The following is a 112,608-nucleotide window of genomic DNA, read 5'->3' on the forward strand; positions in this document are numbered from 1 at the left end:
CGAGATCTTCTTGGCCTTCGCCTGCAGATCCTTGACAACTTCGGTAACGGCCAGATCGATGCCGCGCTTCAGGTCCATCGGGTTCATGCCGGCTGCAACGGCCTTGTTGCCTTCGCGAACGATGGCCTGGGCAAGAACGGTTGCGGTCGTGGTGCCGTCACCGGCGATGTCGTTGGTCTTCGAAGCGACTTCGCGGACCATCTGGGCGCCCATGTTCTCGAACTTGTCTTCCAGTTCGATTTCCTTGGCGACCGATACACCGTCCTTGGTGATGCGTGGCGCACCGAAGGACTTGTCGATGATGACGTTGCGACCCTTGGGGCCGAGCGTAACCTTCACGGCGTCAGCGAGGACGTCGACGCCATGAAGCATCTTCTCGCGCGCGGTGCGGCCAAACTTGATTTCTTTAGCTGCCATGTTGGGAACTCCTAAAAAGGGGTGTCAGCGATGTTGAGTGGAAGCAGTCAGCTGGAAATCAGCCGATGATGCCCATGATGTCGGCTTCCTTCATGATCAGAAGGTCTTCGCCGTCGAGCTTTACTTCCGTGCCCGACCACTTGCCGAACAGAACCCGGTCGCCCACCTTCACGTCGAGTGCAACGACCTTGCCGGACTCGTCACGTGCGCCGGAACCGACAGCGACGATTTCGCCTTCCTGCGGCTTTTCCTTGGCGGTATCGGGAATGATGATGCCACCCTTGGTCTTGGCTTCGGACTCAACGCGACGAACGACGACGCGGTCGTGAAGCGGGCGGAAATTGGTGCTTGCCATTGTCTAATCCCTCGATCAAATGACATGGACGGATCTAGAGACCCGTGTAAGGTGTTAGCACTCGCTTTAGGGGAGTGCTAACTGCGGTCGAGATAAGCGTGACGGCAGCGTGAGTCAAGAACGGCCTGCGGAAAAATTGCGCAACTCCCTCTTTGCTCGACGTGACGGTTAATGGGCGTTGGAAACTGCTTGCTATCGTTGGCAGGCTTTGCGATGTCAGCGCCTGTTTAGATACGAATTCGGAAGCAGGCATGGCCCAGCGCATCAACACCCTCAGTGAAATCATCGGCCGCTACGACGTCGTTCTTTCGGATGTCTGGGGGGTGCTGCACAACGGCGTCGATGCCTTCCCCGATGCCTGCAAGGCCTTGGCCAGCGCGCGATCGGCAGGCAGCACCGTCGTGTTGATCACCAATTCTCCTCGCCCATCTCCTGGCGTCATCGCTCAACTGCGTGTCCTCGGCGTACCGGATGAAGCATATGACCACATTGTCACCTCGGGCGATGTCACGCGCCATCTGATAGCCGAGGGCCCGAAGAAGGTTTTTCTGCTCGGGCCGGAGCGCGACATGCCCCTCTTCGACGGGCTGGACGTTGAGATTGTGGGCGCGGAAGAGGCCGAAGCCATCGTCTGCACCGGCTTCTTTGACGATGAAAAGGAAGTGCCGGAAGATTATCACCACATGCTTGCAGCCTTCCAGGCGCGGGACGTACCCTTCATCTGCGCCAATCCGGATCTCGTGGTCGAACGCGGTCATCGGATTATCCCCTGCGCCGGCGCGGTAGCCGCCTACTATGACCAACTGGGAGGAACGACGCGTATTGCCGGCAAGCCGCATCATCCGATCTACGAAGCGGCACTGCAGGCTGCGAGGGAAACCCGCGGAAACTTCGCCGCAGGCCGGGTTCTGGCAATCGGTGATGGCATGCCCACGGATGTGCGAGGCGCCATCGCGCAAGGTCTTGACCTCCTCTACATCAGTGCCGGCATTCACGTGCAGGAGTACACGGTGAATGGCCAGACCGATGAGGCTTCAATGAATGCCTGGCTGACAAGCGAAGGCGCAGCACCTCAGTGGTGGATGCCTCGCTTGGCATAGCGCTAGGACCGCCTATGACCGTATTTCATCGCAACGAGAAGAAGGAGCCTCTGCCCGATCGTCTGAAGGGCGGGGTCGTGGCAATAGGCAATTTCGACGGCGTTCACCGGGGCCATCGCAGCGTTCTGGAGCGAGCGCTCGCCTTGTCGGAAACAAGCGGCGCTCCGCCGCTCGTGCTAACCTTCGAGCCGCACCCGCGCACCGTCTTCCAGCCGGATCGGCCGGTCTATCGGCTGACGCCGGCCCCGCTCAAGGCGCGCCTGCTGGAGGCTGTCGGTTTTCAATGCGTGATCGACTACCCGTTCGACAAGGAATTCTCCCAGCGCTCCGCTGAGGAGTTTGTCCAGTCGGTCCTGGTGGACTGGCTGCAGGCCTCAGCGGTGGTCACGGGCTTCGACTTCCACTTCGGCAAAGGACGAGAAGGCGGTCCCGCCTATTTGATGGCGGCAGGAGAACGCCTGGGGTTCATGGTCAGCCTGGTGGATGCATTCCGCGACGAAAATGCCGATGTCATCTCCTCCAGTCGGATTCGGTCGCTGCTGGCACAAGGCGATGTCGCAGCCGCTGCAGGCCTTCTTGGCTACCGCTACACGGTGGAGGCTGAGATTATCGGCGGCGAGAAGCTCGGCCGCACGCTCGGTTACCCTACCGCCAATATGTCGCTTCCACCGGAAACGGAACTGAAGGCGGGCATCTATGCTGTCCACCTTCGCACGGCTGACGGCACGATCCGCGACGGTGTCGCAAGCTACGGGCGTCGGCCGACGGTAACCGAGCGTGGTGCACCGCTTCTTGAAACCTACGTGTTCGACTTCTCCGGCGATCTCTATGGCCAGACCTGTTCGGTTTCCTTCTTTGGGCATCTGCGCGACGAACTGAAGTTTGACGGGCTCGAGCCGCTGGTGGAGCAGATGAGGCGCGACGAGGAGGAGGCGAGGGCGCTTCTTTCCAGTGTAAGGCCCCTCAGTCGCCTGGATTCCACGATCGCGTTCTGACGGCGCCACGCGCGAGCTTAAAGCCTACTTCGTAGCACACCGCTTGGCCTTGACCCTCCCGCCATTCTGGCGCCTAGTCCACGCACCTGAAACAACGACACGAGCAAGAAAGACAAGGCTGATGGCAAGCACCCCGCGCCGCCCCGTAAATCCGATGGATGCCGCGGAGGCGTTGTTCAAGACTGCGAAAAAGCCCGCTGCGCCCGCGCAGGAGAGGCGTGCGCTACCGGAAGTGAAGGAGTTGGTCTCCCTCAAGCTGGACAGCATGATACTCGAGTATTTCCAGAAGGACGGTCCCGGCTGGCAGGATCGCATCAACGACGCCTTGCGTGCCGTCGTCGCGAAGGATGCCGCCGACTAGGCTCGGACGGTGAAGCCTTGCCGATGCTCTTTCTTTTGCGGCGGAAACCCCCTAAGAACGCCCATCATGACCTATCAATCCGCGGCCCGGATCATTCGAATTATCGGCCCGGCTCTCCCGGCAGCTTGAGCAGCGGGAGGGTCCGGGTTCTTGGCGCTATCCGCGCGCTTGCCGCCGCTCCATGACACAATCCGCGCGACGATGTCGCCCCATCCAATGGCTGATCCATGACCGATACTGCAGAAAAGATCGACTACTCCAAGACGCTCTACTTGCCGGAGACCGAGTTTCCGATGCGCGCCGGCCTTCCCCAGAAGGAACCGGAATTGGCGAAGAAGTGGAAGGAGATGGGACTATACAAGCGCCTGCGCGCCTCCGCTGCCGGCCGCGAAAAGTTTGTCCTCCATGACGGTCCGCCCTATGCCAACGGCAACATCCACATCGGCCACGCACTGAACAAGGTGCTGAAGGACGTCATCACCCGCTCCTTCCAGATGCGTGGCTATGACTCGAACTACGTTCCCGGCTGGGACTGCCACGGCCTTCCGATCGAATGGAAGATCGAGGAGAAATATCGCGAGAAGGGCAAGGACAAGAACGAGGTGCCGGTCAACGAATTCCGGCAGGAGTGCCGTGAGTTCGCGCAAGGCTGGATCGACGTGCAGTCGGAAGAGTTTCGCAGATTGGGCATCGAGGGCGACTTCGACAACCCGTACACGACGATGGCCTTCCACGCCGAAGCACGCATCGCCGGAGAGTTGTTGAAGATCGCTCGATCCGGCCAGCTTTATCGCGGCTCCAAACCGATCATGTGGTCGGTCGTCGAGCGAACGGCTCTGGCCGAAGCCGAGGTGGAGTATGCCGAGGTCGAGAGCGACACGATCTGGGTCAAGTTCCCGATCCTGCGCATGATCGAGCCGGGCGTTGCGCTTGAGCAGGGCGATGAGTTCCGGCAGGAAGTGATCAGACAGAACTCTGAGGGCGGTGCGCTCGGCGACCTGCAAAGCGCCTCCATCGTTATCTGGACGACGACGCCCTGGACGATCCCCGGCAATCGCGCCATCGCGTTTTCGCCAAAAGTCCAGTATGCGCTCTACCAGGTAACAGAGGCAGAAAACGACTACGGTCCGAAGCCGGGTGAAAAGATGATCTTCGCCGAAAAGCTGGCGGAGGAGTCTTTCAAGAAGGCAAAGCTGCAATACAAGAAGCTGCGCAATATCGGAGCCGATGAGTTGGGTCGCCTGCTCTGCATGCATCCGCTGCGGCAATTTGGTGGTGGCTATGAGTTCCGCGTTCCTCTGCTGGCCGGTGACCACGTAACCGATGATGCCGGTACGGGCTTCGTCCACACGGCGCCATCCCACGGGCGTGAGGACTTCGATGCCTGGATGAGCAGCATCAAGGAACTGGAAGCGCTCGGCATCGAGACCAAGATCCCGTTCCCGGTCGACGATGCAGGGTTCTACACTGAAGATGCCCCAGGCTTCGGACCCTCCGCCGAAGGCGGTGCCGCCCGCGTGCTCGACGACAACGGTAAGAAGGGTGATGCCAACAAGCGCGTCATCGAGGCGTTGATCGAATTCAGGCAGCTCTTCGCCCGTGGCCGCATCAAGCACGACTACCCCCATTCCTGGCGCTCGAAGAAGCCGGTGATCTTCCGAAACACGCCGCAATGGTTCGTCTACATGGACAAGGAACTCGGCGACGGCACGACGCTGCGCAGCCGCGCGCTGTCCGCGATTGACCAGACCCGCTTCGTCCCCGCGGGCGGCCAGAACCGCCTGCGCGCGATGATCGAGCAGCGCCCGGACTGGGTCTTGTCGCGCCAGCGCGCCTGGGGCGTGCCGATCTGCGTTTTCGCTGACGTTGACGGCAACGTGCTGCAGGACGATGCCGTCAACGCCCGTATCCTTGAAGCCTTCGAGAAGGAAGGGGCAGATGCCTGGTTCGCCGAGGGCGCTAAAGAGCGGTTCCTAGGTAAGGAGCATGACGGCGAGAAGTGGCAGATGGTCACCGATATCCTCGACGTCTGGTTCGACTCGGGCTCCACCCACACCTTCACGCTCGAGGACCGCCCGGACCTGAAATGGCCGGCGGACGTCTACCTGGAAGGCTCCGACCAGCACCGCGGCTGGTTCCATTCCTCGCTCCTGGAAAGCTGCGCCACCCGCGGCCGCGCGCCGTATAACGCCGTCGTCACCCACGGCTTCACCATGGCCGAAGACGGACGCAAGATGTCGAAGTCGCTCGGCAACACTGTCACGCCGCAGGAGGTCATGAGCCAGTCGGGCGCGGATATTCTGCGCTTGTGGGTGATGAACACCGACTACTGGGAAGACCAGCGCCTCGGCAAGACGATCATACAGACCAACATCGACAGCTATCGGAAGATCCGCAATACGATCCGCTGGATGCTCGGCACGCTCGCCCACGACCATGGCGACGAGATGGCCTACGGCGACCTGCCGGAACTCGAGAAGCTGATGCTGCATCGGCTTTCCGAGCTCGATGAACTGGTGCGCAAGGGCTATGATGAATTCGACTTCAAGCGGATCGTCCGTGCGTTGTCTGACTTCGCGAATGTGGAACTCTCGGCCTTCTACTTCGACATCCGCAAGGATGCGCTTTACTGCGACGCTCCGTCCAGCGTGAAGCGGCGCGCATCTCTTTACGTCATCCGAAAGCTTTTCGACTGCCTGGTGCTCTGGTTTGCGCCGATGATGCCGTTCACAACCGAGGAAGCATGGCTGTCGCGCGATCCGGACGCTGTTTCCGTCCATCTCGAACAGTTTCCGGAGCTTCCGGAAGGCTGGAAAAACGAGGGGCTGGCGGAGAAGTGGAGAAAAGTTCGCACCGTCCGCCGTGCCGTCACGGGGGCGCTGGAAGTGGAGCGCAAGGAGAAGCGGATCGGCTCATCGCTTGAGGCAGCTCCGGTCGTCCATGTCGCAGATCCCGAGCTGATTAAGGCGCTGGAAGGGCTCGACTTCGCTGAAATCTGCATCACCTCGGATATTTCTGTGGTCGCGGGCGAAGGTCCGACCGGCGCCTTCCGCTTGGAAGATGGCACCAAGGTTGCCGTGGAGCCGCAGCTTGCGGCAGGGACGAAGTGCGCCCGGTCTTGGAAGATCACCCGCGACGTCGGTTCGAATCCAGACTATCCGGACGTCTCTGCACGGGACGCCGCTGCCCTTCGGGAACTGGCGCAGCTTGGCCGCCTTGGCTGATGAACGGCCTGCCGGATGATTGCGCTTTGCCGTATCATCCGGTACATCTGCCCGAAATTGGCCGGATTTTTCCATCAGGCCCCAAGCATGCGGAACTATCGAGGCGTCGAACGACGGGCGCCGCTGGAAGGGTGTTGATGAAGACGACGCACGGATATCGCGCCGCTTTGAGCGTAGCCGGCATCTTGGCCGGGGTTGTAGCTCTCTCCGGCTGCATGGCCAGTCCGACGTACGGCACGGGCAAGAGCGCCACGGAACAATTGGTCGATGACCTCGGCAGTTCTGTATCGATCACCGGCAATCAGGAAAATCGGAACCTAAAGTACAACCCGCGGCCAAAGCTGGTGGTTGCTGCGCAGGACAGGTCTTTGCCGCCACCTCAGGCGTCGTTGGCCAGTCGCGAGAACAATCCGGCATGGGTGGAGTCTCCTGAGGAGACGCGGGAGCGCCTGCGCCAGGAAGCGGCCGAGAACGAGAACAACCCGCGCTATCGCTCGCCTTTGCTTGCCGGTAAGGGTCAGGCGGGGCAGATGACGGAAACCCAGAAGTGGGAGGCCTTTCGGCAGGCCAAGCAGAACGTGGATTCCGTCGACATCACCTCACGCCGTCGCTCTTTGACGGATCCACCGGCTGAGTATCGCGCGGTTGATGCCGCCGCCCTCGACGATCTCGGCGAGCCGGAGGCGAAGAAGGAGCGTCGTCGTAAAAAGGAAGCCCAAGCTGCCCAGCAGAGTTCCAGTTGGTGGAAGCCTTTTCAGTAAAGGGCGTTCCGCCAACCCTATCGGCGCGACTTGAAGAAGCTGGTCAGCAATTGCGCCGACTCTGATTCCGCTAGCCCCGAGTAGACGTCCGGCGCGTGGTGGCAGGTGGGCTGGCAGAAGAAGCGCACGCCATTGTCGACGGCGCCACCTTTCGGGTCCTCAGCTGCGTAATAAAGACGCCGGATGCGGGCAAACGAAATGGCGCCCGCGCACATGGTGCAAGGCTCGAGCGTCACGTAAAGATCGGCTTCGTCAAGACGCTCCTGCTGAAGGAGTCGGGACGCTTCGCGGATGACCACAATCTCTGCATGAGCTGAAACATCGTTTTCCGCCCGGGTCCGATTTCCGGAGCGCGCGATGATCGCGCCGTTCATGACCAGAACCGCGCCAACGGGAATCTCGCCGCGCTCTGCCGACCGACGCGCCTCTTCCAGCGCTTCTTCCATGAAACCGGTTCTCTTCGTCACGACCGGCGATTTCCTCTTAACCCGCGTCCCGCAAACTGGTAGGAAGCAACAAAACCTGCGCCTCCCGATAGGGGAGCTCAAGACGCACCTCAATCAACTTGAATGTCCGGATCAATCCGTTCGACATCATGCTTCAGGCAAACAACAAATGACACCCAAAGACAAGCCGAAGCGCGGCGGAGCCAAGCCCTTCGTCCGCGAAACGAAACCCAGAGCCGAAACCAAGAGCGGATTCTCGGCCAAGGGAGGACTTAAGCCGAGGAAGAACGCGGGCGAAGCGGCTGTTTCCGGAAACCTCGCAAAGCCGGTGAAGACTGCGCCGGCCCGTGCAGCCGCAGCTATGACGGATGGGCCGGCCAAGCCTGAGCGCATCTCCAAGATTCTTGCCCGAGCAGGCGTCGCTTCCCGCCGGGATGTCGAGCGCATGATCATGGAAGGTCGAGTGCGGCTGAACGGTCAGCTGCTGGACACGCCGGTGGTCAACGCCACTCTGGAAGACCGCATCGAAGTGGACGGTCATCCGATCCGCGGCATCGAGCGTACGCGCCTCTGGCTCTACCACAAGCCGGCGGGCTTGGTGACGACCAATTCCGATCCGGAAGGCCGTGACACCGTCTTCGATAATCTTCCTGAAAGCTTGCCGCGCGTCCTGTCGATAGGTCGTTTGGACATTAATACCGAAGGGCTGCTGCTGCTGACCAATGATGGTGGGCTTTCACGCGTCCTCGAACTGCCGACCACCGGCTGGCTTCGACGTTACCGTGTCCGGGCGCATGGTGAAGTGGAGCAGGCCGATCTCGATAAGCTGAAAGAGGGCATCGCCGTCGAAGGGGTGCTTTATGGTGCCATCGAAGCAACACTTGACCGTCAGCAAGGTCGCAACGTCTGGCTCACCATGGGGCTGCGCGAAGGCAAGAACCGCGAGATCAAGAATGTCCTGGGCGCGCTCGGTCTGGAGGTGAACCGCCTCATTCGCATCTCCTATGGCCCATTCCAGCTTGGCGATCTCCCGGAAGGTCAGGTGATAGAGGTGCGCGGCCGCACGCTACGCGACCAGCTCGGCCCGCGCCTGATCGAGGATGCGAAGGCAAATTTTGACGCGCCGATCTACAACGAGACGGGCAGTGAGGAGGCCTCTGCCGATCATGCCGAAAGGCCGGCGAAGCGCGACAAGGGCGGCTGGTCCAAGGAAGCCCACCCGCAGGAGGCGCGTTCGCGTGACGCTCGGCGCGAAGAACCCAGGCGCGACAAGGCGCCGGGCCGGCCCCAGTCGGGACGCGACGATCGTGGCGTCTCCGGCAAATCAGCCCGTGGCGGCTTCCGCGAGGAGCGCAGCTTCGACGACGAAAAGCCGAAGAAGCGTCCGCCGATGGGAACCTCCCGCACTGCCAACGTATGGATGGCCCCAGGCGCCCGGCCGACCACCGATGTGAAAGAAAAAAGGGCATCGGCGAGGGCAGACGCCGAGCGTTTGTTCGAAAGGCCCAAGCCGCACAACGACCGCCAGGTCGTGGTCAATCGTGTCGCCGAAGACAGGGACTGGATCCGTGGCGAAGATGCGCCAGCCCGGCGCGAGGAGGGCGGCAAGCGCTCCTTCGGCGACCGTCCTCACCGTGATCAGCCCCGAAACGATCGGCCAAGAGGCGACCGCCCGTCGCGCGGCGAGCGCCCCTCGTCCGACCAATCGCGTGGCGAACGCGCTGCTCGTCCGAACCGTGATCGGCCCCACAGCGATAGGCCTAGAAGCGATGAAACTCGCAGCGACAGGTCGCGGGGTGAACGCCCCGCTGGCGCGCGCCCCTTCGGTGACAAGCCCCGCGGCAAATCCTTTGGCGGCAAGCCCGGTGGCAGCAAATCCTATGGCGGCAAGCCTGCTGGTGGAAAACCTGCCGGCAATCGCGGCAAGCCCAGCGGCGGTCGACCCGGAGGCCGTCCTTCGGGCGGCAAGCCCCGTACACCTCGGGGATAAGCTGCCATGCGTATCGTCGGAGGTGAATTCCGCGGCCGCACTCTGGCCGGCCCGAAATCGAACGACATACGGCCGACCATCGATCGGACACGCGAAAGCCTGTTCAACATCATCGGTCATGTTTATCCCCAGGCCCTGCAGCAGACGCGGGTGATCGATCTCTTCGCCGGCACTGGGGCCGTCGGCATCGAGGCCTTGTCGCGCGGCTGCAGGTCAGCCCTCTTCGTGGAAAACAGCGTCGAGGGCAGGGGGCTGCTTTGGGAAAACATCGATGCGCTCGGCCTGCACGGTCGTGCCCGCATCTTGCGAAGGGACGCCACCAAGCTTGGCCCTACGGGGACGATCGAGCCGTTTCAGCTTCTCTTTGCCGATCCGCCCTATGGCGCCGGCCTCGGCGAAGCTGCGTTGCTGGCAGCCCACGCCGGGGGCTGGCTGGAGCCGGGTGCGCTTGCCATCCTCGAGGAACGCGCCGACGTAACACCAAAGCCGGATCCGGCCTTCAAACTTCTGGAGCAGCGCGTCTTTGGCGACACCCGCATGCATTTCTTGCGTTATCAGCCGGAATGATCGGGATACGTGGATGACCACCAGGCTTGCCCTTCCCGATGCAGACGTAAATCGAGCCAACCGTGAACTCACCTTTGCGGTCGCCTTCGGCGGCGGCGGCGCGAGAGGAATTTCCCACATCTGCGTTGTCGAGGCGCTCGATGAGCTGGGGATCCGGCCTGTGGCCATTGCGGGCTCATCCATCGGCGCAATCATGGGCGCAGGCATGGCTGCCGGCATGTCCGGCCGCGAGATCCATGAGTATACGCTGGAAACCGTCGGTCCGCGCGGCACACTTACCAACAAGCTCTGGAGCCTAGGGCCTGCGTCCATGCGCGATACGCTGGGGGGCTTCAAGCTCGGCCAGTTCAACCTGGAGCTGGTACTGAAGGCACTGCTTCCGCCTGCAATCCCAGAGGACTTCGAAAGTCTCAAGATTCCGCTGAAGGTCTTGGCTACCGACTACTACGGCCAGTCCGAGGTGGTTCTCGAATCGGGAAATCTCGCCACCGCAATTGCCGCCTCGGCGGCTCTGCCGGGCATTTTCATGCCGGTGCGCATCAACGGCCGCATCATGATCGACGGCGGCGTCTTCAACCCGATCCCCTATGACCACCTGATGAACCTGGCGGATGTCGTGATCGGCGTTGATGTCGTAGGCGCGCCGCAAGGGGATGGCTCTCAGGCCCCCAGCCGCATCGACAGCATGTTCGGCGCCAGTCAGCTGATGATGCAGTCGGCGATTGCAATGAAGCTCCGGCTGCAGCCGCCGCACATCTTCCTGCGCCCTCCGGTCAATCGCTATCGGGTGCTGGATTTCCGCAAGGCCGAAGAAATCCTCACCCATTCCCTGGGCGTGAAAGACGACCTGAAGCGTGCCGTCGATGCGATTTATTTGGCAGCCGAAGGCTAGCTGGTGCCCTCGTCGGCTGCCAGGCTGTCATGGGCCGGTGCAGGAGCATGCTTTGGCTTGATGAGAGGTTCGGGCTTGACCGGCCGGTTGTGCAGCATATGGCGACCCGCCATCAGTCCGTCGGCTGCCTGGATCAATAGCCGCTCCTCGTCCCGCTTGCGAATATCGTCTTCGATCGCCATCGCTTCTGCTGTGCTCATACCGAGTGCCTCCAAGCTCTTACGCCCGAACAGCAGTCCTGATTCCAGCGTTTCGCGCAGTTCGTAGTCCACGCCTCGAGCCCGCAGCGAAATCGTGTGGATACGGTCATAGGAGCGGACGAAAATGCGCACATTGGGAAACTCCGATCGGATGAGATCGACGATCTTGTCGGTGGTCTCCCGGTTCTGCGTCAGCACGGCAACGATCTTTGCCTTCTCGATCCCGGATGCCAGCAGCACCTCCTTTCGCGTGCCGTCGCCGTAATAGATGCGGAAGCCGAAAGACGCCGCTTGCCGGATCCGGTCGGCCGAATCGTCGATTACCGTCACCTCGCTCCCACCGGCCAACAGGATCTGGGCCGAGATTTGCCCGAAACGCGAGAAGCCGATCATCAGGACGTCGGCACCGGCGCCCTCGTAGTCTTCCTCCAGTTCCTCGTGATCCACCCTCATCATCCGGCGCGCCAGTGCGGCACCAAGCGGTGTCAGCGCCATCGAGATGGTCACGACTGCGATCAGCAGCGATGCGGTTTCGGAAGCCAGTAGACCGACACCGACAGCGGTGGTGAAGAGCACGAAGCCGAACTCTCCGCCCTGCGGAAGCAGGAACGCGATCCGTAACGCATCGTCGCGCGGCGAGCCCAGGATGCGGCAGAGAGCATAGGTGATCACCCCCTTGGTGACCATCACAACCGGCACTGCGACCAGAATGAAAAGAAGCTCCTCCCACAGCACCGCGACTTCAAGCGACAGGCCGACCGCCATGAAGAACAGCGCAAGCAGCAATCCGCGAAAGGGTTCAATGTCCGCCTCCAACTCGTGCCGATAGGAGGATTCCGCCAGCATCACGCCGGCCAAAAAAGCACCCATGGCCATCGAAAGCCCGACTGCATGCATCGCCGCCGCAGATCCCAGCACGATCAGCAAAGCGGTGGCGATCATCACCTCGCGCGCACCCGTGCGGGCGATCACCTGGAAAAGTGGCGTCAGGAAATATCGTCCGGCGAGGATCATCGCCGCGATGGCGCCGATGGCAAAAACAATCCCGGTCATCACGGAAGCCTCCGTTTCGCCGGCACCGGATGCAAGGATGCTGACAAGGGCGAGCAGCGGCACGATCGCCAGATCCTGGAACAGCAGGATCGAGAACGACCGCTGCCCGTACCGGCTATTCAAGTCACCGTCGTCGCTGAGGATCTGCAGGGCGAAGGCCGTGGAGGAAAGGGCCAGGCCAAAGCCGATCACCAGGCTGCCGCGCCAGTCGGCTATGCCTGCCAGCAATGAGAAGCCAGTGAGACATACGCCCGATAAGACGACCTGAGCAGTGCCAAGACCGAAGACATCCCCGCGCATCTGCCAGAGCCGCGACGGCTTCAACTCCAAGCCTACGATGAAAAGCAGGAACACGATGCCGAACTCGGCCACATGCAGAACTTCTTCCGCTTCCGTGATCTGCTGCAGGACCGGTCCGATGACAACGCCGGCTGCCAGGTACCCGAGAACGGTGCCGAGCCCCAGCTTGCGGAAGATCGGAGCGGCAATCACTGCACCAGCGAGCAGCAGCAGCATCTGGGAGAAAAGCGAGCCTGACATTGTCATGGAAAAGTCCCTGCAACCGTGCTGTTGGCGGAAGAATCGGCAAGCGAGCCTTGATGCCTTACTTGCCGCACAATAAATGGAGCGGCAACGAAAGGTACACAATGACCTCCGAATTTGACTCCGAACCCCTTCTTTCCCGTGCAGCTCATTTGATCGATCTTGCCAAGGCGGCTGGGGCAGACCAGGCAGACGCCGTTGTCGTCCGGTCGCGCTCCCGATCGGTTAACGTTCGGCTCGGCAAGGTCGAGGGAACGGAAGCCTCCGAAAGTGACGACTTTTCGCTGCGCGTTTTCGTGGGCAACCGCGTCGCCAGCGTCTCGGCAAACCCTGGTTTTGACCTGAAGACACTGGCGGAGCGCGCCGTGGCCATGGCGAAGGTCTCGCCGGAAGACCCCTACGCCTGTCTGGCGGACGAGAAGGACCTTGCCCGCTCGTATCCAGACCTCGAGCTGTTCGATGCGACGGACGTTCCGACGGATGACCTGCGGAAGGCTGCGCTTGAAATGGAGCAGGCGGCCCTGGATGTGGACGGCGTTCGCAACTCCTCGGGAGCCGGCGCGTCGGCGGGCATGGGCGGCTTGGTCTTGGTCACCTCCCACGGTTTCTCCGGCAGCTACACGGCCAGCCGCTTCGGCCGCTCCGTCAGCGTCATCGCCGGTGAGGGCACGAAGATGGAGCGCGACTACGACTTCGATAGCCGTCTCTATTTTGCCGAGCTCGACGATCCGAAGACGATCGGCCGGCGGGCAGGGGAGCGGGTGGTGAAACGCCTCAACCCCCGCCAGGTCCCGACGGGCAAGAACTTGACCGTCGTCTTCGACCCGCGCATTGCGCGCGGCTTCGTTGGCCACATCGCCGGCGCAATCAACGGCGGCGCCGTTGCCCGCAAAACGAGCTTCCTGAAGGACAAGATGGGCCAACAGGTGCTGAAGTCTGGCCTGAGCATCAGCGATGACCCCCTGAAGGTCCGCGGCTCGTCTTCGCGCCCCTTCGATGGGGAGGGCGTGATGGGCGAGCGCATGGTGATGATCGAGGATGGCGTCCTGAAGCACTGGTTCCTCTCCACCTCGACGGGGCGGGAGCTTGGTCTGCCGACGAATGGTCGTGGCGTTCGCGGCGGAACGTCCGTTGGTGCCGCCTCCACCAATCTTGCGCTGGAGCCTGGCGATGTTGCGCCGGAGGATCTCATCCGCAGTATCGGAACGGGCTTCTATGTGACGGAATTGATCGGCCAGGGTGTCAACATGGTGACCGGCGAGTACAGCCGTGGCGCTACCGGTTTCTGGATCGAGAACGGTGAGCTGGCCTATCCTGTTTCGGAGGTGACAATCGCTTCGAACCTCAGAGACATGTTCATGCGGCTCACGCCGGCCAACGACATCGACCGGAAGTTCGGAGTGGCGTCGCCGACCATTGCAATAGAGGGCATGACCCTGGCGGGACGCTAGCCATGGATGCTCATCCTGATCGCTGGGGCGAGGATCTGGCGCTGATCAGACTCGCGGCCGCGGAAGCCGGCAAGATTGCGTTCGGCTATTTTGGGCAGTCTCCAGAGGTGTGGTGGAAAAACGGTGATCGCTCGCCCGTTAGTGCCGCGGATTTTGCCGCGAACGACAAGCTGCTCAGCATGTTGCTCGAAGCCCGGCCAGACTACGGCTGGCTTTCGGAGGAGACGGATGACGACGTAGGCCGCTTAGGACGCGAGACGCTGTTCGTCGTCGATCCCATCGATGGCACCCGCGCTTTCATTGGCGGCGAGAAAACCTGGTGTGTCTCCGTAGCCGTCGTCCACCACGGGCGCCCCGTCGCAGGCGTCCTTGTCGCGCCGGCGCTGGGAGAGGAGTTCTCCGCGGCGCTGGGCCAGCCGGCGTTCAAGAACGGTGAGCCGATCGCTGTTTCTCACCCGCAGTCGCGGAATCCTCTCAAGCTTGCTGTTGCCGAAGACGTTCTGAAACTCGTCCAGCCGCAGCATCGCGGTTCTGTTCAGCGTGTTCGCCACGTTCCGTCGCTCGCCTATCGCCTGGCCATGACCGCTGACGGCACCATCGACGGGACGATCGTCAAGCGCAACTCACACGACTGGGATCTGGCCGCTGCCGACATCATCCTGGAAAGGGCAGGGGGTCAGCTCGTTGATGCCGATGGCAATCTGCTGACCTACAATCGCGAGAGCGTCAAGCATGGTGTCCTTCGTGCTGGCGCAGAGCATGCTCTGGACAAGCTGCGGATGTTCATGCCAGACGATCCTACGGGTTGACCTTCGGGAGCGCTTGTCGCAAGCAGTGCCTTCGGGGGGATTGGTGAAGGGTTGAGACATGACGGAAGTAAGCGAAAAGAAGCAACTCCTCCATTTGGTATTCGGCGGTGAACTGTCGAGCCTGAGTGGCGTACAGTTCAAAGATCTGTCGAAGCTGGATTTGGTCGGGATCTATCCAGATTACGCCAGCGCGCTCATGGCATGGAGAGCCAAGGCGCAGCAGACGGTCGATAACGCCGAGATGCGTTACTTCATCGTCCACATGCACAAGCTGCTCGACCCGGAAGTTAAAGCCGAATAACATCATATTGGGGATAAACTGCGGTTTCCGCTTGGCGACCGCATCCCCGGTATCGCATCCTGTCCTAACCTGAATTTGACGTAATTCTAAAGCAAGAGTCCTTTCTGGGATGATTGTACGGAGGACAACCCAGCTTGGCGCAGGCAGCCACCCATCGAAGGCATCTGCCATGAACAAGGGGTTGGCGCGTGCGGCACTGACGGGATACCGGGTCGCGGGAATTGTTCTCTATCCCCTCGCGGCGCCATACCTTGCCTACCGTACGTACAAGGGCAAGGAAGACCGGCAGCGCCGCAACGAACGCTTCGGCTATGCAAGTCAGCCTCGTCCGCGTGGTCCTTTGATCTGGCTGCATTCGGCGAGCGTGGGGGAAACTCTGGCGCTCATCCCGCTGATGCGAGAACTGTGCCGCCGTGAGATTCACGTCCTCCTGACGACAGGCACCGTAACCTCTGCGGAACTGGTTCGCACTCGTCTCGGCGATCAGGTTATCCACCAATACGTTCCGATCGATCTCAAATTTCCGGTCAAGCGCTTCCTGCGCTACTGGCGGCCCGACGCCTGCATCACGGCAGAATCGGAGATATGGCCAACGACTGTCCTGGAGCTCGCGCGGCGCAAGATCCCGCAAATCCGGGTCAACGCGCGTATCTCCGATCGCTCCTTCGAGCGCTGGCAGCGCCACGACCAGGTGGCAGAAGCTCTGTTCGGCCGCATGTCGTTGGTTGTCGCGCAGAGTGATCTCGATGCTGAACGCTTCCGCGACCTAGGGGCTTGGCCGGTGCTGGTCTCCGGCAATCTGAAGGGCGATACCGATCCTCCTGCCTGCGATCCTACGCTTGTGGAGCGCTATCGCCAGCAGATCGGCGACCGCAAGACATGGGCTGCCATTTCGACCTTTGAAGGCGAGGAGAAGGCAGCAGGCAAAATCCACAAGGCCCTGAAGGGGAAAAACGGGCAGCTGACGATCATCGTGCCCCGGCATCCGGAGCGGGCCGATGAGATCGAAACAATGTTGAAGGCTCAGGGTCTCGTGGTGGCAAGGCGCTCCCGGGACGACATTTTGACTGAGGAAACGGACATTTTCCTAGGCGACAGCATGGGCGAGATGGGTCTCTACCTCCGACTTACGGAGGTCGCTTTCGTCGGCCGGTCGTTGACGGGCGAGGGAGGGCAAAACCCAATGGAGCCGGCGATGGTTGGTTGCGCGGTGCTGTCGGGCAGCCGGGTGGAGAACTTTCGCGACGCCTACTCCAATCTCGTGCGCAGGGGCGGCGCCCGGCTTGTTCGTGATACCGAGATGCTCGCCAAGGCCGTGCACTATCTGCTGAGCAACGACATCGCTCGCAAGAAGATGATCGACGCCGGCCAGGAGACGATCCAGGAGATGCGCGGCGCGCTCTCGGCGACTGTGAAGGCGCTTGAGCCCTACATCAATCCGCTGACGGTCATTGCCCGTCTGCAGCCGCGGAACATTGCCGCGCAATGATCCGCAACATTCTGCGCGGAATCGAAGGAATTCTCTTCGACAAGGACGGCACCCTCATTCGCTATGACGAGAGCTGGGGCCCGGTGAACCGGGAGGCCGCACGACTTGCTGCGGCAGGCGACGAGCGTCTCCAGACACGATTGCTGATGGCTGCCGGTATGGACCCCATCTCCGGCCACACACGCGCCGACAGCCTTTTTGCTGCGGGCAATGCCGTAGAAATCGCAGCGGGCTTCATCGAAGCGGGGTCGCCTTTGGCTGCAGAAGAGCTGACGCTGCGGCTCGATGCCCTGTTTGTACAGGCGACGGAGTACGCAGTACCGGTAACGGATCTACAGTCGCTGTTCTCGCGCCTGAAGGCAAGGGGACTGAGGCTCGGCATTGCTTCCAGCGACAACGAACTTTCGATCCGGCAGACCGCCAGGCGTTTTGAGATTGACGGCTATCTAGACTTCGTGGCCGGTTACGACAGCGGCTATGGGGTCAAGCCTGAAGCTGGCATGGTTTTAAGCTTTTGCAGCGCCCTTGAGTTGGAGCCCCGACGCGTGGCTATCGTGGGTGATAATACCCACGACCTTATGATGGGCGTCAATGCCGGCGTTGGCGCAAAGATCGGAGTACTCACTGGAACAGGAACCCGCGGGACGTTGGAGCCCCATGCGGATCTGTGCGTCGACAGCATCGCTTCGCTCGAAGAGCTTCTGTCTCGTGACCAAGATATCGGGTGAGAGACTGCAGGGATGCTCACTCTTGCCTTTTCACAGAAACTCCCATTTGTTGCCCGCGGTTTAAGGTGAAAGTGGAGATGAGTTCATGGCGTCAGAAGCGCCACCGTTCTGGTGGGAGAAGGCGGATTGGCGCGCCTGGAGCCTTGCGCCGGTGTCCTTTCTGTACGGCAAGATCTCAGGCCGACGCCTCTCCAAGGGCAAACGGGTAGGCGTACCTGCACCAGTCATCTGCGTCGGCAACTTTACCGTTGGAGGTGCGGGCAAAACGCCGACGGCGATTGCACTCGCACGCGCAGCCAAGCAGCGTGGGCTGAAGCCCGGGTTCCTAAGCCGGGGCTATGGCGGCTCTCTGGATGTGACGACAATCGTTGATGCCGATCACCATCGCGCCGGTGCCGTGGGCGACGAGGCGCTGCTGCTGGCACGCGAGGCGGCCACGGCGATCTCCCGCAGGCGTGTCGAGGGAGCTCAGAGGCTGGTTGCCGAGGGGGTCGACCTGATCATCATGGACGATGGCTTCCAGAGCGCGCGTATTGCCATCGACTTCGCGTTGATCGTCATCGACAGCGTTCGCGGAATTGGCAATGGCCATCTCGTTCCAGGCGGGCCGGTGCGGGCGCCGATCACAGAGCAGATGCGTCACCTGTCGGCGATCCTGAAGGTAGGTAACGGCGATGCCGCCGATGCACTGGTGCGACAGGCTGCCCGTGCAGGCAAACCTTTCTACGTCGCCTCCCTTGTGCCGCAACCGGCTCCGGAACTCGAAGGACAGTCCGTTCTGGCCTTCGCCGGCATTGCCGACCCGGAAAAGTTCTATCGTACCGTCGGAGCGCTGGGGGCGACACTGGTGGAGCGCCGGTCGTTTCCAGATCATCACTACTTCAGCGAGGATGAGGTTGCCGATCTGATCGCCGACGCCGATCGGCAGGGGCTTCTTCCGGTCGCAACCGCAAAGGATGCCGTTCGCCTTGCTGGCGGCCACCGATCAGCAGAGGCGCTCTTGCAGAAGCTTCGTGTGGTCGAGGTCGAGATGACATTCGACGACCCACATGCGCCAAACCATATCATCGACCTTGCGATGGCTGCTTATCGGAAGAGGCGGCTTGCGGACAATCGAACGGCGGGTTGAGACAAAGACCGCTATGGGCGTGACTGGATCGGCAGCACGCCCGCGCGCTTGTCGGCCTCCAGCGAGGCTGCAACGTCGGCATAGGCTTCCTGGCGGGCAACGCTCCAATAGCGGAGCTCGTCAAGCGGGATTTGGACGCCGGTGACGGCGCAGGTGACATAAGACCCCGCACTGACCAGTTGGTAGTCGCCATCGAGATACCGGATCTTTGCTTCCCGATTTCCGCTTCCCTCGAACCGGTTCATCCCTTTTCTCCTGCCGAAAATCATCTCTTCGCTTTATCGCGGGTCTCGCCGTGGCGCCACCCCTTTCGGCTGCCCTCTTCCGTTAGCTGCGGCCGAACAATCGCTCGATGTCCGCTAGCTTCAGCTCGATATAGGTTGGGCGTCCGTGGTTGCATTGCCCCGAGCCCGGCGTCACTTCCATCTGGCGGAGCAACGCATTCATTTCCTCTGGTCGCAGGCGGCGGCCGGAACGGACGGATCCGTGGCAGGCCATGGTGGCGGCAACATGTTCAAGCTTGGCGCGTAGCCCGCCGGCGGTGCTCCATTCCGCCACCTCGTCGGCAAGATTGCGAACCATGCCGGTGGCGTCGATTTCACCCAGCATCGCCGGCGTTTCCCGGACGGCAATGGCTCCGGGACCGAAGCGCTCGATCGCCAGCCCAAATTGATCGAGTTCCTGGGCAAAGGCCATTAATCGGTCGCAATCTTCTTCCGGCAAATCCACGATCTCCGGGATCAGGAGCGATTGAGATGCTAAGCGTCCGCTATCGAGCGCCTTTCGCATCGCTTCGAACACAAGTCTCTCATGCGCCGCATGCTGATCGACGATCACCAGGCCATCGTTTGTTTGCGCCACGATGTAATTCTCGTGCAATTGGGCGCGCGCAGCACCGAGACGGTATTGCGCACTATTCTGGTGATCACTCGCGCCGGGGTCGGGGTTGGATACGGTGTCTGCCCGCGCAGCCGGGGCGGTGAAGCTGTCGAAGCCCGCTTGTTGGTTTTCCGCAAAGCCGTATGCGGGCGTCAGTGGACGTGAAGGAGAGCTTTGCGGAGCCCAAGGAGTGGATGGCGGCGGCGCGGCATAGCCTGGCCGAAAGGCGCCCGCCAAGCCGTTCGCGCTGGTGGTTGCAGCGCGGCTGCCCTCGCGTCCCAATGCCTCCCTGATGGCACCGACGATCAGGCCGCGGATCAGGCCGGGGTCGCGAAACCGGACGTCTGCCTTTGCCGGATGAACGTTGACGTCGACCAGCGCCGGGTCGAGCGTAATGGACAGCACCGCCACCGGATAGCGCCCGGAGGGCACCGTCTCGGCATAGGCTCCGCGGATGGCCGACAGGATCAGCTTGTCCTGGACGGGGCGCCCATTGACGAAGGCATACTGATGCCCGGAGTTGCCCCGGTTGAAGGTCGGCAACCCGGCGAAGCCGGTAAGGCGAACATCCTCCCGCGCGGCATCGATCTCGATGGCATTGTCTTTAAACTCGCGGCCGAGAATCTGTGCAATCCGCGCCAGCGGATCGTCGCCTGTCGAGGGAAGCTCGAGCGTCGAACGGTCCGGACCGGAAAGCACGAAGCGGATCGCCGGAAAGGCGATCGCCATCCGCTTCACCATCTCCGTAATCGCGCCGGCCTCCGCTCGCTCCGACTTCAGGAATTTAAGGCGCGCCGGCGTGGCGAAGAAAATGTCGCGCACCTCGACTACCGTGCCCTGGTTCGCGGGGGCAGGGCGAACGGGTGAGGTGGTTCCCCCCACAACCGACACCTGCGACCCCTGTCTGTCGCCAACACACCGGCTGGTGATGGTCAACTTTGCAACAGAGCCGATCGACGGAAGAGCTTCCCCTCGAAAGCCGAGCGTATGGATATCGTCCAGCGTCCTGTCGATCTTCGAGGTACAATGCCGCCGCACCGCAAGTTCCAGGTCGCTGGCATCCATGCCGCAGCCATTGTCGGTGATCCGCAGCAGGCTCTTGCCGCCTCCGGCGGTCGCGATCTCGATTCGCGTTGCCCCGGCATCGATCGCGTTTTCGATCAACTCCTTTGCGGCACTGGCCGGTCGCTCGATGACCTCGCCGGCGGCAATCTGGTTGATGAGGGTTTCTGGAAGAAGCTTGACGACCATTCTACGATTTTCACGGATTTCCGACGGCTTGGAAAGGGCTGGCTGCAAACTGTGGCGTCAGATGCAGAGTTTTCAGGGAAGATTGATGCCCGACGGCATGCTCGCTCCCTTGGCTGGTGAGAAACGTTCTCGTCCACGGAAAATTCGCAACTGATGGCGCCTGCGCTGACACCACTGCAGCTTCTGTGAGGTAATTCTAACTAAATTACTGAAAACGCTGGTCTTTTGACTTGGGGCTGAATGTAATTTGTTAATCTTTGTGCGCCATCTTCTCAAGAATGTTTACAAAGTATCGGATTTCATGATGTCGGCGAATGGTGTGTCGCCGCAGGTCAGCAAGAAAGAGCTGCAGGCAATGGCGTACAGTGATCCGCTCACGGGTCTTGGGAACCGCCACCGGCTACGGGACAAGGTGCGGCTGCTGGCGGCGGAGCGTGCGCAGGATCCCGCGCCCTTCACCATCTGTATCGCTGACCTTGATGGGTTTAAGCCGATCAACGATCTTTTCGGCATTGAAGCAGGCGATGAAATCCTTTGTCAGGTTGCACACCGGTTGAAGGCATGCGTGCCGGAAGGCGCGACCGTAACTCGCCACGATGGAGACGAGTTCGCATTCGTTCTGCCTCTGATTTTCGAGCGCAGCGGTGCCGAGCGGATCGGTCAGATGATGAGGGATGTCCTGTCTGCACCCTATGATCTGGGAGACCGCCATGTCCGTCTCTCCGCCTCGTTCGGCTTTGCCGTTTATCCGTTCGCAGGTGATGAATTCGAGACGTTGCTGGAAAGCGCGGAAACGGCACTGTACCAATCGAAGCGGCGAGGGCGGGGGCAGATCACCGTATATACCCGCGAAATCGCACATGAGATGAAGCGGACGACACAACTGGAGCAGGCGCTGCGCACGGCAGTGATTGCTGACGCTGTTGACGCCCACTTCCAGCCGATTGTTCGCCTCGTCGATGGGGTGACAGTAGGATTCGAGGCTTTGGCGCGGTGGAATGACCCCGACCTTGGCTTCGTCGCACCCTCTGTCTTCGTACCACTGGCCGAGGAGCGAGGCTTCATCGATGCCTTGTCCGAAACCCTTCTTCGCAAGGCTGCTGAGGCTGCTCTTTCATGGCCACGTGATGTGTTCCTGTCGTTCAACCTGTCCTCGGCACAACTCATGGACCCTGGAACAAGCGAAAGCATCCTTTCCATTCTCCATCGGGTGGGACTTGCCCCACACCGCCTGGAACTGGAAATCACCGAGACTGCGGTGATGACCTCCGCCGAAACCGCCGAGCGCATCCTCGCCGACCTGCGCGGGCAAGGGGTCAAGATCTCGCTCGATGACTTCGGTACAGGCCAGTCGAGTCTCGGCCGACTGCGCGACTTTGCGTTCGACAAGGTGAAGATCGACCGGGCCTTTGTGTCGCAGATCACGACGGATCGCGCCTCAGAACATATCGTCAAGGCCATTCTGGCAATGTGCGACGGTTTGGGGCTCCAGGTGGTAGCCGAGGGAATCGAGAGCCACGCGGATGCGGAAAAGCTCAAGGGGCTCGGCTGCGAGATGGGGCAGGGGTATCACTATGGCAGACCCGCCGATGCTGCGTCGACGCTTGTTTATCTGCAGAAGCATTATCGCGAACTAGTGCCGGTTTGAAGCACAAGCCAGCACAGGGTCGCTGGAAGAGAAGGCGGCACCGCCGCATCAGATGCGTCCATGCATTCCCTGGTCAGACCCCTTCGCCTGACACGCCAGTTTTGTAATCGTGCCCAGCTGATGGCCTAGAGCTTGAAGGAGGCCTCGGGCGTTCCGGACACGCCGGGCGTGAGGCAGAACAACTGTCCCGCCAAGGGATCCTCTCGTCGTTCGGTGTCACTCAAACCTTCCCATGCTGACGTGAGCGCCAGCCTGTTCAGGTCCACGCCATAGAAGGCGGGGCAAGTCGTCCGCTTTGCCAGTGAGACATGGCTTGCCAGCAGTTTGCCGGCGGCGCTGTAGCAATCCACTGTCCCCGCACCCCATCTCGCATTCCAGATATTTCCCCTTGAGTCACAGACCGACCCATCCATGCCGCCAGGACGAGCGCTCGTATCGGCTAAAACGAGCGCAGGTTCTCTGGGGAGGCCCGTGGCAGGATCTAATGGAACGTGCATCAGGTGATTGATCCTGGTGTCGACGAAATAGCCAGTCGTCCCATCGGGTGAGAAGCAAATGGAGTTTGGAATGCTCACGTTCTCAAAGAGCAGCGTCGGCTTTGCCTCTGCCACATGATAGATTGCGCCTGCTCCCTCTTCGGCGTCCTTGCCCATTGTCCCGATCCACAGGCTGCCGCTGGGATGGACGCGCCCGTCGTTGGATCGGTTATCGGGTTCATCGGTTTCCAGCTCGCAGTAGAGCGAAAGTTCGCCGCTGGCACGGTCGCGTATGAAGAGGCCCTCCTCCGTCGCCAGCAGCTGTCGTTCATCGTCGATTCGAGCCACCACACTCGCCATGAAAGGTAGCCGGTGTGCGCGCGCGGCCCGCGAGGGCACGTGCAGTTCATGCAGCGTCTTTCCCAGAATGTCGAACCACCACAACGTCTCTGTTTCCAGCTCGAAGCTTGGGCCCTCGCCGAGCTCGCAGACGGTGGACGAGAGAATTTGGCTTTGATGGGAAGGCTCTGCCGCCATGACGGTCTCCTGGATTCGAAGTGGGGGCAATGTGTCGTGGGAAGATGATGATGACAAGGCGGTCGCTGTCGCTGGTGTGGAACATGGAGCGAAGCTGGAGAAGCCGATGCTGTGTCAGGAATAAGAATTGCCAAGAAACAACTTTGGGCATACCTCTGCTGTGTATTCGCGTCCTATCGTTTTCACGGCGAACCTGCTCTTTCAGACAGCCTAAGGTTGCCAATCAACATATGATTCTGCGTTCGCCGGACGGGCGGCGATGATTGTAGAAGCGGGAATTCGGCCATGCCGCAATTGGAAAAATTCGTTCAGCAAGAGTCGATAGAACTGAAGCTCCAAGAGATCCCCGGGCTGAAGACCCAGTTCGATGTCTTCCGCTTCATGAAGCGCGTCATGGAAGATTACGGTGCTCGAGCGTTCATGGTGGTAAATTTGCCGCCCCTCACAACGCTGACGCTTTCGGCAAGCACGGTGATCACGAACTTGCCGGCTGATCTGATCGCAGCTTTCGATCGTGAAAACCTGCTGTCTTCAAGCCCGGTGCTAAAACGTTTGCGGGACTCCAGCCTGCCCTTCCTGTTCGATATGGAGGGCGTCACGAAAGAGCGAGGTGATACTCGCTCAGAGACCCTTTTCCGGGAGCATGCGCTCCTTCACTGGGCCTACTTTCCTGTTCAGGACGGAACCAGCCTAAGGGGAGCTATTGCTTGGGCATGGGAAGACCGTCTTGTTACAACACAGCAGATGATGGAACTCGGGTACATAGCGATCCATGTCTATGAATGCCTCCGGCAGATTCGCAACGCCACCTTTCGCTCCACCGATACCCTTACCGATCGCGAAATAGACTGCCTGAACTGGACTGCTGCGGGAAAAACCAGCGCTGAGATTGCCGAAATCCTTGGGCTTTCGGAGCATACGGTCAACCACTACCTCAACCGCGCCGCCAAGAAGGTTGATGCTGTCAACAGAGCGCAGGCTGTTGCCAAGGCGCTGCGCGCAGGTCTCATCAAGTAGGCGCACCGCCAGCCCTTCGCTTCAAATGCGCAGCGCCACCCTTCGACTAGGCAGCCGCCCACAGGCAGCCGCGTCGGATGGTGTCCATAGAGGTTGCGGGAGCCTGCAGCCACCTCCTATAAAGCGTCGCAGACATGGATGCGAATGTCAGTCGACAGGAGTTCGTTATGCCCGAGGTTACGAAAGAACAGGTGCTGGATGCGCTCAGGAAAGTGCGCGGCCCGGATCTGGAGAGCGACATCGTGGCTCTCGGCATGGTCTCCGACATCTTCATTGCCGATAACAAGATCTATTTTTCCATCACGGTGCCAGCGGCGCGGGCGAAGGAGTTGGAGCCGCTGCGGACGGCAGCGGAACGCACGGTCAAGGAAATACCCGGTGTGAAGGGGGCCGTGGTGACGCTCACGGCCGACCGCAAAGGCGAAAGCCCTTCGGCGACGCCGGCACCGCAGGGAAGGTCCGCCTCCGGGCCCACGCCGCAGTCGCCTCAGCCTCGCTCGTCCAAGGCTGGTATCCCGGGACTCGGTGCAATCATTGCTGTTGCATCAGGCAAAGGTGGTGTGGGTAAATCGACGACAGCGGTCAATCTTGCCCTTGGTCTGCAGGAGAATGGTCTGCGGGTAGGTATCCTGGATGCGGATATCTACGGACCCTCGATCCCCCGCCTCTTGAAGATCTCCGGGCGCCCCCGGCAGGTGGAGAACCGGATCATCGTACCGATGGAAAACTATGGTTTGAAGGCCATGTCCATGGGGTTTCTGGTGGACGAGGCCACCGCGATGATCTGGCGCGGACCGATGGTCCAGTCGGCCCTCCTGCAGATGCTGCGCGAGGTCGCTTGGGGTGATCTCGATGTCCTGGTTGTCGACATGCCTCCAGGCACCGGCGATGTGCAGTTGACGCTTGCGCAGCAGGTTCCCCTTGCCGGCGCCGTGGTCGTCTCTACACCTCAAGACTTGGCGCTCATTGATGCCCGCAAGGCGATCGCCATGTTCGGCAAAGTGGAAGTGCCCATTCTTGGCATCATCGAGAACATGAGCTACTTCGTGGCTCCCGATACAGGTGCCCGCTACGACATTTTCGGTCATGGCGGTGCCCAAGCCGAAGCTGAGCGCATTGGGGTTCCCTTTCTCGGAGAGGTTCCCCTGACGATGGAGATCCGGGAGACGTCAGATGCTGGCACCCCGGTGGTGGTGTCGGACCCCGGTGGGACTGCAGCAACTGTTTATCTGGAGATCGCTGCGAAAACCTGGGACCAACTGCAGGGACGAACGGTACGGGCGGCTCCCGCCATTGTCTTCGAATAACCGGTATCCTTCCCACAGCGCGCGGCTGCGTCTTCGATGTCTGATGACCTGAATGCACTGCGAGGGGAACGGACCATCTGACATTTACGTGAGGTGGCACTGTTTGCTGGAAACCAAAGGGTGTGAGGGCGTGCCGTTAACCGAGCATCAAGGTTAATGATTGATTCTCCGGGGCGTTGTTCTCGTGTCCCCTGGAGTTGCTGTTTTGCGTTCGATTGGCGTTTTGAGTCGCAAGTCCCGCGTTCGTGCAGACGCCTGGATGGCCCCCGCAGTGTTTGGCGTGGCATGCTGGCTCGGCTTCCCCTCCATTGCCGCACATGGCGACCTTTCGGATCTCTTGTCCGGGATGGACGCAGGCCAGAGATGGCGTGTTGTCCTGACCGATTCTCCCGCGGGCTCCATTCACTCCTCTGAGGTTGCCTTTCCCGCCATGGAACGGGCACTTCCTGCCGGTACGGGAGTAAAGCTACCCGACGGACGAAAGGTGGCTTTCGCCAGCAGTTCCGAAGGCGCGGAGACGACGCCGGACGAGGATCGTGTCAACCGAAAGTACAAGAAGGGCCGCATCGTTGCCGTCGAGCCGATGCAACCACCGAAAGCCTTCAGCGCCGGCTCCGTTCTCCAGCGCACCAGTGCCCTGACGCGTCCGCTGGAGACGAAGGAGGAGCTTGCAGCCTTCGCCAAGCCCGGCAAGGCTGCCAAGCAGATCGAACTCGCGTCCTTCTACTTCCGCAAGGACGAAAAGCCGGCCCATAACCTGATGCCGGTGGTGGCAGGTCTGGTGACGAATGACGAAGCTGATGTCCTGGCAACGGCTTACGCTCCGAAGGAGCCTGACTTTGCTCGCCAGTCGCCGTTCGATGCAATCCTGAAGAAGCCGGAAGCGGGACGCTTCATCGCGCCGATCTCTCCACAAGATCATGCCTGGGCTGCCGTCCCGCTGCCGCCTGTGGCTTTCTCCGCGCGCGAACAACAGTGCCTGGCCTCCGGCATCTATTTCGAGGCTCGCGGCGAGTCCGCTCGGGGACAGGCGGCTGTCGCGCAGGTGATTCTCAATCGGGTCCGCAATCCGGCCTACCCGAAAACCGTCTGCGATGTGGTCTACCAGAACAAAGACTGGCGAAATCGCTGCCAGTTCTCATTTGCCTGCGACAACATCCGCGATCGCATCCGCTCCAGGTACCATTGGAAGATGGCGCGCGAGGTTGCCATGGCGGTAACGGCCGGCAAGATCTGGCTGAAAGAGGTCGGCTCCTCAACCCACTATCACGCTGTCTACGTGCGGCCGAAATGGGCGAGATCCATGGAGAAGGTCGGTCGGATCGGCCTACACATCTTCTACCGCACTCACGGAGGTGGCTGGAGCTGAGGCCGTAGACTCCACCCGCTGATTCCACTGGAAGATTTGCCGCAGTCACATCGGATCCATCTAAGCCGTTGATAACATGAACTTTATGCATGTTGCTGCAGTGCTTTCGTATGCCTTGACTATGCAGCCGCTCAAAACTATGTTGCGCCCGACTTGAAAACGGGCCGGAAGGCGCGAAATCCCTCGCTGTCTGCATGTTTCGTACGGATCGGACGGTCCGAAGACCGTAGGATGCGGTGAGATCGGTAGGGGTGCTCGCTAATGACGGATAATCGGGACGAGAGTCTGGAGCAGCGCCGTCGGCGTCTATCTGCTGAACTGGCAGAGCGGGGCGTCGAAGAAGCAGCCGAGGCGAAGCGGGACGCGCAGAGCGAGGAAAGCCGTCGAGGGATGGCACTTGGTCTGAAGATCTCTTCGGAGTTCATAGCCGCAATCGCCGTTGGCGCCATGCTCGGCTATCTTCTCGACCGTTTTGCCGGTACGGGACCGTGGGGACTGGTGATTCTTCTCCTGCTCGGGTTTTGCGCCGGGGTTTTGAATGTTCTGCGGGCCGTGGGAATGGTGGCGACGCCGCCTGCCTTCAATAGCAAGCAGGGCAAGGGGCCAAAGTCGTAATATCGCCTAAGAGGCGGGCGCGGCTATGGCGAGTGAAGGTAGAAAGAAGGTAGACGGTGGCTAACGATCCGACCCATCAGTTCCAGATCAGCAAGATCGTCCCGATCGAAATCGGCGGGATGGACTTTTCCTTCACCAATGCATCGCTGTTCATGGTTGCCACGGTCGCTTGCGCCGCCGGCTTCCTTTATTTCGCGACATCGCAACGTGGGCTGATCCCGGGCCGGGCACAGTCGGTTGCCGAAATGTCCTATGAATTCATCGCCGGAATGTTGCGGGAAGGTGCGGGAAGCTCAGGGATGAAGTTTTTCCCCATGGTCTTCACGCTGTTCATGTTCATCCTTACGGCGAACCTGCTCGGCATGTTCCCCTATTTCTTCACCGTCACGAGCCAGATCGTCGTCACCTTCGCCTTGTCGCTGTTCGTGATCGGAACGGTTCTCGTTTACGGCTTCTACAAGCACGGCTTTCACTTCCTGAATGTGTTCATCCCGAGCGGCGTTCCGGGTGTTCTCTTGCCGTTGGTCGTTGCGATCGAAATCATTTCGTTCCTGTCCCGTCCGATCTCGCTGTCTGTGCGTCTCTTCGCCAATATGCTGGCTGGACACATCACGCTGAAGGTCTTCTCCGGATTCGTTGCCTCGCTCGGCGCCTTGGGTGCGCTCGGCATCGGCGGCGCGATCCTACCACTCATCATGACCGTCGCCCTGACGGGTCTCGAATTCCTCGTCGCCTTCCTCCAGGCCTATGTCTTTGCGGTCCTCACCTGCATGTACCTCAATGACGCTGTCCACCCAGGCGGGCACTAAGGAATAACCACATTGGCGTCCTGAGGCGTCAGTCATCAGCCGCAACAACCCATTCAAGGAGTTCTCACATGGAAGCGGAAGCAGCAAAGTTCATCGGTGCAGGTCTGGCTTGCTTCGGTATGGCCGGTACGGCTCTCGGCCTCGGCAACATCTTCGGCAGCTACCTGTCGGGCGCCCTGCGCAACCCGTCTGCCGCTGACAGCCAGTTCGGCCGTCTGGTATTCGGCTTCGCCGTTACGGAAGCTCTGGGCATCTTCTCGCTGCTCGTTGCTCTCCTTCTCCTGTTCGCCGTCTAATAACGGCATCGGGTTCTGGATCACGGCCGCCGTCTGCGTGCCGTGATCCTTTGCATTTGGTATCCACCTGGAGGTGATGATGTTCGTGACTTCGGCATTTGCGCAGACCGCGCCGGAAGCCACAGAGACGCTTGAAGCGCCGGGCACTGTGCCTGCGGGCGAAGTACACACGGAAACCGGTGTTGCGCATGACGACGCTCACGCGACCGGTCCTTTTCCGCCTTTTGACGCTACGACCTACCCTTCGCAGCTTCTGTGGCTCGTCATTACTTTCGGTCTCTTCTATCTTCTGATGCAGAAGGTGTTGGTTCCACGCCTCGGGAGTATTCTCGAGCAGCGTCATGACCGCATCGCGCAGGATCTCGATGAGGCTTCCCGCTCGAAGGCTGAAGCCGATGCTGCGGTTGCGACATATGAAAGAGAGCTGGCAGATGCCCGTGCTAAGGCCGGCGCCATCGGGGAAACTGCCCGCGAAGCTGCTAAGTCGAAGGCTGCTGCCGACCGCGCCGCCATCGAGGCGGAACTAGGACAGAAGCTTAAAGCAGCAGAAGCTCGGATCGGTGAGATCAAGGCCCAGGCTTTCGCCCAGGTTGGCGCTATCGCTGAAGAAACGGCGTCTGCCATCGTTGATCAGTTGATCGGTTCCAAGGCCAGCGCAGACGACATCAAGGCTGCTGTCGCCGCAGCATCCCCCAAGGAGGCCTGATCCATGGCTCTCGACGCAACATTCTTTGCCCTCGTCGGCCTTATCCTCTTCTTCGTCCTTCTGGCCTACCTGAAGGTTCCGGGGATGATCGGCAAGTCGCTCGACGAGCGCTCCAACAACATCCGCAATGAGCTTGCCGAAGCCAAACGCCTGCGTGAAGAAGCTCAGCAATTGCTTGCTGAGTATCAGCGCAAGCGCAAGGAAGCGGAGGCCGAAGCTGCACAGATCGTAGCCGCCGCCGAGCGCGAAGCGGCCATGATGACCGAAGAAGCCAAGCAGAAGACGGAAGAGTTCGTGGCGCGCCGCACCGCACTCTCCGAGCAGAAGATCCATCAGGCTGAAGCTGATGCCATCGCGGCTGTCCGCTCCGCTGCTGTTGATCTGGCCATTTCCGCCGCCGAGGATGTCATCGCCAAGAAGATCGACACCGACAAGCAGGATGCTTTGTTCAAGGACTCTCTGCACAAGGTGCAGTCTCGACTGAACTGAACTGGCAGGAACTGGACGATAAAAAGGCCGCGCATCGCGCGGCTTTTTTTGTGGCGGGAAGAGGGTGGTTCTTAGCAGTCGCAGCTACTGCGGCAGGTCGTCTTTGCGCAGGGGCCGGAAAGTCATGCGGTGCAGTGCGCATGGGCCATGCGCCTCGATTCCTGCGCGATGCTGCGGCGTTGCGTAGCCTGCGTGCTTCTGGAAGCCGTAAAGCGGGAAGACCTGATGGGCGCGTGCCATCATGCGGTCCCGCGTCACCTTGGCGATGATCGAAGCGGCGGCAATCGAGACGGACCGAGCATCGCCCTGTATGACCGCCTTCCCATGGCAGCAGAGGCCAGGAGGGATGTCGCGGCCATCGGTCAGCACATAGGCTGGGCTGACGGCGAGGCCCGCCACGGCGCGCCGCATAGCGTCGAGGCTCGCTCTGAGAATATTCCGCTCGTCGATATGTCGTGGCCCCGAAGCGGCGATGGAGACTTCGGCCGTCGCCATGATGACCTCGAACAAATTTTCACGCTTTGACGCCGTCAACTGCTTGGAGTCGTTCAGCCCTTCCGGGATGCTATCGGGATCCAGAATAACGGCTGCGGCGACCACCGGGCCGGCCAACGGACCACGGCCTGCCTCGTCAGTGCCAGCAACAGGCCAATGACCGGCCTTCCTCGCCGCCAGCTCCAGACTGAAATCGGGAAAGAGCGGAACCTCTTCGAAAAGAAGCGGAGAATCGGGGGACGTGCGAGACAACATGGCGGCAGCCTTGCACGCCCTCCCGATCTCCTGCAAGCCCCGGCACGTGTGATGCGGCACACTGTCCCGCCACGGGAGGCGGGGCCGGGGCATTCCGGCGGCGGACGGAGGCGGCGTCCGAGCCGAAAATGCCGGAGCGGTCATGCTCCGGCAATGGGTGAATGGTCAAAGCAGCGACAACTGAATGCCGCCGCCGTCTGGCCGAGTGAACAGGTCGTCGCGCAGCGGCAGCCCGCGACGGCCCATTCCCAGCCGCTTGGTCGCCATCTCGAAGCGGCGACCGATCTGCCAGGCATATGGGCCTGTGCCTTTCATGCGCTTCGTGAAGTCGGCGTCATAGTCCTTGCCACCACGCATGGAGCGCACCAGTGACATCACGTGCCGGTATCGATCCGGATAGTTGCGCAGCAGCCAGTCGCGAAACAGCGGGCTGACTTCCAGCGGCAGCCGCAGCAGCACGTAGCTTGCCTCGGCAGCGCCCGCGGCGTGCCCTGCATCCAGAATGCGCTCGAGCTCGTGATCGTTGAGGGCAGGGATGATGGGCGCGACCATCACTGCCGTCGGTATACCAGCATCCGTCAGTGCCTTGATCGCCTCCAGACGCTTCGTCGGCGTCGAAGCGCGCGGCTCCATGTTGCGGGCCAGTTTTCGGTCGAGCGTGGTAACGGAAATTCCTACCTTTGCCAGCCCCCGCGATGCCATGTCCGAGAGGATGTCGATGTCGCGCATGATGAGCGCCGACTTCGTGACGATTGCCACCGGGTGGTTGGCTTTCTGGAGCACCTCGAGGATCTGCCGCATGACGCGCCATTCCCGTTCGATCGGCTGGTAAGGATCCGTATTGGTACCGATCGCGATCGCCCGTACCTTATAGTCGCTCCGGCTGAGTTCCCTTTCCAGGAGCTTCGGCACGTCCGGCTTGGCGAACAGCTTGGCCTCGAAATCGAGGCCCGGGGATAGCCCCATGAAACTGTGGGTGGGGCGGGCAAAACAATAGATGCAACCATGCTCGCAGCCGCGATAGGGGTTGATTGAACGATCGAAGGAAATGTCGGGCGATTCATTGCGCGTAATCGCCGTCCGTGGCTTTTCCACCTGCACCTCGGTGCGAAACGGAGCGAGATCCTCAAGTGTCTGCCAACCGTCGTCGACTGTCTCCCGGCGTTCCTCTTCGAACCGGCCGCTTGGGTTTAGCCCGGCACCCCGCCCGCGGCGGCGATCGACATCAATGCGCAAGCCGGACGAATTCACCAGCGCATCGGCAATATCTGCCGCGTGGGCAGGCGCGAAAGCAGCCTGCCTCAAATGGGACAGCTCGTTCATGTGAGGCTCCAAGGGGGATGCTCCCCTTCATTCGATGTCTCCGAAGGTAGGATGAAAAAGAGAACAATGCAAGAACAAAATGCGGGAATTTCTCCCTGTGGAAATCCCTGCCGCGATGCGTTAGATGTGGTTGATGCTGACAGTCTTGATGGAGTGCCACGACCAGGAATCGGAACTGGCCCAGACGTTGATGGTGCTGGTTTCCGCCGCCGTCGAAGGGTTGGTCCGGGATGTCGTAGTTCTGGATAATGGCTCCGCCGACGCCTCGTCGCGCGTCGCTGATGCGGCCGGTTGTAGCTTCTACGCAGACTGGAAAATTGGCGAGGTTCTACAGACAGTGCGAGGCGACTGGGTTCTCCTCCTGGAGGCGGGTGCGCGTCCGCAGGCGGGCTGGGTAGAGGAGGTGGCGGAGTATGTAGCAGTCAACAGGCAGCCTGCCCGTTTTTCCCTTTTGCGCCATCACCGGCGTCCTTTGCTGCAGCGCCTGATCAGCCGCGCCTCGCCACTGGAGCACGGGTTGTTGCTGCCGAAGAACAAGGCGCAGACGCTGGTACAGCAGGGGATGGACCTGAATGCCCTCAGCCGCGCAGCAAGAGCCGTGACGCTCCGCAGCGGAATTATCCCAGCTCGATTTGCAAGGTCTGCCGCCTCGGCCTGTCGCTAGCTGCCGCTTCGTCGCAGGTGCTCGTCGAGCCGCGGCATGATCTGTATGAAATTGCAGGGCATGTGCCGATAGTCGAGCTGCGCCGCCAGGATACCGTCCCAAGCGTCCTTGCAGGCCCCGGGGGAGCCCGGCAGCACGAAGATGAAGGTGGCGTTCAAAACGCCGCCGGTCGCACGGGACTGGATCGTTGAGATGCCGATCTTGTCGTAGGAAATGCGGTGAAAGACCTGCGAGAATCCCTCCATTCGCTTTTCGAACAGCGGTTCCAGGGCCTCTGGCGTCACGTCCCTGCCGGTGAAACCTGTCCCGCCGGTGGTGATCACCACATCGATTTCGGGGTCTAGCGTCCAGGAAAGAACCTGAGCGGCGATCGCTTCCTTATCGTCGGGCGAGATGGCCCGCGCCACTAGCCGATGCCCGGCGCTGGCGATGCGTTCAGCCAACGTCGCGCCGGATTTGTCGTCTGCCAGTGTGCGGGTATCGGATACCGTCAGTACGGCGATGCCCACCGGAACAAAGGGACGATCATTGACAGGAAGGTTCATGCTACGGACCCCGCGATGGTCGTCGTTGCTCGGAAGTACCATTCCGGCTTGAGGGCGTGAAGCCGCTCTGCCGCTTGCTCCGCTTGTGCGAGGGAAGCGAAGATGCCGAAGCACGTGGCGCCTGAGCCGGACATGCGCGTCAAGGAGGCCCCCTGAGAGGCGATCAGGTCGCAAACGTCGCCAATCTCTTTTGCAAGTTCACGCGCCGGTGTCTCGAGATCATTGCGCAACTGGCAAAGCCGGCCGATCCAGTCGCTGTTCCCGATCGTGCGGATCGGCGGGTTCTGCTTGTTGCGGAGCCGGGAGAATACCGCAGGTGTCGAAACGGCAACCAGCGGATTGCCAAGCAGGAGCGCCAGGCTGGGAAGATCAGGCAAAGGCTGTAGTTTCTCGCCGACTCCACCGACAAGTGCCGGTCTACCCGCAAGACACATGGGTACGTCCGCGCCCAGCGAGAGCGCGAGCTCCGCAAGGTCGATACCGGCTTTCTCCAGCCGCCAATAGCGAAGGAGCCCCCGCAAGCTGGCGGCTGCATCAGCGGAACCGCCTCCAATCCCGGAAGCAACCGGCAGGTGTTTTTCGAGATGGATGGCGACGGGCGGTGCCGCCAAACCTTCCGCAGAAAGCTTCTGGCGAAGGCGGTTTCGCGCCTCAACCACCAGGTTGTTGTCAAGATCACCTGCGAGGGCGGCGGAAAAAGGGCCCGATACGCTGAAACGATCTTCTTCCGAGGCAGCGAAGCTCACGCTGTCGCCGATGTTAGCAAAGGTGACCACACTTTCCAGAAGGTGGTATCCGTCCGGCCGCTGCCCCACCACATGAAGGGCAAGATTGATCTTTGCCGGAGCGAACTCGACGATCTCCACCGTCGGATCGTCCTGCAATCCGGGAGACGCCAGCATGCCCGTCAGGATTTGTTGTCAGTCGGCTGTGCCGGGACCGGTGCGGGAGCGACAGGCTCCTTACGACTTCCGTCCGCCGTTGTTGCGGTTGGGTCGAGCGGCGGCAATCCGTTGGCGATCTTCTCCTTGATCTCCTCGCGATTAACGTCTTCTCCTTCCGAGATCAGGGCGCGATTCCACTGGTAGACCGCCTCCAGCTTACGGCCCACGCGCCAATAGGCATCTCCAAGGTGGTCATTGATCGTTGCGTCGCCAGCGCGAAGTTGAACCGCGCGCTCCAGTTCCGACACGGCTTCTTCGAAGCGTCCTAGGCGGAAGTAGGCCCAGCCCAGCGAATCGACGACGTAACCGTCGTCAGGGCGCAGTTCCACTGCGCGGCGGATCATGTCCAATCCCTCTTCCAGGTTCCGATTCATGTCCACCCAGGAATACCCTAGATAGTTCAGCACCTGCGGCTGGTCCGGGTTGAGCTCCAAGGCTTTGCGGAAGTTGGGTTCCGCCTTGTCCCACGCCTTCAGCCGCTCATAAGCGATGCCTCGCTGGAAGAAGATCGTCCAGTCGCCCCGATCGGGGACCGGTCCGATCACCTCCACCGCCTTGTCGTAGTTCGCGGCCATGGCTTCATAATCCTTGGCATCGGAAAGGACGCTGCCATAGGCAAGGTAGCTGCGCAGGTCGGATGGATCGGATGCGATCAGCGCCTTGAGGTGCTCGCGTGCCTCCTCTACCTCTCCGGTTCCCGCGAGGGCGAGCCCAAGCTGCAATTCGGAAATGCGCTGCATCGGGGAATCGTCAGGCACCTTCTGATAGTATCCGATGGCACGCTCCGGCTGCTCCAGCTTTTCGGCGATGCCTCCCAGCAGGATGAGGGTATCGGCGCTGTCTGGATCGAGCGCATGCGATACCTGCAGGTAGAGCGACACCATGTCCTCCGCCCCTTGGCGATTGAGCGCGGCTCCGACGGAGAACAGTACCGCGGCAGCGCCCTCGACGGCGGTCGTGATTTGCTGTTCCGGCTTCTCGCCCCGTTCAATGCTCTCCCTAAGCGCCTTGAGCGGCGCATAGTTGCTGATCATCTCCTCGCCGACGGATATAGCATCAAGAGCCTTCTGCTTGTTCCCGTTTTCAGCTTCAAGCCGTGCAAGTGCCATGACTGCCCGCATGAAGGTGTCTGGCGCCGTGGCCACAGCCTCCTGATTGGTGATGGCAGCTGTTAGATGCTTGCGTGCCGTACCCGCGTCGCCCATTTCAATCGCCATCGCTCCCATGTGGAACTGGGTGAAAACTTTGAACCAGTCGGGCCCCTCCATCTGCTCGATGGTTTCAAGCGCACGTTTACCCTTGCCCGCGCCCACATCCGCCCACGCGCCAATCAGCGTCTGCGTTAGTCGATCAAGATCGTTGGGTCCGCTATAGGCGGCGAGTTCCTTGGCGTCTGCAAATCGTTCGTCCCGAATGGCGTCAAGAGCTCGGACGAGCGTGGTGATCCGCTCTACGGAAACGTCCTCCTTGAGAGCCTCGGCCTCTGCCAGACCCTCCTCAAAATGTCCCGCGAGCAAAAGCGAGATCATCAGCCGTTCGCGTATTTCCAGATTGGCCGGATCGAATTCCAGTGCCTTGCGATAAAGGGTGATCGCGGTCTCGTAATCGGCATCCACATCTGCCGTACGCGCTGCCAGGAAGGCGCCTGCGAAGGATTGCACTTTTGCGGGTTCGAAGGTCACGGCCTCTTCCGCAGGCTTTGCTTCAGGCGTCGCTGCGTTCGACGCGGTCGCAAGCAAGAGAGCCATTGCCAGCGCAGCGCTGGAGAGCAGGAGAGAATTGAGATGTTGCCGCATGAAAAAGGTGCCTTTCGCTAACGTGACGCAGCGGCTGTCGCCAGCACGTCCCGCACCGATTGATTCACCCACAGCATGGCTTTTTTGAAGCCGCGCCGCAAGAAATCTCGATCGAGCGTCTGCCTTAGTTCACGCGCTGAATGGAGAAGTCGATTACTTCCATCAACGCGGCCTTGTGCGACGAGGCGGGCAGCGGTGCTAGGGCGTCACGGGCGATCGTCCCATAGTGGAGGGCGCGTGCAATGGTGTCGTTGAGGGCGTCATACTTCTGGATCAGTTGAAGCGCCTGCTCGAGATTCTGGTCTGAACTTTCGCCGCCTTCGATGGCCTTTCGCCAGAAAGCCTGCTCGTTTGCCGTGCCACGCCGGAAGGCAAGAATAACGGGTAGCGTGATCTTACCCTCGCGAAAGTCATCGCCGACATTCTTGCCCAGGCTGGCTGCGGTCCCGCCATAATCCAGCGCATCATCGACCATCTGGAATGCATATCCAAGGTTCATGCCAAAGGAGCGCAGTGCCGCACGGCTGGACTTGTCTGCCTTGGCTATGATCGGGCCGACTTCGGCTGCGGCGGCAAAGAGTGCCGCCGTCTTGGCGCGGATGACGGACAGGTAGTCGTCCTCGGTTGTCTCCATGTTCTTGGCGACGGAGAGCTGCAGCACTTCGCCTTCGGCAATCACCGCGGCAGCGGTCGACAGGACATCGAGCGCGTCGAGTGAACCGACGTCTACCATCATGCGGAAAGCCTGGCCGAGGAGGAAGTCTCCAACCAGCACACTTGCCTGATTGCCCCAGATCGTACGCGCGGTCGACTTGCCACGCCGCAAATTGCTCTCATCCACCACGTCGTCATGCAGCAGGGTGGCCGTATGCATGAACTCGACACTGGTCGCCAGCTTCACATGGTGGTCGCCGTCGTAACCGAACATGGAAGCTGCCGCGAGCGTCAACATGGGGCGCAGGCGCTTGCCGCCTGAGGAGATCAGGTGGTTGGCCACTTCCGGGATCATCTGCACGTCCGAGCCGGCTTTAGAGAGGATCAACTGGTTGACGCGCTCCATGTCGGCCCTGGTCAGGTCCACGAGAGGCTTGACGGAAGCCGGCTTCTTCTTGCCTTCTTCAAGCGATACGACGACGCCCAAGGATCCGTTCTCCTGTTCAAATGCCGTGACGGTCTATAGAACTGGCCCTATACCGTCCCCGACGCAAATTGCCAAACATTGAAATGTGAAATCAGATCCATGCAGGAAATCATTCGGACCAATGATGCCGTCCTGCTCTCCTTCGCTGAGAGCCTGATGCGGGACGCCGGCATTCACTGCATGATTGCCGACCAGACCATGAGCGTACTGGAGGGGTCGCTAGGCCTTTTACCGCGCCGCCTGCTGGTGGAGGACGATCGGGCGGAGGAGGCGCGCCGCATTTTCAACGATGCCGGACTCGCAAGTGAGCTGCGGGATCGGCGGGCATGAACGAAACGGTGGACGCCTTCCACCGTGGAGGGTTTCATGTTGTTCAGCCGAAGGGCACAGGACACCGTTCCGGCATCGACGCTATGTTGCTCGCCTCGATGGTGAATGCAACGGGTCCGGTCACTGTCGCAGACCTGGGGGCGGGGGCGGGAGCGGCAGGCCTTGCCGTTGCATCCCGCCTTCCGCAGGCAAGGGTGCTGCTGGTGGAGCGGTCTTCCCTTATGGTTGATTACGCGCGTAAGACCCTGGACCTCCCGCACAATGCTCGTTTGGCGGAACGGGTAAAGGTTCTGGAGGCGGACGTTACGCTGACTGGCAAGGCAAGGGTAGCAGCAGGCCTTGCGGACGAGCTTTATGACCATGCCATCATGAACCCCCCGTTCAACGATCCGGGGGACCGATCGACGCCGGATGTGCTGAAAGCCGAGGCGCATGCCATGAGCGAAGGGTTGTTCGAAAGTTGGATAAAGACCGCTGGCGCCATTGTCCGGCCGGGTGGGCAGTTGTCCCTTATCTCTCGGCCTCAGTCCATTGCAGATATCATTGCCGCCTGCGGCAGGCGCTTTGGTGGTCTGGAGATTACAGTGGTCCACCCGCGCCCGGGTGAGGATGCGACGCGACTGCTGGTGACAGCCATCAAGGGGTCGCGTGCCCGACTCGTCTTCCGGGCGCCGCTGTTTCTCCATGGAAAAGAAGGCCACGGCTTCACGGCCGAAGCCGATGACCTCAACAATGGCCGTATGGCTTATGCCCGGCGGACCACCAGGCGGCGCTGAAAAAGCCGGCATTCCCATTGTGTTTGCGGTTGGTGATCATACATCTGGCTTCACAAGCTGTGGAAAAGGATTTGATATGGCCGGTCTGTTGTCGCGAGTGATGCCGAAGCGTTTCCGTAAGGAAGGAACTGCCATTCCGGTGGTCAGGCTGCAGGGCGTCATCATGACCGGCGGCAGCCAGTTCCGCCCGAACCTCAACCTCGCCAACGTCGCTCCCATGCTGGAGAAGGCTTTCTCTAGGAAAGACGCGCCGGCTGTCGCCATCTCGATCAACTCGCCAGGCGGCTCTCCGGTGCAGTCGCGGCTGATCTATCAGCGCATCCGCGCGCTGGCTGAGGAAAAGAACAAGAAGGTCCTCGTTTTCGTCGAGGACGTCGCGGCTTCCGGCGGATACATGATCGCGCTTGCTGGCGACGAGATCTTCGCAGACCCGACCTCGGTCGTAGGGTCGATCGGAGTGGTGTCCGGCGGCTTTGGTTTCCCTGAGCTGCTGCGCAAGATCGGCGTGGAGCGCCGGGTCTATACGGCGGGCGAAAACAAGGTGATCCTCGATCCGTTCCAGCCCGAGAAGGAAGGGGATGTCGAGTATCTCAAGACACTGCAACTGGAGATCCACAAGGTCTTCATCGACATGGTCAAGGACCGTCGGGGCAGCCGCTTAACGGATGATGCGACAATATTCTCCGGATTGTTCTGGACCGGGACGCGAAGCCTCGACCTGGGGCTGATCGACGGGATCGGCGAGATGCGCGAGACGCTGAAGCGCCGCTACGGCCCGAAAACACGCCTGGAGCTGGTCGGCGGCGCCCGCAACATCTTCGGCCGGCGTCTCCCTGGTGTGGTGCGCGGCAGTGCCGCAGGAGATATCGGTGCCGGAGCCGTAGCGGGCCTTGCCGAGACGCTGGAGGAGAAGGCATTGTGGGGTCGCTACGGAATGTAGGGTAAGGGGGAGGCGGGCCCATGGTACAATTGATCGTCTTCATACTGATCGTCGGCGGAGGTTGGCTCCTCTACAAGCGGTTCGTCGCCGATGCGGAGAAGCTCACCTCGCGTTCCCGGGAACGTCGAAAGGAACAGGAAACGGGTGCGTCGGGTACGCTCGTGAAAGATCCCGAGACGGGAGAGTATCGCGTCAAACGCGACGACGAGTGATGCCGGCTGCTCGCGCGGCATAAATCCTTGACCCCTGCGGCTCTGCGTGGCACTCGTCCGCATCATTTGTAGAGATGCCGGCTGTATTCATGACCGATCTTCCCGACCACATGTCCCCGACCCGCTCCTTCCAGGGGCTGATCCTCGCGCTGCACAACTACTGGGCCGACAAGGGCTGCGCCGTACTGCAGCCCTACGACATGGAGGTTGGTGCCGGCACCTTCCATCCCGCGACCACACTTAGAGCGCTTGGGCCGAAACCCTGGAAGTCCGCCTACGTCCAGCCATCGCGGCGTCCCTCGGATGGCCGCTACGGCGAGAACCCCAACCGGCTTCAGCACTATTACCAGTATCAGGTCATCCTGAAGCCAAACCCGTCCAACTTGCAGGAGCTCTACCTGGGCTCGCTGAAGGCGATCGGACTGGACCCGCTGCTGCACGACGTGCGCTTCGTCGAGGACGATTGGGAAAGCCCGACGCTGGGCGCCTGGGGCCTGGGCTGGGAATGCTGGTGCGATGGCATGGAGGTGTCGCAGTTCACCTACTTCCAGCAGGTCTGCGGGATCGAGTGCTCGCCTGTTGCGGGCGAACTGACCTACGGCCTCGAACGCCTCGCCATGTACGTCCAGGGCGTCGACAATGTCTACGACCTGAACTTCAACGGCCGCGAAGGCGAGGAGAAGATCTCCTACGGCGACGTTTTCCTCCAGGCGGAGCAGGAGTACTCGCGGCACAATTTCGAATATGCCGATACGGCCATGCTGCACCGTCACTTCATCGACGCCGAGAAGGAATGCCAGGCGCTGCTCGCTGCCGGAGCTCCCGGTGCGAATGCGAACCAGATGCTGCACAAATGCGTCTTTCCTGCCTACGACCAGTGCATCAAGGCAAGCCACGTCTTCAACCTGCTGGATGCCCGCGGCGTCATTTCCGTGACCGAACGCCAGAGCTATATCCTGCGCGTCCGCACCCTCGCCAAGGCCTGCGGCGAAGCCTTCCTGCTGACCGAAGCCGGCGGCGCACAAACGGGCCGAGAGGCAGCCTGACACCAGCGTTTGACGCTATTAGAAAAGCTTTCTAGTGTCCGCCCGAGCTTACTGTCTCGGGGGACACTTGGATGTATATCCTGCTTGCCATCGTCGTACTCGTCGTTCTGTACGGCATCTTTCTCTACAATAGTCTCGTCAAGTCGCGGCAGATGGCGGAAGAGGCCTGGTCGGGCATCGACGTCCAGCTCAAGCGTCGCGCCGACCTGATCCCCAACCTGATAGAGACGGTGAAGGGCTATGCGGCCCATGAGAAATCCACCTTCGAGGAGGTCGTGGAACTGCGCAACCGCGCCCAGACGGTTCCTGCGGGTGATGTAGCGGCGCGCGCCCAGGCGGAAGGCCTGCTGTCGCAGGCGCTCGGCAAGCTCTTCGCGCTTGCCGAGGCCTATCCCGACCTCAAGGCGAACCAGAACTTCCTGGAATTGCAGAACTCGCTGGAAACGATTGAACACGAGATCCAGATGTCGCGCCGCTACTACAATGGCGCCGCCCGTGACCTGAACGTGAAGGTAGAGAGCGTCCCCTCCAACATCATTGCAAACCAGTTCGGCTTCTCCAAGCGGGAGTATTTCGAAATAGAAGACCCCGCCGATCGCGCCGTGCCCGCCGTCAAGTTCTGAGGCGACAGGTCATGCTGCGCCTGCTCCTGCCGGTCCTCATCTGGTTCGCGACGACCTTGTCGGCAGGCGCGGTGGAGTTCATCCGCTCCTACCATTCCGACATCCAGGTTGCCGCAGATGGTGGGCTGACGGTTTCCGAGACCATCACGGTGAATGCCGAGGGCGATGACATTCGACGCGGTATATTCCGCGACTTTCCGCTGACCATGGAGGATGACGAGGGACGGACGCTCCGGGTTGGCTTCGACGTCATCTCCGTCACACGCGATGGAGAGCCGGAAGACTGGCATACGGAATCCATGTCCGGCGGCGTCCGTATCTATACCGGTTCGCAGGACGTCTTCCTTGACCACGGCGAATATACCTATGTCATCACCTACCGCACCGACCGCCAGATCCGCTATTTCGGCGATCACGACGAGCTCTACTGGAACGTCACCGGCAATGGCTGGATTTTCCGCATCGATCAGGCTTCGGCGCGTGTCACGCTTCCGGACGACGCAGCGGTGACGGAAACCGTTGCTTATACCGGGCCCTTGGGTGCCGCCGACACGGACGCCAACATGCGGGTGAGCGGCAACACCGCCGTCTTCTCGACCACCAAACCGCTCGCGCCGAATGAGGGCCTCACGATCGTCGTCGGGATGCCGAAGGGCGTGATTGCACCGCCTTCGGCCGCCGACCAGCGAAGCTGGTGGCTGCGCGACAACATCAACGCCATCCTCGGCTTCGGCGGCCTGGCGCTCGTTGCGCTCTACTACGCGCGCAACTGGACGCGGGTGGGGCGAGACCCGGCTGGTGGTGTCATAGTGCCTCGCTGGGATCCTCCAGAGGGTCTTTCTCCTGCGCTCGTCAACTACGTGGACAACCAGGGCTTTTCCGGGGGCGGCTGGACGGCACTCTCTGCCAGCGCCATCGATCTCGCCGTCAAGGGCTATGTGACGCTTGAGGACCTGAAGAATTCCATCACGATCCGGCGGACCGATAAGACGACGCAGGGGCCTCTGCCTGCGGGGCAGGCAGCGCTGTTGAAGGATATCGGCGCCGCTGGAGAGCAGCTGATCATCGACAAGGCGAATGGCACCAAGGTTCAGACAGTCGGGACGAATTTTCGCCGCGCCATCGAGAAGGAGCATCGTGGCAAGTATTACCGCGCCAACACCGGCTACGTCATGGGTGGCATCGCGCTCAGCGTGGCGGCCCTAGTTCTCCTGTTCCTGTTCGGCGACATCGAGCCCGACCTGATCTTCGTCTTCATGGTCCCGGTGTTCTTTGCCGCCTTCTTCGGTGGCTTCGCGGTCAGCCTCGGCAAGAACCTCAGGCGCCGCAGTTCCCTTTTCTCCAAGATCATCGCTGTCGTGATCCTCGGCTTCATCGGTCTCGTTGCGATTTCTGCCATTTCGACCGTCCTTGTCGTGACACTCGCTGATCTGTCAGGCAGCGGCCACTGGCCGCTTCTGGTGTCCGTCGGCGGCATCGTGCTGATCAACGTTATCTTCTTCTTTCTGATGGGCGCGCCGACGCCGCTTGGCCGCCGATTGATGGACGGAATCGAGGGACTGCGCACCTATCTCACGCTCGCGGAAAAGGATCGGATGAACATGGCCGGCGCCCCTGAGATGTCGCCGCAGCATTTCGAGACGCTTCTGCCCTATGCCGTAGCGCTCGGCGTAGAAAAGCCATGGAGCCGCGCCTTCGAGACGTGGCTGGCAACGGCCGCCGCAGGGGCGGCAGCCGCATCCTATTCGCCCGCCTGGTATGAAGGCCAGGGCATGGGCCATTTCGGAGATCGCATCGGCGGCTTCTCGTCGTCTATGGCCTCGACGATCGCCTCCACCATCCCCGCGCCGAAATCGAGTTCCTCGTCCTCGGGCTTCTCCTCCGGCGGTGGCTTTTCTGGCGGCGGCGGCGGTGGTGGTGGCGGCGGCGGCTGGTAGTTCCGCCCGTTTTGCTCAAGACCAATGATGACATTTTGCGGCGGGCTTGCTAAGTCCGCCCGACCGTTTCAAGCGTAAAGACAATCATCATGCCCGATCTGCTTCTTGAACTCCGTTCCGAGGAAATCCCGGCCCGCATGCAGCGCAAGGCGGCGGGCGACCTGAAGAAACTGGTGACCGATGCGCTGGTCGAGGCAGGGCTGACCTATGAGGGTGCGCGAGAGTACTGGACGCCGCGCCGGCTGGCGCTCGACATTCGCGGCCTGACGGCGCGTTCGGCGGATCAGCGCGAGGAGGTCAAGGGTCCCTCCACCAAGGCGCCGGAACAGGCGGTGCAGGGTTTTCTGCGCAAGGCGGGCCTTTCGTCAGTCTCCGAGGCGCAAGTGGTCAGCGATCCGAAGAAAGGTGACTTCTACGTCGCGGTCCTTTCGAAACCCGGCCGCGCCGCCGAAGAGATCATCGCCGATGTGATGCCCGGCATCATCCGCAATTTCCCCTGGCCGAAGTCCATGCGCTGGGGAGCGGCCTCCATGCCGAAGGGCGCTCGCTTCGGCGGCGTCGAGGGCAAGGGATCGGAAAGCCTGCGCTGGGTGCGTCCGCTGCAGTCGATCGTCTGCGTCTTTGGTCCGGAGCACGATGAAACGCAGGTCATCCCCTTCGAGATCGACGGGCTGGTGGCTGGCAATGTCAGCTACGGCCACCGCTTCCATGCGCCGGACGCCATTACTGTGCGCCGCTTTGACGATTACGTGACGAGCCTGGAAAAGGCGAAGGTCATGCTTGACCCGGAGCGCCGCAAGGACGTGATCCTCCACGATGCGCGCGATCTGGCATTTGCCAACGGTCTTGAGCTGGTCGAGGACGAGGGCCTGCTGGAAGAAGTCGCCGGCCTCGTCGAATGGCCGCATGTGCTGATGGGCGAGTTCGAGCAGGACTATCTCGAGATCCCGTCGGAGATCATCCGGCTGACGATCAAGACCAACCAGAAGTGCTTCGTCACCCGCCCGCAAGGCGGGGAAGGCATTTCCAACCGCTTCATCCTCGTTTCCAACATCGAGGCCAAGGACGGCGGCAAGGAGATCATCCACGGCAACGGCAAGGTCGTGCGCGCACGTCTTTCGGATGCCAAGCATTTTTGGAGACGCGACCAGGGCGACCTGCCGGATCTTCAGGATCTCAAGCCTTCGGCAGAAACATTCGGGCTCAACCTGAAGAAGCCGCTCGACCAGCGCATGGCGAAGCTCGACGCGCTGAACGTCACTTTTCATGCCAAGCTTGGAACGCAGGGTCAGCGCGTCGCCCGCATCAGGTCGCTGGCGGAAAAGCTGGCCGAAACTGTCGGCGCAGACGCAAAGCTGGTCGATCGGGCGGTCGTGCTCGCCAAGGCCGACCTGCGCACAGAAGCGGTTGGAGAGTTTCCCGAATTGCAGGGCCTGATGGGACGCCGCTACGCGGCACTTCAGGGCGAGGATGCTTCGGTCGCTGCCGCCATCGAGGATCACTACAAGCCGCAGGGCCCATCCGACCGCGTGCCGGACGACAAGGTGTCGATCAGCGTCGCACTGGCCGACAAGCTTGATACGCTCGCCGGCTTCTGGGCAATCGACGAGAAGCCGACGGGCTCCAAGGACCCTTACGCGCTTCGCCGGGCAGCTCTTGGCGTCGTCCGCATCCTGCTGGAGCGCAACGTGCGGCTTAATCTACTGACGGTGTTGCAGGCGGCAATGCCGGGCGAGGCAGGGGTTCCAACTGTTTCCCCAGTGAGCGGTGAAGGATCAGAGACGGCGCAAGCTCTGGCGGACAACAGCTACATCAACGAGACCTTCCCGGTTGTCGACCCGTCTGCCGGGACAGTGACCGATCTGCTCTCCTTCTTCCACGACCGCCTGAAGGTCTATCTTCGCGACCAGGGCGCCCGCCACGACATCATCGATTCAGTGCTGACACCGGACGCTGACGACCTCTTGATGGTGGCCCGCCGCGCCGAGGCGCTGACCGCCTTCATCACATCGGAAGAGGGACGGAACCTGCTTGCCGGCACCAAACGCGCGGTACAGTTGCTGGCTGCGGAAGAAAAGAAAGGCACGGTCGTCGCCGACGGCGTTTCGGAGGAACTGCTGAAGCTCGACGCCGAGAAGGCCCTTTGGTCCGCCATCAGGGAGGCCTCTGGTGAGGCATCCGAGGCAATAGCCAGGGAAGATTTCCGCTCGGCCATGGAAGCTCTTTCAAAGTTGCGGGCGCCGGTGGACCGCTTCTTCGAGGATGTGCTCGTCAACGACGATGATGCGGCAATCCGCGCCAATCGTCTTGCACTGCTGAAGGCGGTCCGCGAGGCGACCGGAACAGTGGCAGACTTCTCCAGGATCGCCGGCTGAGGATGTCAGGCGCACACGATCACGAGTTTCGTCAGCTCCGGCGGGCTGATGCTGATTAGTCGAGGCGCAACTGCATAGTCGCAAAATTCAGCGCCTGCCCTTGCTGATCTTCTGCAGCGCCCGAGGCCAGAATACCGGCTTTCACCGCACCGACCACGGCCTGTCTGTCGATGCCGTCCGGCGCGGTTCTGGCAAGAATTGAGCTGTTGGCGAATGCCCAGTCGTGGGCCTTGCTCACATAGACCACTGGCGATCCACCGAGCCAGGCTTCAGTGCGCAGGACTTTTTTCTCGCCGCCGATCTCGACCACTTCGGTCTTCTGCGCGCCCGGCTCAAGGACGGGGACCTTGTATCCGGACGCTTCGTCCTTCGGCTTCAAGGGAGGGCAGTCGCTACAACTCTTCACCACGACGCTGCCATTGCCGCCGTGGCTGATAACCGGCGTGATCGATGATGCCATCGCTGGGCCTGTTGCCAGGATCAGGGCGCTCGTCAGCAGAAAACGCATGGCTCGACTCCTCTAAACATTGAAGAGGTATAGCGCCGGACCGTTTCCATCCCGTCAGCAGGACTGGTAAAAAATGAATGAACAGCTCAGGCGTTCTCACGCATGATTGCACGCCAGCCGATATCACGGCGGCAGAAGCCATTTTCCCACTCTACCAGTTCGATCAGCGCATAGGCCTTGGCCTGCGCCTCGGCCACCGTGGCCCCCGCCGCTGTCACGTTCAAGACACGTCCGCCGGTCGCCACCAACTGGCCCTCTTTCATCGCGGTCCCGGCGTGAAAAATCTTCTCGTCGCTGCCGGTTTGAGGAAGGCTGCCAATCGGCGTGTTCTTATCGTAGGAGCCCGGATAGCCCTTCGATGCCATGACCACGGTCAAGGCCACATCATCTGCCCATTCGGCGGTCACCTGATCGAGCGTTCCTGTCGCGGCCGCATGGAGAAGCGGCAGGAGGTCGCTCTTCAGCCGCATCATCAGCACCTGGCATTCCGGATCGCCGAAGCGGACATTGTATTCAATGAGCTCCGGGCCCTTTGCCGTGATCATCAACCCTGCAAAGAGAACGCCGGTGAAGGGATGCCCCATCTCGGCCATGCCGCGGATCGTCGGCTCGATGATCTCCTTCATCGTCCGCTCAACCATATCCGCAGTCATGACGGGGGCGGGCGAATACGCCCCCATGCCGCCGGTGTTCGGGCCGGTATCGCCGTCGCCGACGCGCTTGTGGTCTTGCGCGGTCGCCAGCGCCAGTGCCGTCTTGCCATCCGACAGGCAGAAGAAACTGGCTTCCTCGCCGTCGAGAAAAGCTTCAACGACGACCTCCGCTCCCGCGGAACCGAACGTGCCGGAAAAGCAGTCATCGACTGCGGCGAGCGCCTCGTCCAGCGCCATGGCGACAGTCACGCCCTTGCCTGCCGCCAGTCCGTCGGCCTTGATGACGATCGGCGCTCCCTGCTCGATGATGTACGCCTTCGCTTGGTCGGCATTGGTGAAACGGCGGTAGGAGCCGGTCGGGATACTGAAGCGGGCACAGAGGTCCTTGGTGAACCCCTTGGAGCCTTCCAGCTGGGCTGCGGCGGCAGATGGTCCGAAGGTTGCGACGCCTGCCTCCCGCAGCCGATCAGCCAGCCCCGCCACCAGCGGCGCTTCCGGTCCAACGACGACGAGATCAATGGCGGCTTCACGGCAGAACGTCACGACAGTCACATGGTCGTCGACATTCAAGGATAGAAGCTCCGCATGCTCGGCAATGCCGGGGTTGCCCGGTGCGGCGTAAAGCTTCGTCAGCTTCGGCGATTGCCCAAGCTTCCAGGCCAGCGCGTGCTCCCGTCCGCCGGATCCGATCAGCAGAACCTTCATGTCTTGCCCTCTCTACTTGCCTATGCGGCGGTTAAGGGGAGGGGGCGCGAAGGTCAAGCGCGCATCCTGTGGAATCGCCGTCTTCCACGTTGCCTTGCCGCAAAGTTTGACTATGGTCGCGCCTCCCGAACGAGAGAGACTGCCATGGCCGCCGATATACGCTCCCTTGCCGCCGTGATTTCCGCGGAGATCAACGCCCGCCCCGACCAGGCGGCCGCTGCCATCGGACTGATCGACGAGGGCGCCACCGTTCCCTTCATCGCACGCTACCGCAAGGAAGTGACCGGCGGCCTGGACGACACGCAACTCCGCACGCTCTCCGAGCGTCTCGTCTACCTGCGAGAGCTGGAGGCCCGGCGGGCGTCGATCGTCGACTCCATCAATTCGCAGGGCAAGATGACCGACGAACTTGCGGGCAAGCTCGCAGGTGCCACCACCAAGGCGGAACTGGAAGATCTATACCTGCCCTACAAGCCCAAGCGGCGCACCCGCGCCGAGATTGCCCGCGAGCGGGGGCTTGGGCCGCTGGCAGAGGCTATCTGGGCTGATCGGTCGGCTGATCCGGCTAGTCTCGCAGAAGCTTACCTCGTGGGCGAGGTTACGGATGTGAAGATGGCCCTGGAAGGCGCCAGGGACATCGTCGTGGAAACGATCTCGGAAAACGCCGACCTGCTCGGCCGTCTGCGCCAGCATATGCGCAACGTGTCAGTGCTCAAGGCGAAGGTCGTCGAGGGCAAGCAGGAGGCAGGGGCCAAATTCGCGGATTACTTCGATCACTCCGAGAGCTGGGCAACGGCGCCGGGGCATCGGGCTCTAGCCATGCTGCGCGGCTGGAACGAGGAAGTTCTGACACTCTCGATCGAGGTTGACCAGGACGATCCGTCGTCGGTGAAACCGGCACAACGGATCATTGCCGCTGCCTTCGAGATCGGCGACAGGGGCCTAGCCGATCGCTGGCTGATGGAAGTCGCCGGCTGGTCCTGGCGGGTGAAGCTTAACACCTCGCTGTCGCTCGACTTGATGCGCGAACTGCGCGAGCGCGCCGAGGAGGAGGCGATCCATGTCTTCGCCCGCAACCTGAAGGACCTGCTTTTGGCTGCGCCTGCTGGCTCGCGTCCGACGATGGGCTTGGATCCGGGTATCCGCACCGGCGTCAAGGTCGCCGTGGTCGACGGCACAGGGAAGCTTCTCGAAACCACCACTGTTTATCCATTCCCGCCCCGTAACGATGTTCGCGGGACCCAGGCCGAGCTTGCACGTCTCGTCCGCAAGCACCAAATCGAGCTGATCGCCGTCGGCAACGGCACCGGAAGTCGTGAAACGGAAAAGCTGGTGGCGGACATGCTGTCGAACCTGCCGGCGCCGAAACCGACCAAGGTTGTCGTGTCCGAGGCTGGCGCATCTGTATACTCCGCGTCTCAGACGGCTGCCACCGAGTTCCCCAATCTCGACGTCTCGCTCCGCGGTGCCGTTTCCATCGCCCGTCGCCTGCAGGATCCGCTTGCTGAACTTGTGAAGATCGAGCCGAAGTCGATTGGTGTTGGCCAGTACCAGCATGACGTCGACCAAGGCAAACTCTCCCGATCGCTCGATGCCGTGGTGGAAGATGCGGTGAATGCCGTGGGCGTCGACCTGAACACGGCCTCCTCGCCCCTTCTTTCGCGCGTTTCCGGCCTCAGCCGTTCGATTGCCGATGCTATTGTCCTGCATCGGGATCAGAATGGCCCGTTCGCGACCCGCAAGGAGCTCCTGAAGGTTGCGCGTCTCGGCAATCGCACCTTTGAGCAGGCGGCCGGCTTCCTGCGCATCCCCAATGGCAAGGAGCCGCTGGATGCCTCGGCCGTCCACCCGGAAGCCTATGGTGTCGCGAAGAAGATCGTCGCTGCCTGCGGACGCGACCTGCGCACGTTGATGGGCGACAGCGCGACGCTGAAGAAGCTCGACCCGCGCCAGTTCATCGACGAGCAGTTCGGCCTGCCGACGGTGAAGGACATTCTCGCCGAATTGGAGAAGCCCGGCCGCGACCCTCGTCCAAGCTTCAAGACCGCGACTTTTGCGGAGGGCATCGACGAGATCACGGATCTCAAGCCAGGCATGTTGCTGGAAGGCACCGTCACCAACGTTGCGGCTTTTGGAGCATTCGTGGATATCGGCGTCCACCAGGATGGCCTCGTTCACGTATCCCAACTGGCCGACCGCTTCGTCAGGGATCCGCATGAGGTGGTGAAGGCGGGCGACGTGGTGAAGGTGCGAGTCGTCGAGGTTGACGTGAAGCGCAAGCGGATTGGACTGACGATGCGCAAGGACGGCGGGGAGGCACCTCCGGCTCCACGCGGCGGGGATCGAGGTGCGCCGCCGAAGCCGCGCCAGATGAAGGCGGAGCCGAAAGGCGCCGACTCCCAAGGCGCTTTCGGTGCCGCTTTGGCAGAGGCCTTGAAGCGCCGATAGCAACTTACGCCGTTGCGCCTGCGGAAGCCATCTGACCTGTTGGACGGCTTCCATTTCTGTGCAATGTTTCGGGCCTGAGTGTGCGTGTAACTTCAGAGAAAGCAATTATTCCTTTTTAATCTGCAAGATAGACTTCGTCCGGAGGTAGTCTCATGACCTCATCCCTGCGTCGGCTTCTGGGTAAGATCATCAAGAAGGGAACACTGACCGTCGGCGGCCCCACTGGCTCACAGGTGTTCGGCAATGGAGGCGGGCGGACCGTCGCCATCCGCTTCACCGATGTGGAGGCCGAGGAGGAGGTTGCCGCTGATCCGCAGCTCAAGCTTGCCGAAGTTTATATGGACGGCCGCCTTCTGATCGAGGAAGGCGACATTTACGAACTGCTCGCGATCGTAAAGGACAATACCTTGAGCGAGGCACTGACGCCGGGGATGATCTGGCGTGGTGTTCTCCGTATTGCGCAGTCGCGTGTCCGGCACGGGGTTCCGATCAACCGAAACCAGCAAAACGTCGCCCACCATTACGACTTGAGCGCAAAGCTCTTCAACCTCTTCCTCGACGAGGACTGGCAGTATTCCTGCGGCTACTTCAATCCGCCTGGCATCAACCTCTATGAGGCGCAGGTTGCCAAGAAGCGCCATATCGCAGCCAAACTCCTCACTGATCCCGGCCAAAGGGTGCTGGAGATCGGCTCGGGCTGGGGCGGCATGGCGATGTATCTGGCCGAAGCTTGTGGCCTCGACGTCACGGGAATTACCCTTAGCCAGGAGCAGTTGCGTGTGTCGAGGCATCGGGCTGCCAAACGGGGTCTTGAAGACCGGGTGCGCTTCGAGCTTCAAGACTATTATTACCTGCCGGCCACGATGAAATATGACCGGATCGTTTCCGTTGGCATGTTCGAGCATGTCGGCCGCCTGAACTTCGGGCGCTACTTTCGCAAGGCCCATGACGTGCTGGATAACGACGGCGTCATGGTGCTGCATTCCATCGGCCAGCCCGCCCCGGCTCGATACAACAGCCCCTTCATCGAAAAATACATCTTCCCGGGTGGGTACATCCCGTCGCTCGCGGAAGTCCTGCCGGCGATCGAAAGGACTGGCCTGCTCGTCTGCGATATCGAGATCTTGCCGATGCACTACGCCCACACGCTTCGCCATTGGCGCGAACGCTTTCTTGCAAGAAGGGAAGAGGCAGCATCCATCTATGACGAACGTTTCGTGCGGATGTGGGAGTTTTACCTGGCGGGCTCAGAAATGGCGTTTACCCATGAAAACTTCTTCATCTTCCAGATACAGATCACCAAGAAGCGGATGACGGTGCCCGAAAGCCGGGATTACATTGAGCAGCGGGAGGCGAAACTGAGGGAATTCGACGCGACTCGGCGACCCCTGGAAACCGTCGCCTTCTGATCTCGCCCTGTTTGCAGGATCTACCGCCTTGCCGACGCGCGGCGGGTGTCTTACCACCATGGGTATGACAAACGCGGATAAGCTCAACGGTCGCGTCAACGATGCGCCCTCGAATAACTGGGTCTACCGGGTGCTTCCCCCGGCATCTTGGCCTTATGCCCAGCTTGCCCGCTGGGATAGGCCGATCGGCTGGCAATTGTTGATGTGGCCCTGCTTCTGGTCATCGGCGCTTGCCGCGAATGTAGCGGCTGAAGAGGGTAAGCTTTCCGTTGGCCTATTCCTGTTCCATCTGTTTCTGTTTTTTGTCGGCTCCGTCGCCATGCGGGGTGCGGGCTGTACCTATAATGATCTGGTCGACCACGATATCGATGGAGAAGTGGCCCGTACTCGCTCACGGCCCCTACCGTCAGGACGAGTGACCCGCTTTGGGGCGAAGACGTTCTTGGTGCTGCAGGCGATGGTAGGCCTGCTTGTCCTAATTCAGTTCAACGGATTTGCCATGATCCTGGGGATCCTGTCCCTCGCTGTCGTGGCGATCTACCCCTTTGCAAAGCGGTTTACCGACTGGCCGCAGTTCTTCCTGGGGCTTGCCTTCTCCTGGGGCGGTCTGATGGGCTGGGCCGGCATTTTTGGCAGTCTCGCCTGGGCGCCCGTCTGGCTCTATATCGGCGCAGTGGCCTGGACCATCGGGTACGATACGATCTACGCCCATCAGGACAAGGAAGACGACGCCCTGGTCGGGGTTCGTTCGACGGCTCGGCTGTTTGGGGGAAACACCAAGCGCTGGCTGGTCGGTCTCTATGGGTTGACGTTGCTCCTGCTGCTTGTGGCCTATGCCGGAGCGGGCGTCGGCTTCCTCGCCTATCTTGGCCTCGCGGTCGCAGCTGCCATGTTCGCCTGGCAGATCCTCGTGCTCGACATCGACAATGCCGACCAGTGTTTGTCTCTGTTCAAATCGAACAGCCGTGTGGGCGGGGTGATTTTTCTCGGTCTGGTGCTGGCCTTGCCGTTCGCCTGAAACGCAGGAACCCGGCTTTTCGGCCGGGCTCCAGCATCAACGCGGGGCGGCGGTGGATCAGCTAGCGTCGCGCGATGATCTCCTTGCCTTCGATCTTCATCGTCACACCCAGTTTTCCGGTTGTCCTTCGGACCAGGAAGCGCGGCCGGCGGGCCGCAAAATAGGAATGACGGCGGCGCGGCCTTGCCTGCTGCGTCCGGACATCGCCTAGATGATTTTCCAGCGGGCGGGCGACGCCGTCGGCTTCAACCATCAGCATCGGGATGCGGAAGGCATCTGACCAGCTGCGCCAATCGGCTGCGATGTCGCACAGGTCGTGCGCCACCAGCAATGGAATGCAAAGATCGGGATCCTCGTGATGCAGCTCAAGCGTTACCGTGACTTCGCCATTGCCGTGATCGATCGCCCTGGCGGCGACGCCCTTGAAGGCGCGAGCCGGCAAGGCGAAGGAAAGGGGAAGCCCGCTTGAGGGCAGGGTCTTGCGAAGCACCGCGCCGCGGGCATCGATCGTGATCATGACATCTTCGGATGTGCCGCGCAGGGCGTATGTGACCTGCTGCGGAAAGCGCGTCGGGTCGAGCCTGAGTGTGGAGCCTGCCCAGGTGGGCTTCAGAACCGTGTTTGTCATCGTGATGCTACCCTTGTTTTACCTGAGAGCCGTTTCCGGTTTCTCTGCGGGACTTTTGTCCTCTGATGGGCAGACCATACGGGCCGGCCTCTCCCCGACCGCTTAAAAATCGCGGTTAAGGAAGTTTTGCCTCCGGCGATGGTTATCGAAACCCATCCCATCGGGGTTTCCAGAGGGTGAATCGCACATCCGGGGTAAAGCCCCGGGCAAGCCTCTCGGCGCATGATGGCTGCGGCATCATTGTGAGCGGAGCCTTGTTCATGGTCTCGACCTACCTCAGCTACGACCTCGTCAATCGCGACATGTTCAAGACGCTGCAGCGCGTTGCGACGGACCAGCAGGTGGCGCGTGAGGCGCAGTATTATGCGGATAATATCGGTAATGTCGCCACGATCGATGAGTTCATGGACGACTACCGCCTGTACTCCTATGCTATGAAGGCTCATGGTCTCGAGGAGATGACCTATGCGAAGGCCTTCATGAAGAAGGTGCTCGAGAGCGATCTTGGCGACCCGAACAGCTACGCCAACCTCTTGACCGACGATCGGTACAAGAACTTCGCCGCCGCTTTCAGCTTTTCCCAATCGGGGGCGGCGCCCATCGCGCAATCGGCGGCGCAACAGGAGGAGATGCTCGACCTCTACGATCAAAGTATCCTCGCCATGGAGGACGCGGTTGCGGAGGAGACGCGTTATTACAAGGTGATGATGGCGCAGGTCGACAACGTCGACGACATTCTCCAGAACGACCGCCTGCGCCGATACGTCTTTGGCGCATTGGGGATCGACGACAGCGTCTATTCATATCAGGTCGTCAAACAGGCGATGACCAGCGATAAGGATGATCCCGACAGCTACGCGAATACCGTGCTCAAGGACCAGATGGTTTTTCTCGCTGAAAAGCTGAGCACCACGCAGGCCGAGTTGAGCGCCTTGGGAAACAACGCGAAGGAGCATGTCGAGAAGAAGGCATCCCTCAGGGCAGAGATTGCCAGCTACCAGAAGGCCATTCTGTCCACCCAGGCGCATATCGATCTTGCAGGAGCATTCGAATTTGCGGCGGACGGAACATCCATAAAGGGTGCGGCTCAGACAGATCAACAACTTGCCGCCACCACGGACCTTTATCTGCTTGGGCGGCCCCGACAAACGCGGGAATCAGCGTTGCGGGAACGTGATTACTTCGAGCAGAAGATCGGGAGCGTCACGAACGTCGACCAGCTTCTGGATGATCCGCGGCTCTATGACTACGTCCGCAAAGCCTTCAACCTCAACGAACTCTTTGTCGTGAAGTCGACCCTGGAACAGATCCTGACCAGCGATCTCGATGATCCGAAAAGCTATGCCAACGTCTATGCAAAGGAGCGGCCTCAGTATCTGGAGCTCGCCACGGCGTTCAACTTCAATACCGACGGCACATTGAAGGGCCCTTCCGCGCAGACGACCGAGCAGACCACGCTAACGGCCAACAACTATTTCAGCCGCTACGACGATAAGCAGGAAGAGGCGGATGAAAAGGCCATCAGCCTCTTCAAATCAGAAATGGCAGCGGTCAAATCCATCGACGATTTTCTCTCCGATGACGCCATCTACGGCTTTGCCCTGAAAGCAGTAGGCCTCGACCCCGGCGGCGTTTCGATGCTGACGCTCAAGAACGTGCTCAAAAGCGACCTTTCTGATCCCAAGAGCTATGTCTATCGCCTAAAGGACGAGCGCTATCTTACTCTTGCCCAAGCCTTCAACTTTACGCGTGAGGGAAGCATCGCGCCGCCGGTGCAGGCACAATCCTCCGCCACCGTGACCGCGACAGCCAAGGACTACATCGTTCAGCAGACGCGCTTCCTGAAGGGCGACGACAAGGAAGCTGCAAGAAAGGACGCCGATGCAGAAGCGGGATACTACACAAGCACCATAGCCGGAATAAAGACCGCCAAGGAGCTTCTCGCGGATCGGAGGCTGGTTGACTTTGTGTTGGCGGCCAAGGGCATCGATCCAGCCAATGTGACCGATGATTTCCTGAAGCAGATATTTTCGTCGGACCTGAGTGATCCTGAGAGCTTTGCAAATCAGCAGGTGGACAGCCGATTTGCAGAGCTTCTGGGCACGTTCAACTTCGACATCGAGGGCAATCTCGATCGCAGCGCTTCCCCATCGGCTCAAAACCTCGGTCAGACGATCGAGACGCAGCACATGTACCTGCGTCAAACGCTGGAGACCGAGCAGGGGAACGAAAACGCAGGTGTTCGCCTTGCTCTCTATTTCGAGCGCATGGCAGGCTCGATCACTGATGCCTATGGAATCATAGGCGACGAAGCGCTAGCCGAGTTTGTCCGCATCGCTTTCAGCCTTCCCACAGAGATGGGCAACATGGACGTGGACCAGCAGGCAAAGCTGATAGAGAAGAATCTGACGCTTTCCGATCTGGCCGATCCGCAGAAGCTGCAGAAGCTGATCCAGCGGTTCACGATCCTGTACGATCTCGAAAACGGTGCTACCGGACCGTCTCCGGTCGACATCCTGACCGGCGCAAGCGCCTATTCAGGCATCAGTGCGGACACGCTCTGGTCCCTTTCGCAACTGCGGCGGTAGGCAACCGGTCTCAGTCGAGGGCAAGCACCTTCCCAGGGTTCATGATGTTCGCAGGGTCGAACGCCCTTTTGATGCGGCGCATCAGATCGATCTCGATCTGTGGGCGGATGCGCGCCAACTCGTCCCGCTTCAACTGTCCGATCCCGTGCTCAGCGGAGATCGAACCGTTCAGCGACAGCACGATGCCGTGCACGATCTCGTTCATCTCGCGCCACCGCGACAGAAAGTCTGTCTTGTCCGCACCGACCGGCTGGGAAATGTTGTAGTGAATATTGCCATCGCCGAGGTGCCCGAAGGCGCAGATGCGGGCCTCCGGCATGGCGGCAAGCACGGCTTCGTCGGCTTTTTCCATAAAGGTGGGAACGCTCGAAACCGGCACCGAAATATCATGCTTGATCGAGCCGCCTTCAGGCTTCTGAGCGTCCGACATGCTCTCCCGCATGTGCCAGAGCGCCTTCTGCTGACTGATTGAAGACGCGATGATGGCATCACGAAGGAGCCCCGTCTCAACACCCCATTCGAGCAGCGACTGCATCATGGTTTCGGCAGTTTCAGCCGAATCGGAAGTGGAGATGTCGATCAGCGCGTACCACGGGTGAGGCTCTGGCAGCGGGTCACGGACGCCGGGGATATGTCGCGTGGTAAACTCGATGCCGATGCGGGGCATCAGTTCGAAACCCGTGAGAGCCGCTCCACAGAGGTTGGATGCCTTCTCGAAGAGACGAAGCGCGTCAGCCGGCGAGGCGAGACCAGCGAGAGCCACCTGGTGGCCCAATGGCTGAGGAAAGAGCTTCAGCACCGCGCCTGTGATAACGCCAAGCGTGCCTTCCGCGCCGATGAAAAGGTCACGCAGGTCGTAACCGGTATTGTCCTTTTTCAGCCGCCTCAGGCCATTCCAGATTTCGCCGGTCGGCAGAACAACCTCGAGCCCAAGGCAGAGCTGACGCATGTTTCCATAGGCCAGAACGGCCGTTCCGCCCGCGTTGGTGGACAGGTTCCCGCCGATCCGGCAGGAGCCTTCCGACCCGAGCGAAAGTGGAAAGAGGCGTTGAACGTCTTGCGCGGCCTTCTGCACGTCCGAAAGAATTGCTCCGCCGTCGGCGACAATGACGTTGGCGACCGGGTCGATATCGCGAATTCGGCTCATCCTTTCCAGGGACAGGATAAGCTCATTGCCGTCGCCGCGTGGCGTCTGGCCGCCAACGAGGCCGGTGTTGCCGGTCTGCGGGACAATCGGCGTTCTCGTTTCGGTTGCCAGTGTCAGGATCTGGCCAACCTCCTCGGTCGTGCCGGGCTTTAGCACCATCGGTGATGTGCCTCGGAACAAACCCCGGTTCTCGACCAGCCGAGGCGAAATATCTGCCTCATTTCGAAGAACATTCGCGTCACCCACGATGGATGAGAAGCGCTGCAGGAGATCGGGAGAGGTGGAATAGTGATCCATACGTTTGCTCCGTTATTCCCTTGGCGCCGCGGCACGAACCAGTCGGTCGTTAATCGCCTCCCCAAGGCCTTCGACCGAGATCGATGTCACAGCAATGCCCTTGATCGCGACAGCGTCCGCTTTCTTCAGGTAGTCGAAGAGGTTGGCCGCCGCCTCCCGAAGGTCTGCCGTTGGACTGAGATTGAGAACCAAGACAGCCTGTTCCATGCCCGTTACCTTCGTCTCGCCGAAACAGATCAGTGCTTCACCGGCTTTGACTGAATCCGCATTCAGCCTGACCGGTGCGGCGGGCGCGTAATGCGAGGCGAGCATGCCGGGAGCTTCTATGGTCGGCGACGGTGATTGAGCCCGAACAACAGGCAAGCCTGTGGCAGCTTGCAGCTCTTCTGCGGAAATCCCCCCAGGCCGTAACAGGTGAATTCGGTCTTTCGCGGCTCGTACGATAGTGGACTCCACGCCGACGGGCGCGGCGCCGGCATCGAGGATAAGAGCGAGCTTGCTGCCGAGATCCTCGGCCACATGCAAGGCGCTGGTCGGACTGATTTTGCCGGAGGTATTAGCGCTTGGTGCCGCTAAGGGTTTGCCGAAGGCGCCGATCAGCGTCGCCGCGATCCCCTGGGGCACCCGAATGCCCACCGTATCAAGCCCGGCTGTCGCCAGTGCGTGGATACCGGAGCCCGGCTTAAGCGGGAGGATCAGCGTCAGCGGGCCAGGCCAGAACCGCTCCGCAAGACGTCGCGAAACCGGATCGAAATCAGCATAGGTTTCAGCCATGGCGAGGTTTGCCATGTGGCAGATCAGCGGATTGAAACGGGGCCGCCCCTTCGTCTCATAGATCCGGGTTACGGCAAGCGGGTTGGTGGCATCCGCCGCGAGCCCGTAGACAGTTTCAGTGGGGATTGCGACGGGGTGCCCCTGCAAAAGCACTGCCTGTGCGGCTTGGAGAGCAGCTTCCTCGCCCTCGCTGATGTGTATGATTTTCGCCGTCATGTTGCCATCCCTAGCGCGGATTGGCTGTCTGCGGCAATTGCTCCCGCTGTTAGATCTTCTTCACCAGCGTTCGAATTGCATTATTTGGTGCGCCCAGCATGAGAACGTTGCGCAGGGCCTCCTGCGGATCGAGCGTCCGAAACAACAAGCCGTTCTTTCGAATAGAGCGGTCAATTCGAAACGTGTCGCCCGGCGCCTTCTCAAAGGCGACTGCGAAATACATCCGGCCCCACTCGCTGCTGATGCGTTCGAAGAACGGATAGGTTTCGCTGATTTCGGACGTGAAGTTGGCGATGTAGAACGACCATTTGACCTCGGTCTGCGGATTGAATGACGTTCTGGAGGTCGTGACGTGGCAATAGCCGAGATGGGGGATCTCGTCGAAAACGCGGTAGAAGATGAGCTTTGGAAACCGGATGCCTCGGTGGAACGAGTTGATTCGTTGAAGGGTGGTCTCGCCTGCTTTCGCCAGAATGCGGCCGGTTCTTTCGCCGACTTCCTCGGGCGTGAGATAGCGCTTGCCGGGCGGCAGCCGCTCCGGCCGAGCGATCTTTCCCGTCCGCAGAAACTCGGAATGTGGCGCCAACGTCAGATGCTTCAGCCCGCCGGGCGGACTTGTCTCGAAATATCGAAGTTTGACAGCGCTCGTCACATGTACCTCTCGTCATGGTTAGGTAACGACTCTACGGGATTGTGGTTAATGAGGGGTGTCAGGGAGAGGGCTGGTAGGACCTAAGTCCCAGGAACCAACACGCGTTACCGGCAGTTCTTTGGACAGACATCAAGAACGAGAGAGGAAACGTCATGAGCATTTTACGCTCCCGCATCGCCGCGTTGGCGACGGCCTTCACCATAGCGGCCACCAGTTACGTACCAGTCCAGTCGATGCCGCTGCCTTCATCTCCGGCAGGCGTTCTAGATGTGGTTACGGAAGTTCAATACCGCGACCGAGATCGCCGTCGTTGGGATCGCCGCGACGACCGCCGGCAATATCGCCGTGACGCACGCCGCGGCTACTACAACGGTCACCGCGGCTACCGCGAGCGCCGTCCCGGCTACCGCTACTACAACGGCTTCTGGTTCCCCCTTGCCGCTTTCGCCACGGGCGCAATAATCGGTGGAAGTGCTTCCCAGGCGCGACCGAGCCGCAGCCTGAGTGCCCGCCACTACCAGTGGTGCGAGAACCGCTATCGTTCCTATAGAGCGTCGGATAATACGTACCAGCCCTACAATGGCCCGCGCCAGCAGTGCTACTCCCCTTATTCGTGATCCTGTGGTTTTACAGCGAAAGCCGCCCCTTCCGGGCGGCTTTTTAGTTTCTGTCGGAGCTTTTAGGGAGGCCTCGCGTTAATGGCCGGTTCAGCTTGGGTTTCCTAGGTTGATCGCGATCCAGAACTGCCGACGGCAGATGTCGCCTGGTGTCCCGGAGCGCAGACGTTTCAACTTGGATGGAGACAACAATGATACACCTGTTCAGGAAGGTCGCGGTCGTCGCACTCTCTGCAACGGTCATGGCCGGTGCAGTCGTCCCCGCGCAGGCAATGCCCGTTCTCACGGCTCCGGCAGCCAAAATCGACGTTCAGTCTGATGTCACCGAGATCCGCCACCGCGGGCATCGTCGCGGTTATTATCATGGTCATCGCGGCTATCGACACTACCGCCATGGCCATCGCTACCACGGCGGGTACTGGTACCCTCTCGCAGCCTTCGGAGCTGGTGCGCTGATTGGCGGTGCGATTGCTGCGCCACGATACGTGGAGCCCGCTCCGGCACCCGTTTATCGCACAAGCGGCCTCAACCCGCGCCACTACGATTGGTGCCATGCGCGCTATCGCTCGTATGACAGTTATTCCAACACCTTCCAGCCTTACCACGGGCCGCGCCAGACCTGCTATTCACCCTATTACTAGGCGGTGTCGCATCAAAAAGGCCCGCGGCGCTTCGCGTCGCGGGCCTTATCGTAGGTGCGTCACAAGTTGACGTCGGTCTGTGATTGACAATTTGGCTTACGTTTACGTAAAAAGCACGGGTGCTGATGACGTGCTAGGATGGCCTCTCAGCCAGTCATGAGGAGGATCGCACCATGTATAAGGCCCCCGTCGCGGATATTGCATTTACGCTCAATCATGTGGCCGGTTTGGCGGATGCCATCGCAGCGGGCAAGCTCGGCGACCTTGGCGGGGATCTCGTGGACGCGATCCTTGAGGAGGCTGGCCGCTTCGCCTCAAATGAAATGGCACCGCTCGGCGAAATAGGGGACCGGCAAGGCGCGAGAGTTTCTGATGGTGTCGTGACGACGCCTGATGGGTGGCCAGACCTTTACCGGTCCTGGCGTGAAGGTGGCTGGAACGGCCTGACGGGTCCGGAAACCTATGGCGGTCAGAACCTGCCTCACATGCTCAACGTGGCGGCCCTGGAAATGTGGAATTCCGCTTCCATGGCTTTCGCGTTGGCGCCGACACTAACCATGGGCGCCATCGAAGCGCTACACAAGCACGGCAGCGATGAGCTCAAGGCCAGATATCTGGAGAAGCTGGTCTCCGGCGAGTGGACCGGCACGATGAACCTGACGGAACCGCATGCCGGCTCGGATCTTGGTGTACTCAAGGCTCGTGCAGAACGCCGCGACGACGGCACCTACCGGATCTTCGGCCAGAAGATCTACATCACCTGGGGCGAACACGACGCGGCCGACAACATCATCCATCTGGTTCTGGCCCGGCTGCCCGATGCGCCTGCCGGCACGCGAGGCATCTCGCTCTTCCTCGTGCCGAAGTTCCTGGTAAACGAGGATGGATCCCTCGGCGATCGCAACGATGTATTCTGTCATTCGCTGGAGCATAAGCTCGGCATCCACGGGTCGCCGACCTGCACGATGATCTATGGCGACGGCAAGTTCGGCGATGAAAAGGGCGCCATCGGCTGGCTGATCGGCGAGGAGAATAAGGGCTTGGCGTGCATGTTCACGATGATGAACAACGCCCGTCTCGCGGTTGGCATTCAGGGCGTTGCCATTGCAGAGGCGGCAACGCAGAAGGCGGTCGCCTTTGCGCGGGAGCGCACCCAGGGCAAGGCGCCCGGCTGGACAGGGACCGGCATGAGCCCGATCATCGAACATCCGGACGTCGCGCGCATGCTGCTGACCATGACGGCGCTGACGCAGGGCTCGCGCGCCATCTGCTATGCCTGCGCCCACGCTCTCGATATGGCCCACGGCACCGAGGGTGAGGACGCCAGGAACTGGGCAGAGCGGGCTGCTCTGTTGACGCCCATTGCTAAATCCTTCTCAACCGATGCCGGTGTGGATGTGGCTTCGTTGGGTATCCAGGTCCACGGGGGTATGGGCTTCATCGAGGAAACGGGTGCGGCGCGTTATCTTCGCGACGCCCGAATCGCGCCAATCTACGAAGGAACGAACGGCATCCAGGCCATTGACCTCGTGACGCGCAAGCTCCCGCTGTCGGGGGGCGCGCAGGTGACAGGGTTTATAGCTGAAATGAAGCAGATCGCAGAGCGGGTGCAGGCTGCGAACGAGGTTCGCTTCGGCGCGACCGCCGACCGCCTCACGTCCGCCATAGATGATCTCGAAACGACGACCGCCTGGCTGCTCAAGGCACAGAGCGAGGGGCGCACGGCCGAGGCTCTGGCCGGCGCGACGCCTTACCAACGCCTGTTCGGCCTGGTCCTGACAGGCGTCTATCTCGCCAAGGGCGCATTGACCCCGCTGGATGACGGCAAGGTGGATCGCCGGATTGCCCTTTGCGGCTTCGCTGCAGATAACCTGCTGCCCGAAACGGCGGCTCTCAAGCGGCAGGTGGTCGAGGGCTCGGAGAGCCTCAAAGCTGCCCGCGCAGTTCTGGCCTGAGGAGACAGCGATGACCGAGAACCATATCATCGTCGATCATCCGCAGACCCGCCCCGGCGTGATGGTGATCCGGTTCAATCGTCCCGAGAAGAAGAATGCCATTACCGGCGCCATGTACGACCGGATGACGGCGGCCCTGCATGAGGCGAACAAGGAGGCCTCCATACGCGCCGTTGCGTTCTTGGGCACTGAAGGATGCTTTTCTGCGGGCAACGACATGGCAGACTTCATGGCTTATGCCATGGGCGGAGGGGGCAGGCCCACGGCGGCCGACTTCCTCCAGGCGCTTGCGACTTGCGACAAGCCGCTCGTCTCGGGGATCGATGGGCTGGCCATCGGAATCGGAACGACCATCCATCTGCATTGCGACATGACGATCGCCTCTAGCCGAAGCGTCTTGCGCACGCCGTTCGTCGATCTCGCCCTCGTGCCAGAGGCAGCTTCGAGCCTGATTGCACCGCGGGTCATGGGGCATCAACGGGCGTTTGCGATGCTGGCTGCAGGAGAGGGCTTTTCCGCTGAACAAGCTCGGGAGGCCGGTATCATCTGGAAGGTGGTTTCTCCCGATGCAGTCGAGAGAGAAACGCTTGCGCTGGCCGAAAGCCTTGCCGCCAAGCCACCGCATGCCCTGAGCATTGCCCGTAGCCTGATTCGCGGCAATGGTGACGATATCCTGGCGCGTATGGACGAAGAGCTTGTCCACTTCACGAAGCAGTTGCGCAGTGCCGAGGCTCGCGCCGCATTCGAAGCCTTCATGAGCCGGAAGGGTTGAGACACTTCCGGCTCTGGACACATGGATCACATCCTACGGCCCAACGGGATTGATGTCATTCACGAAGCGGATGAGGTCGGCCATGGTGAAGTGCCCGTCCTGCTGGCAAGGCAGTTCCGGCTTCCAGTTCGATCTGCGCCACGGGAAGGATTCAGTATCGCCGTGGACCATGCCGAGGAAGGTCTCGGCGACTATGGTGGATGCCATCGGTCCCAGCCTCTGCCCCTGGTGGTAGTGCTCCGCTTCTTTCAGCACATAGTACCAAAGCGGCGTTGCCTCGTGCAGGCCGTGCTTCTTCGCAGCCGCCCCATCAGAACCTGCTGCGACCTCCTCCGGCGTCATCGGCTCAATGTTCATCGCGCGACAGATGGCCTGGCCTGACGGCAAGCCGATCTGCACGCCGCGGCGCAGATTGCGGAAAGCCAGATTTGCTTCGCGCTCCTCCTGCTCAGTCGGATCGCTCCGCAAACCTGGGAGCTTGTGCAGGGAAGGCGCGATGAACGGATCGAGTTTGCGCGAGAAATTGAAGCCGAAATCTGGACCACCTTCACCCTCAATATCGAAAAACCGCCGCCAGTCGATCGCCCAGTTGGACGGCAGTTGCTTTTGAGGTGACGGTGGAGGTTCAGGCGGCTCAGGTGCGAGTTCTCCGACGATCTTCCCTGATTTCCCGGTAAAGAAGAAGAGAAGGCCAAGCGTACCATTGGCGAAGGTGCCGGGCTCTGGTCCGAACACCCTGTTGTGGCTGTAGGTCTCGCGGATCATCGAATGACCGAGCCGATAGCAGGCTGCAGCAAACTCTGCCGGCATGTAAGGTCGGAGCTTGAAGCGATAAAAGCGGCGGCCGTCCTTCTTGATCCTGTTGATCAGTCCGGGCTCCGTCAGCCGTTCGACAAAGTCGAAGAGCACGATCCACTGGTAGTGCCACGTCACGATGCGGCGGGCCTCCAGGAACAGGGCCGTTCCTTGCAGCGTTGATCCGCCGTCCTTCAGCCAGTCCACCACGGCGTTGTGGAACTTCAGCATCAGCAAATGCAACTGCGCCACAAGCAGGTTCTCGTCGTTGCGCTCATCAAAGATTAGCGCATGCCCTACCTGGTTGCGCGGTAGGTCGTTGGGCTGAGACGGGATCTGGTTTCCATTCTGATCCGGCGACTCACCCGTGCGACCGATCAGCAGCTTCGGCACGATCTTGAATGTGTCCTGGTCTCGCTGATAGAGATAAGGGTGGATCGCTGGCCCATCGCCGTAGAGCGAATCTAGATCCAGTGCGGGCGTTCGAAAGTTCTGCGTCGCCTTCGGATCGGCCTTCTGCTGGTCGAGCGGCGTGGTGTCCAGCGTGATGTCGTGGTCGATGAATTGGCCGAGATAGGTATAGCCGGCCGGGATCTTTTGGTTGTCGCCGCTCGTATCGGGGTTCTCCCCCGGTTGTCCCTTGTCTCTCATCGCTTTGGCGAGTTCGAAGAGAGCTTCGTCATCTGCATGGAGCGGCAGAAGGTGCGGGAACATCTTTCCGAACTTCCCGGGATCTCCAATGCCGTCGAAAGAATGCAGCGTTTCGCGCTTCATGCCGCGAACGCCATGGCCATGCATGGCAATGTCCGTCATGACAGTCCCCCTGATGATACAGCCAATGGTTACCTCCCTGTCGAAGGCAATATCTATGATTGCATCTGGGCAGATTGGCCGCAACCAACCGGTGTATCAACCGCAAGGACACAGATGGTTGTAGTCTGGCCGGAAGGGCTACCGCTCCAGCAGGGCGACTGCCTCCACATGTGTCGACCAGAGAAACTGGTCAACCGGCGTGACGGAGCGGACGGCGTATCCGCTGTCGACGAGGATCTTGAGATCTCGTGCAAGCGTGAACGGATTGCAGCTGACGGCCGCAATCTTGCGGACACCGGACCGGGCAAGTTCCTTCACCTGCACCTCTGCTCCGGCGCGCGGCGGATCGAAGACGACGGCGTCGAAGACCTTGAGTTCCTGCGCCGTGAGCGGTCGCCGGAACAGATCGCGTTTTTCCACGCTCACCGGCTTCAGGCCTTGAGTGTTGCGGGCAGCATGGTCGAGCGCTTTCAACGGCTTCTCCTCGCCCTCCACGGCATGGACTCGCGCCTTCCTGGCAAGACGAAGAGCGAATGTGCCGGACCCGGCAAAAAGGTCGAGCACACGCTTCGCTTTTCCCATGTGGGAAAGCACAAGCTCCGCCATTGCATCCTCGGCCTCCCTCGTTGCCTGCATGAAAGCACCGGGAGGAGGGGAGACCAGAGACCCACCAAAATCGACGAGGGGCTTCTGCGGCTCGACGAGAATTTCTCCGTTGAAGGATACGCGAGCAATGCCCTTCGCGGCCAGCACGGTTTCAATGATCCGCCTGCGCTGTTTTTCTGCCACGGGCTTCGGTCCCTCAGCAGCCAGATCCAGTCCCGAAAGCGTCTCCGTGACCGTCACCCGGAAGGTCTCTGAGCTGCCGGCAAGCGCTGAAGCGACAGTTCGGATCGCAGCCCGACGCTCGGTGATCCCGGGCGAGGCGATCGGACATTCCTCAACAGAGACGATGTGGTTGGTTTCGGCGCGATTGAAACCCATCAGCAGGCCCTTCTCCGTCATGCGCGCAGAAAAGACCACGCGCCGGCGCTGCCCCAACGCGCAGGCGATTAGCGGCGCAACCGGAACATCGAGCCCCCGAGCCTTCAAGGCGTCGATCACTAGATCGCGCTTGAAGGCCTGGTATGGCACGTCGGAGAGATGCTGCAGCACGCAGCCGCCGCAGGCGTCACGATCCGGGTTGAAATGCCGGCATGGCGGCACAGCTCGTTCGGCGGAGGCAGCCGAGGTCGATATCAGGGTGCCGTGGTTGCCGTTACGCGCTATCGCGACCGTTTCCCCAGGTAGCGCATGAGCAACATAGATCGGGCCATTCGGCCCATGCGCGATTCCGTGCCCCTTGGCGCCCAAACGTGTGATGGTAACAGTCTCTGTCGTCATGTCTTTCGTCCTGCAAGCAGGAACTCCTGGTTGCCGTCGCCGCCCGAGATGGGGGAGGGGACCACGCCGAGGCTGGCCCAGCCAATGTCATCCGTCAGCCAGCGCTCGAGATCAGCGGCGATTGCCGGTGCCGTTTCGGGTTGCTTGAGTAGGCCGCCTTTGCCAATTGCGTCTCGTCCTGCCTCGAATTGTGGCTTCACGAGAAGCACGCATATGGCACCGGATTCTGCCATGTTCAACGCTGGCGGCAGCGCGAGCTTCAGCGAAATGAACGAGACGTCTGAAACGACAAGGGAAACAGGTCTGCCGTTGAGATCCCCTCGGGCGAGCTCCCGCGCATTCAATCCTTCCAGATTCGTCACTCGCGGATCATCGCGGAGCGATGGGTGCATCTGGCCATGCCCCACATCGAGGGCTGTCACGTGCGCTGCACCGCGCTCCAGAAGAACCTGGGTGAAACCACCCGTAGAGGCACCAACGTCAAGGCAGGATCTGCCGGAGGCCGTTAGCTTGAAGTAGTCCAGCGCCGCGAGCAGCTTGAGCGCTGCACGCGAGACATAGCCCTGCGCGGGATCTTCAATCTCCAGAACAACATCGCGTGTGAAGGTCTGACCCGGCTTGGTGACGGTTTCTCCGTTGACCTTAATGGTTCCCCGTACCACGGCGTCACGGGCACGCGACCGGCTTTCGAAGAAGCGGAGGGAGACGAGCAACTGATCGAGCCGTTGCGGCGGTGAGATAGGCGACATCATGTCTCAATGGGTCCGTTTTCCCCATTGTGCAAGGGTTCTGATAGCCTGGCCCTGCCGGTGGAAGGCTCAAGCGAGAATGGTCGCCGGCTTTTCAATGGAATTTTAAGGCGGATGCGATTCTGTTCTGCAGCGCCGAGGATCTGGCGCCACTGTTGCCGACCGCCCGAAATCATTTCGGACGTCGGATCTCGCAGTCATTTATGGCGGAAAACATGTCACTCCGAAATCTCTCCTTGAACAAGAAGCTTATTGGCACCTTCGCCGCAGTCATGTCCATCTGCCTTCTGGCGTCGGCGGGCGTCTTTTGGCAGGTGGTGCAATTGACCCGCGCGTCTGTGGAGCAGACGAAGGCAAATAGCATCCTCCACCATGTAGACAGTGCGCTGGAAGCCCTCCTCGAGCAGGCCGTCAATCAACGCGGCTACCTCCTGTTTCGAAGCGAGAGCACCTACAACGCCGTTTTCGCCGAGCGCGAGAAGATGCTCAGGGAAATCGAGGAGGCCAAGACGGCGGCCGCCAATCAGCCTGCGCTTATTGCTTCTCTCGACCAGATGCGCGCCGCCGCCGATGCTTTCCACAAGGAGCTCAGCGAGCCGCAGATGGCAGCTGCCAAGACGAGCGAGGCACCCATTTCAGAAATCGTCGCGATTGGCACGACGGGCCAGTTGGACGCGTTCCGCCAAGCCGCGACCAAGATCAAGAGCGAGGTAACCGCGCTCACCGACGCCATGCAGGCACGCCAGGAAGCTGCACAGTGGAACGTCATGATGGCGCTGCTGATCGGTGGCGCCGCGGCGGCCGTCTTTGCAACGGGCTTGGTCTGGGCATTGTCACGTGCCATCGTCACGCCCATCGTCGGCATGACCCAAGCCATGTCGCAGCTCGCCGGCGGGAATCATGACATCGAGGTCCCGGCGCTCGATCGCGGTGACGAGGTGGGCCACATGGCCCAGGCGGTTGCGGTCTTCAAGGATGCGGCCATCGCGAAGCGCCGTCTCGAGCGCGATAGCGAAGCGGCCCGCACTGCGGCCGAACGCGAGCGCTCGAGCAACGATGAACTGAAAGCACAAGAAGCAAAGCAGATAGAGTTTGCCGTCGACTCACTCGCCAAGGCTTTGGCAGGGCTCTCGAACGGTGATGTCGCATACCGCATTGAAGCACCGTTTGCGGGCAGTCTGGACCGCCTGCGCACGGACTTCAACGAAGCGGCCTCGAAGTTGCAGACTGCCCTTCAGTCAGTGGGTTCTAATGCTGCCGCCATCAATGCCGGCGCCGATGAAATCCGTGTGGCCGCCGACAACCTCGCCCGCCGAACGGAACAGCAGGCGGCTTCGGTCGAACAGACGGCCGCTGCCCTGGAGGAAGTCACGACCACCGTTAAGGATGCCGCCATGCGCGCCGAGGATGTTGGCAAGCGCGTCGAGCGAACCCGCGCCGGCGCTGAAAAATCCGGTGACGTGGTCCGGCGCGCCGTGAGCGCAATGGGCGAAATCTCCAAGTCCTCCGGGGAGATCATCAAGATCATCAGCGTCATCGACGACATCGCCTTCCAGACCAACCTGCTGGCGCTCAATGCGGGCGTGGAAGCGGCGCGGGCCGGCGAGGCCGGTAAGGGTTTTGCAGTGGTCGCCCAGGAAGTGCGCGAACTTGCCCAACGTTCCGCCAATGCAGCAAAGGAAATCAAGTCACTGATCACCACCTCGTCGGATCAGGTGGATTCGGGCGTGGCTCTCGTGGGGGAAACCGGCGAGGCGCTGGAAGCAATTGTTGGTGAGGTTCAGGAGATCAGCGAACACATCAAAGCGATCGTTATCTCTACCCGCGAACAATCGACGGGCCTTCAGGAAATCAACCTAGCCGTCAACACAATGGATCAAGGCACGCAGCAGAACGCTGCCATGGTTGAACAGCAGACCGCGGCAAGCCGTTCGCTGGCCGGCGAGGCCGAAGCGCTAAACAGCCTGCTGCGTCAGTTTAATCTGGGTACGCAGCCGGCGAGCCGGACGCCCGCGCCCAAAGTTCAAAACACGGGATCTGCACCCAAGCCCGTTGCTCCTGCCTCGGTTGTCGCTCCGTCATCTGCGTCGGCGCCAAGATCCTCCGCAAGACCCGTTACGGCACGCGGCCCTGCGGCTGCGACGACGACCTCCCGTCCTGCCCCATCGCCGGCCAACGCTCTCCACGGCAAGCTGTCAGCCGCCTTCGGCAGCACCTCAGTCGCCGCAAAGCCGAGCGAGGACAACTGGGAAGAGTTCTGAACCTGATCTGCGAGGGAAATGCAAAGGGCGGTTTAACCGCCCTTTGCATTTGCGTTTGGTCTCATCCGGCGGCGCCTATACCAACCCGCTTGTGGCCGAGTGCGTTGAAGACAGTGGTGACGATCCCGGCGCGGTCGAGGCCGGCTTTGGCGTACATGGCGTCCGGGCTCGCCTGCTCCATCCAGACATCCGGAAGAACCAGGGAGCGGATCTTCAGGCCGCTGTCCAGCAGACCTTCGGAGGCGAGGAAGTGTAGAACATGGGCGCCGAAGCCTCCGACAGAACCCTCTTCTATGGTGATCAGGATCTCGTGGTGGCGCGTCAACTGGCGGATCATCTCGTGGTCGAGCGGCTTAGCGAAGCGTGCATCGGCAACAGTGGTGGAAAGGCCCGCAGCATCCAGATCTTCGGCCGCGAGCAGACAGTCCTTCAGTCGGGTGCCAAAGCAGAGCAGCGCGACCTTTGAGCCCTCCTTGAGGATGCGCCCCTTGCCGATCTCCAGGATCTGCCCACGGCCCCGCATCTCCACGCCCACGCCTTCCCCACGCGGATAGCGGAAGGAAATCGGGCCCTCATCATAGGCCGCAGCGGTGCGCACCATGTGCTTGAGTTCTGCCTCGTCGGCGGCTGCCATCACCACCATACCCGGGAGGGCTGCGAGGAAGGTCGTGTCGAAGGAGCCGGCATGGGTCGGTCCGTCGGCGCCGACGAAACCGGCGCGGTCAATCGGGAAGCGCACCGGCAGCCCCTGGATCGCCACGTCGTGGACGACCTGGTCGTAGCCGCGTTGCAGGAAGGTCGAGTAGAGCGCGCAGAACGGCTTGTAGCCTTCGGTGGCAAGGCCTGCCGCGAAGGTGACAGCGTGCTGCTCGGCAATGCCGACATCGAAGGTGCGGGCCGGAAAGATCTCCGCCAGTTTGTCGATGCCCGTGCCGTTCGGCATGGCGGCGGTGATGCCGACGATCTTGTCGTCCAGCCGCGCTTCCTGCACCAGTGCTTCGCCGAAGACGCTGGTATAGCTCGGCGCGTTCGGCTTCGCCTTGGCCTGGGTCCCGGTAATGACGTCGAATTTGTTGACGCCGTGGTACTTGTCGGCGGCGGCTTCCGCCGGCGGATAGCCCTTGCCCTTCTGGGTGCAGACATGAATCAGCACCGGGCCCCGGGCGTTGTCGCGCACGTTGCGCAGCACCGGCAACAGGTGCTCGAACGAGTGCCCGTCGATGGGGCCAATATGGTAGAAGCCCATTTCCTCGAACATCGTGCCGCCCGTCACATAGCCGCGCGCATGCTCAACGGCCCGTGTGATGGCGCGGTCGACGCCTTTACCCAGATAGGCGGTCAACTTCTTGCCGATCTCACGCACGCCCATATAGGCACGGCCGGAAGCAAGCCGGGCCAGATAGGCGCTCATGGCTCCCGTCGGCGGCGCGATGGACATGTCGTTGTCGTTGAGGATGACGATCAGCCGCGCATCCAGCGCCCCGGCATTGTTCAACGCCTCATAGGCCATGCCGGCCGACATTGCGCCGTCGCCGATAACGGAGATCACGTTCCGCTTCGATCCGGAGAGACAGGAGGCCACGGCCATGCCCAGTCCGGCGGAGATCGACGTGGAGGAATGCGCGGCGCCGAAGGGGTCGTATTCGCTCTCGGCGCGTCTGGTGAACCCGGAGATCCCGTTCTCCTGACGCAAGGTGCGGATGCGATCACGGCGTCCGGTCAGGATCTTGTGCGGATAGCACTGGTGCCCGACATCGAAGATCAGCCGGTCGTCTGGCGTGTTGAAGACCTTGTGGATTGCGATCGTCAGTTCGACCACCCCAAGTCCCGCGCCAAGATGTCCGCCTGTCTTGGACACGGCATCGATCATCTCGTCCCGGACCTCGCGCGCAAGCCGCGGCAGATCCCGGTCCTGGATCATCCTGAGGTCTGCAGGAAACTTGACCGTGTCGAGCAGCGGCGTCTGGGGGAGGGATGTCACGAAGTCTGGCCTTCTCTGCTCTTTCGGAAGCGGATATCCCTTCAACATGAGGAGGAAAAGGGCTTTTTCAAGTGAGTGCCATAGCGGATTTCATGTCTGGGGCAAAGGCACAAACTCCTCTTCATCCCCCGGCACGATGTCGAAGCGGCCGGTGCGCCATTCCTCCTTCGCCTGGTCGATCCGCCCCTTTGAGGAAGAAACGAAATTCCACCAAATGTAGCGTCTTGAGTTGAGGGCGGCGCCGCCCACGAGCATGACATGACAGCCTTGTGATCCAGCGTACAAGGTTATCTCGTCACCCGGGCGGAAAACCAGCAATTGGTCCGTTGCAAAGCGATCTCCTGCAATCTCCAATTCTCCGGACAGAATATAGAGCGCCCGCTCCTCGTGATCTGCCGGAAAGGGGAAGGACTTCCCCGGCTCCAGTCGCAGATCAACGTAAAGTGTATCCGTGAAGCGCGGGACGGGAGAAGTCTCTCCGGCGAATGCTCCGATCACGACACGCCCGCTCGCCCCGCCGTCCTGGATGAGCGGCATGGAGGCTGCACCGGTATGAGAGAAGACCGGATCGATCTCCTCACGATCGTCTGGCAGCGCCAGCCAGGTTTGCAGCCCGGAAACCGAATGAGGATGGCCGCGCAGATTTTCCGGCGTCCGCTCAGAATGGACGATGCCGCGGCCGGCCGTCATCAGGTTGACGTCACCGGGTTTGATCACAAGTTCGGTCCCCAGGCTGTCGCGATGCTTGATCTCACCGTCGAACAGATAGGTCACGGTCGACAGGCCAATATGCGGATGGGGTTTGACGTCCAGTGCCTGGTCCGCGCGCAGGAGCGCTGGTCCCATTCGGTCAAAGAAGATGAATGGCCCGACCAGTCGCCGCTGCCGGGATGGGAGCGCACGGCGCACGGAGAAGCCGCCAATGTCGCTTGAGCGCGGGATGATGAGGTTTTCGATCGCATCGCAGGCGAGTCTGTCGCCGGGATCAGGGTCTGTACCGGGGAAGAAGGACATTGCGCTCTCCTGTTTTCCCCGAAGGTAACCTTCGTTGCGAGACCCGCCAAGCAGCCGGAGTGGTAACAGTGCGTTTCGTCAGGGCTCCTCGCAGCGGCTCAGGACCGCAGCATCGCCGGCCTCCACCCCGAGGTCGAGGCAGCCGCCGGCGTGGCAAAGGCGCCAGGCGCTTGGAGTCAGGCCCGAGGCTGCAAGGCGAATGCTAGGCTGCGGGGGCAGGGTTGGGGCCCAGACCCACCAGCCGGCCTTCAGCACCGCATCCTCGCCCGGCTCCATGCCCGCGCCCGAACCTTTCACCGCAGCTTCCGTAAGTTGCATCCCGGCAGGTGTTACCGCCCAGGCCTCGCGCCATTCCGTCTTCTGTACCGAATGGGTCCAGGAGAGGGTGAAGACCGAGGCGGCAAGCATCATCATCTTGCCCCCGGCGAGGATGCAGAGGCTCATGACGTGGTCGCAGGAATCTGACCTCTGCGGCGCGACCGGAACCCGTGCTGTGCGACAAAGATGATGCCGAGAGCCCAGCCGATCTCGTCCGTCAGCGGAAGGGCGATGATGGTGCAGGCGCCCGCAGCAAACGCCAGCACCCGTTCCCAAAGTGCCAGCCGCGCAAACAGGAAACCAACCACGGCCGCGCCGCCGAGGGCGATGCCGAAGCACGCCTTTGTGACGACATACGCGACCTCCACCGGGTAACCGTAAGCGGCGGCGATGGGACCCGCGTCTTGCAGCATCAGGGCTGGGGTATAAACCGCCATGAACGGCACGATGAAGCCTGCGACCGCCAGTTTCGTCGCCTGAAGAGATATCTTCAGGCCGGACGTCTTCGCCATTGGTGCTGCTGCAAAGCAGGCCAGCGCGACTGGCGGCGTAAGGTCCGCCATGATGCCGAAATAGAAGACGAACATGTGGCTGACGAGGAGCGGTACGCCAAGCTCCAGCAGGGCAGGGCCAGCAAGCGAGGACGTGATGATGTAATTGGGGATCGTCGGAATGCCCATGCCGAGGATGAGGCAGGTGATCATCGTCAGGATGAGCGAAAGGAACAGGCTGTCCTCGCCCACCCGGATGATGAAGCCGATAAAGGTCGACGCGATGCCGGTCAGGGTCAACGTTCCGATGACGATGCCGACGATGGCACAGGCAATGCCGACGGGCAGCGCGTTCTTGGCGCCTTCGGCCAGAGCATCACGACAGATTCCGAGGGTTTCCCGGCCGCCATTGACGAAGAGGCAGGCCGCCATCAGCGCCAGGATGACCAGCACTAGGAAGTTGACGCCAAACTCGAGGAAGGATGCGGCAGCAAGTCCCACCGCTAGCCAGAACACCAGCCTGAATACGAAAGGCCCGATGGAGGCCGCCAGCGGCATGCCGAGGATCAACACCACCACGAGCGCCAGCCCCATCGTGCCTGCGAAAATCGGCGTATAACCGGCAAACAGCAGGTAGACGAGGACCGCAAGCGGGAGAACGAGCGGCCAATGCTGTTTCACCGCAAGCCAGGGGTTGGGCAGTTCCGCCTTGTTCATGCCTCGCAAGCCCGCCTTGCCGGCTTCCAGGTATACCGTCCAGAAGCAGACCCCGAAATACAGGATGGCCGGAATGAGCGCCGCCTTGACGATCTCCGCGTACGGAAGGTTTAGTGTTTCGGCCATGATGAACGCAACAGCGCCCATCACCGGGGGCATGATCTGCCCGCCCATGGAGGAGGTCGCCTCCACGCCGCCGGCAAACGCCGATCGGAAGCCGAATCGTTTCATCAGCGGGATCGTGAACTGCCCACTGGCGACGACATTGGCAACGCCTGACCCTGAGATGGTGCCCATCAGCGCTGACGACATGACACAGACTTGTGCAGGGCCGCCACGCCACCCGCCGACGAGCCCGAGTGCGAAGTCGTTGAACAGCGCCAGCATCCCGGCCCGCTCAAGGAAGGCGGCGAAGACTACGAAGATGAAGATATAAGCTGCGGAAACATAGATCGGCGTCCCATAGATGCCTTCGGTGCCGAAGCCGAAATGCTCGATGATCAGCTCGAAATCGTAACCGCGATGGATGAAGGGCGGCGGAAAATACTGGCCGAAGAAGCAGTAGGCGAGGAAGATGGCGGCAATGATCGTCAGCGGCAGGCCCATCAGGCGCCGGGCGCCCTCGAACACGAGCACGATCATCACCGTCGCGACCGTCAGGTCGAGGGGCGTATGGAAGCCGCTGCGCAGGATGAGGTCGTTATAGAAGATCCAGTTGTAGACGCCGGTGAGCAAGCCGATCACACCAAGCGACCAGAACCAGATCTTGCCGGCTGTGGTCTTGGCGACAAGGTTGGCGAACAGGGCGAAGCCGAGGAGCAGGAGGAAGCCGACGTGCATTGCCCGGACGACCTGGCTCGGCAGCGTACCGTAGGCGGCGGTCCATAGCTGAAATAGCGAAAAGCTGAAGGCAATCCAGAAGGCGATCTTCCCGCTGAGGCCGTCGCCGAAACCGGCCGGCAACCCCTCGATAGCCTCTTCCGCCGAATGTGGCGCTGGCTTGCTTTCCACTGCTGCAAGATCGGTCATCCGTCCCTCGAAACCATAACCACAAAAACAAGTCCCCGCGGCAACGTTCGCGGCCGCGGGGAGATGAGCGCGAGGCGCGCTTACTGCATGAGGCCAGCTTCCTTGTAGTAGCGCTCTGCACCCGGATGCAGCGGAACGGGCATGCCATCAAGCGCCTTCTTCGGGTCGATCGCCTTCGCCGCGGCATGCGATGCAGCCAAGCGGTCGAGGTTTTCAAAGAGGAGCTTCGTCATCTGGTAAGCCGTTTCTTCCGAAACGCCTTCGTGCGTGATGAGGAAGTTCCCAACCGCGGCTGTCGGGACATCTTCCGACTGACCATCATAGGTGCCCGCCGGGATCGTGACAGGAATGTAGGGCGAGCCAATCTTCTCCACGTCCGCGGCCGGAACGGCCACGACGTTGATGGGAAGCGAGGTCGCCAGATCGCGGATGGAGGCGACACCGAGCCCGGCTGACTGAAGCGTTGCATCCAACTGACGGTTTTTCATCAGTTCTACAGATTCGGCAAATGGAAGATATTCCGTCTTGCCAAGATCTTCGTAAGACATTCCGGCGGCTTCGAAGATTGCGCGGGCGTTGAGTTCGGTTCCCGATTTGGGAGCGCCGACCGACAGGCTCTTGCCTTTCAGGTCTGCCAGCGACTTGATGCCTGAATCCTGGCTTGCCACGATCTGGATGTAGTTAGGGTAGATGCCGGCGATCCCGCGCAGCTTATCCAGCTTGCCTGGAAAACCTGCTTCTGTGTTTCCTTCCCATGCCATCTGCACGGAGTCGCCGAGCGAGAATCCGATCTCGCCGCGACCAGCCTGAAGAAGGTTCAGGTTCTCCACGGAGGCCTTTGTAGCCTGCACCTGCGTGCGGGCGCCTTCGATCTTTTCGCCGTAGATCTCCGACAGCGCGACGCCGAGCGGATAATAGACACCGGACGTGCCGCCCGTCAGCACGTTGATGAATTCCTGCGCCTTCGTGGCGGTTGCGGCAAAAGTTGCCGAAACCGCCAGCGTCGCTGCAAGCATGAGGTTGATTGATTTCACGATTTTTCCTCCCAAAACCATTGTTCAATGGCGCTATCATGGGGAGGCGGCCCGGCGCCGTCAATCGGTTTGTGGTCGGGAAGCCGGCACATCTACGGTGATGTCGCGGATGGCTCGCTCCGGCCTATCCGTTGTCGAGCGGCTCGACGCCCTGCGGTCGTCCCGAGCGGTCGAGACGGATCTTCTCGATGCGGTTCTCGGCAGCCGTCAGCAGCTTCTCGCAATGCTTCTTCAGGGCTTCGCCGCGCTCGTAGATGGCAATCGATTCGTCCAGCGCCACGTCTCCGCGCTCCAGCCGAGCGACGATGCTCTCCAGTTCCGCCACGGCCTTCTCGAAGGTGTAGCCGCTGACATCAATGGTTTCGCCGCTCTCGGTCATCTTCAGCCCTTCATCAGTCTGCAAATATGCAATCCCGCCGATTCGGCGAGGCCCTCCAGATCATACCCGCCCTCCAGAAGGCTGATAAGCCTGTTGCCGGAATACTTCCCGGCGATCTCCATCAAACGGCCGGTCGCCCAGTCGAAATCGTCACCGACAAGGTTGATCTGCGCCAGCGGGTCACGATGATGGGCATCGAAGCCCGCCGAAATGATCAGGAAGTCGGGACGGAAATCCTCCAGCGCCGGCAGCACGCGCGTCTTAAAGGCATCGCGAAAATGCTCACTGGCGGAGTTCGCCTCCAGCGGTGCATTGACGATGTTGTTCTTCGCACCCGTCTCGTCGCGTGCGCCGGTCCAGGGGTAGAGCGGCATCTGGTGCGTGGAGCAGAAAAGCACCGAGGGATCGTCCCAGAAGATGTCCTGCGTGCCGTTGCCGTGATGCACATCCCAGTCGACGATCGCGACGCGCTCGACACCATAGGTCTTTTGCGCGTGGCGGGCGGCAATCGCGGCGTTGTTGAACAGGCAGAAGCCCATTGCCTTGGACTTTTCCGCATGGTGCCCCGGGGGGCGTGCCGCGACGAAGACGTTGTCGGCCTCTCCGGTGAAGACGTCATCGACGGCTGCCATGGCCGCGCCTACACCGGTCAGCGCCACCTGCAGGCTCTTTAGCCCGACATAAGTGTCAGCCTCGATCTGGTGTATCTCGTCCTCTTCCGGGATTTCGCGCATCACCGAGCGCAGGTGTTCCTCCGGATGGGCCAGCAACACCGCATCCTCGTTAGCCTGCGGCGCCATTTTTCGGTTCAGCTTGTCGAAATTTGGGTGCTGCAGTGCGATCGCCAGCGACCGGAGGCGGTCCGCCCGCTCGGGGTGCCCCTCCGGGGTCCGATGCTCAAGGAAGATGTCGTGTTCGTAAAGGCGGGTGGACATCGGCGGCGTCTCCGGTTTGCCACGACATGGCGCAGAAGGCTTTGCTTTTCAAGCTGTCGCGGCCGTCGCGCTTGTGGAGGCGAAAGGAATGCGCTTACATGAACAAGGGTGTGCTGGAGGTAGCGTGGCAAAGGAAGCTGTCGAGTATCTGGAATTCAAGGTCCCGTTTCGCGATGTGGATCTGCACGGGGAGATGTTCCGAGCGGTATATGTTCACCGTGCCGAGGAGGCCCTTGCGACCTTCTGGACCCGCCGCCCCTCCTCGGGCACCGACCCACATTTCACCGTCGGCAAGGTCACCTGCACCTTTCATGCGGCTCTTCATGTGGGCGACGTGGTACGCATGGACGTGCATGTCAGCAAGATCGGCGGCAAGTCCGCTGGCTTTCTCGTCCGGATGATGCGGGGGACGGAAGAGGTGGCGGAGACGGAGATCGTCTGGACCGCCTGCGACCGGGAGAAGAGGGAGCCGGTCGCCCTGCCGGAAGATCTCCGCGATTGGCTCTACCAGTTCCTGTAGTCACGCCCTCGCCGGCAGCAGTGGATAACCAGCCATCACAGCGCGTCCGGCGAGTGCGGCCACGACCGCCTTGACGAGGTCGCCGGGGATGAAGGCCATGGAACCTAGGAAGGCCTTGCTCATGCCAATGCCGGTTATGAAGGCGAGGTAGGTAATGCCGAAAGCGTAGAGAACCACAACACCGCCTGCCACAGCGGCAGCAAAGAAGCCGAGCGTCTGGATAAGAGAAGTTTGTGAGGGCTTGACGAAGCGTTGGGCGATGAGCCCAGTCGTAAAGGCGGCAAAAACCCAGCCGATCAGGTAGCCGGTGGTGGGTGCGGCAAAGACGGCCAGTCCGCCGCGTCCACCGGAAAGCACCGGCAGGCCGATGGCGGCGAGCAGGAGAACAAGCAGGACAGCGACAGTTCCACGCCGTGCGCCGAGAATGACGCCGGCCAGCATCACGCCCATCGACTGAGCGGTGATCGGCACAGGGATGAAGCCGAGCATGATCGGCGGCAGCAGGCCGAGCGCAACGATGATGGCTGCAAACAGGGCGGCAAGAACGAGATCGCGTGTGGTCATCGAGAATCCTCCAGATTTCGCGCCTGTCTTTGCCCACGGATGCCGCGCGCGTCAATCGCCGCAGCGACTTCATCCGCAGACTTCAGCGTCTGGATGATCAGCGGCACGATCATGGTCGTCGCCCGCACCTTCAGTCCCCGTGCCTGGTGTGCCTGCCGCAACTGCTGATACCGCGAAACGACTTCCGGAACGAAGCGGATGACGAGACCGACCGAAAGACCGATGTCGGCAGCCCTCACCAGTCCCAGCCTCTCCAGCGGCCACGCCGCATGCGTTACTTCGTCGATGAAGGCTCCAATCGGCACCGTCGCAGTGACGGCGGCCGCTACCATCATCAGTGTCGTCAGTCGCAGCAGGACGGTCACTCCATCCTCGACAGAGTTGAGGATAAGGGTCGCCAGCGCCACGATCATGATCGTCAGCAGGATCGGCCGCAGGCGGATCCAGCTTTGCCGCCAGCCTATCCCCAGAGAGCCGTAGAGCAAGGCTGCGGCACCTGCGGCCAGGCCGAGCAGAAGCGGGGAGCGGGTCAGGAAGAGGGCAAGGCTCGCGAGGAGCAGGAGAACGAGCTTCGGCCGAGGCGGCAGGCGATGGAAGAAGCTGTCGCCTTCTACATAGAGCGAGTTCATGATGCCGCGATCTTCCGGTACTCGGCGATGACGTCGCCCGGCTTGCCGTCCGCGACTAGGCAGCTTTCGTGAAACAGCAGCGTCCGGTCGAAATCACCGATGAGGTCAAGATCGTGGCTGATCACCAGTACGTTCTCGTCCAGCCCGCGCAGCGTCGTCTCCACCAGCGCCCGGTTGCGCAGGTCCAACTGATTGGTCGGCTCATCCAGGATGACGACTTCCGGCTCCGTCACAAGAACGGAGGCAAGCGCCGCAAGCTGCAGCTCCCCGCCGGAAAGTTCGTGCGCCCGCCGCGCCGCAAGGTGTTCGATTCCGAATCGAGCCAAGATGGCGTCAACTGCGTCATCCACCGCTGCCGCGGAAAGGCGTCGGCTCTTCAGGCCGAGTGCGATGTCCTCGCGCAGGATCGGCAGAATGATCTGGTTCTGCGGGTTCTGGAAGATGAAGCCGACCTGCCTGCGCACGCCCTCGCCGTCGCTGCTTGTGTCGAAACCGTTGACGGTGACACGGCCGTTGGTCGGCGTCACAAGGCCGTTGATCATCCGGGCGAATGTGGTCTTGCCAGAGCCGTTCAGCCCAATGATGCCGATCCTCCGTTCCGAGAGCGTCAGCGTCAGCGGCTCCACCGCTACGCGGTCGCTAAAGGTTGCTCCAGCCTGTTCGAAACGAATAATCACGCGCTGCCCCACTCTTTGCTGGCTGCTATAGACCGGCTGAGCGGGGAGGGAAACGGAAAACAGATCGTGAACATTGCGAACTGCGCAACCTCGTCTTAATCTTCGGTCATGGCGATTCTCATCCCGAACGACGTTGCGCGTAAGATCTTTCTAGAACGGCAGGGCCTGTCCCAGCCGCCGACGCGCAGCCTGGACAATCAGGGGCTCCTTTCGTTGATCGACAAGCTCGGCTTCGTCCAGATCGACAGTATCGCAACCGTTGAGCGTGCGCATCACATGATCCTGTTCTCCCGCAACCAGACTTATCGTCGGGAGCACCTGCGGCAACTGCTGGAGAAGGACGGCGAGCTGTTCGAGCACTGGACGCATGACGCCTCGGTCATCCCAGCGAAATTCTTCCGCTACTGGAAGCATCGCTTCGTACGTCGCGAGGCGGTGATCGGCGAACGCTGGCGAAAATGGCAGGGCGAGGATTTCGACAGAGCATTCGACGAAACCTATCAGCGGATCGTCGAGAACGGACCGATCATGGCCCGTGAGATGAAGGCGGAGGAGCACAAGTCCGGCGGCTGGTGGAACTGGCACCCCAACAAGACGGCGCTTGAGTACTACTGGCATACCGGCAAGCTCGCCATCGCTGGCCGGGTCAATTTCCAGAAGGTCTACGATCTGACGGAGCGCGTTCTGCCAGCCCATCACCATGAACCGGAAGTCAGCCACGAAGAGTTCATTGACTGGGCCTGCCGCAGCGCGCTGGAAAGGCTGGGTTTCGCGACATCCGGAGAAATCGCTGCCTTCTGGGCGCTTGTCACCCCGCAGGAGGCGAAGGAATGGGTGGATGCGCACCGTGATGAGCTGATCGATGTGGTGATCCAAAGCGCCAACGGCAGCCGTCCTCGTGCGGCGCACGCCTTCGCTGCGTTCCCCGAGCAGATGGCTGACGTCCCGGAGCCCCCGGCGCGCGTGCGGGTGCTGAGCCCCTTCGACCCGCTGCTGCGCGATCGCAACCGGGCCGAGCGGCTGTTCAACTTCAACTATCGCATCGAAATATTCGTGCCGGAGCCGCAGCGCCAGTACGGCTACTATGTCTTTCCGCTGATCGAGGGCGACCGGATGATCGGTCGTATCGACATGAAAGCCGACCGCAAGACGGGAAGTCTAGACGTGCGGCGGCTGTGGCTGGAGGCTGGGGTGCGCGCCTCTGCCGGACGGTTGGAGAAGCTGGAGGCGGAGCTTGCGCGGGTGGCGAAATTCGCGGGCGTCGAGGGGATCACCTATGCCGACGGATGGCGCGGATAGGCAGACTGGCGAAGAGCCCTCAAATGAACTATATTTGATCCGTCAGTTGATGGAGGCGGACTATGGTGCAGGCATTGGAGCAGAAGGATATCTCGAGCCCCGTGACGCTGCAGGGATTCGCAGCGGAGGCGGATCGGGCCCGTCTTGCCGGCACCGCACTCAAGGCCTACCGCCGTCTTGTCGAGCAATGGGGTCTGACCGGGCTCCAGGCCGCGGCACTTCTCGGTGTTTCGGTCAGCACCTGGGAGCGGTTGAAGCCGGAGGGTGAGGGGCGCCGCACGCTGAGCCAGGATCAGATGACGCGGGTTTCGATCCTGGTCGGCATCTACAAGGGACTGCATCTCCTGTTTGCCGACGCCATGGCTGATCAGTGGCCAATGCTGCCAAATACCGGACCGCTGTTCGCAGGCCGCACACCGGTCACGTCGATGATCGAGGGAGGTATTCCTCTGATGCTGGATACCCGCCGCTATGTCGATGCGGTGCGTGGAGGCCTTTAGGTGCTGGTTGATGGCGTTCCGGTGGTCACCACCGCCTACCCGAAGACGGTACGGCTGGTGACGACGGCGCGGCTTCGCGCGGCGGTGCTTGCGCCGCTCGCCGATGACGAGGCGGAACTGGAGCAATTGGCCGAGATCGAGAGCGCCACCAGTAGCCGCAGGGTGGCGGAGGTGACTGGGATCGCCAGCTTGGCTGCCAACGAGCTGGTCTACGACGTGCCGCATGCGCATTTCATCAACGCGAGTTTCGCCTATCCAAAGCCACGGGAGCCGAACCGCTTCAACGGCGAGCATCGTGGCGCCTGGTATGCGGCACTCGCCGTTGAAACCTGCCTTGCGGAAATCATCTTTCACATGACCGAGTTTCTGGCCCGGACCGGCAGCTTCCACGCCGTGGTGGAATATGCGGAAATGTTCTGCAGCCTGTCGGGCGAGTTTGTCGATCTGCGCGAGAGGCCGGCGCATCAGAGCCTGCAGGCGGACAAGGAAATCGGCTATCCGGCCGGCAATGCGCTGGCGGAGCAGGTGAGGGCCATCGGCCTGAACGGCATCATCTATCCCTCCGTCCGACATAAGGGAGGCACCTGCTTCGCCGTGCTGCGCCCTGCTGCCGTTCAGTCAGTGCGGCAGGGGGATGTCTATCGGCTGGCATGGGCCAGTGCTCGTGAGCCGCGGATCGAAGGCCCGATCACCGGCTGATTGCTGCAGCCCGGGTCACGATCTCAGCAGATCACCGTTTCCGCGATCCGAATGCCGAAACCTTCCAGTCCGACATAATGGCGCTCGCTACGGGTGAGGAGCTTGATGGAGCTCACGCCGAGGTCTTTGAGAATCTGCGCGCCGAGACCGATCTCTAGCCATTCGCTTTCCCGCGCCTGAGCCTGCTCGTGGGCTTCCTGATCGTGGCGATGGCGACGCCCATGATCTTTTTGCCCGACGCCGACCGAGCCTTCGCGGAGGTAGATTATCACGCCGCGGCCGTCCTCGGCGATCGTCTGCATGTAGCGGTCGACCGGGCGGCGGGTGCCGAAGACGTCGTCGGCCACGCTTTCAAGGTGCAACCGAACCGGAATGTCTATGCCGTCTCGGATATCGCCGAAAACGATAGCGACGTGCTGCATCGGATCCCAGGGCAGCGAATAGGCATGACCCTTCGCCTTGCCGTAAGGCGTCTCCACCTCGAACTGCGACTGCAACTCGATCAGCGTTTCCTTGCGCTGGCGGTAGGCGATCAGATCCGCCACCGACACCTGCTTCAGGCCGTGCGTGACAGCGAAATCCGCCACCTGCGGGCCGCGCATCACGCTGCCATTGTCGTTGACCAGCTCGCAGATGACGCCGACCGGAGGCAGGCCTGCGAGCTTGCAGAGATCTACGGCAGCTTCCGTATGGCCGGAGCGCATCAGTACGCCGCCTTCGCGGGCGATCAGCGGAAAAATATGGCCCGGGCGAACAAAATCAGCCGGCCCGGCATTGGGATTGGCGAGGTTGCGGACGGTCAGTGTCCGATCGTCCGCTGAAATGCCGGTCGTCGTGCCGTGCTTGAAGTCGACGGTGACGGTGAAGGCTGTCGTATGGGCGGAATCGTTCTCCGCCACCATGGCGTTGAGGTTCAATCGTTTGGCTTCTTCCCGCGGCATGGGAGCGCAGACGATTCCCGAGGTATGGCGGACGATGAAGGCCATCTTTTCTGCCGTGCAATGGACGGCGGCAACGATGAGGTCGCCTTCGTTCTCGCGATCGTCATCGTCGGTGACGACCACGATCTCGCCGGCTTCGAAGGCACGAATGGCGTCAACGACGCGCTTCTGGTCATAGGCCATGGGAGTTTCCTTATCGCAGCCGACCGGTCTGGCCCCGGTCCCGGAGGTAGTGATCGACGATGGCGCAGGCGACCATGGCTTCGCCAATTGGTACGGCGCGAATCCCGACGCAAGGGTCGTGGCGACCCTTGGTGCGAACCCCGACATTGTTGCCGTCCGCATCGATCGACTGACGCTCCGTCAGGATCGAGGAGGTGGGCTTGATGGCGAAGCGTGCAACGACCGGCTGGCCGGTGGAGATGCCGCCGAGAATGCCGCCTGCATGGTTGGAAAGAAACAGCGGCTTACCGTCGTTGCCCATGCGCATCTCGTCGGCATTCTCTTCGCCCGAAAGCTCTGCTGAGGCAAAGCCTTCTCCGATCTCGACGGCCTTGACGGCATTGATCGACATCAGCAGGGACGCGATGTCCTGGTCCAGCTTGCCGTAGATCGGGGCGCCGAGGCCCGCCGGAACGTTCTCGGCGACGACTTCGACAACGGCACCGATTGAAGATCCGGCCTTGCGGATGGAATCCAGGTAGTCCTCCCAGATAGGAACCATCTGGGGGTCAGGGCAGAAGAACGGGTTCTCGTTCACCTGGTCCCAGTCCCAGTTGTCACGGTTGATCCTGTGCTTGCCGATCTGCACGAGCGCCCCCCGGACCACCAGATCGGGAAGCACCTTGCGCGCGACCGCGCCTGCCGCGACCCGCGCTGCCGTTTCACGCGCAGAGGATCGGCCGCCGCCGCGATAGTCGCGGAGCCCATATTTCACGTCATAGCTGAAGTCGGCATGGCCGGGCCGGTAGCGGCGGGCGATCTCGCCATAGTCCTTGGAGCGCTGGTCGGTGTTCTCGATCAGCATCGAGATCGGCGTGCCGGTGGTGATCATCGTCTCGCCGTCGTCCTCGAACATCACGCCGGAAAGGACCTTGACGATGTCGTCTTCACGCCGCTGCGTCACGAAGCGGGATTGGCCGGGCTTGCGCTTGTCCATCCAGCTCTGGATTTCGGCAAGCGTCAGCCGGATGCCGGGAGGGCAGCCGTCGACGACACAGCCGAGAGCGGGACCGTGGCTTTCGCCCCAGGTGGTTACGCGGAAGAGATGCCCAAAGGTGTTGTGAGACATGGCAGACCGATCTAGGAGGGGCGCCGGACCCCGACGCGGCTGTCTTATGGAAAACGGCGCGGAGCGACAAGCCCTGTTCGGCTGTCGCGAGCGTCACGCAGCTGCCTGTACCCAGCGTGTGAGTGCCATTTCGGTGAAGTCCTCGAAGGCCAGCGGACGGGCGAAAGCGTAGCCTTGCAACAGATCGCACCCGAGGTCCCTGAGAAGCGCAGCGTGCTGCATGCTTTCCACGCCCTCCGCCACCGTCTCCACCCCAAGGGATCGTGCGATATCGATGATGGAGCGCACCAGAGCCCGCTCCTGCGGCGACTGGAGGATCGGCATCACCAGCTGGCGGTCGATCTTGAGCCGCTTAGGCTTTAGCTTCAGCAGGCTGACGATGGATGTATGACCGGTTCCGAAGTCGTCGATCTCGATATCGATGCCGAGCCCCTTGATCTGCTCGAGATTGCTCGCTGCAGTGTCCTCGTGCTCGTCGAGGAAGATCGATTCCACCAGTTCGAACGAGATCTCTCCGGGCCGGATGGAAAGCCCTTGCAGGGTCTCGATCAACGTCTCGTCGTGCAGCCGGCGCGAGGAGACGTTAACCGAGACCTTGGGAATATGCACCCCTCGTTGCGCCCAAAGCATCTTATCCTTCAGGACGGTTTGAAGAACGATGTGGTCGAGGGTGGCTGCAACGTTTAGATCCTCGGCGATCTTGAGGAATCGGTCGGGCGCCAGGATTCCGTGGTAAGGATGGCGCCAGCGCACAAGCGCTTCGACCCCGGTCAGCTCGTTTGTCTGCGCGTCAAACTGGGGCTGATACCAGGTGATGAACTCTCCGTTGTCGATGCCGGTCAGGATTTCGTCCGCGGTGCGCTTCTGGCTGATGATCTCAGCCTGCAGGTTCTGGGTGAAGAACTCGTAGCGATTGCGGCCCATGGCCTTCGCACGGTAAAGGGCGATGTCGGCGTTTACGAGAATGCGTCTGGCGTCGATATGGTGACCGTTGGCTGTGGCGATCCCAATCGAAACGCCGCACCGACATTCAAAACCCTCGAAGTCGATCGGTTGCCGCAATTCGGCAATGATGCGGCTCGCGAGCTGAGCCATTTGTTCGTCGCTACTGCTACCTCTTGCGAGAATGACAAATTCGTCCCCGCCAATGCGGGCGACGATGTCGCTGCGACGGATATTGCGCAATAGCACTTCCGCCGCATGGGTGAGCATCGCATCGCCGGCAGCGTGACCGAGCGTGTCGTTGATTTGCTTAAACCGGTCCAGATCGAGATGAAGAATGGTGAACTTCTGGCGTTCCTGCCGGCTCTCGCGCGAGATCTCATCCAGTTCCATGTCCAGCTTGCGCCGGTTGGCGAGCGCCGTCAGAGGATCGTGCAGCGCATTGTGCTCGATCCGGCTTTTCGCCACCTCGAGTTCGGCATTCTTCGCATCGGACTCCGCCTTCGCAGCCTTCAGCTTGGCAGTCAGCAGTGCGTCGTCCGTGACGTCGAAAGCAATCCCGATGATCTTCCTGTTGCCGTTGCGGTCCATCTGCAACTGACCGACGGAGCGAATGTAGCGTGTTGTGCCATCAGCCTTCGGCACTCGAACCACCAGCGCATCCTGAATATCGCGGCTCATGAAGCGGTTGGAAACCTCTTCGGCCCGAGCCTGGTCTTCCGGATGGATGCGCGCGAACCACTGAGCCTTTGAGACGATGCCGTCCGTGTAGGGAATCCCGTAGAGCTGGCACATGCGCTCATCCCAACGTTCGACACCCGTGAAAGGATCGTACTCCCAGATCCCGCAACTGTAGGATGCCAATGCCAGATCGAGCTTGTTGGACAGCTCCTCCAGCTCCTGCTCGCGTCGAGAAAGCTCGTCCAGCGCCAGTTCGAGTTCGGCGTTCTTGATGTCACTGACCTGCTTTGCCTGGCGTAGCGTCCGGGTCATCAGTTCATCAGCCGTTACGTCCCATACGATACCGGCCGTGCGGGTGCTTCCGTCTGCATTGCAGTAGCTCGCACCCGCAGAACGGACGTGCTTGATGGTGCCGTCGCTCAAGAGCACCCGATAGGTCTCGCTTGAGGTCTGCTTGAGGCAGGTGCAGGCGAAGAAATGTGCCTCGGCTGCGGCTCGATCCTCTGGGAGGATCGCGTTGAGCCATTCATCCAGGCGATTGCTGAGGCCGTTGGGCGAGCGTCCATGCACTGCGGCCGCACGTTCGTCCCAGAACAGATGCTGACCGTCTCTGGTGACTTCCCAAATGCCGATGTTGGACGCTTCCATGGCTAGACTGAAGCGTTGCGACAGTTCCAGCAGGTTAGCTTCACGAGTTCGGAGAGCCGCAATGTTACGGTTTCGCTCACCAATCAACAGACTGGCCATGACGATCGGGATGATGAGCGCCAGACCACCTAATGCAAGTGAAAAACGATAGGCCATCTGATCCGGTGCCGAAACGTTCCAGCCGCTTTTCGGCACGGCGAGAAGCTGCCAAGTGGCGCTTGGCACTGGTAGGTTCCAGGTCACCGGTGCTCTGTTTTCGATGAGCGGTTCACCGAAAAAGAACTGGCCATCAGTCTGGCTGAGGTCGCGAACAGCGATGTCCAGCCAGTCAAGACTGGGCATCTGCGCCTCCAGTGCTGCGGAGGGAGCCACGCCTACTTCTCGCATCAGCACATGTTTGTCGATGAAGACCAGAACCGCACCTGAAGGATCCGTAGCGTCAAGATCGCCGTCGCTCGGCTGGATCAGCGCGAGAAAATCCTTGCCGGGGATCGGGGTCAGCATCTGTTGGCGTTTGCCAAGGGGGGGCTCTAAAAGGTCACGCAACTGTGTCCGCGGATTGTCAGCTTCCCTCTGCGCCGCGGCGGCGGATGACGCACGGCTGTAGACCCGCTCGAGCTTGAATGCAGGGGCAAGGCCGAAGCCGAGGATATGTGGGTTCTCTGCCAGTTCGTCTTCTATAAACCGGTGAAGTCGTGCCTGTGCACTCGCAGTGTGGGCGTCGGAAATAGGGCTTAGCCGTTGCGCTACGGCGGCGTCCATCTGTATTCGCGCCGTCAGCCGCCGCGCGATGGCGGTCACGGCGCGTTCCGTTCTGCCGTGGAGATCATGCTGATATTGCAGCTTGTGTCGCTGGTCGAGCACCATCGTGACCGCGATGACCGCCGATGCGACAGCAAGGATGGCCGCAAAGAAGATGTGGTTTTGCCGGAAAAGCCTGTTCAAGCGTTCCGCACACGAAAGCAAGCTTCGCAACCTCATCCACCTTCGCAAGCCTATTTCCATGGTTGGAGGTGTATCAGTGGCGGGTTAATGCAGCCTTGCGGGATGTGCCCGGAATTTGATAGTCGCCGCCGGCACGGCTTTGTTTTGCTTCACTGTCGGTGCCGTGCGGGCCTGACCTTCGTACAAAACTCGTTAGTTGCTTGCCGGAAAATGTTACCGCAGCGGGCGATTTTCGCCACAATCGAGAGGCTATCTGACGACGCCGAACCACGCCACAGGCTATGTCGAAAGCTCTCCTATGCGTCTGCTCATTGCTTCTCTGCTCGCAATCGCCAGCTTCCTCTCGCCACTCACTGGCCTGGCGCAGAGCGCTGATGTCGAGGCAACCATCGATGCGGTCGATGTGGACACACTGACACTGATGCTGGATGACGGTGAGACATACCAGGTGCCCGAAGAGTTCAATTTCGAAGGGCTGGAGGCTGGTGTGAGGGTCGTCGTATATTACACCGAGATCGATGGTGACCGGGTCGTCGACGATCTGGAAATCGTTAAGTAGCCTTCAGCGACTGTTCCGGGAGCTCTGCTAGAGCCAGACGAGAGTGCCATCCTCGAGGTTCACCTTCAGAATCTGGTCCTGCGGCACGATCATCACGGCCGCCTCATCTTCCGAGATATTTCTCACCAAACGGAAGAGGGACCGGACCACTCCACCATGCGTCACGCAGACCGTTGGTCGCGCCAGCGACTTCAGCCACGCTCCGACGCGCCAGGAAAGGATTTCATAGCTTTCGGCAGAAGTGCCCGGCGGAATGAAATTCCACTTCTGCTGCGTTCGCGCCACGACCCGTCCCGGAGAGGCCTGGCCAACCTCTTGAAGTGTCTGCCCCTCCCAATCGCCGAAGGACAGTTCCACGAGACGTTCATCAGTCTCATACGCGGATGGATCCAGCCTCATCGCAGCCCTTAGCCGCTCCATCGTCTCGCGCGTACGTGAAAGGGGGCTGGAGACGAAATCGTACCGGACCAAATCCTGGCCTATCAGTTGAGCGAGTCTTTCGCCGTTGCGCGTTGCCTGAGAACGGCCGAGTGCGTTGAGGCCGATGTCCTGCTGGCCCTGCAGGCGTCCTTCGGCGTTCCAATCCGTCTGGCCGTGTCGGATCACGTAGATAAGCACGGCAGGTGTTCCCCGGGGTCAGTCCTTGACGACGGAAATGTCTGGAGCGTCCACGGCTTTCATTCCAACCACGTGGTAGCCACTGTCCGCATGATGAACTTCTCCGGTAACTGAGCGCGACAGGTCTGACAGCATGTAAAGCCCAACATCGCCCACTTCCTCGATGCTCACGGTCCGGCGAAGCGGCGCATTGTATTCGTTCCACTTCAGGATGTAGCGGAAGTCGCCGATGCCGGAGGCGGCCAGCGTCTTGATCGGGCCTGCCGAAATGGCATTGACGCGAATGTTCTTGGGGCCAAGGTCGACCGCAAGATATTTCACGCTCGCCTCGAGTGCGGCCTTTGCCACACCCATAACGTTGTAGTTCGGCATGACCTTTTCAGCGCCGTAGTAGGTCAGCGTCAGCATGGAACCGCCGTCGGTCATCAGCTTTTCCGCCCGCCGTGCAACCGACGTGAAGGAGTAGACGGAAATCCGCATCGTCTTGTCAAAATTATCTGCGGTCGTGTCGACATACCGCCCTGTCAACTCGTCCTTGTCCGAGAAGCCGATCGCGTGGACCAGGAAGTCAATCTTGCCCCAAAGCTTTTCGATTTCAGCAAAGGCTGCGTCGATGCTGGCTTCATCACCGACATCGCAATCGCCCGCAACCACGGCACCGATCTCGGCAGCCAGCGGCTCGACACGCCTCTTCAGCGCCTCGCCCTGATACGTGAGGGCGATTTCGCCACCCTGTGCGTGAATGGCCTTGGCAATCCCCCAGGCGATCGAGCGATTGTTGGCGACGCCCATGATGACGCCGCGTTTACCTGCCATGAGGCCGGAAGCCTGAACCATGCTATGCCCTCTGAGACGAAAGTCGCGCTGCAACAATTGAAGGTTGCCTATGGCATAGCCCGCTCAGCCGTTCAAGTTGACCTGGATCATCTCGTGTAAGGCATCGTAACAATGGGTCAGTAGGCCATCCTCAGTGGATCAGACATAAAGACCTTCGCGCATGTGCCGCATCAGGTCTGTGATCTTGTCATCCGGTTTTTCATGCAAAAGCACACGGAGTTCGACGACAAGCTTTCCACGCCCCCCATCGTCATCATGAAGGCCCAGACCTTCGAGAACAATTGCGCGATCGGAGCCCGACCAGGCGGGGATGGCGACGGTGCGCTCTCCCTCCGGTGTTTCGATTTCCTTCTCCGCGCCAAGAACGGCGTCCTCCAGCGCGACTGGCAGAACGGTGTGGAGGTCGAAGCCGTCCACTTTGAACCGGCTGTCCTTCTCGACCCGCACCGTCACAAGCAGGTCTCCACGCAGCATGCCTTGCACCTTCAACCCTTGGCCCTTCAGGCGAGCCACATATCCGTCCGTCATGCCCTTCTCAAGCGGCAGGCGCACCTCTCTGTCTTCGGGCAGTTTGATCGTGACCGAAGACAGCTTCAGCAGATCTTCCAGCGTTGCCTTCGCTTCCACTGCATGGTCGGGCGCCTTTTCTGGCGGCGGTGCGATCCCGCGGATGCGGCGCATCAGGGACGCGATCACCTCAACCGCCTGGACCGCCAGGGGCTGCACCTCGGTGGCTGGCTGAGCTTTCTGTGGTTCCTCAGCCGCACCGGGGGAGGCAGCGGCGTCTTCTCCTGTTCCGGCCGCTTCTGGCGAAGCTGTGGCGCCCTGGGAAAACGAGCCTGTCCCTGCCGTTCGCTTGGGGTCAGCAGACGTGTCGCCTGCGGCAGCGCCGAAGATGCGTTCCACCATGTCTTCAGCCGCCTCACCGGCGGTCGCCGCCTGAGCCTGGGCTCTCTTGGCGTTGGCGCGTGCCAGTTCTTCCATCACCATTTCCGCTTTGGCTCGGGCCACTTTCGCCCGTTCTGCCGCTTCGCGCGCGGATTGTCGCTGCTGCATAATCGTTTGCTGGGCCTCGAGCGCTCGGTCGTAGCGTTTACGCCGCTCCGGATCCTTCAACACCTCGTAAGCTCGGCCGATCTCCGCGAAGCGGGTCGATGCCAAGGGGTCGCCCTGATTGTGATCCGGATGGCTTGACTTGGCTTTGGATCGCCACGCCGATTTGATCTCGTCGGTGTCGGCGTTTCGTTGCACACCAAGGATAGAATAAGGATCGCGCATCGATGGCCACCGCTTCCAATGGGCAGGGGCCTCTCAGCGCCCCGGTACCCGCAACAACGCAGGTAAGAGTCCGCCGGTTCCTCAACCTGCAGGATCTACCTTTGCGGAGGTTATCAGTTCAGTTCTGAATCAGTGGTTACGGCGCAGGAGGCGCCATCGGCAGGGTTAAAATTCTACTGACGATCGAAAGCGGTGAGTAACCAGTCGCCGCTACCCGTCATGCAGGCCTGGCCGGAGAACATTGCGATCCCGTCATAGGCGTGACGGGTTGTCGTGAAGTCGCGGCAGACCTGACCCTGGTTGCGCGCTTCCTTTATAGTGGAGACCACGCCTGCACTTCCCGTCGCTGCATTGGCCCATGGAAGCGGGGCTTGACCGATCTTTGTCAAATCCGCCGAAGTCACAGCGTTGCGAACTGTCGTTTCGTCAGAAACACTGGTGGTGGCCTGCGTCGTTGTAGCGACCGTGCCTGTAGAGATGGAGCGGTCGACTTTCGCGCTGCCGAGCAGGTCAAGGCTGCTGGTGCAGGAAACGGTGCCAAGGCCTGTGAAACCAAGGACGAGGATGTGGGACACTAGCAGCATGGCCCTCTTTGAGGGGCTGTTTGACTTTGCTATCAGTACCACCTTGCGTCCTGTCCGGGAGTGAGTCACGGGCGAATTCACCAGTCGGGAGTATTTTAGTCAATATGTCAGAGAGTGGGTTAACAAGCAGTGACTTCACGCAAGAGAGCGAACCGTTTGCCCTGTTCGGCAATTGGTTGAAGGATGCGCAAGCGTCCGAGATCAATGATCCGAACGCCGTCGCGTTGGCAACGGTCGACGCGGACGGGCTGCCGAACGTGCGCATGGTGCTGTTGAAGGGCTACGATGAAAGCGGCTTCGTCTTCTACACGAATTTCGAGAGCCAGAAGGGGCAGGAAATCCTAGGGCAGAAGAAGGCCGCGATGTGCTTCCACTGGAAGTCGTTGCGGCGCCAGGTGCGACTGCGTGGCGAGGTGGAAGTGGTTACCGATGCCGAAGCGGACGCGTACTACGCGACCCGTCCCCGCGGAAGCCGCATAGGGGCATGGGCATCGAAGCAGTCGCGCCCCTTGGAAGGCCGCTTCGCCTTGGAGAAGGCGGTTGCAGAGTTCACTACCCGCTATGCCATCGGTGAAGTTCCGCGCCCATCGCACTGGTCCGGTTTTCGCATCAAGCCGCTAACGATCGAATTTTGGCACGACAGGCCGTTTCGCCTGCACGACCGGATCGAATTCCGCCGTGCCTCTCCGGAGGGAGACTGGGAGAAGGTCAGGATGTACCCGTGATTCTCATCGCGACATCAGCGCGAAGGGAATCCCGGAGGCGAGGGCTGACACGTACTTCGGTTGCTGAAAGTAACCGTTCAGGGAAATTCGCGGTAAACCGGTGAGGTTGTCGAGCGTGGCGTCCGACAGCGTCCCCGGCTGAGTCGTGACGGCGACGGAGAAGCCGAGATCTTTTGCGATCTTCATATCACGCGCAGAGACCGCGTCTCGCATTCCGTAGGGAAAAGCGAAGCTGGCGGGCAGCATTCCCGTCAGTTTCTCCAGCCATGCCGCCGACTCATGCAACTCGAGGTGCGCATCCTTATCCGTCAGGCGGCTGACGGCGCGGTGGCTGACGGTATGCGCGCCAAGGGTCGCGAGGGGGTGCTTGATCAGCGCCAGGAGATCATCCCGCCCCATGACCAGCCGACGTGTCAGGTCGAGAGGATCAATCCCATGTTGGCGTGAAAGGGCATCGATCGCGGCGACAGCCTCCGCCTCATCCTTCTCCCAGACATAACCGGCGAAGCGATGAAACGCCGCCTGCACCCGAGAGGAGGACGAAAGCTCTATTCTCTCGACGCCTTTGCCGAAGTCGAAATCAAGATGCTCTTGGCGCGGCAGAAGTTCCCCCAGCGTCTCCCACCATAGAGAGTGAGTGCGCTCTGCGAACCCGCGCGTGATGAAGACGGTGAACGGAACTCTGTGACGTTCGAACACCGGAAGCGCGTACTTGGCGTTGTTGTAGTATCCGTCGTCGAGCGTGAAGGCCGCAAACGGTCTGGCACCGGGCGATGTCAATCGCGCGGGAATCTCGTCGAGGCGTACGAACTCGTAGGCCTCCGATTGCAGCTGCACGATCGCCGCCTCAAGGAATTCGGGCGTTACTTCGAGATGGGCGTTCGGTTCGGAGAGCTGCGTGGCCGGACGGACATGATGCAGGGTGAATATGGCCCCGCGTCCGCGCCGGCTGGCAAACATCCCTGCACTTGATGCAAGATAGGCAGCTTCAAGGACGCCGGCGATGATGTTCCGCTTTCCTCCTCGGCGCCGGATATTCTTCAATCTGCCCTTGATGCTCATCCGCTTACGTCCCTCATCTGAGGGGACGAAGCTTAATTGCCGCAGTCTTAAGTATTGTTGAACGTAGAAAGCGGCGGTTCCAGGGGGGGCGCCAAGCAACCTCCGGCTAGCGGATTGCACTTGATGCCCGTTCTCCCAGATCCTCGAAAGGTCGCACTAGATAACCGTCCGGATCCGCCACGACGAACTGTCGGTTCCCCACCTCCTTGCCGTTGCGCCGGTACCATTTCTCCTCCAGGGGAAGGTAGAGCGGGATGTTTGCAAGCTCCAAACGCCGAAGGACGACGTCGAGGTCCGGTACCCGAAGTTGGAGATTGAGCCCTCGCCCGTAAGGCCGCTCGATCGGCGCGCCAGCAACAGTGAAGGTCCGGCCGAGCCCGATCTGGTCGATCATCAGTTCGCCGCCATCGAGAACGAGGTAGGAAAAACCCTCCTCTGGTCTCTCGTAGCGCACGTCAAAGCCGATCACGTCACAGTAGAAGCTACGGCTCTTCCGCCAATCCGAAACCGCAAGCTCGGGGACCAGCGCATTGCTTCGCATGTGGTCAGGTTTGCGTGCCGCCGACCGTCACCTGGTCCATCCGCAGATGCGGCTGGCCGACGCCGACCGGAACCCACTGGCCCGCCTTGCCGCAATTGCCGATGCCGGTATCGAGCTTGGTGTCATTGCCCACCATCGAGACGCGCTTCATCGCGTCCGGCCCATTGCCGATCAGCATGGCACCCTTGATCGCAGGGCCAAGCTTGCCATCCTCGATCATGTAGGCCTCCGTGCAGCCAAACACGAACTTGCCCGAGGTGATGTCGACCTGGCCGCCGCCGAAGGAGACGGCGTAGATGCCCTTCTTGACGGAGGCGATCATCTCTTCCGGCGTCTTGTCGCCCGACAGCATGTAAGTGTTGGTCATCCGCGGCATGGGAACATGGGAGTAGCCCTGGCGACGGCCATTGCCCGTCGGCTTCATTCCCATCAGCCGCGCATTCTGCCGGTCCTGCATGTAGCCGACGAGCTTGCCTTTCTCGATCAGGACATTGTAGCCGGAGGGCGTGCCCTCGTCGTCGATGGTGATCGAGCCGCGGCGGCTGTCGACGGTTCCGTCATCGACGACGGTGACGCCAGGGGAGGCGACCATTTCTCCAAGAAGGCCGGCAAAGGCCGACGTCTTTTTGCGGTTGAAGTCTCCCTCAAGCCCGTGGCCGACGGCCTCGTGCAGCATGACACCGGGCCACCCATTGCCGAGCACGACGTCCATCGTTCCGGCCGGTGCATCGATCGCCTCAAGGTTCACGAGGGCCTGCCGCAATGCCTCGTCGGCACCCGCCTGCCAGTTCCCGGAAATGACGAAGTCGCCGAAGCCCATCCGTCCGCCGGTGCCGAAGGAGCCCGACTCCTGCCGGTCGCCGTCGCCCACGACAACGGAGATGTTGACCCGCGTCATGGGGCGGATGTCCTGGACCCGGTGGCCGTCGGCGCGAAGGATGTCGACCACCTGCCAGCTTGCCGACGCCGTAGCCGTCACCTGCCGCACCTTCGGATCCTTGCCGCGCAGGTATGCATCGATCTCCGTCAGCAGCTTGACCTTTTCCTCAAAGCTCGGCTGCCCGATAGGGTTTTCGTCACCGTAATACTTCTTGTTCGTCCGCTGCGGGGCGGCTGCATAGGAGCCGGAATAGCCGGCCGTCACCGCCCGCACCGCATCGGCGGCCCGCTCCAGTGCCGCAGCCGAGAGTTCGCCGGCATGGGCATAGCCCACGGCCTCGCCCGCCACCGAGCGAAGCCCGAAGCCCTGATCCGTGTTGAAGCTTCCGCCCTTCAATCGGCCGTTGTCGAACGTCAGCGATTCCGCCTGTGCATGTTCGACGAAGAGTTCGCCGTCGTCGGCGCCCGAAAGCGTCTCGGCGAGGATTCGGCGCAGGCGCGCCTCGTCGCAGTCAAACAGGTTCAGAAGGTCGGTATTCATGAAAGGCTCCTTCGCTCTTTATCTATGGAAGAGCGTTTCGACCGATGTAGGTCCCGCCGCGAGCCGAAGCAAGGTTAGGGGAGGGCGTCGTAGCCGGCGGCAAAGCCGTTGAGCTCGATCGGGATGCCGACGCGGTCCTGGTCCACCGACTCCCTGAGCGCGAAGACGGCGCTCTTGCCGGCCCTCAGGATTCTCATCAGCTCGTCGTCGATCTCGACTTCGACATAGCAGCCTTCCGAGAAGCAGCGGGTGAAATAGGCGCGGCCGATGTTGTTGTTGTCGACATAGAGCTCCATGCCGTCCTTCAGAAGGACGCCGAGCGGGGCGAGGATGCGCAGGATCTTCGCCTTGCGATCCGCAGTCTTCAAAACCACGACCGACAGGCCGACCTCCGGCCGGTCGTCGGCGATCACGTTCTGCATGAGCGCGCACTGCTCCGTCGATGCGCCGGCGGGGCGGTCGCAGATAACCGACCAGGCGCCGTGGTTCTCGCGGACTGTTCCCGACTGTTGCTGCGGTGCACTCTGCTGTGGCGCCCGTTCCTGCGTCGGCGCTTGCTGAGCCGGCGCGACATTCTGCTGAGCTCGCGCGGGAAGCACGGAACCCACAAGGGCGACGGCAAGGCAAGCGGCGATGATCGAGGAGCGACCCATGGAACCCCCTAATGGCGAATCGATGCGGCTATTCTTGGCGTTCAGGACCAGAAATGAAAAGCCCCGTCCTCATTCCAATGGAGTGAGGCGAAAATGGGACCCGACGTCGCAAGAGCGGATGACGAAGGGTCTTAGATACTGCTAAAATATCTTCGCACGCGGGCATTTGATGAAGCGCAAAAATGCCGCAGTGGCTTTTCCCGGCAGATATTGCGGCGGCCGGCAAACTGTGATTGAAGCAGACCACATAGCCCAGATTCTGCGTTTCGATTTGATCGAGATCAAGCGCTTGAGGAGAATAGTTGTGATGAACAGAGCTTTTGCGGTGATGACGGCGCTCATCTGTCTGCTCTTGGCCTCTGCCGGTTTCGCTGATCAGCCTACGCCGTGGCAGGTGGACCTGCAGGCGCCGGTTACTCCGATCATGCAGGAAATCAAATGGTTCAATAACTACACGCTGTGGTTCATTGTCCCGATCACCTTCTTGGTGCTCATCTTGCTGGTCGTGGTCGTCATGAAGTTCCGCGCCAGCGCAAACCCGGTGCCCTCGCGCACGAGCCATAACACGATGATCGAGATCATCTGGACCATCGGGCCGGTACTGGTTCTCTTTTTCATCGCTATTCCCTCGTTCAACCTGCTCAACGCACAGCTCACGATCCCGACGAACCCTGATCTGACAGTCAAGGCGACGGCGACACAATGGCTTTGGAACTACGAATACGAAGGCGGGGAAACGCCGCTCGCGTTCGACTCCTATATGTTGAAGGAAGAGGATCGGGCGGCCATCGGCAAGGAAGATGTTGCCGCCTATCCGCGTCTTCTCGCTGTTGACAACGAGATGGTGGTGCCGGTCAACCAGACCGTTCGCCTTCTCGTGACGGCTGCTCCAACCGACGTCATTCACGCATTTGCAATGCCGGCTTTCGGACTTAAGCTGGATGCAGTTCCGGGCCGCTTGAACGAGACGTGGTTCCGGGCAGAGAAGGAAGGCCTGTACTATGGTCAGTGCTCCGAGCTTTGCGGTAAGGATCACGCCTACATGCCAATCGCCATTCGCGTGGTATCTGAAGAGCAGTACGAGACCTGGCTCGCCTCCGCCCAGCAAGATCTGGCTGGTGCCAATCGCGCGCTTATTGCTTCCGTCGAGCAGCCGGCCGATGCCGTTCGCCTCGCGGCGACTGAAAACAAGTAACGAGGAGTGAGGACAATGGCTGGACCAACCGCTCACGACGACACCCATACCCGCGCTGCCTCGCACGATGATGCGCATGCCCACGGGCATCACGATCACAAGCCAGGCTTCTTCACGCGTTGGTTCCTCTCTACCAACCACAAGGACATCGGCACGCTTTACCTGATGTTCGCGATCATGGCGGGCATTATCGGCGGTCTTCTCTCCGTTGCAATGCGCATGGAGCTTCAGGAGCCTGGCATCCAGATCTTCCACGGCTTGGCTGCCATGGTCTACGGCTTCGAAGGCGACGCTGCTATCGACGGCGGCAAGCACATGTATAATGTGTTCACCACCGCACACGCGCTCGTCATGATCTTCTTCATGGTCATGCCGGCTCTGATCGGCGGCTTCGCCAACTGGATGATCCCGATCATGATCGGCGCTCCGGACATGGCCTTCCCGCGCCTCAACAATATCTCCTTCTGGCTGCTGCCGCCGGCATTCCTTCTTCTGATGCTGTCGCTCTTCGTGGAAGGTCCCGCGGGCGCCTACGGTGCAGGCGGCGGTTGGACGCTCTATCCGCCGCTCTCGACCGCAGGTCATCCGGGCCCGGCGATCGATCTTGCGATCTTCGCTCTGCACGTTTCCGGTGCCTCGTCGATCCTCGGTGCCATCAACTTCATCACGACGATCCTCAACATGCGCGCTCCGGGCATGACCATCCACAAGATGCCGCTTTTCGCGTGGTCCGTTCTTGTCACTGCGTTCTTGCTATTGCTTTCGCTGCCGGTCCTGGCGGGCGGCATCACCATGCTGCTGACCGATCGCAACTTCGGCACGACTTTCTTCGCGCCGGAAGGCGGCGGTGATCCGATCCTCTACCAGCACCTCTTCTGGTTCTTCGGTCACCCGGAAGTCTACATCCTGATCTTGCCCGGCTTCGGCATCATCAGCCACATCATCTCGACCTTCTCGCGCAAGCCGGTCTTCGGTTACCTGGGCATGGCCTACGCCATGGTCGCAATCGGTGCCGTCGGCTTCATCGTGTGGGCGCACCACATGTACACGGTCGGCCTGTCGCTCGACGCGCAGCGCTACTTCGTCTTCGCCACCATGGTGATCGCGGTTCCGACCGGCATCAAGATCTTCTCGTGGATCGCGACAATGTGGGGTGGCTCGCTCACCTTCCGTACGCCGATGACCTGGGCAATCGGGTTCATCTTCCTGTTCACCGTCGGCGGTGTCACGGGCGTCCAGCTCGCCAATGCCGGTCTCGACCGTTCGCTGCACGACACATACTACGTTGTGGCCCACTTCCACTACGTTCTGTCGCTCGGCGCCGTGTTCGCGATCTTCGCGGCCTGGTACTATTGGTTCCCGAAGATGAGCGGCTACATGTACTCCGAGGCGCTCGGCAACCTGCACTTCTGGGTGATGTTCGTCGGTGTAAACCTGGTGTTCTTCCCACAGCACTTCCTGGGTCTGGCCGGTATGCCGCGTCGCTACATCGACTATCCGGATGCCTACGTGGGCTGGAACTACGTTTCCTCGATCGGCTCCTATATCTCCTTCATTGGCGTCATCATCTTCCTGTTCTCCATCTGGGAAGCCTTCGCCAAGAAGCGGGTTGCGGGCGACAATCCCTGGGGTGAGGGCGCAAGCACGCTGGAATGGCAGCTGTCTTCACCGCCGCCGTTCCACCAGTGGGAACAGCTGCCGAAGATCCGCTGACAAAAAGAACAGGGCACCGCGTTTCGCGGTGCCCTGCTAAGCAAGACAGGACGGCATGATGACGGTAATCAACAGTCACGAGACGACAGGCGTTGACGGAGGCTTCCAGCTCTCCGAAGCCGGCGCTCGCGATTTCTTCGAGCTCCTGAAGCCCCGCGTCATGTCGCTGGTGGTGTTCACGGCCGTCGTCGGGCTGTTGCTGGCGCCGGGCCAGATCAACCCAGTGCTCGGGCTGATCTCCATCCTCTGCATTGCCGTCGGTGCTGGTGCGTCCGGCGCGCTCAACATGTGGTATGATGCCGATATCGACGCCGTCATGTCGCGCACCGCCAAACGTCCCATTCCCACAGGTCGGATTGAGCCGCGCGAAGCCCTTGCCTTCGGCCTGACGCTCTCCGTCTTTTCCGTCACGATCCTCGGGCTTGCCGTCAACTGGTTCGCCGCCTCGCTTCTGGCGTTCACGATTTTCTTCTATGCCGTCGTCTACACCATGTGGCTGAAGCGCTCGACGCCGCAGAACATTGTCATCGGTGGTGCCTCCGGCGCGTTCCCGCCCATGCTCGGCTGGGCGTGCGTGACCGGCGGTGTGTCTTTGGACAGCATCCTGCTGTTCCTGATCATCTTCCTGTGGACGCCGGCGCACTTCTGGGCCCTGGCGCTGTTCAAGATGCGTGATTATGGCTCCGTCGGTATCCCGATGATGCCCAATGTCGCAGGCGAGCGCTCCACAAAGGGCCAGATGGTTGTCTACGCCGTGTTGACGGCCGCGGTCGCGGTTGGACCATACTTTACGGGCTTGGCCTCGGCTGGCTACGGGCTCTTCGCCGCCGTTCTCAGTGCGATTTTCATCTACTGTTCCATCGCCGTCTGGCGCATGCCGGATGGCGATGAAAAGATGATCGCCGCAAAGAAGATGTTCGCCTATTCGGTGTTTTACCTCTTCGCCATCTTCTCTGCACTGCTGGCCGACCACTTTGCCGGCGGTGTTGCGGCAATTGCAGGAGGCATGCTGTGATTGAAACCATCAAGGTAACCGACAAGCAGAAGAAGTCGCGGCGCAACCGCAACATCGCGCTCGGACTGGTCCTCGCGGGCTTGGTTTTGCTCTTCTACATCATCACCCTCGTCAAGATCGGCGGGTTGGGGAGCTGAGAGAGTTGATATGGCTGAAACCTTGAAGATCCAGGAAGGCAAGCGGCTCGGCAACGGCACCATCATGGCGCTGTGCTTCGTCTTCGTCGGGTGCATGGTCGGCATGGCTTACGCGGCCGTACCGCTCTACCAGCTATTCTGCCAGGTGACCGGCTACAACGGGACGACGCAACGCACCGAGCAGTATTCCGAGGTGATCCTGGACCAGGCGATGCCGGTGACTTTCGATGCTAATACCTCGAACGGTCTCAACTGGGAATTCAAGGCTGCCAAGGCGATCAAGCCGAAAATCGGCGAAACAGTGCAGGTGAACTTCACGGCCAAGAACCGTTCAGCCGAAGCGACCACTGGGACCGCTGTGTTCAACGTCACACCGATGGAGGCGGGAGCCTATTTCAACAAGGTGGAGTGTTTCTGCTTCACTGAAACGACGCTTCAGCCGGGTGAAACCCTGGAAATGCCGGTGGTCTTCTTCGTCGATCCTGAAATCGCCAAGGCTGAAGAGACGAAAAATATCAAGACAATCACGCTGTCTTACACCTTCTATCCGACGCAGCCGTCTAAGCCTGTTGCGGCGGTTCAGGAGAAGAGTAAGCCGGTCAATGGGCAACTTTGAGAGGATTCGCCGGTCTTTCGGCGAGCATGTAATGATCTGGGGATTCTGACATGGGCGACGCGCATCAGAAACATCATGACTACCACATCATCGATCCGAGTCCTTGGCCGCTTCTGGCGTCCATCGGGGCTTTCGTCATCACCTTCGGTGGCGTGGGGTATATGCGCTACGTGAATGGTGGCGAGTTCAACATGCTTGGCGTGAACTGGGCCAATCCGTGGCTATTTTACATCGGGCTTGCGATCATTCTCTACACGATGGTCGGCTGGTGGAGCGATACCATCAAGGAAGGCCGGGAGGGCGCTCATACCCGGGTCGTTTCGCTGCACCTGCGCTACGGCATGATCATGTTCATCGCCTCGGAGGTGATGTTCTTCGTCGCCTGGTTCTGGGCCTTCTTCGACGCCAGTCTCTTCGCCAACGAAGCCATTCAGGCTTCGCGCGTCGAAGCGCTGGGCGGACAGTGGCCGCCTGCGGGAATCGAGGTTCTGGACCCTTGGCATCTGCCGCTCTACAACACCGTCATCCTGCTGCTGTCGGGCACCTGCGTGACTTGGGCGCACCACGCTCTGCTCCACAACGACCGCAAAGGCCTGGTCAACGGCCTCGCTCTGACCGTCGCCCTCGGCATCCTGTTCTCCTTCGTTCAGGCGTATGAGTATGCGACGGCGCCGTTTGAGTTCTCCAACTCGATCTATGGCGCGACCTTCTTCATGGCGACGGGGTTCCATGGTTTCCATGTCCTCATCGGCACCATTTTTCTTCTCGTCTGCCTGATCCGTGCGATGCGTGGCGGCTTCACGCCCCAGCAGCACTTCGGCTTCGAGGCGGCTGCCTGGTACTGGCACTTCGTCGACGTGGTCTGGCTCTTCCTGTTCTTCTCCATCTACATCTGGGGCGGCTGGGGCGCACCTCTCGCCCATTGATCTGGCGAGGGTTGATTACCAATTGAACGAGGGGCGGCGAAAGCCGCCCCTTTGCATTCGAGGGTCCTGCATGACACACGGTACGCAACCGATGAATGATAGCCACGACGTGCGCCGCATGAGCCGGACCAAGGTCGCTGTGACCGCGGTGCTTGTGCTTGTCACCTTCGCGCTTCTTCTCGTGCTTGGAACGTGGCAGGTCCAGCGGCTGCAGTGGAAGGAGCAACTTCTTGCAGACATGGCGGAACGGCAGAATGCGGCGCCCGTCGGGGCCGAGGAAATCAGCGCGTTGTTGGCAAGCGGCCAGGACATCGAGTACCGCAGGATGCGGGTCACCGGTCGGTTCGATCATGGGCGCGAGCGCCACTTCTTTGCCACCCACCAAGGGCAAACGGGCTTTTACGTCTACACGCCGCTGACGCTTCCAAGCGGAAGGACACTCTTCGTCAACCGCGGCTTCGTGACCTACGACCTGAAGGACCCGGCGCTGCGCGAAGAGGGCCAGGTCGAAGGGGAGGTAACGGTGAGCGGCTATGCTCGGTCGCGGCTTGAGGGCAAGCCATCCGTCATCGTTCCCGACAATGATCCAGCGAAGAATGTTTTCTATTGGAAGGACCTCGATGCCATGGCATCGACCGCTGCGCTGGATGCGTCCGGCGTTCTGCCTTTCTTTATGGATGCCGATGCGTCGCAGGTGAATCCCGGCGGGTGGCCGCAGGGCGGTGTGACGCAGTTCACCCTCTCCAACAATCATCTTCAATATGCCGTCACCTGGTACGGTCTTGCCGGGGCGCTGGTCGTTGTGGTGATCGGTGTTCTCTGGCGTCGCCGACCGTTTGCCCAGAGCAGGTGACTCGAAGTTTTCGTTGGCGGACGGGGAGTTGCTCGCCTATATGAACGGCATCGCCAAACTTTCGTAGCGGAACGAATGAATATTTACGTCGACCAGATAGCCGAAAAGCCGCCGCTGACGATCCGTCTCTGTGGGCCGCGCGGCTTCTGTGCTGGCGTCGACCGCGCGATCCAAATCGTCGTGCTTGCGCTGAAGGCCTACGGCGCCCCGGTCTATGTCCGTCACGAGATCGTGCACAACCGTTATGTGGTCGAAGGGCTGGAGGCAAAGGGCGCTGTCTTCGTCGAGGAACTGGATGAGATTCCAGAGGAGCACCGCGCGCAGCCTGTCGTGTTTTCCGCGCACGGCGTTCCGAAATCGGTTCCGGCAGACGCGCAGGCCCGCAACCTCTTCTATCTGGACGCCACCTGTCCGCTTGTCTCCAAAGTGCACAAGCAGGCCATGCGCCATCAGCGCCTCGGGCGCCACGTAATTCTGATCGGCCATGCAGGACATCCCGAGGTGATCGGGACGATGGGGCAGTTGCCGGAGGGCACTGTGTCTCTGGTGGAGACGGTGGAGGACGCTGCGAACTACATTCCATTGGACGCAGACAACCTCGGCTTTGTTACGCAAACCACGCTGTCTGTCGACGACACCGCTGGAGTGATCCAAAAGCTCCAGGAGCGCTTCCCCAACCTGCAGGCCCCAGCGGCAGACTCGATCTGCTATGCCACCACCAACCGACAGGATGCCGTCAAGGAGGCGGCTCCCGGTTGCGACCTCTTCATCGTCGTGGGAGCACCGAACTCCTCCAATTCCAAGCGGCTGGTGGAAGTGGCACTACGCGCAGGCGCGGCTCGTTCGATGCTCGTTCAGCGTGCCTCCGAGCTTGATTGGGATGCGATTGGTCCCGTCGCCACCTTGGGTATCTCCGCCGGCGCGTCCGCTCCCGAGGTCATCGTCGAGGAAATCATCGAAGCTTTCCGCGCGCGCTACCACGCGACGGTTGAGCTTGCGATTACGGCCGAGGAAACGGAAAACTTCCTCGTCAACCGCGAACTTCGCAGCGTTCCCCTCACACGTGAAGACATGGCCTTCGTCAACGGGTGACGTCACCCTTCGTGATGAGCTACAACTCCGCTGATTCCGGATGCCTCTCGACGAGTGGCTGCCGGCGCCCGTCCTTGACTGCGAGAACCCCGTGGCCGTTTACACCGATATCACTGAAGACGACCTGAAGGCCTTCCTCACCCAATACGAGGTGGGTGAACTCACGTCGTACAAGGGCATTGCCGAGGGGGTGGAAAATTCGAACTTTCTGCTCCACACCACCCGGGAACCGCTGATCCTGACACTCTACGAGAAGCGGGTAGACAAGCAAGATTTGCCGTTCTTTCTGGGCCTGATGCAGCACCTGGCCGGTCGCGGCTTGTCATGCCCGCTACCCCTGCCGCGACGCGATGGCGAATTGCTGGGCGAGCTGTCCGGCCGACCGGCCGCCGTCATCTCTTTCCTGGAAGGGATGTGGCTGAGAAAGCCGGAAGCGAAGCACTGCCGAGAGGTTGGCAGGGCATTGGCGCAGATGCACATCGCCGGCGAAGGCTTTTCGCTGAAGCGCAAAAACGCTCTGTCCCTTGGTGGTTGGATGACGCTGTGGGACAAATCAGCCGTAAGAGCCGATGAGGTGGAACTGGGGCTTCAGGATGAGATCTCGGCAGAGCTCGCGTATCTGGAGGCGCATTGGCCGCAGGATCTGCCGGCCGGCGTGATCCATGCCGATCTTTTCCAGGACAACGTCTTCTTTCTCGGCGATGAGCTTTCGGGCGTCATCGACTTCTACTTCGCCTGCAACGACTTCTACGCCTACGACGTCGCGATCTGCCTGAACGCCTGGTGCTTCGAAAAGGATGGATCCTACAACCTGACCAAGGGAATGGCGCTCCTGGAAGGGTATCGGGAAGTTCGGCCGCTTTCGCCGGAAGAGATCGAGGCGCTTCCGATCCTCGCCCGCGGTTCGGCTCTACGCTTCTTCCTGACGCGCCTCTATGACTGGCTGACAACGCCGGCGGGCGCTCTTGTGGTGAAGAAGGATCCGCTCGAATACCTGAAGAAGCTTCGCTTCCACCGGGCAATCGAATCCGCCCTCGAATACGGCATTACACCGGATCTCGCATCATGAAGCACGTCGATATTTTCACCGACGGCGCCTGCTCCGGCAATCCCGGCCCCGGAGGCTGGGGCGCGATACTGCGCTACGGCGAGGTTGAGAAGGAGCTCTTCGGCGGCGAGGCTAACACGACCAACAACCGCATGGAATTGCTGGCCGCCATCACCGCGCTGGACGCGCTGAAGGATGCCTGTGAGGTCGATCTTCACACCGACAGCAAATATGTGATGGATGGCATCTCGAAGTGGATCTTCGGCTGGAAGAAGAACGGCTGGAAGACCGCTGACAAAAAGCCTGTGAAGAATGGTGAACTCTGGCAGGCGCTCGACAAGGCTAACCAGCGCCACAAGGTGAAGTGGCACTGGGTCAAAGGCCATGCGGGTCACCCCGAGAACGAGCGGGCTGACGAGCTGGCGCGGCTGGGCATGGCACCATTCAAGAAGCGATAGGCCGAGGAGAAGGCCGGCCCCTGCCTTGACCGAGCGCCGCAGCGCGCTGGCTCGGTCTTCCTCTCTAAGGTAGGTTGAGCCCCTATGGGGTGCGAAGCAGAGGTGCGTTGTGATTCAGCATTGTGTTTTCCTGAGATTTAGGTCGGCGCTACAGGCGGCAGACAAGCAGGCGCTCTATGATGCGATCTGTGCCCTGACGGCGGTGGTGCCGGGCATGGTGGACGTCAAATATGGGCCAAACGTCTCGCCTGAAGGTTTGAATGGCGGATTCCGCGACGGCTTCATCGTGACATTTGAGAACGCGGAGGCGCGCGACGCGTACCTTGTTCACCCTGATCATGTTGCAGTGGGCGATCGAATCGTTGCCTCAACCGATGGGGGGCTTGCCGGGCTTCTGGTGTTTGACATGGAAATCTGACGCGAAAGGAGCCTTTCGGCTCCTTTCCCTTGTTCTAAGCTCGTCTCAGAGCTGCTCTATGATTGTTGCGGCGCTTGAGACGGTGGCCTGACCGGGACTGTCTTCGATGTTCAGGGTCTTCACAACGCCATCATCCACGAGCATCGAATAACGCTTGGAGCGCACACCGAGGCCGCCCGCCGAAAGGTCGATGTCGAGGCCGAGCGACTTTGTGAACGCCCCGTCCCAATCTGACAGAAAGTGAATCTTGCCCGTCCCGCCGGTGGAGTGCGCCCAGGCGCCCATGACATGCCAGTCGTTGACCGCAACGACGGCGATGTCGTCGACGCCGCGCGCAAGAATAGCGTCGCGGTTTTCCAGAAAGCCGGGCAGGTGATTCAGGGAACAGGTGGGCGTGAAGGCCCCGGGAACGGCAAAGAGAACGACGCGCTTGCCTGCGAAGAGCTCGTCGGTCGTAACTTCTACCGGGCCGTCTGCCGATTTTTCTTTGAAAGTGGCAGCCGGCAGGCGGTCTCCGATGGCAATGGTCATGGCAGCTTCTCCCTTTCGGCCGATTACCTCGGCAGCACTATAGGTGGCTGTTAATTGAAGGCAAGCGAGGTTTCCATTGCCCGGTCGCCCGCAATGACCAAAATGCCCCAGCGTTTGCCTTGGATATGGTAGCCTTCGGGCAGTTTCTCAATCGCGACATCAAGAAGGTATTCATCTCCCTCCCTGCGACCGTTTTCGCTGCCGAAGAAAGCATAGCCATGGGGTCCGGTAACGATCACCTGGGGCGGAGCGGTCGTGGCTGGCGGTATCTTGAGTTTCAAGTGGAGCTTCTGATTTCCGGTCAGTCTGTAGTGCGTAACCGCGAAGTCGGTTGACTGCGCCTCGGGTAGCGTCGCCTGCGCTGTTGCGAGGACAATCGCCTCCTGCACCGGAGTCGCCTCCAGAGAGGTGAGTGTAAGGGTAAAATCAGCCTGGAACGGTATGCAGATGTTGCGACAAAGACCGATAAAGGCCGAGACTACGACCTTGAGGGGGCTTTTTGCAGTCTTCATCGAAAGTTCGAAAGGAAGCGTGACCGGATGATCATAGCCAATGTCGCGCAATGACCCGTTATCGATCCGCTTCGGAACCGGGTAGTCCAGCTTGCGCAGTCCGACCTCGGTGCCCGGCGATACCAGGAGCTGCGGGGGAATCCCGGCGTCGCCCGGCTCTTTCCAGTAGGTGATCCAGCCGGGACTTGGCTCTATCTGCAGGGCTCCGCGTACGATCCCGTCGGCGTTCGGGGGCAGGGCGACCAGACGCATGCGCCCGCCTTCATTGTAAGCCCATTCAGTGATTTCCGCGTGCGCGGGAGCAACCCAGCTGAACCCAGTGGCCGCCACCGCGGCCAAAGCGCGGAAACGAAAAAATGCCCAGACATTTATGCGCTTAGCTATTCTCATGCTGCCAGTGCTCTATCTGAAGTGTGTCTTTCGAGCCAGTATCCAACCGGCTCCATCTAATCATTTTAGGTTGATTGCACGAAAACAGACCCCATCTTGTTGTGATGGCTGCGGTGCACGATCAAGAGCCCTGAAGAGCGGGAATGTGGAGGCGGAATCGCGATGTCTTCTTTGCGGGGTGAGAGTGAGCAGGGGTTTCTGGACGGTCAGTTCCTGATCGCGATGCCAAACCTGCAGGCCGGAGATTTCGCTCGTGCGGTCGTCTACATCTGCGCCCACTCCCCCACCGGTGCCATGGGTTTCATCATCAATCGGCATCAGCCGGTCTCCTTTGCCGATGTGCTGGATCATCTCGGCATGCTCGACGAGAAGGAGGCAAAATTGATGCCGAGCGAACTGCAGCAACTGCCTGTCTTGATGGGCGGCCCGGTCGAAACCGGACGGGGCTTCGTGCTGCACTCCGACGACTATGCCAGCGACACCAGCGTGTGTGTGGCTGATGACGTTTGTTTGACCGCCACGCTGGACATCATCCGGGCGATCAGTCAGGGCAGGGGCCCCAAGAGAGCTGCCATGATGCTCGGATATTCCGGTTGGGGCCCAGGTCAGCTTGAGCTTGAAATCGCCAACAACGGCTGGCTGAATTGTCCCTCAAAGGACGACCTGATCTTCGATCCGATGTTGGATACGAAATACGAACGCGCTCTAGCGCTGCTCGGCATTTCGCAGGAAGCTCTGTCTTCCGAAGCCGGGCACGCGTAGCGAACCGGAACGAAGGATGGCTGCCAGCGTTTCCTTATCAGTCGGCCATTTCGGCCGGTTTGACAAGGAGACCCGAACATGACCAGCACGAGCGACAAGATCTCAGGTAAGGCTAACGAAGTGGCGGGCAAGGCACGTCAGGCCGCCGGTGATGCAATGGACGACCGGGACATGGAGGCCAAGGGTAGCGCTCAGGAGGCCAAGGGTCACGGTCAGCAGGCGAAAGGTGAGCTGAAGGACGGGGCGAAGAAAATCGTCGACCGTGCTTAAGGTTCTACTCAGATGGGGAGAAACCCGAGCAGGTTACTGTCGCGGGTTCCTTCTTTTTTGGATCATCAAGCCCTTTTTGTTAGGGGAAAACGCTCCTTCAGGAGCCGGGCAGTTGCTTCGGCGCTGATCGGAGGGCCGAACAGGAAGCTTTGGCCGAAGTGGCATCCCATGTTTCCGAGCGCAGCTGCATCTTCGTCTGTTTCCACGCCTTCAGCGACAACGGCCATGTCGAGGGCGCGAGCCATGGCGATGACGGAGCGTAGGAGTACCGCCCTCCTTTCGCGCACATCCCGTACCAGCGCCTTGTCCAACTTGATTGTATCGAAGGGGAACTGGGTCAGGTACGCTAGAGAAGAATAACCGGTCCCGAAATCATCGAGCGCAAGGCCTATGCCGATGTCCTTCAGCTTTGTCAGGACCAGCCGTGCCTGCTCTGGATTTTCCATCATCACCGATTCTGTCAGTTCAAGTTTAAGCTGGGTGGGGTCGCAGTCGACCCTGGCTAGCAATGCGCGCACCTCGTTGTAGAGGTTGCTATTGAGCAGCTGCGCACTCGACAGATTCACCGACAGGAAGATCGGCAGCACGCCTGTTGCACGCTGCCATTCATTGAGATCGAAAGCAGCACGTTCTATCGCGAACAGTCCGAGCGACCCGATCAAGTCAGATGCCTCAGCGATTGGGATGAACTCGGAGGGGGGAATGCTGCCGCGCCGCGGATGCTCCCAGCGCATGAGCGCCTCGAATCCGGCGATCTCACCGTCGCTAAGCTGGATGATGGGCTGGTAGGCGAGCGAAAGTTCTTTTCGCTCGACTGCACGGCGCAGGTCGGTCTCGATCTGCAGCCGGTCGCTGCTCGATGTACGGAAGATGGGCCGGAACGGCTCCACGCGGTTTCCCCCACCTCGTTTCGCGCGGTACATGGCGAGTTCTGCATCGCTGAGCAGTTCCTCGCCATTTGCCTGTTGATCGACCCATGACGCCAGACCGATCGATGCGGTCAAGATGATCTCTCGGTTGGCGAAATTGATGGGCACCATGATGGCCTCGGAGACCGCATCGGCGAAGTCCGCCACCCGTGCTGGGTCCTGTTCAGATACCAGGATCAGGCCAAACTGGTCTCCGGAAAGCCTCGCGAGAGTATCTTGCGGGCGCAGGAGCCGCCGCAGGCGCCGGGTCAAGGCGATCAGGATATTGTCCCCGGCTGCAATGCCAAGGACGTCGTTCACCTGCTTGTAGCGATCGATATCGATCGCCATCACCGTAGGGCGGACATTGTCACTGCTGTCAGCCAAGACAAGAACCGACTGCAGGCGGTCGAGGAAGACCTGCCGGTTAGGCAAACCGGTGAGATTGTCGTGCATAGCATCCTGCAGCAGACGTTCGACCGAGTTCTTCTGCTCCGTGATGTCTACAATCGTACCCACGCATCGGATGATTTCGCCGTTGGAGCCGAGAACCGGTCGCGCACGGATCCTCAGCCAGTGGAAGTGGCCGTCCTCTGCGCGAATGCGGAACTCGTGGTTCAGCCGTCCGCGGCGGTGCTCGAGAAGAACGTCGAGCGTAGCCTTGAAGCGGTCCCTGTCGTCGGGATGAAGCCGTGGCAGCCAGTTGCGTATCGGCCCATGCATGGCTGCCGCTTCTAGCCCAAGCTTGGTGGAAATGTCGGGGGTGGTCACCACCTTGTCGCGTGCAACATCCCAGTCCCACACGATGTCACCCGATCCCGATAGCGCCAGCGACTGTCGTTCGAGGTCGGAAAACAGGCCCTGCTGATAGGCACCGCCTGCGAAGGCGTGCTGCATGACGGTGAAGCCGATCAGCAGAACGATAAGAACAAGGCCGCCGCCCAGCGCGGGCTGAATGATGTCATTGTCCAGTTGGCCGGTGACCGTCAGCCAGCCTCCGAACAGCCAGACCAGGATAAGTGCCCAGGTCGGTACAAGAAGGATAGCGCGGTCATAGCGGCTGAGGCCGAGGTAGATGATCAGCAGGATGCCGCAGGTGGCGGTGAGCGCAAAAGACAGTCGGGCGACGCCGGAGGCAATCGAGGGATCGTAGATCGCGACGCCGAAGAGAAGGGCAAGACCGAGGATCCAGGCCAGCGTCGCATAACCGAGATGCACATGCCACCGATTGAGATTGAGGTAGGTGAACAGGAAGATCACCAGGCTGGAAGCAAGCGCCACTTCCGCACATGCTCGCCATATCCTCTGGTCGCTGGCAGTAATGCTGATCAACTTGTCGAGGAAGCCGAAGTCCACGCAAATGTAGGCGAGCACTGCCCAGGCGAGCGCTGCGGCCGCAGGCAGCATCGAGGTACCCTTGACGACGAAGAGGATTGTCAGGAAGACCGCCAGGAGCCCCGCAATACCCAGCACAATCCCACGATAGAGGGTAAAGGCGTTGACAGTGTCCTTGTAAGCGGCAGGCTCCCAGAGATAGAGCTGCGGCAGCGTCGGGGTGCTCAGCTCCGCCACGAAGGTGATGACGGAGCCCGGATTGAGGGTGATGCGGAAGACGTCCGCGTCCGGACTTGGTTCCCGATCAAGAGCAAAGCCCTCGCTTGGCGTGATGGCGTTGATGCGCTGCGAACCAAGGTCGGGCCAGAACATCCTTGAGCCGACGAGGCGGAAGTGCGGAGCGACGATCACGCGCTCCAACTGCTCCTCGGAAACATTGGCAAGCGCAAAAACGGCCCAATCACCGTTATGGCTCGGCGCGCCCGCGCGCACCTCGATCCGGCGACGGACGCCATCGGCACCGGCAGCGGTCGAAACCTGAAACGCCTCGCCCTGGCTCGCGTAGATCTCCGTCATTTCGGTAAGGTCCAGCGCGGTATCGTCGCGGGAGATCTTTACCGGCTCTACCGCCGCCGCCGGAAGCGACGTGGCGAGGAATGCTGCTGCCAGCGTGACCATCAGCATCGTCACCCAGCGGAAGCCCGCCGTGTTTGCGTAGCGGGCAGTCATGGCCGTGTCATCTTCCCGAATCCACCATCGTCCGGCAGGCGCGAAAACATGACGTGATCGCGCCACTCGCCGTTGATCTTGAGATACTTGCGCAAAAGCCCTTCTCGCTCGAAGCCGGCTTTTTCAAGGAGCCGGACGCTCTTCCAGTTCTCCGGAATACAGGCAGCCTCGATACGGTGCAACTGAAGCTGCCCGTAGATGTAGGGGATAGCGATCTTGAGGGCTGCAAGCATGTGCCCTTGGCCCGCGTGACGCTCGCCCATCCAGTAGCCGATCATGCAGCTTTGTGCCGCACCGCGGCGAATGTAGCCGATCGTCAATCCGCCAAGGAGGCGCATCTCCGGCCGACTGAAAAGGAGGAGCGGCACCGCGTGGCCAGCTTGGAATTCCTTGACTCCTCTATTGACGCGGCCACGAAAGGAGGCTTCCGACAGTTCCTCTTCCCGCCATGTTGGCTCCCACGGCTGCAGGAAGGCACGACTTTCCGATCTAAGAGCGGCCCACTGGCCGTAGTCCTGATAGCGGGCGAGGCGCAGGAGGTGCTGGTCCCCATGGAGAGACGGTGTTCGCGGTTGCCGTGACAAAAGCCGCAGGATCAATCCCGTCATGTCCCACTCCTGACAATCATCGGTGAGCGGTCGCTGCCAGGTGCCTGGCCGAAGGGCCGGGCACAAGTTGCAATCTCGGAGGAAGACGGCGCCTGCTTCATCCTTGGCCGCCTAACCGAGGACACCGGATCAACCGGCCGCCTGCTGCGTCTTTGCCGTCTGGGGTGAAAGAGCCGCGGAAAGCTCGTTCATCGATACCAGCTTCTCGATCGGGCCGACGGCGGAAAGCGTGGGAACCGTATCGAAGAAGAGCCGGCCCGAAAGATCCGTCAGCCGCGCCGTGGTGATGCCTTCCAGCCGTTCCATCAACTCGTTGTTGGGGATTGGGCGGCCGTAGAGGATCATCTGCCTTGCGATCTGGCCTGCCCGTGCGGCGGGGCTCTCTTGTCCCATCAGCAACTGAGCGCGGATTTGTGCCCGGGCGCGATGGATCTCCTGCTCGTGGATGGTCTCCGCGGCCTTGCGCAGTTCCTCGATGATCACCGGCACAAGCTGCGGGATATCCTCGCCGCCGGTTGCGGCATGGATGCCGAAGATGCCGGTGTCCGAAAATCCCCAGTGGAAGGCGTAGACGGAGTAACAGAGGCCGCGGTGCTCGCGGACCTCTTGGAAGAGACGCGAGGACATGCCGCCGCCGAGGATGTTGGCCAGAATCTGCGAGCAGTAGAAGTCCCGCATGTGGTAAGCCTTGCCCTCGAAGCCGAGCAGGATCTGCGCGTCCATGAGGTCGCGGACTTCGCGGGTTTCGCCGCCGATGTAGCGGGCAACGTCCTGCACCGGGCGCGCGCTCGGTGTTCGCGGCAGAGTGGCGAAACGCTCTTCCACCTGCTTGCAGAAGACGTCGTGATCGACTGCGCCGGCGGCCACGACGAACATACGGTCGGTGGTGTAGTTGCGCGACAGGTAGTTGCGAATTTGGCCCGGAGCGAAGCTCTGTACCCGCTCCGGCGTCCCGAGGATCGGCCGACCGATCGTCTGGCCGAGGTAGGCGACTTCAGAGAATTTGTCGAAGACGACGTCGTCTGGCGTGTCGTTGGCCGCACCGATCTCCTGAAGGATCACGTGCTTCTCCCGACGCAGTTCTTCCTCGTCGAAGAGCGATTCCGTCAGGATATCGGCCAGAAGATCCACCGCGAGTGGAACATGGTCTTTGAGCACGCGTGCGTAATAAGAGGTGGTCTCGGTCGAGGTTGCGGCATTGAGTTCGCCGCCGACGTTTTCAATTTCCTCGGCAATGTCGCGGGCGCTGCGTCGCGTCGTGCCCTTGAAGGCCATGTGTTCGAGGAGATGGGCAATGCCGTGCTCATCTTCAGTTTCGTTACGCGACCCCGACTTGATCCAGACGCCAAGCGCAACGCTTTCCAGATGCGGCATGGCCTCGGTGACGACGGTCAACCCGGAAGGAAGCCGGGTTACTTCAACATTCATTGCTTGTCTTTCTGGCACGCCACCACTCACTTGCCTGCTCGTGCATGTCTGCTGATGAAGCTTTCGATATCCTTGAGTTGGGCAGGCAGGATATCGAAGCGCTCCTCCCTGGACATCAGATCGGCAAGCCATGATGGAAGCGCAGGGTCAATTCCGCAAGCGGATTCTACGGCCGCCGGGAACTTGGCCGGATGCGCCGTAGACAGCGTCACCATCGGGCTGGTCGGCTTTGCATTCTTCCTCGCGACAAAAATGCCGGTCGCCGTGTGCGGATCGACGAGATAGCCGGTCTCCGCCAATGTTTCGCGAATGGTCGCGGCCACCTGCTTCTCCGTCGCCCGGGCCGCTCTGAATTCTCGGCGGATTGACTTCAGCGCATCCGGCTGCACCTCGAAGGCGCCCGACTGCTTCAGCCCCGCCATGGCGGAGCGAACGGAAGAAGGGTCCCGCCCATAGGCTTCAAACAACAGCCGCTCGAAGTTGGAGGAGATCTGGATGTCCATGGAAGGCGA

At 60.9% G+C, this 112,608-nt stretch carries 109 protein-coding genes (2 of these 109 running past the window's edge); 60 read left to right on the forward strand and 49 right to left on the reverse strand.

Translation table 11 applies throughout. The features are described 5' to 3' along the window. Together groL and groES are read right to left on the reverse strand one after the other, a co-directional pair. Positions 1-417, reverse strand: partial view of a chaperonin GroEL gene (gene groL, locus LXM96_RS12920; protein ID WP_239998969.1) — the beginning only. 1,227 nt of this gene lie to the left of the window's left edge; 417 of the gene's 1,644 nt are visible here — the first part of the coding sequence; it begins with the start codon at positions 415-417; its stop codon lies beyond the left edge, outside the window. Between the two features lie 58 nt (positions 418-475). Continuing rightward, a complete protein-coding gene (gene groES / locus LXM96_RS12925; protein WP_184146507.1) occupies positions 476-772 on the reverse strand; it encodes a co-chaperone GroES in 297 nt (98 codons plus the stop codon). A gap of 251 nt (positions 773-1,023) precedes the next feature. Between groES and LXM96_RS12930 the strand changes: the two genes are divergently transcribed. From LXM96_RS12930 to LXM96_RS12950, 5 genes are all read left to right on the forward strand, one after another. Continuing rightward, a complete protein-coding gene (locus LXM96_RS12930; RefSeq protein WP_239998970.1) occupies positions 1,024-1,872 on the forward strand; it encodes a TIGR01459 family HAD-type hydrolase in 849 nt (282 codons plus the stop codon). A 14-nt stretch (positions 1,873-1,886) separates the two neighbouring features. After that, on the forward strand, positions 1,887-2,867 hold the full coding sequence (locus LXM96_RS12935; protein ID WP_239998971.1) for a bifunctional riboflavin kinase/FAD synthetase: 981 nt from the start codon (positions 1,887-1,889) through the stop codon (positions 2,865-2,867). A 121-nt stretch (positions 2,868-2,988) separates the two neighbouring features. Continuing rightward, positions 2,989-3,228: a BrnA antitoxin family protein gene (locus LXM96_RS12940; protein WP_239998972.1), complete on the forward strand. Its 240-nt coding sequence runs from the start codon at positions 2,989-2,991 to the stop codon at positions 3,226-3,228. 227 nt (positions 3,229-3,455) lie between these two features. Beyond that, positions 3,456-6,452: an isoleucine--tRNA ligase gene (gene ileS / locus LXM96_RS12945; protein WP_239998973.1), complete on the forward strand. Its 2,997-nt coding sequence runs from the start codon at positions 3,456-3,458 to the stop codon at positions 6,450-6,452. A gap of 137 nt (positions 6,453-6,589) precedes the next feature. Continuing rightward, positions 6,590-7,213, forward strand: a complete 624-nt coding sequence (locus tag LXM96_RS12950; RefSeq protein ID WP_394801956.1) for a hypothetical protein — start codon at positions 6,590-6,592, stop codon at positions 7,211-7,213. Between the two features lie 17 nt (positions 7,214-7,230). On the opposite strand, the gene LXM96_RS12955 is transcribed toward LXM96_RS12950, so the two are convergent. Further along, on the reverse strand, positions 7,231-7,680 hold the full coding sequence (locus tag LXM96_RS12955) for a nucleoside deaminase (RefSeq protein ID WP_239998974.1): 450 nt from the start codon (positions 7,678-7,680) through the stop codon (positions 7,231-7,233). A 148-nt stretch (positions 7,681-7,828) separates the two neighbouring features. On the opposite strand from LXM96_RS12955, the gene LXM96_RS12960 reads away from it, so the two are divergent. Genes LXM96_RS12960 through LXM96_RS12970 form a run of 3 tightly spaced genes read left to right on the forward strand, consistent with a single transcriptional unit; the run spans position 7,829 to position 11,108 of the window. Beyond that, on the forward strand, positions 7,829-9,649 hold the full coding sequence (locus tag LXM96_RS12960) for a pseudouridine synthase (protein ID WP_239998975.1): 1,821 nt from the start codon (positions 7,829-7,831) through the stop codon (positions 9,647-9,649). Between the two features lie 6 nt (positions 9,650-9,655). Then, positions 9,656-10,216, forward strand: a complete 561-nt coding sequence (rsmD, locus tag LXM96_RS12965; RefSeq protein ID WP_239998976.1) for a 16S rRNA (guanine(966)-N(2))-methyltransferase RsmD — start codon at positions 9,656-9,658, stop codon at positions 10,214-10,216. A 13-nt stretch (positions 10,217-10,229) separates the two neighbouring features. Continuing rightward, positions 10,230-11,108 (forward strand): patatin-like phospholipase family protein, encoded by an 879-nt coding sequence (locus LXM96_RS12970; protein WP_239998977.1) that lies wholly within the window; start codon positions 10,230-10,232, stop codon positions 11,106-11,108. Here the strand turns inward: LXM96_RS12970 and LXM96_RS12975 are convergent. Then, a complete protein-coding gene (locus LXM96_RS12975) occupies positions 11,105-12,907 on the reverse strand; it encodes a monovalent cation:proton antiporter-2 (CPA2) family protein (RefSeq protein WP_239998978.1) in 1,803 nt (600 codons plus the stop codon). The two genes, LXM96_RS12970 and LXM96_RS12975, sit on opposite strands and share 4 nt — an antisense overlap. Before the next feature lie 101 nt (positions 12,908-13,008). Between LXM96_RS12975 and LXM96_RS12980 the strand changes: the two genes are divergently transcribed. From LXM96_RS12980 to lpxK, 6 genes are all read left to right on the forward strand, one after another. Further along, positions 13,009-14,355 (forward strand): TldD/PmbA family protein, encoded by a 1,347-nt coding sequence (locus LXM96_RS12980; RefSeq protein ID WP_239998979.1) that lies wholly within the window; start codon positions 13,009-13,011, stop codon positions 14,353-14,355. Positions 14,356-14,357: 2 nt separating this feature from the next. Then, positions 14,358-15,164 carry a 3'(2'),5'-bisphosphate nucleotidase CysQ gene (locus tag LXM96_RS12985; protein ID WP_239998980.1) on the forward strand — a complete coding sequence of 269 codons (807 nt, stop codon included), beginning with the start codon at positions 14,358-14,360 and terminating at the stop codon, positions 15,162-15,164. A gap of 58 nt (positions 15,165-15,222) precedes the next feature. Beyond that, positions 15,223-15,465, forward strand: coding sequence for a DUF4170 domain-containing protein (locus LXM96_RS12990; protein WP_239998981.1), 243 nt, complete (start codon positions 15,223-15,225; stop codon positions 15,463-15,465). Between the two features lie 169 nt (positions 15,466-15,634). Then, on the forward strand, positions 15,635-16,954 hold the full coding sequence (gene waaA / locus LXM96_RS12995; RefSeq protein ID WP_239998982.1) for a lipid IV(A) 3-deoxy-D-manno-octulosonic acid transferase: 1,320 nt from the start codon (positions 15,635-15,637) through the stop codon (positions 16,952-16,954). After that, positions 16,951-17,682: an HAD family hydrolase gene (locus LXM96_RS13000; RefSeq protein ID WP_239998983.1), complete on the forward strand. Its 732-nt coding sequence runs from the start codon at positions 16,951-16,953 to the stop codon at positions 17,680-17,682. Before waaA ends, LXM96_RS13000 begins: the two co-directional genes overlap by 4 nt. 85 nt (positions 17,683-17,767) lie before the next feature. Then, positions 17,768-18,811 carry a tetraacyldisaccharide 4'-kinase gene (gene lpxK, locus LXM96_RS13005; RefSeq protein WP_239998984.1) on the forward strand — a complete coding sequence of 348 codons (1,044 nt, stop codon included), beginning with the start codon at positions 17,768-17,770 and terminating at the stop codon, positions 18,809-18,811. Between the two features lie 11 nt (positions 18,812-18,822). Here lpxK and LXM96_RS13010 read toward each other — a convergent pair whose 3' ends face one another. Both LXM96_RS13010 and mutL read right to left on the reverse strand, forming a co-directional pair. Continuing rightward, complete coding sequence (locus tag LXM96_RS13010; protein WP_239998985.1) at positions 18,823-19,056, reverse strand: DUF2093 domain-containing protein; 234 nt, start codon at positions 19,054-19,056, stop codon at positions 18,823-18,825. An 82-nt stretch (positions 19,057-19,138) separates the two neighbouring features. After that, positions 19,139-20,941 (reverse strand): DNA mismatch repair endonuclease MutL, encoded by a 1,803-nt coding sequence (mutL, locus tag LXM96_RS13015; RefSeq protein ID WP_239998986.1) that lies wholly within the window; start codon positions 20,939-20,941, stop codon positions 19,139-19,141. A 301-nt stretch (positions 20,942-21,242) separates the two neighbouring features. Here mutL and LXM96_RS13020 point away from each other — a divergent pair, with 301 nt between their 5' ends. Then, entirely contained in the window at positions 21,243-22,589 is a 1,347-nt protein-coding gene (locus LXM96_RS13020) for a putative bifunctional diguanylate cyclase/phosphodiesterase (RefSeq protein ID WP_239998987.1), read from the forward strand. Between the two features lie 125 nt (positions 22,590-22,714). On the opposite strand, the gene LXM96_RS13025 is transcribed toward LXM96_RS13020, so the two are convergent. Next, positions 22,715-23,602 carry an SMP-30/gluconolactonase/LRE family protein gene (locus LXM96_RS13025; protein WP_239998988.1) on the reverse strand — a complete coding sequence of 296 codons (888 nt, stop codon included), beginning with the start codon at positions 23,600-23,602 and terminating at the stop codon, positions 22,715-22,717. Positions 23,603-23,887: 285 nt separating this feature from the next. Here LXM96_RS13025 and LXM96_RS13030 point away from each other — a divergent pair, with 285 nt between their 5' ends. From LXM96_RS13030 to LXM96_RS13065, 8 genes are all read left to right on the forward strand, one after another. After that, positions 23,888-24,619, forward strand: a complete 732-nt coding sequence (locus LXM96_RS13030; RefSeq protein WP_239998989.1) for a helix-turn-helix transcriptional regulator — start codon at positions 23,888-23,890, stop codon at positions 24,617-24,619. A 167-nt stretch (positions 24,620-24,786) separates the two neighbouring features. Continuing rightward, positions 24,787-25,926 carry an Mrp/NBP35 family ATP-binding protein gene (locus LXM96_RS13035; RefSeq protein ID WP_239998990.1) on the forward strand — a complete coding sequence of 380 codons (1,140 nt, stop codon included), beginning with the start codon at positions 24,787-24,789 and terminating at the stop codon, positions 25,924-25,926. 223 nt (positions 25,927-26,149) lie between these two features. Further along, positions 26,150-27,295, forward strand: coding sequence for a cell wall hydrolase (locus tag LXM96_RS13040; RefSeq protein ID WP_394801957.1), 1,146 nt, complete (start codon positions 26,150-26,152; stop codon positions 27,293-27,295). 261 nt (positions 27,296-27,556) lie between these two features. Then, the gene (locus tag LXM96_RS13045) at positions 27,557-27,910 is read left to right on the forward strand and encodes an AtpZ/AtpI family protein (protein WP_239998992.1); all 354 of its coding nucleotides are present in this window, start codon (positions 27,557-27,559) and stop codon (positions 27,908-27,910) included. 56 nt (positions 27,911-27,966) lie between these two features. Further along, a complete protein-coding gene (locus LXM96_RS13050) occupies positions 27,967-28,719 on the forward strand; it encodes a F0F1 ATP synthase subunit A (protein ID WP_239998993.1) in 753 nt (250 codons plus the stop codon). Positions 28,720-28,787: 68 nt separating this feature from the next. After that, positions 28,788-29,015 (forward strand): F0F1 ATP synthase subunit C, encoded by a 228-nt coding sequence (locus LXM96_RS13055; RefSeq protein WP_003588243.1) that lies wholly within the window; start codon positions 28,788-28,790, stop codon positions 29,013-29,015. Positions 29,016-29,094: 79 nt separating this feature from the next. Then, on the forward strand, positions 29,095-29,721 hold the full coding sequence (locus tag LXM96_RS13060) for a F0F1 ATP synthase subunit B (protein ID WP_239998994.1): 627 nt from the start codon (positions 29,095-29,097) through the stop codon (positions 29,719-29,721). Positions 29,722-29,724: 3 nt separating this feature from the next. Beyond that, entirely contained in the window at positions 29,725-30,210 is a 486-nt protein-coding gene (locus LXM96_RS13065) for a F0F1 ATP synthase subunit B (protein ID WP_239998995.1), read from the forward strand. An 84-nt stretch (positions 30,211-30,294) separates the two neighbouring features. On the opposite strand, the gene LXM96_RS13070 is transcribed toward LXM96_RS13065, so the two are convergent. Together LXM96_RS13070 and LXM96_RS13075 are read right to left on the reverse strand one after the other, a co-directional pair. Further along, a complete protein-coding gene (locus LXM96_RS13070) occupies positions 30,295-30,960 on the reverse strand; it encodes a ribonuclease HII (protein WP_239998996.1) in 666 nt (221 codons plus the stop codon). Between the two features lie 165 nt (positions 30,961-31,125). Beyond that, entirely contained in the window at positions 31,126-32,283 is a 1,158-nt protein-coding gene (locus LXM96_RS13075) for a PA0069 family radical SAM protein (RefSeq protein ID WP_239998997.1), read from the reverse strand. A gap of 133 nt (positions 32,284-32,416) precedes the next feature. Between LXM96_RS13075 and LXM96_RS13080 the strand changes: the two genes are divergently transcribed. After that, entirely contained in the window at positions 32,417-32,947 is a 531-nt protein-coding gene (locus LXM96_RS13080; protein ID WP_239998998.1) for a glycosyltransferase family protein, read from the forward strand. Here the strand turns inward: LXM96_RS13080 and moaB are convergent. The 4 genes from moaB to LXM96_RS13100 form a co-directional block, all read right to left on the reverse strand. Further along, on the reverse strand, positions 32,944-33,492 hold the full coding sequence (gene moaB / locus LXM96_RS13085) for a molybdenum cofactor biosynthesis protein B (RefSeq protein ID WP_239998999.1): 549 nt from the start codon (positions 33,490-33,492) through the stop codon (positions 32,944-32,946). The two genes, LXM96_RS13080 and moaB, sit on opposite strands and share 4 nt — an antisense overlap. Then, positions 33,489-34,394, reverse strand: a complete 906-nt coding sequence (locus tag LXM96_RS13090; RefSeq protein ID WP_239999000.1) for a 4-(cytidine 5'-diphospho)-2-C-methyl-D-erythritol kinase — start codon at positions 34,392-34,394, stop codon at positions 33,489-33,491. Before LXM96_RS13090 ends, moaB begins: the two co-directional genes overlap by 4 nt. A gap of 5 nt (positions 34,395-34,399) precedes the next feature. Beyond that, complete coding sequence (locus tag LXM96_RS13095; protein ID WP_239999001.1) at positions 34,400-36,232, reverse strand: tetratricopeptide repeat protein; 1,833 nt, start codon at positions 36,230-36,232, stop codon at positions 34,400-34,402. Positions 36,233-36,356: 124 nt separating this feature from the next. After that, positions 36,357-37,373 carry a polyprenyl synthetase family protein gene (locus LXM96_RS13100; RefSeq protein ID WP_239999002.1) on the reverse strand — a complete coding sequence of 339 codons (1,017 nt, stop codon included), beginning with the start codon at positions 37,371-37,373 and terminating at the stop codon, positions 36,357-36,359. Between the two features lie 99 nt (positions 37,374-37,472). Here LXM96_RS13100 and LXM96_RS13105 point away from each other — a divergent pair, with 99 nt between their 5' ends. From LXM96_RS13105 to glyS, 8 genes are all read left to right on the forward strand, one after another. Then, positions 37,473-37,703, forward strand: coding sequence for a putative signal transducing protein (locus LXM96_RS13105; protein ID WP_239999003.1), 231 nt, complete (start codon positions 37,473-37,475; stop codon positions 37,701-37,703). Next, positions 37,700-38,479 (forward strand): tRNA1(Val) (adenine(37)-N6)-methyltransferase, encoded by a 780-nt coding sequence (locus tag LXM96_RS13110; protein WP_239999004.1) that lies wholly within the window; start codon positions 37,700-37,702, stop codon positions 38,477-38,479. The genes LXM96_RS13105 and LXM96_RS13110 overlap by 4 nt, the downstream gene beginning before the upstream one ends. Before the next feature lie 76 nt (positions 38,480-38,555). After that, positions 38,556-39,419: a S49 family peptidase gene (locus tag LXM96_RS13115; protein WP_239999005.1), complete on the forward strand. Its 864-nt coding sequence runs from the start codon at positions 38,556-38,558 to the stop codon at positions 39,417-39,419. Positions 39,420-39,439: 20 nt separating this feature from the next. Then, entirely contained in the window at positions 39,440-39,631 is a 192-nt protein-coding gene (locus tag LXM96_RS13120; protein ID WP_239999006.1) for an NfeD family protein, read from the forward strand. Positions 39,632-39,741: 110 nt separating this feature from the next. After that, on the forward strand, positions 39,742-40,677 hold the full coding sequence (locus LXM96_RS13125) for a glycine--tRNA ligase subunit alpha (protein WP_239999150.1): 936 nt from the start codon (positions 39,742-39,744) through the stop codon (positions 40,675-40,677). Positions 40,678-40,748: 71 nt separating this feature from the next. Next, a complete protein-coding gene (locus LXM96_RS13130; RefSeq protein WP_239999007.1) occupies positions 40,749-41,300 on the forward strand; it encodes a LemA family protein in 552 nt (183 codons plus the stop codon). Positions 41,301-41,311: 11 nt separating this feature from the next. Continuing rightward, entirely contained in the window at positions 41,312-43,237 is a 1,926-nt protein-coding gene (locus tag LXM96_RS13135; protein ID WP_239999008.1) for a DUF2207 domain-containing protein, read from the forward strand. An 89-nt stretch (positions 43,238-43,326) separates the two neighbouring features. After that, the gene (gene glyS / locus LXM96_RS13140) at positions 43,327-45,612 is read left to right on the forward strand and encodes a glycine--tRNA ligase subunit beta (RefSeq protein WP_239999009.1); all 2,286 of its coding nucleotides are present in this window, start codon (positions 43,327-43,329) and stop codon (positions 45,610-45,612) included. A gap of 55 nt (positions 45,613-45,667) precedes the next feature. On the opposite strand, the gene LXM96_RS13145 is transcribed toward glyS, so the two are convergent. Continuing rightward, complete coding sequence (locus LXM96_RS13145; protein WP_239999010.1) at positions 45,668-46,120, reverse strand: plant virulence effector HPE1-like domain-containing protein; 453 nt, start codon at positions 46,118-46,120, stop codon at positions 45,668-45,670. Between the two features lie 86 nt (positions 46,121-46,206). Continuing rightward, entirely contained in the window at positions 46,207-47,478 is a 1,272-nt protein-coding gene (purD, locus tag LXM96_RS13150) for a phosphoribosylamine--glycine ligase (protein ID WP_239999011.1), read from the reverse strand. A gap of 144 nt (positions 47,479-47,622) precedes the next feature. Between purD and LXM96_RS13155 the strand changes: the two genes are divergently transcribed. The 3 genes from LXM96_RS13155 (at position 47,623) to ubiA (ending at position 52,353) form a co-directional block, all read left to right on the forward strand. Beyond that, the gene (locus LXM96_RS13155; RefSeq protein WP_239999012.1) at positions 47,623-49,926 is read left to right on the forward strand and encodes a Tex family protein; all 2,304 of its coding nucleotides are present in this window, start codon (positions 47,623-47,625) and stop codon (positions 49,924-49,926) included. Between the two features lie 152 nt (positions 49,927-50,078). Further along, positions 50,079-51,335 (forward strand): SAM-dependent methyltransferase, encoded by a 1,257-nt coding sequence (locus LXM96_RS13160; RefSeq protein ID WP_239999013.1) that lies wholly within the window; start codon positions 50,079-50,081, stop codon positions 51,333-51,335. Positions 51,336-51,399: 64 nt separating this feature from the next. Next, complete coding sequence (gene ubiA, locus LXM96_RS13165; RefSeq protein ID WP_239999151.1) at positions 51,400-52,353, forward strand: 4-hydroxybenzoate octaprenyltransferase; 954 nt, start codon at positions 51,400-51,402, stop codon at positions 52,351-52,353. Between the two features lie 61 nt (positions 52,354-52,414). Here ubiA and LXM96_RS13170 read toward each other — a convergent pair whose 3' ends face one another. Then, the gene (locus LXM96_RS13170; RefSeq protein ID WP_239999014.1) at positions 52,415-52,981 is read right to left on the reverse strand and encodes a DUF6101 family protein; all 567 of its coding nucleotides are present in this window, start codon (positions 52,979-52,981) and stop codon (positions 52,415-52,417) included. A gap of 260 nt (positions 52,982-53,241) precedes the next feature. On the opposite strand from LXM96_RS13170, the gene LXM96_RS13175 reads away from it, so the two are divergent. After that, the gene (locus tag LXM96_RS13175; protein WP_239999015.1) at positions 53,242-55,569 is read left to right on the forward strand and encodes a DUF1217 domain-containing protein; all 2,328 of its coding nucleotides are present in this window, start codon (positions 53,242-53,244) and stop codon (positions 55,567-55,569) included. A gap of 10 nt (positions 55,570-55,579) precedes the next feature. Here the strand turns inward: LXM96_RS13175 and LXM96_RS13180 are convergent, their stop codons facing one another. The 3 genes from LXM96_RS13180 to LXM96_RS13190 are packed head-to-tail and all read right to left on the reverse strand — an operon-like array spanning position 55,580 to position 58,655. Further along, positions 55,580-57,013, reverse strand: a complete 1,434-nt coding sequence (locus tag LXM96_RS13180; RefSeq protein WP_239999016.1) for an FAD-binding oxidoreductase — start codon at positions 57,011-57,013, stop codon at positions 55,580-55,582. A gap of 12 nt (positions 57,014-57,025) precedes the next feature. Beyond that, a complete protein-coding gene (locus LXM96_RS13185; protein ID WP_239999017.1) occupies positions 57,026-58,003 on the reverse strand; it encodes an L-threonylcarbamoyladenylate synthase in 978 nt (325 codons plus the stop codon). Between the two features lie 49 nt (positions 58,004-58,052). Then, complete coding sequence (locus LXM96_RS13190) at positions 58,053-58,655, reverse strand: DUF6656 family protein (protein WP_394801958.1); 603 nt, start codon at positions 58,653-58,655, stop codon at positions 58,053-58,055. Between the two features lie 158 nt (positions 58,656-58,813). Between LXM96_RS13190 and LXM96_RS13195 the strand changes: the two genes are divergently transcribed. The 4 genes from LXM96_RS13195 to LXM96_RS13210 all read left to right on the forward strand — a co-directional run bounded on the left by LXM96_RS13195 (position 58,814) and on the right by LXM96_RS13210 (position 62,640). Continuing rightward, a complete protein-coding gene (locus LXM96_RS13195) occupies positions 58,814-59,272 on the forward strand; it encodes a BA14K family protein (RefSeq protein WP_394801962.1) in 459 nt (152 codons plus the stop codon). Positions 59,273-59,463: 191 nt separating this feature from the next. Next, the gene (locus LXM96_RS13200; protein ID WP_239999019.1) at positions 59,464-59,913 is read left to right on the forward strand and encodes a BA14K family protein; all 450 of its coding nucleotides are present in this window, start codon (positions 59,464-59,466) and stop codon (positions 59,911-59,913) included. Positions 59,914-60,086: 173 nt separating this feature from the next. Next, positions 60,087-61,868 (forward strand): acyl-CoA dehydrogenase, encoded by a 1,782-nt coding sequence (locus tag LXM96_RS13205; RefSeq protein WP_239999020.1) that lies wholly within the window; start codon positions 60,087-60,089, stop codon positions 61,866-61,868. Positions 61,869-61,878: 10 nt separating this feature from the next. After that, positions 61,879-62,640, forward strand: a complete 762-nt coding sequence (locus LXM96_RS13210) for a crotonase/enoyl-CoA hydratase family protein (protein WP_239999021.1) — start codon at positions 61,879-61,881, stop codon at positions 62,638-62,640. A 33-nt stretch (positions 62,641-62,673) separates the two neighbouring features. Here LXM96_RS13210 and LXM96_RS13215 read toward each other — a convergent pair whose 3' ends face one another. The 3 genes from LXM96_RS13215 to LXM96_RS13225 form a co-directional block, all read right to left on the reverse strand. Further along, a complete protein-coding gene (locus LXM96_RS13215) occupies positions 62,674-64,248 on the reverse strand; it encodes a peroxidase family protein (protein WP_239999022.1) in 1,575 nt (524 codons plus the stop codon). A gap of 138 nt (positions 64,249-64,386) precedes the next feature. Further along, the gene (locus LXM96_RS13220) at positions 64,387-65,631 is read right to left on the reverse strand and encodes a class I SAM-dependent RNA methyltransferase (RefSeq protein WP_239999023.1); all 1,245 of its coding nucleotides are present in this window, start codon (positions 65,629-65,631) and stop codon (positions 64,387-64,389) included. Next, positions 65,628-66,380: a TlyA family RNA methyltransferase gene (locus tag LXM96_RS13225; RefSeq protein WP_239999153.1), complete on the reverse strand. Its 753-nt coding sequence runs from the start codon at positions 66,378-66,380 to the stop codon at positions 65,628-65,630. The genes LXM96_RS13220 and LXM96_RS13225 overlap by 4 nt, the downstream gene beginning before the upstream one ends. 215 nt (positions 66,381-66,595) lie before the next feature. Here LXM96_RS13225 and LXM96_RS13230 point away from each other — a divergent pair, with 215 nt between their 5' ends. Further along, complete coding sequence (locus tag LXM96_RS13230) at positions 66,596-68,641, forward strand: methyl-accepting chemotaxis protein (RefSeq protein ID WP_239999024.1); 2,046 nt, start codon at positions 66,596-66,598, stop codon at positions 68,639-68,641. Between the two features lie 61 nt (positions 68,642-68,702). Here the strand turns inward: LXM96_RS13230 and dxs are convergent, their stop codons facing one another. The 7 genes from dxs to LXM96_RS13265 all read right to left on the reverse strand — a co-directional run bounded on the left by dxs (position 68,703) and on the right by LXM96_RS13265 (position 76,539). After that, a complete protein-coding gene (gene dxs, locus LXM96_RS13235; protein WP_239999025.1) occupies positions 68,703-70,622 on the reverse strand; it encodes a 1-deoxy-D-xylulose-5-phosphate synthase in 1,920 nt (639 codons plus the stop codon). Between the two features lie 90 nt (positions 70,623-70,712). Further along, on the reverse strand, positions 70,713-71,636 hold the full coding sequence (locus LXM96_RS13240; RefSeq protein WP_239999026.1) for a pirin family protein: 924 nt from the start codon (positions 71,634-71,636) through the stop codon (positions 70,713-70,715). Positions 71,637-71,714: 78 nt separating this feature from the next. Beyond that, complete coding sequence (locus LXM96_RS13245) at positions 71,715-72,080, reverse strand: DUF1850 domain-containing protein (protein ID WP_239999027.1); 366 nt, start codon at positions 72,078-72,080, stop codon at positions 71,715-71,717. Continuing rightward, positions 72,077-74,191 carry a TRAP transporter permease gene (locus LXM96_RS13250; protein WP_239999028.1) on the reverse strand — a complete coding sequence of 705 codons (2,115 nt, stop codon included), beginning with the start codon at positions 74,189-74,191 and terminating at the stop codon, positions 72,077-72,079. The genes LXM96_RS13245 and LXM96_RS13250 overlap by 4 nt, the downstream gene beginning before the upstream one ends. Before the next feature lie 80 nt (positions 74,192-74,271). Further along, positions 74,272-75,207 carry a TAXI family TRAP transporter solute-binding subunit gene (locus LXM96_RS13255; RefSeq protein WP_239999154.1) on the reverse strand — a complete coding sequence of 312 codons (936 nt, stop codon included), beginning with the start codon at positions 75,205-75,207 and terminating at the stop codon, positions 74,272-74,274. Positions 75,208-75,349: 142 nt separating this feature from the next. Continuing rightward, positions 75,350-75,604: an exodeoxyribonuclease VII small subunit gene (locus LXM96_RS13260; RefSeq protein WP_239999029.1), complete on the reverse strand. Its 255-nt coding sequence runs from the start codon at positions 75,602-75,604 to the stop codon at positions 75,350-75,352. 2 nt (positions 75,605-75,606) lie between these two features. Further along, the gene (locus LXM96_RS13265; RefSeq protein WP_239999030.1) at positions 75,607-76,539 is read right to left on the reverse strand and encodes a histone deacetylase family protein; all 933 of its coding nucleotides are present in this window, start codon (positions 76,537-76,539) and stop codon (positions 75,607-75,609) included. A 124-nt stretch (positions 76,540-76,663) separates the two neighbouring features. On the opposite strand from LXM96_RS13265, the gene LXM96_RS13270 reads away from it, so the two are divergent. Continuing rightward, on the forward strand, positions 76,664-77,059 hold the full coding sequence (locus LXM96_RS13270) for an acyl-CoA thioesterase (RefSeq protein WP_239999031.1): 396 nt from the start codon (positions 76,664-76,666) through the stop codon (positions 77,057-77,059). Here LXM96_RS13270 and LXM96_RS13275 read toward each other — a convergent pair whose 3' ends face one another. Genes LXM96_RS13275 through LXM96_RS13285 form a run of 3 tightly spaced genes read right to left on the reverse strand, consistent with a single transcriptional unit; the run spans position 77,060 to position 78,929 of the window. After that, positions 77,060-77,623 carry a biotin transporter BioY gene (locus LXM96_RS13275; protein ID WP_239999032.1) on the reverse strand — a complete coding sequence of 188 codons (564 nt, stop codon included), beginning with the start codon at positions 77,621-77,623 and terminating at the stop codon, positions 77,060-77,062. Next, positions 77,620-78,252 carry an energy-coupling factor transporter transmembrane component T family protein gene (locus tag LXM96_RS13280; protein WP_239999033.1) on the reverse strand — a complete coding sequence of 211 codons (633 nt, stop codon included), beginning with the start codon at positions 78,250-78,252 and terminating at the stop codon, positions 77,620-77,622. The genes LXM96_RS13275 and LXM96_RS13280 overlap by 4 nt, the downstream gene beginning before the upstream one ends. Continuing rightward, positions 78,249-78,929, reverse strand: coding sequence for an energy-coupling factor ABC transporter ATP-binding protein (locus LXM96_RS13285; protein WP_239999034.1), 681 nt, complete (start codon positions 78,927-78,929; stop codon positions 78,249-78,251). The genes LXM96_RS13280 and LXM96_RS13285 overlap by 4 nt, the downstream gene beginning before the upstream one ends. Before the next feature lie 108 nt (positions 78,930-79,037). Between LXM96_RS13285 and LXM96_RS13290 the strand changes: the two genes are divergently transcribed. From LXM96_RS13290 to LXM96_RS13300, 3 genes are all read left to right on the forward strand, one after another. Beyond that, positions 79,038-80,228 carry a winged helix-turn-helix domain-containing protein gene (locus LXM96_RS13290; protein WP_239999035.1) on the forward strand — a complete coding sequence of 397 codons (1,191 nt, stop codon included), beginning with the start codon at positions 79,038-79,040 and terminating at the stop codon, positions 80,226-80,228. A 62-nt stretch (positions 80,229-80,290) separates the two neighbouring features. Then, positions 80,291-80,728 (forward strand): antitoxin Xre-like helix-turn-helix domain-containing protein, encoded by a 438-nt coding sequence (locus LXM96_RS13295; RefSeq protein WP_239999036.1) that lies wholly within the window; start codon positions 80,291-80,293, stop codon positions 80,726-80,728. Beyond that, a complete protein-coding gene (locus tag LXM96_RS13300; protein WP_239999037.1) occupies positions 80,729-81,427 on the forward strand; it encodes an RES family NAD+ phosphorylase in 699 nt (232 codons plus the stop codon). 23 nt (positions 81,428-81,450) lie between these two features. Here the strand turns inward: LXM96_RS13300 and ribB are convergent, their stop codons facing one another. The 3 genes from ribB to LXM96_RS13315 all read right to left on the reverse strand — a co-directional run bounded on the left by ribB (position 81,451) and on the right by LXM96_RS13315 (position 86,875). Then, the gene (ribB, locus tag LXM96_RS13305; RefSeq protein ID WP_239999038.1) at positions 81,451-82,551 is read right to left on the reverse strand and encodes a 3,4-dihydroxy-2-butanone-4-phosphate synthase; all 1,101 of its coding nucleotides are present in this window, start codon (positions 82,549-82,551) and stop codon (positions 81,451-81,453) included. Between the two features lie 10 nt (positions 82,552-82,561). Then, positions 82,562-83,659, reverse strand: coding sequence for a chorismate synthase (gene aroC, locus LXM96_RS13310; protein ID WP_239999039.1), 1,098 nt, complete (start codon positions 83,657-83,659; stop codon positions 82,562-82,564). Between the two features lie 93 nt (positions 83,660-83,752). Then, entirely contained in the window at positions 83,753-86,875 is a 3,123-nt protein-coding gene (locus LXM96_RS13315) for a bifunctional diguanylate cyclase/phosphodiesterase (RefSeq protein WP_239999040.1), read from the reverse strand. A 298-nt stretch (positions 86,876-87,173) separates the two neighbouring features. Here LXM96_RS13315 and LXM96_RS13320 point away from each other — a divergent pair, with 298 nt between their 5' ends. Next, positions 87,174-87,434 carry a DUF1344 domain-containing protein gene (locus LXM96_RS13320; protein WP_239999041.1) on the forward strand — a complete coding sequence of 87 codons (261 nt, stop codon included), beginning with the start codon at positions 87,174-87,176 and terminating at the stop codon, positions 87,432-87,434. A gap of 27 nt (positions 87,435-87,461) precedes the next feature. Here LXM96_RS13320 and LXM96_RS13325 read toward each other — a convergent pair whose 3' ends face one another. From LXM96_RS13325 to LXM96_RS13340, 4 genes are all read right to left on the reverse strand, one after another. Next, a complete protein-coding gene (locus LXM96_RS13325; protein WP_239999042.1) occupies positions 87,462-88,052 on the reverse strand; it encodes a histidine phosphatase family protein in 591 nt (196 codons plus the stop codon). A gap of 18 nt (positions 88,053-88,070) precedes the next feature. Further along, positions 88,071-88,889, reverse strand: coding sequence for an enoyl-ACP reductase FabI (fabI, locus tag LXM96_RS13330; RefSeq protein WP_239999043.1), 819 nt, complete (start codon positions 88,887-88,889; stop codon positions 88,071-88,073). Positions 88,890-89,027: 138 nt separating this feature from the next. Continuing rightward, positions 89,028-90,167, reverse strand: a complete 1,140-nt coding sequence (locus LXM96_RS13335) for a DnaJ C-terminal domain-containing protein (protein ID WP_239999044.1) — start codon at positions 90,165-90,167, stop codon at positions 89,028-89,030. A gap of 173 nt (positions 90,168-90,340) precedes the next feature. Next, complete coding sequence (locus LXM96_RS13340) at positions 90,341-90,793, reverse strand: RT0821/Lpp0805 family surface protein (protein WP_394801959.1); 453 nt, start codon at positions 90,791-90,793, stop codon at positions 90,341-90,343. A 62-nt stretch (positions 90,794-90,855) separates the two neighbouring features. On the opposite strand from LXM96_RS13340, the gene pdxH reads away from it, so the two are divergent. Further along, positions 90,856-91,476: a pyridoxamine 5'-phosphate oxidase gene (pdxH, locus tag LXM96_RS13345; RefSeq protein WP_239999046.1), complete on the forward strand. Its 621-nt coding sequence runs from the start codon at positions 90,856-90,858 to the stop codon at positions 91,474-91,476. A 3-nt stretch (positions 91,477-91,479) separates the two neighbouring features. Here pdxH and LXM96_RS13350 read toward each other — a convergent pair whose 3' ends face one another. From LXM96_RS13350 to LXM96_RS13365, 4 genes are all read right to left on the reverse strand, one after another. Then, positions 91,480-92,538, reverse strand: a complete 1,059-nt coding sequence (locus tag LXM96_RS13350) for a polysaccharide deacetylase family protein (RefSeq protein WP_239999047.1) — start codon at positions 92,536-92,538, stop codon at positions 91,480-91,482. A gap of 106 nt (positions 92,539-92,644) precedes the next feature. Then, complete coding sequence (locus LXM96_RS13355; protein WP_239999048.1) at positions 92,645-93,079, reverse strand: bleomycin resistance protein; 435 nt, start codon at positions 93,077-93,079, stop codon at positions 92,645-92,647. Between the two features lie 4 nt (positions 93,080-93,083). Continuing rightward, on the reverse strand, positions 93,084-94,499 hold the full coding sequence (gene tldD, locus LXM96_RS13360; protein ID WP_239999049.1) for a metalloprotease TldD: 1,416 nt from the start codon (positions 94,497-94,499) through the stop codon (positions 93,084-93,086). A gap of 74 nt (positions 94,500-94,573) precedes the next feature. Further along, positions 94,574-95,152 (reverse strand): invasion associated locus B family protein, encoded by a 579-nt coding sequence (locus LXM96_RS13365; protein WP_239999050.1) that lies wholly within the window; start codon positions 95,150-95,152, stop codon positions 94,574-94,576. A gap of 307 nt (positions 95,153-95,459) precedes the next feature. On the opposite strand from LXM96_RS13365, the gene coxB reads away from it, so the two are divergent. The 11 genes from coxB (at position 95,460) to LXM96_RS13420 (ending at position 104,623) form a co-directional block, all read left to right on the forward strand. Then, positions 95,460-96,347 carry a cytochrome c oxidase subunit II gene (coxB, locus tag LXM96_RS13370; protein ID WP_239999051.1) on the forward strand — a complete coding sequence of 296 codons (888 nt, stop codon included), beginning with the start codon at positions 95,460-95,462 and terminating at the stop codon, positions 96,345-96,347. Between the two features lie 15 nt (positions 96,348-96,362). Continuing rightward, complete coding sequence (gene ctaD, locus LXM96_RS13375) at positions 96,363-98,060, forward strand: cytochrome c oxidase subunit I (protein WP_239999052.1); 1,698 nt, start codon at positions 96,363-96,365, stop codon at positions 98,058-98,060. A gap of 58 nt (positions 98,061-98,118) precedes the next feature. Then, positions 98,119-99,075: a heme o synthase gene (cyoE, locus tag LXM96_RS13380; RefSeq protein WP_239999053.1), complete on the forward strand. Its 957-nt coding sequence runs from the start codon at positions 98,119-98,121 to the stop codon at positions 99,073-99,075. Next, complete coding sequence (locus LXM96_RS13385; protein ID WP_239999161.1) at positions 99,072-99,212, forward strand: hypothetical protein; 141 nt, start codon at positions 99,072-99,074, stop codon at positions 99,210-99,212. The genes cyoE and LXM96_RS13385 overlap by 4 nt, the downstream gene beginning before the upstream one ends. 10 nt (positions 99,213-99,222) lie before the next feature. Continuing rightward, complete coding sequence (locus tag LXM96_RS13390) at positions 99,223-99,828, forward strand: cytochrome c oxidase assembly protein (RefSeq protein ID WP_239999054.1); 606 nt, start codon at positions 99,223-99,225, stop codon at positions 99,826-99,828. 50 nt (positions 99,829-99,878) lie between these two features. Beyond that, a complete protein-coding gene (locus LXM96_RS13395) occupies positions 99,879-100,754 on the forward strand; it encodes a cytochrome c oxidase subunit 3 (protein ID WP_239999055.1) in 876 nt (291 codons plus the stop codon). Between the two features lie 91 nt (positions 100,755-100,845). Then, positions 100,846-101,607: an SURF1 family protein gene (locus LXM96_RS13400; RefSeq protein ID WP_394801963.1), complete on the forward strand. Its 762-nt coding sequence runs from the start codon at positions 100,846-100,848 to the stop codon at positions 101,605-101,607. Between the two features lie 75 nt (positions 101,608-101,682). Then, entirely contained in the window at positions 101,683-102,699 is a 1,017-nt protein-coding gene (gene ispH, locus LXM96_RS13405) for a 4-hydroxy-3-methylbut-2-enyl diphosphate reductase (protein ID WP_239999056.1), read from the forward strand. 91 nt (positions 102,700-102,790) lie between these two features. Beyond that, entirely contained in the window at positions 102,791-103,768 is a 978-nt protein-coding gene (locus tag LXM96_RS13410; RefSeq protein WP_239999057.1) for a homoserine kinase, read from the forward strand. Then, the gene (gene rnhA / locus LXM96_RS13415; RefSeq protein WP_239999058.1) at positions 103,765-104,205 is read left to right on the forward strand and encodes a ribonuclease HI; all 441 of its coding nucleotides are present in this window, start codon (positions 103,765-103,767) and stop codon (positions 104,203-104,205) included. The genes LXM96_RS13410 and rnhA overlap by 4 nt, the downstream gene beginning before the upstream one ends. Before the next feature lie 109 nt (positions 104,206-104,314). After that, a complete protein-coding gene (locus LXM96_RS13420; protein ID WP_239999059.1) occupies positions 104,315-104,623 on the forward strand; it encodes a Dabb family protein in 309 nt (102 codons plus the stop codon). Between the two features lie 45 nt (positions 104,624-104,668). Here the strand turns inward: LXM96_RS13420 and LXM96_RS13425 are convergent, their stop codons facing one another. Together LXM96_RS13425 and LXM96_RS13430 are read right to left on the reverse strand one after the other, a co-directional pair. Next, positions 104,669-105,154 (reverse strand): peroxiredoxin, encoded by a 486-nt coding sequence (locus LXM96_RS13425; protein ID WP_239999060.1) that lies wholly within the window; start codon positions 105,152-105,154, stop codon positions 104,669-104,671. A 50-nt stretch (positions 105,155-105,204) separates the two neighbouring features. Beyond that, entirely contained in the window at positions 105,205-105,918 is a 714-nt protein-coding gene (locus LXM96_RS13430) for a protein-disulfide reductase DsbD domain-containing protein (RefSeq protein WP_239999061.1), read from the reverse strand. Positions 105,919-106,212: 294 nt separating this feature from the next. Here LXM96_RS13430 and LXM96_RS13435 point away from each other — a divergent pair, with 294 nt between their 5' ends. Continuing rightward, positions 106,213-106,818, forward strand: coding sequence for a YqgE/AlgH family protein (locus LXM96_RS13435; RefSeq protein ID WP_239999156.1), 606 nt, complete (start codon positions 106,213-106,215; stop codon positions 106,816-106,818). A gap of 78 nt (positions 106,819-106,896) precedes the next feature. After that, entirely contained in the window at positions 106,897-107,088 is a 192-nt protein-coding gene (locus LXM96_RS13440; protein WP_239999062.1) for a CsbD family protein, read from the forward strand. A gap of 65 nt (positions 107,089-107,153) precedes the next feature. Here LXM96_RS13440 and LXM96_RS13445 read toward each other — a convergent pair whose 3' ends face one another. The 4 genes from LXM96_RS13445 to thrC form a co-directional block, all read right to left on the reverse strand. After that, the gene (locus tag LXM96_RS13445; protein ID WP_239999157.1) at positions 107,154-110,015 is read right to left on the reverse strand and encodes an EAL domain-containing protein; all 2,862 of its coding nucleotides are present in this window, start codon (positions 110,013-110,015) and stop codon (positions 107,154-107,156) included. Positions 110,016-110,056: 41 nt separating this feature from the next. Further along, on the reverse strand, positions 110,057-110,668 hold the full coding sequence (locus tag LXM96_RS13450; RefSeq protein WP_239999063.1) for a GNAT family N-acetyltransferase: 612 nt from the start codon (positions 110,666-110,668) through the stop codon (positions 110,057-110,059). A 129-nt stretch (positions 110,669-110,797) separates the two neighbouring features. Continuing rightward, on the reverse strand, positions 110,798-112,096 hold the full coding sequence (locus LXM96_RS13455; RefSeq protein WP_239999064.1) for a M16 family metallopeptidase: 1,299 nt from the start codon (positions 112,094-112,096) through the stop codon (positions 110,798-110,800). 26 nt (positions 112,097-112,122) lie between these two features. Further along, positions 112,123-112,608, reverse strand: partial view of a threonine synthase gene (gene thrC, locus LXM96_RS13460; protein ID WP_239999065.1) — the 3' end only. Its footprint extends 912 nt past the window's final position; the window shows 486 of its 1,398 coding nt (coding positions 913-1,398); its start codon lies off the right edge, out of view — the gene reads right to left on this strand; its stop codon occupies positions 112,123-112,125.

It is taken from the genome of Rhizobium halophilum (assembly GCF_021648825.1).
Taxonomy (GTDB): Bacteria; Pseudomonadota; Alphaproteobacteria; order Rhizobiales; family Rhizobiaceae; genus Neorhizobium; species Neorhizobium halophilum.

What these genes read in the sequence shown, in the direction of transcription:
- groES (WP_184146507.1), bottom strand. Translation starts at nt 772, where the DNA reads ATGGCAAGCACCAATTTCCGCCCGCTTCACGACCGCGTCGTCGTTCGT.
- LXM96_RS12930 (WP_239998970.1), top strand. Translation starts at nt 1,024, where the DNA reads ATGGCCCAGCGCATCAACACCCTCAGTGAAATCATCGGCCGCTACGAC.
- LXM96_RS12935 (WP_239998971.1), top strand. Translation starts at nt 1,887, where the DNA reads ATGACCGTATTTCATCGCAACGAGAAGAAGGAGCCTCTGCCCGATCGT.
- LXM96_RS12940 (WP_239998972.1), top strand. Translation starts at nt 2,989, where the DNA reads ATGGCAAGCACCCCGCGCCGCCCCGTAAATCCGATGGATGCCGCGGAG.
- ileS (WP_239998973.1), top strand. Translation starts at nt 3,456, where the DNA reads ATGACCGATACTGCAGAAAAGATCGACTACTCCAAGACGCTCTACTTG.
- LXM96_RS12950 (WP_394801956.1), top strand. Translation starts at nt 6,590, where the DNA reads ATGAAGACGACGCACGGATATCGCGCCGCTTTGAGCGTAGCCGGCATC.
- LXM96_RS12960 (WP_239998975.1), top strand. Translation starts at nt 7,829, where the DNA reads ATGACACCCAAAGACAAGCCGAAGCGCGGCGGAGCCAAGCCCTTCGTC.
- rsmD (WP_239998976.1), top strand. Translation starts at nt 9,656, where the DNA reads ATGCGTATCGTCGGAGGTGAATTCCGCGGCCGCACTCTGGCCGGCCCG.
- LXM96_RS12970 (WP_239998977.1), top strand. Translation starts at nt 10,230, where the DNA reads ATGACCACCAGGCTTGCCCTTCCCGATGCAGACGTAAATCGAGCCAAC.
- LXM96_RS12975 (WP_239998978.1), bottom strand. Translation starts at nt 12,907, where the DNA reads ATGACAATGTCAGGCTCGCTTTTCTCCCAGATGCTGCTGCTGCTCGCT.
- LXM96_RS12980 (WP_239998979.1), top strand. Translation starts at nt 13,009, where the DNA reads ATGACCTCCGAATTTGACTCCGAACCCCTTCTTTCCCGTGCAGCTCAT.
- LXM96_RS12985 (WP_239998980.1), top strand. Translation starts at nt 14,358, where the DNA reads ATGGATGCTCATCCTGATCGCTGGGGCGAGGATCTGGCGCTGATCAGA.
- LXM96_RS12990 (WP_239998981.1), top strand. Translation starts at nt 15,223, where the DNA reads ATGACGGAAGTAAGCGAAAAGAAGCAACTCCTCCATTTGGTATTCGGC.
- waaA (WP_239998982.1), top strand. Translation starts at nt 15,635, where the DNA reads ATGAACAAGGGGTTGGCGCGTGCGGCACTGACGGGATACCGGGTCGCG.
- LXM96_RS13000 (WP_239998983.1), top strand. Translation starts at nt 16,951, where the DNA reads ATGATCCGCAACATTCTGCGCGGAATCGAAGGAATTCTCTTCGACAAG.
- lpxK (WP_239998984.1), top strand. Translation starts at nt 17,768, where the DNA reads ATGGCGTCAGAAGCGCCACCGTTCTGGTGGGAGAAGGCGGATTGGCGC.
- LXM96_RS13010 (WP_239998985.1), bottom strand. Translation starts at nt 19,056, where the DNA reads ATGAACCGGTTCGAGGGAAGCGGAAATCGGGAAGCAAAGATCCGGTAT.
- mutL (WP_239998986.1), bottom strand. Translation starts at nt 20,941, where the DNA reads ATGGTCGTCAAGCTTCTTCCAGAAACCCTCATCAACCAGATTGCCGCC.
- LXM96_RS13020 (WP_239998987.1), top strand. Translation starts at nt 21,243, where the DNA reads ATGATGTCGGCGAATGGTGTGTCGCCGCAGGTCAGCAAGAAAGAGCTG.
- LXM96_RS13025 (WP_239998988.1), bottom strand. Translation starts at nt 23,602, where the DNA reads ATGGCGGCAGAGCCTTCCCATCAAAGCCAAATTCTCTCGTCCACCGTC.
- LXM96_RS13030 (WP_239998989.1), top strand. Translation starts at nt 23,888, where the DNA reads ATGCCGCAATTGGAAAAATTCGTTCAGCAAGAGTCGATAGAACTGAAG.
- LXM96_RS13035 (WP_239998990.1), top strand. Translation starts at nt 24,787, where the DNA reads ATGCCCGAGGTTACGAAAGAACAGGTGCTGGATGCGCTCAGGAAAGTG.
- LXM96_RS13045 (WP_239998992.1), top strand. Translation starts at nt 27,557, where the DNA reads ATGACGGATAATCGGGACGAGAGTCTGGAGCAGCGCCGTCGGCGTCTA.
- LXM96_RS13055 (WP_003588243.1), top strand. Translation starts at nt 28,788, where the DNA reads ATGGAAGCGGAAGCAGCAAAGTTCATCGGTGCAGGTCTGGCTTGCTTC.
- LXM96_RS13060 (WP_239998994.1), top strand. Translation starts at nt 29,095, where the DNA reads ATGTTCGTGACTTCGGCATTTGCGCAGACCGCGCCGGAAGCCACAGAG.
- LXM96_RS13065 (WP_239998995.1), top strand. Translation starts at nt 29,725, where the DNA reads ATGGCTCTCGACGCAACATTCTTTGCCCTCGTCGGCCTTATCCTCTTC.
- LXM96_RS13070 (WP_239998996.1), bottom strand. Translation starts at nt 30,960, where the DNA reads ATGTTGTCTCGCACGTCCCCCGATTCTCCGCTTCTTTTCGAAGAGGTT.
- LXM96_RS13075 (WP_239998997.1), bottom strand. Translation starts at nt 32,283, where the DNA reads ATGAACGAGCTGTCCCATTTGAGGCAGGCTGCTTTCGCGCCTGCCCAC.
- LXM96_RS13080 (WP_239998998.1), top strand. Translation starts at nt 32,417, where the DNA reads ATGCTGACAGTCTTGATGGAGTGCCACGACCAGGAATCGGAACTGGCC.
- moaB (WP_239998999.1), bottom strand. Translation starts at nt 33,492, where the DNA reads ATGAACCTTCCTGTCAATGATCGTCCCTTTGTTCCGGTGGGCATCGCC.
- LXM96_RS13090 (WP_239999000.1), bottom strand. Translation starts at nt 34,394, where the DNA reads ATGCTGGCGTCTCCCGGATTGCAGGACGATCCGACGGTGGAGATCGTC.
- LXM96_RS13095 (WP_239999001.1), bottom strand. Translation starts at nt 36,232, where the DNA reads ATGCGGCAACATCTCAATTCTCTCCTGCTCTCCAGCGCTGCGCTGGCA.
- LXM96_RS13105 (WP_239999003.1), top strand. Translation starts at nt 37,473, where the DNA reads ATGCAGGAAATCATTCGGACCAATGATGCCGTCCTGCTCTCCTTCGCT.
- LXM96_RS13110 (WP_239999004.1), top strand. Translation starts at nt 37,700, where the DNA reads ATGAACGAAACGGTGGACGCCTTCCACCGTGGAGGGTTTCATGTTGTT.
- LXM96_RS13115 (WP_239999005.1), top strand. Translation starts at nt 38,556, where the DNA reads ATGGCCGGTCTGTTGTCGCGAGTGATGCCGAAGCGTTTCCGTAAGGAA.
- LXM96_RS13120 (WP_239999006.1), top strand. Translation starts at nt 39,440, where the DNA reads ATGGTACAATTGATCGTCTTCATACTGATCGTCGGCGGAGGTTGGCTC.
- LXM96_RS13125 (WP_239999150.1), top strand. Translation starts at nt 39,742, where the DNA reads ATGTCCCCGACCCGCTCCTTCCAGGGGCTGATCCTCGCGCTGCACAAC.
- LXM96_RS13130 (WP_239999007.1), top strand. Translation starts at nt 40,749, where the DNA reads ATGTATATCCTGCTTGCCATCGTCGTACTCGTCGTTCTGTACGGCATC.
- LXM96_RS13135 (WP_239999008.1), top strand. Translation starts at nt 41,312, where the DNA reads ATGCTGCGCCTGCTCCTGCCGGTCCTCATCTGGTTCGCGACGACCTTG.
- glyS (WP_239999009.1), top strand. Translation starts at nt 43,327, where the DNA reads ATGCCCGATCTGCTTCTTGAACTCCGTTCCGAGGAAATCCCGGCCCGC.
- LXM96_RS13145 (WP_239999010.1), bottom strand. Translation starts at nt 46,120, where the DNA reads ATGCGTTTTCTGCTGACGAGCGCCCTGATCCTGGCAACAGGCCCAGCG.
- purD (WP_239999011.1), bottom strand. Translation starts at nt 47,478, where the DNA reads ATGAAGGTTCTGCTGATCGGATCCGGCGGACGGGAGCACGCGCTGGCC.
- LXM96_RS13155 (WP_239999012.1), top strand. Translation starts at nt 47,623, where the DNA reads ATGGCCGCCGATATACGCTCCCTTGCCGCCGTGATTTCCGCGGAGATC.
- LXM96_RS13160 (WP_239999013.1), top strand. Translation starts at nt 50,079, where the DNA reads ATGACCTCATCCCTGCGTCGGCTTCTGGGTAAGATCATCAAGAAGGGA.
- ubiA (WP_239999151.1), top strand. Translation starts at nt 51,400, where the DNA reads ATGACAAACGCGGATAAGCTCAACGGTCGCGTCAACGATGCGCCCTCG.
- LXM96_RS13170 (WP_239999014.1), bottom strand. Translation starts at nt 52,981, where the DNA reads ATGACAAACACGGTTCTGAAGCCCACCTGGGCAGGCTCCACACTCAGG.
- LXM96_RS13175 (WP_239999015.1), top strand. Translation starts at nt 53,242, where the DNA reads ATGGTCTCGACCTACCTCAGCTACGACCTCGTCAATCGCGACATGTTC.
- LXM96_RS13180 (WP_239999016.1), bottom strand. Translation starts at nt 57,013, where the DNA reads ATGGATCACTATTCCACCTCTCCCGATCTCCTGCAGCGCTTCTCATCC.
- LXM96_RS13185 (WP_239999017.1), bottom strand. Translation starts at nt 58,003, where the DNA reads ATGACGGCGAAAATCATACACATCAGCGAGGGCGAGGAAGCTGCTCTC.
- LXM96_RS13200 (WP_239999019.1), top strand. Translation starts at nt 59,464, where the DNA reads ATGATACACCTGTTCAGGAAGGTCGCGGTCGTCGCACTCTCTGCAACG.
- LXM96_RS13205 (WP_239999020.1), top strand. Translation starts at nt 60,087, where the DNA reads ATGTATAAGGCCCCCGTCGCGGATATTGCATTTACGCTCAATCATGTG.
- LXM96_RS13210 (WP_239999021.1), top strand. Translation starts at nt 61,879, where the DNA reads ATGACCGAGAACCATATCATCGTCGATCATCCGCAGACCCGCCCCGGC.
- LXM96_RS13215 (WP_239999022.1), bottom strand. Translation starts at nt 64,248, where the DNA reads ATGACGGACATTGCCATGCATGGCCATGGCGTTCGCGGCATGAAGCGC.
- LXM96_RS13220 (WP_239999023.1), bottom strand. Translation starts at nt 65,631, where the DNA reads ATGACGACAGAGACTGTTACCATCACACGTTTGGGCGCCAAGGGGCAC.
- LXM96_RS13225 (WP_239999153.1), bottom strand. Translation starts at nt 66,380, where the DNA reads ATGTCGCCTATCTCACCGCCGCAACGGCTCGATCAGTTGCTCGTCTCC.
- LXM96_RS13230 (WP_239999024.1), top strand. Translation starts at nt 66,596, where the DNA reads ATGTCACTCCGAAATCTCTCCTTGAACAAGAAGCTTATTGGCACCTTC.
- LXM96_RS13240 (WP_239999026.1), bottom strand. Translation starts at nt 71,636, where the DNA reads ATGTCCTTCTTCCCCGGTACAGACCCTGATCCCGGCGACAGACTCGCC.
- LXM96_RS13245 (WP_239999027.1), bottom strand. Translation starts at nt 72,080, where the DNA reads ATGAGCCTCTGCATCCTCGCCGGGGGCAAGATGATGATGCTTGCCGCC.
- LXM96_RS13250 (WP_239999028.1), bottom strand. Translation starts at nt 74,191, where the DNA reads ATGACCGATCTTGCAGCAGTGGAAAGCAAGCCAGCGCCACATTCGGCG.
- LXM96_RS13255 (WP_239999154.1), bottom strand. Translation starts at nt 75,207, where the DNA reads ATGCTTGCAGCGACGCTGGCGGTTTCGGCAACTTTTGCCGCAACCGCC.
- LXM96_RS13260 (WP_239999029.1), bottom strand. Translation starts at nt 75,604, where the DNA reads ATGACCGAGAGCGGCGAAACCATTGATGTCAGCGGCTACACCTTCGAG.
- LXM96_RS13265 (WP_239999030.1), bottom strand. Translation starts at nt 76,539, where the DNA reads ATGTCCACCCGCCTTTACGAACACGACATCTTCCTTGAGCATCGGACC.
- LXM96_RS13275 (WP_239999032.1), bottom strand. Translation starts at nt 77,623, where the DNA reads ATGACCACACGCGATCTCGTTCTTGCCGCCCTGTTTGCAGCCATCATC.
- LXM96_RS13280 (WP_239999033.1), bottom strand. Translation starts at nt 78,252, where the DNA reads ATGAACTCGCTCTATGTAGAAGGCGACAGCTTCTTCCATCGCCTGCCG.
- LXM96_RS13290 (WP_239999035.1), top strand. Translation starts at nt 79,038, where the DNA reads ATGGCGATTCTCATCCCGAACGACGTTGCGCGTAAGATCTTTCTAGAA.
- LXM96_RS13295 (WP_239999036.1), top strand. Translation starts at nt 80,291, where the DNA reads ATGGTGCAGGCATTGGAGCAGAAGGATATCTCGAGCCCCGTGACGCTG.
- ribB (WP_239999038.1), bottom strand. Translation starts at nt 82,551, where the DNA reads ATGGCCTATGACCAGAAGCGCGTCGTTGACGCCATTCGTGCCTTCGAA.
- aroC (WP_239999039.1), bottom strand. Translation starts at nt 83,659, where the DNA reads ATGTCTCACAACACCTTTGGGCATCTCTTCCGCGTAACCACCTGGGGC.
- LXM96_RS13320 (WP_239999041.1), top strand. Translation starts at nt 87,174, where the DNA reads ATGCGTCTGCTCATTGCTTCTCTGCTCGCAATCGCCAGCTTCCTCTCG.
- fabI (WP_239999043.1), bottom strand. Translation starts at nt 88,889, where the DNA reads ATGGTTCAGGCTTCCGGCCTCATGGCAGGTAAACGCGGCGTCATCATG.
- LXM96_RS13335 (WP_239999044.1), bottom strand. Translation starts at nt 90,167, where the DNA reads ATGCGCGATCCTTATTCTATCCTTGGTGTGCAACGAAACGCCGACACC.
- pdxH (WP_239999046.1), top strand. Translation starts at nt 90,856, where the DNA reads ATGTCAGAGAGTGGGTTAACAAGCAGTGACTTCACGCAAGAGAGCGAA.
- LXM96_RS13350 (WP_239999047.1), bottom strand. Translation starts at nt 92,538, where the DNA reads ATGAGCATCAAGGGCAGATTGAAGAATATCCGGCGCCGAGGAGGAAAG.
- LXM96_RS13355 (WP_239999048.1), bottom strand. Translation starts at nt 93,079, where the DNA reads ATGCGAAGCAATGCGCTGGTCCCCGAGCTTGCGGTTTCGGATTGGCGG.
- tldD (WP_239999049.1), bottom strand. Translation starts at nt 94,499, where the DNA reads ATGAATACCGACCTTCTGAACCTGTTTGACTGCGACGAGGCGCGCCTG.
- LXM96_RS13365 (WP_239999050.1), bottom strand. Translation starts at nt 95,152, where the DNA reads ATGGGTCGCTCCTCGATCATCGCCGCTTGCCTTGCCGTCGCCCTTGTG.
- coxB (WP_239999051.1), top strand. Translation starts at nt 95,460, where the DNA reads ATGAACAGAGCTTTTGCGGTGATGACGGCGCTCATCTGTCTGCTCTTG.
- ctaD (WP_239999052.1), top strand. Translation starts at nt 96,363, where the DNA reads ATGGCTGGACCAACCGCTCACGACGACACCCATACCCGCGCTGCCTCG.
- cyoE (WP_239999053.1), top strand. Translation starts at nt 98,119, where the DNA reads ATGACGGTAATCAACAGTCACGAGACGACAGGCGTTGACGGAGGCTTC.
- LXM96_RS13390 (WP_239999054.1), top strand. Translation starts at nt 99,223, where the DNA reads ATGGCTGAAACCTTGAAGATCCAGGAAGGCAAGCGGCTCGGCAACGGC.
- LXM96_RS13395 (WP_239999055.1), top strand. Translation starts at nt 99,879, where the DNA reads ATGGGCGACGCGCATCAGAAACATCATGACTACCACATCATCGATCCG.
- LXM96_RS13400 (WP_394801963.1), top strand. Translation starts at nt 100,846, where the DNA reads ATGAATGATAGCCACGACGTGCGCCGCATGAGCCGGACCAAGGTCGCT.
- ispH (WP_239999056.1), top strand. Translation starts at nt 101,683, where the DNA reads ATGAATATTTACGTCGACCAGATAGCCGAAAAGCCGCCGCTGACGATC.
- rnhA (WP_239999058.1), top strand. Translation starts at nt 103,765, where the DNA reads ATGAAGCACGTCGATATTTTCACCGACGGCGCCTGCTCCGGCAATCCC.
- LXM96_RS13425 (WP_239999060.1), bottom strand. Translation starts at nt 105,154, where the DNA reads ATGACCATTGCCATCGGAGACCGCCTGCCGGCTGCCACTTTCAAAGAA.
- LXM96_RS13430 (WP_239999061.1), bottom strand. Translation starts at nt 105,918, where the DNA reads ATGCGTCTGGTCGCCCTGCCCCCGAACGCCGACGGGATCGTACGCGGA.
- LXM96_RS13440 (WP_239999062.1), top strand. Translation starts at nt 106,897, where the DNA reads ATGACCAGCACGAGCGACAAGATCTCAGGTAAGGCTAACGAAGTGGCG.
- LXM96_RS13445 (WP_239999157.1), bottom strand. Translation starts at nt 110,015, where the DNA reads ATGCTGATGGTCACGCTGGCAGCAGCATTCCTCGCCACGTCGCTTCCG.
- LXM96_RS13450 (WP_239999063.1), bottom strand. Translation starts at nt 110,668, where the DNA reads ATGACGGGATTGATCCTGCGGCTTTTGTCACGGCAACCGCGAACACCG.
- LXM96_RS13455 (WP_239999064.1), bottom strand. Translation starts at nt 112,096, where the DNA reads ATGAATGTTGAAGTAACCCGGCTTCCTTCCGGGTTGACCGTCGTCACC.